Annotated in this window: 99 protein-coding genes and 4 pseudogenes (1 of these 103 running past the window's edge); 53 read left to right on the top strand and 50 right to left on the bottom strand. The window is 55.9% G+C overall.

Translation table 11 applies throughout. From position 1 onward, the window contains the following. The 4 genes from ACM6IT_RS25135 to ACM6IT_RS25120 all read right to left on the bottom strand — a co-directional run. On the bottom strand, positions 1-284 hold the 5' end (the start) of the coding sequence (locus ACM6IT_RS25135) for a transketolase family protein (protein WP_414918920.1). It extends 739 nt beyond the left edge of the window; 284 of the gene's 1,023 nt are visible here — the first part of the coding sequence; it begins with the start codon at positions 282-284; the stop codon falls past the left edge of the window. After that, positions 281-1,129 (bottom strand): transketolase, encoded by an 849-nt coding sequence (locus ACM6IT_RS25130; protein WP_414918919.1) that lies wholly within the window; start codon positions 1,127-1,129, stop codon positions 281-283. Before ACM6IT_RS25130 ends, ACM6IT_RS25135 begins: the two co-directional genes overlap by 4 nt. 17 nt (positions 1,130-1,146) lie before the next feature. Next, entirely contained in the window at positions 1,147-2,445 is a 1,299-nt protein-coding gene (locus tag ACM6IT_RS25125) for an MFS transporter (RefSeq protein ID WP_090454375.1), read from the bottom strand. A gap of 100 nt (positions 2,446-2,545) precedes the next feature. After that, on the bottom strand, positions 2,546-3,295 hold the full coding sequence (locus ACM6IT_RS25120) for an SDR family NAD(P)-dependent oxidoreductase (protein WP_090455942.1): 750 nt from the start codon (positions 3,293-3,295) through the stop codon (positions 2,546-2,548). A 213-nt stretch (positions 3,296-3,508) separates the two neighbouring features. Between ACM6IT_RS25120 and ACM6IT_RS25115 the strand changes: the two genes are divergently transcribed. Next, the gene (locus tag ACM6IT_RS25115; RefSeq protein WP_095152415.1) at positions 3,509-4,423 is read left to right on the top strand and encodes a LysR substrate-binding domain-containing protein; all 915 of its coding nucleotides are present in this window, start codon (positions 3,509-3,511) and stop codon (positions 4,421-4,423) included. Positions 4,424-4,658: 235 nt separating this feature from the next. Here ACM6IT_RS25115 and ACM6IT_RS25110 read toward each other — a convergent pair whose 3' ends face one another. The 3 genes from ACM6IT_RS25110 to ACM6IT_RS25100 are packed head-to-tail and all read right to left on the bottom strand — an operon-like array spanning position 4,659 to position 8,200. After that, positions 4,659-6,110 carry an NAD-dependent succinate-semialdehyde dehydrogenase gene (locus ACM6IT_RS25110; RefSeq protein ID WP_414918964.1) on the bottom strand — a complete coding sequence of 484 codons (1,452 nt, stop codon included), beginning with the start codon at positions 6,108-6,110 and terminating at the stop codon, positions 4,659-4,661. A gap of 28 nt (positions 6,111-6,138) precedes the next feature. Continuing rightward, positions 6,139-7,149 carry a dihydrodipicolinate synthase family protein gene (locus ACM6IT_RS25105; protein WP_090454380.1) on the bottom strand — a complete coding sequence of 337 codons (1,011 nt, stop codon included), beginning with the start codon at positions 7,147-7,149 and terminating at the stop codon, positions 6,139-6,141. A 46-nt stretch (positions 7,150-7,195) separates the two neighbouring features. Continuing rightward, positions 7,196-8,200 carry an ornithine cyclodeaminase family protein gene (locus tag ACM6IT_RS25100; RefSeq protein WP_414918918.1) on the bottom strand — a complete coding sequence of 335 codons (1,005 nt, stop codon included), beginning with the start codon at positions 8,198-8,200 and terminating at the stop codon, positions 7,196-7,198. A gap of 500 nt (positions 8,201-8,700) precedes the next feature. On the opposite strand from ACM6IT_RS25100, the gene ACM6IT_RS25095 reads away from it, so the two are divergent. Further along, the gene (locus tag ACM6IT_RS25095) at positions 8,701-9,813 is read left to right on the top strand and encodes an FAD-dependent oxidoreductase (protein ID WP_414918917.1); all 1,113 of its coding nucleotides are present in this window, start codon (positions 8,701-8,703) and stop codon (positions 9,811-9,813) included. Between the two features lie 108 nt (positions 9,814-9,921). Here the strand turns inward: ACM6IT_RS25095 and ACM6IT_RS25090 are convergent, their stop codons facing one another. Then, a complete protein-coding gene (locus tag ACM6IT_RS25090; protein WP_056723297.1) occupies positions 9,922-10,515 on the bottom strand; it encodes a TetR/AcrR family transcriptional regulator in 594 nt (197 codons plus the stop codon). A 332-nt stretch (positions 10,516-10,847) separates the two neighbouring features. Between ACM6IT_RS25090 and ACM6IT_RS25085 the strand changes: the two genes are divergently transcribed. From ACM6IT_RS25085 to ACM6IT_RS25055, 7 genes are all read left to right on the top strand, one after another. Next, positions 10,848-11,090 carry a hypothetical protein gene (locus tag ACM6IT_RS25085; RefSeq protein ID WP_414918916.1) on the top strand — a complete coding sequence of 81 codons (243 nt, stop codon included), beginning with the start codon at positions 10,848-10,850 and terminating at the stop codon, positions 11,088-11,090. A gap of 2 nt (positions 11,091-11,092) precedes the next feature. Next, positions 11,093-11,548, top strand: coding sequence for a hypothetical protein (locus tag ACM6IT_RS25080; RefSeq protein ID WP_139212656.1), 456 nt, complete (start codon positions 11,093-11,095; stop codon positions 11,546-11,548). A gap of 3 nt (positions 11,549-11,551) precedes the next feature. Then, positions 11,552-13,228 (top strand): FAD-binding oxidoreductase, encoded by a 1,677-nt coding sequence (locus tag ACM6IT_RS25075; RefSeq protein ID WP_090454390.1) that lies wholly within the window; start codon positions 11,552-11,554, stop codon positions 13,226-13,228. Further along, entirely contained in the window at positions 13,225-13,569 is a 345-nt protein-coding gene (locus ACM6IT_RS25070; protein WP_090454392.1) for a c-type cytochrome, read from the top strand. Before ACM6IT_RS25075 ends, ACM6IT_RS25070 begins: the two co-directional genes overlap by 4 nt. Next, positions 13,566-14,738 (top strand): MFS transporter, encoded by a 1,173-nt coding sequence (locus ACM6IT_RS25065; protein ID WP_414918915.1) that lies wholly within the window; start codon positions 13,566-13,568, stop codon positions 14,736-14,738. The genes ACM6IT_RS25070 and ACM6IT_RS25065 overlap by 4 nt, the downstream gene beginning before the upstream one ends. A gap of 43 nt (positions 14,739-14,781) precedes the next feature. Next, complete coding sequence (locus ACM6IT_RS25060; protein WP_090454395.1) at positions 14,782-15,555, top strand: SDR family NAD(P)-dependent oxidoreductase; 774 nt, start codon at positions 14,782-14,784, stop codon at positions 15,553-15,555. Between the two features lie 67 nt (positions 15,556-15,622). Next, positions 15,623-16,921: a hypothetical protein gene (locus ACM6IT_RS25055; RefSeq protein WP_414918963.1), complete on the top strand. Its 1,299-nt coding sequence runs from the start codon at positions 15,623-15,625 to the stop codon at positions 16,919-16,921. Positions 16,922-17,043: 122 nt separating this feature from the next. Here the strand turns inward: ACM6IT_RS25055 and ACM6IT_RS25050 are convergent, their stop codons facing one another. Further along, complete coding sequence (locus ACM6IT_RS25050; RefSeq protein WP_056723284.1) at positions 17,044-17,667, bottom strand: TetR/AcrR family transcriptional regulator; 624 nt, start codon at positions 17,665-17,667, stop codon at positions 17,044-17,046. 605 nt (positions 17,668-18,272) lie between these two features. Between ACM6IT_RS25050 and ACM6IT_RS25045 the strand changes: the two genes are divergently transcribed. The 3 genes from ACM6IT_RS25045 to hpaR (ACM6IT_RS25035) all read left to right on the top strand — a co-directional run bounded on the left by ACM6IT_RS25045 (position 18,273) and on the right by hpaR (ACM6IT_RS25035) (position 21,020). Further along, positions 18,273-19,442, top strand: coding sequence for a p-hydroxyphenylacetate 3-hydroxylase oxygenase component (locus tag ACM6IT_RS25045; RefSeq protein WP_414918914.1), 1,170 nt, complete (start codon positions 18,273-18,275; stop codon positions 19,440-19,442). Between the two features lie 76 nt (positions 19,443-19,518). Beyond that, the gene (locus ACM6IT_RS25040) at positions 19,519-20,469 is read left to right on the top strand and encodes a p-hydroxyphenylacetate 3-hydroxylase reductase component (protein WP_090454399.1); all 951 of its coding nucleotides are present in this window, start codon (positions 19,519-19,521) and stop codon (positions 20,467-20,469) included. A gap of 128 nt (positions 20,470-20,597) precedes the next feature. After that, positions 20,598-21,020 carry a homoprotocatechuate degradation operon regulator HpaR gene (gene hpaR / locus ACM6IT_RS25035; protein ID WP_056723279.1) on the top strand — a complete coding sequence of 141 codons (423 nt, stop codon included), beginning with the start codon at positions 20,598-20,600 and terminating at the stop codon, positions 21,018-21,020. Positions 21,021-21,083: 63 nt separating this feature from the next. Here the strand turns inward: hpaR (ACM6IT_RS25035) and hpaI are convergent, their stop codons facing one another. The 8 genes from hpaI to ACM6IT_RS24995 all read right to left on the bottom strand — a co-directional run bounded on the left by hpaI (position 21,084) and on the right by ACM6IT_RS24995 (position 28,394). Continuing rightward, positions 21,084-21,884 (bottom strand): 4-hydroxy-2-oxoheptanedioate aldolase, encoded by an 801-nt coding sequence (hpaI, locus tag ACM6IT_RS25030; RefSeq protein ID WP_090454403.1) that lies wholly within the window; start codon positions 21,882-21,884, stop codon positions 21,084-21,086. An 18-nt stretch (positions 21,885-21,902) separates the two neighbouring features. Continuing rightward, positions 21,903-22,706, bottom strand: coding sequence for a 2-oxo-hept-4-ene-1,7-dioate hydratase (hpaH, locus tag ACM6IT_RS25025; RefSeq protein WP_090454405.1), 804 nt, complete (start codon positions 22,704-22,706; stop codon positions 21,903-21,905). A gap of 12 nt (positions 22,707-22,718) precedes the next feature. Then, positions 22,719-24,023 carry an MFS transporter gene (locus tag ACM6IT_RS25020; protein ID WP_090454407.1) on the bottom strand — a complete coding sequence of 435 codons (1,305 nt, stop codon included), beginning with the start codon at positions 24,021-24,023 and terminating at the stop codon, positions 22,719-22,721. Between the two features lie 43 nt (positions 24,024-24,066). Beyond that, the gene (locus tag ACM6IT_RS25015; protein WP_090454409.1) at positions 24,067-24,459 is read right to left on the bottom strand and encodes a 5-carboxymethyl-2-hydroxymuconate Delta-isomerase; all 393 of its coding nucleotides are present in this window, start codon (positions 24,457-24,459) and stop codon (positions 24,067-24,069) included. Positions 24,460-24,521: 62 nt separating this feature from the next. Continuing rightward, the gene (gene hpaD / locus ACM6IT_RS25010) at positions 24,522-25,379 is read right to left on the bottom strand and encodes a 3,4-dihydroxyphenylacetate 2,3-dioxygenase (protein ID WP_090454411.1); all 858 of its coding nucleotides are present in this window, start codon (positions 25,377-25,379) and stop codon (positions 24,522-24,524) included. Positions 25,380-25,486: 107 nt separating this feature from the next. Further along, entirely contained in the window at positions 25,487-26,947 is a 1,461-nt protein-coding gene (gene hpaE, locus ACM6IT_RS25005) for a 5-carboxymethyl-2-hydroxymuconate semialdehyde dehydrogenase (protein WP_095152394.1), read from the bottom strand. A gap of 5 nt (positions 26,948-26,952) precedes the next feature. Further along, positions 26,953-27,723, bottom strand: a complete 771-nt coding sequence (locus tag ACM6IT_RS25000) for a fumarylacetoacetate hydrolase family protein (protein WP_090454414.1) — start codon at positions 27,721-27,723, stop codon at positions 26,953-26,955. After that, positions 27,720-28,394 carry a fumarylacetoacetate hydrolase family protein gene (locus ACM6IT_RS24995; RefSeq protein WP_305384653.1) on the bottom strand — a complete coding sequence of 225 codons (675 nt, stop codon included), beginning with the start codon at positions 28,392-28,394 and terminating at the stop codon, positions 27,720-27,722. Before ACM6IT_RS24995 ends, ACM6IT_RS25000 begins: the two co-directional genes overlap by 4 nt. A 177-nt stretch (positions 28,395-28,571) precedes the next feature. On the opposite strand from ACM6IT_RS24995, the gene hpaA reads away from it, so the two are divergent. After that, positions 28,572-29,474, top strand: a complete 903-nt coding sequence (gene hpaA, locus ACM6IT_RS24990; RefSeq protein WP_077431812.1) for a 4-hydroxyphenylacetate catabolism regulatory protein HpaA — start codon at positions 28,572-28,574, stop codon at positions 29,472-29,474. A gap of 125 nt (positions 29,475-29,599) precedes the next feature. Continuing rightward, entirely contained in the window at positions 29,600-30,022 is a 423-nt protein-coding gene (hpaR, locus tag ACM6IT_RS24985) for a homoprotocatechuate degradation operon regulator HpaR (RefSeq protein WP_056723258.1), read from the top strand. Positions 30,023-30,081: 59 nt separating this feature from the next. Here the strand turns inward: hpaR (ACM6IT_RS24985) and ACM6IT_RS24980 are convergent, their stop codons facing one another. Further along, positions 30,082-30,645, bottom strand: coding sequence for a MarR family winged helix-turn-helix transcriptional regulator (locus tag ACM6IT_RS24980; RefSeq protein WP_159953406.1), 564 nt, complete (start codon positions 30,643-30,645; stop codon positions 30,082-30,084). 281 nt (positions 30,646-30,926) lie between these two features. Between ACM6IT_RS24980 and ACM6IT_RS24975 the strand changes: the two genes are divergently transcribed. The 7 genes from ACM6IT_RS24975 to ACM6IT_RS24945 all read left to right on the top strand — a co-directional run bounded on the left by ACM6IT_RS24975 (position 30,927) and on the right by ACM6IT_RS24945 (position 37,156). After that, positions 30,927-32,174, top strand: a complete 1,248-nt coding sequence (locus tag ACM6IT_RS24975; protein ID WP_090454420.1) for a Rieske 2Fe-2S domain-containing protein — start codon at positions 30,927-30,929, stop codon at positions 32,172-32,174. Between the two features lie 77 nt (positions 32,175-32,251). Continuing rightward, positions 32,252-33,211 carry a PDR/VanB family oxidoreductase gene (locus tag ACM6IT_RS24970; RefSeq protein ID WP_056723249.1) on the top strand — a complete coding sequence of 320 codons (960 nt, stop codon included), beginning with the start codon at positions 32,252-32,254 and terminating at the stop codon, positions 33,209-33,211. Positions 33,212-33,308: 97 nt separating this feature from the next. Beyond that, positions 33,309-34,154, top strand: a complete 846-nt coding sequence (locus ACM6IT_RS24965; RefSeq protein WP_056723247.1) for an ABC transporter substrate-binding protein — start codon at positions 33,309-33,311, stop codon at positions 34,152-34,154. 13 nt (positions 34,155-34,167) lie between these two features. After that, complete coding sequence (locus ACM6IT_RS24960; RefSeq protein WP_056723245.1) at positions 34,168-35,157, top strand: fumarylacetoacetate hydrolase family protein; 990 nt, start codon at positions 34,168-34,170, stop codon at positions 35,155-35,157. Positions 35,158-35,168: 11 nt separating this feature from the next. Next, positions 35,169-35,639, top strand: coding sequence for a PaaI family thioesterase (locus tag ACM6IT_RS24955; protein WP_056723243.1), 471 nt, complete (start codon positions 35,169-35,171; stop codon positions 35,637-35,639). A 54-nt stretch (positions 35,640-35,693) separates the two neighbouring features. Continuing rightward, the gene (locus ACM6IT_RS24950; RefSeq protein ID WP_056723418.1) at positions 35,694-36,233 is read left to right on the top strand and encodes a cupin domain-containing protein; all 540 of its coding nucleotides are present in this window, start codon (positions 35,694-35,696) and stop codon (positions 36,231-36,233) included. Then, positions 36,230-37,156 (top strand): 3-keto-5-aminohexanoate cleavage protein, encoded by a 927-nt coding sequence (locus tag ACM6IT_RS24945; protein WP_077431820.1) that lies wholly within the window; start codon positions 36,230-36,232, stop codon positions 37,154-37,156. Before ACM6IT_RS24950 ends, ACM6IT_RS24945 begins: the two co-directional genes overlap by 4 nt. 102 nt (positions 37,157-37,258) lie before the next feature. On the opposite strand, the gene ACM6IT_RS24940 is transcribed toward ACM6IT_RS24945, so the two are convergent. Beyond that, positions 37,259-37,855: a TetR/AcrR family transcriptional regulator gene (locus ACM6IT_RS24940; RefSeq protein ID WP_414918913.1), complete on the bottom strand. Its 597-nt coding sequence runs from the start codon at positions 37,853-37,855 to the stop codon at positions 37,259-37,261. 293 nt (positions 37,856-38,148) lie between these two features. Between ACM6IT_RS24940 and ACM6IT_RS24935 the strand changes: the two genes are divergently transcribed. The 10 genes and pseudogenes from ACM6IT_RS24935 (at position 38,149) to ACM6IT_RS24890 (ending at position 51,056) form a co-directional block, all read left to right on the top strand. After that, a complete protein-coding gene (locus ACM6IT_RS24935; RefSeq protein WP_056723240.1) occupies positions 38,149-39,147 on the top strand; it encodes a fumarylacetoacetate hydrolase family protein in 999 nt (332 codons plus the stop codon). Between the two features lie 95 nt (positions 39,148-39,242). Next, complete coding sequence (locus tag ACM6IT_RS24930) at positions 39,243-40,169, top strand: VOC family protein (RefSeq protein ID WP_414918912.1); 927 nt, start codon at positions 39,243-39,245, stop codon at positions 40,167-40,169. 19 nt (positions 40,170-40,188) lie between these two features. After that, positions 40,189-40,548, top strand: coding sequence for a Rieske (2Fe-2S) protein (locus ACM6IT_RS24925; RefSeq protein WP_414918962.1), 360 nt, complete (start codon positions 40,189-40,191; stop codon positions 40,546-40,548). A gap of 89 nt (positions 40,549-40,637) precedes the next feature. Continuing rightward, the gene (locus ACM6IT_RS24920) at positions 40,638-41,540 is read left to right on the top strand and encodes a transporter (RefSeq protein WP_414918911.1); all 903 of its coding nucleotides are present in this window, start codon (positions 40,638-40,640) and stop codon (positions 41,538-41,540) included. Positions 41,541-42,190: 650 nt separating this feature from the next. Continuing rightward, positions 42,191-43,894 carry a DUF1302 domain-containing protein gene (locus ACM6IT_RS24915; protein ID WP_414918910.1) on the top strand — a complete coding sequence of 568 codons (1,704 nt, stop codon included), beginning with the start codon at positions 42,191-42,193 and terminating at the stop codon, positions 43,892-43,894. 54 nt (positions 43,895-43,948) lie between these two features. Next, complete coding sequence (locus ACM6IT_RS24910; RefSeq protein WP_414918961.1) at positions 43,949-45,268, top strand: DUF1329 domain-containing protein; 1,320 nt, start codon at positions 43,949-43,951, stop codon at positions 45,266-45,268. A 77-nt stretch (positions 45,269-45,345) separates the two neighbouring features. Further along, positions 45,346-46,449, top strand: a complete 1,104-nt coding sequence (locus ACM6IT_RS24905; RefSeq protein ID WP_414918909.1) for a WD40/YVTN/BNR-like repeat-containing protein — start codon at positions 45,346-45,348, stop codon at positions 46,447-46,449. A 4-nt stretch (positions 46,450-46,453) separates the two neighbouring features. Beyond that, positions 46,454-48,916: an efflux RND transporter permease subunit gene (locus ACM6IT_RS24900; protein ID WP_090454444.1), complete on the top strand. Its 2,463-nt coding sequence runs from the start codon at positions 46,454-46,456 to the stop codon at positions 48,914-48,916. 199 nt (positions 48,917-49,115) lie between these two features. Continuing rightward, positions 49,116-50,198: pseudogene (locus tag ACM6IT_RS24895) on the top strand (HAMP domain-containing protein); the annotation flags it as partial. Beyond that, complete coding sequence (locus ACM6IT_RS24890; protein WP_408003801.1) at positions 50,193-51,056, top strand: methyl-accepting chemotaxis protein; 864 nt, start codon at positions 50,193-50,195, stop codon at positions 51,054-51,056. The pseudogene ACM6IT_RS24895 and the gene ACM6IT_RS24890, both read left to right, overlap by 6 nt. On the opposite strand, the pseudogene ACM6IT_RS24885 reads toward ACM6IT_RS24890, so the two are convergent. The 6 genes and pseudogenes from ACM6IT_RS24885 to ACM6IT_RS24860 all read right to left on the bottom strand — a co-directional run. Beyond that, positions 51,050-51,519: pseudogene (locus tag ACM6IT_RS24885) on the bottom strand (LysR family transcriptional regulator); the annotation flags it as partial. The gene ACM6IT_RS24890 and the pseudogene ACM6IT_RS24885 sit on opposite strands and share 7 nt — an antisense overlap. A gap of 131 nt (positions 51,520-51,650) precedes the next feature. Next, entirely contained in the window at positions 51,651-52,469 is an 819-nt protein-coding gene (locus ACM6IT_RS24880; RefSeq protein WP_414918908.1) for a helix-turn-helix transcriptional regulator, read from the bottom strand. Next, complete coding sequence (locus ACM6IT_RS24875; RefSeq protein WP_414918907.1) at positions 52,466-53,791, bottom strand: MFS transporter; 1,326 nt, start codon at positions 53,789-53,791, stop codon at positions 52,466-52,468. The genes ACM6IT_RS24880 and ACM6IT_RS24875 overlap by 4 nt, the downstream gene beginning before the upstream one ends. A 42-nt stretch (positions 53,792-53,833) precedes the next feature. Next, complete coding sequence (locus ACM6IT_RS24870; RefSeq protein ID WP_256583222.1) at positions 53,834-54,004, bottom strand: DUF2783 domain-containing protein; 171 nt, start codon at positions 54,002-54,004, stop codon at positions 53,834-53,836. Between the two features lie 8 nt (positions 54,005-54,012). After that, positions 54,013-55,725 carry an FAD-dependent monooxygenase gene (locus ACM6IT_RS24865; RefSeq protein ID WP_414918906.1) on the bottom strand — a complete coding sequence of 571 codons (1,713 nt, stop codon included), beginning with the start codon at positions 55,723-55,725 and terminating at the stop codon, positions 54,013-54,015. A gap of 152 nt (positions 55,726-55,877) precedes the next feature. Then, positions 55,878-56,258, bottom strand: a pseudogene (locus ACM6IT_RS24860) (site-specific integrase); the annotation flags it as partial. Between the two features lie 37 nt (positions 56,259-56,295). Here ACM6IT_RS24860 and ACM6IT_RS24855 point away from each other — a divergent pair. The 10 genes and pseudogenes from ACM6IT_RS24855 to ACM6IT_RS24810 form a co-directional block, all read left to right on the top strand. Then, positions 56,296-57,077: pseudogene (locus ACM6IT_RS24855) on the top strand (MFS transporter); the annotation flags it as partial. Between the two features lie 253 nt (positions 57,078-57,330). Beyond that, on the top strand, positions 57,331-58,158 hold the full coding sequence (locus tag ACM6IT_RS24850; protein WP_056723403.1) for a helix-turn-helix domain-containing protein: 828 nt from the start codon (positions 57,331-57,333) through the stop codon (positions 58,156-58,158). A 221-nt stretch (positions 58,159-58,379) separates the two neighbouring features. Then, complete coding sequence (locus ACM6IT_RS24845) at positions 58,380-59,924, top strand: ABC transporter substrate-binding protein (protein ID WP_414918905.1); 1,545 nt, start codon at positions 58,380-58,382, stop codon at positions 59,922-59,924. A 178-nt stretch (positions 59,925-60,102) separates the two neighbouring features. Continuing rightward, entirely contained in the window at positions 60,103-61,119 is a 1,017-nt protein-coding gene (locus ACM6IT_RS24840) for an ABC transporter permease (protein ID WP_414918904.1), read from the top strand. Beyond that, the gene (locus tag ACM6IT_RS24835) at positions 61,116-62,000 is read left to right on the top strand and encodes an ABC transporter permease (protein ID WP_095152372.1); all 885 of its coding nucleotides are present in this window, start codon (positions 61,116-61,118) and stop codon (positions 61,998-62,000) included. Before ACM6IT_RS24840 ends, ACM6IT_RS24835 begins: the two co-directional genes overlap by 4 nt. Then, the gene (locus tag ACM6IT_RS24830; RefSeq protein WP_414918903.1) at positions 62,000-63,031 is read left to right on the top strand and encodes an ABC transporter ATP-binding protein; all 1,032 of its coding nucleotides are present in this window, start codon (positions 62,000-62,002) and stop codon (positions 63,029-63,031) included. The genes ACM6IT_RS24835 and ACM6IT_RS24830 overlap by 1 nt, the downstream gene beginning before the upstream one ends. A 24-nt stretch (positions 63,032-63,055) precedes the next feature. Continuing rightward, positions 63,056-64,009: an ABC transporter ATP-binding protein gene (locus ACM6IT_RS24825; protein WP_414918902.1), complete on the top strand. Its 954-nt coding sequence runs from the start codon at positions 63,056-63,058 to the stop codon at positions 64,007-64,009. A gap of 6 nt (positions 64,010-64,015) precedes the next feature. Beyond that, positions 64,016-65,254 carry a serine hydrolase domain-containing protein gene (locus ACM6IT_RS24820; RefSeq protein WP_414918901.1) on the top strand — a complete coding sequence of 413 codons (1,239 nt, stop codon included), beginning with the start codon at positions 64,016-64,018 and terminating at the stop codon, positions 65,252-65,254. Positions 65,255-65,501: 247 nt separating this feature from the next. After that, the gene (locus tag ACM6IT_RS24815) at positions 65,502-66,683 is read left to right on the top strand and encodes a hypothetical protein (RefSeq protein WP_414918900.1); all 1,182 of its coding nucleotides are present in this window, start codon (positions 65,502-65,504) and stop codon (positions 66,681-66,683) included. Between the two features lie 262 nt (positions 66,684-66,945). Then, positions 66,946-68,319, top strand: coding sequence for an aspartate aminotransferase family protein (locus ACM6IT_RS24810; protein WP_414918899.1), 1,374 nt, complete (start codon positions 66,946-66,948; stop codon positions 68,317-68,319). Positions 68,320-68,944: 625 nt separating this feature from the next. Here the strand turns inward: ACM6IT_RS24810 and ACM6IT_RS24805 are convergent. Then, positions 68,945-70,336 (bottom strand): tyrosine-type recombinase/integrase, encoded by a 1,392-nt coding sequence (locus tag ACM6IT_RS24805; RefSeq protein WP_414918898.1) that lies wholly within the window; start codon positions 70,334-70,336, stop codon positions 68,945-68,947. A gap of 856 nt (positions 70,337-71,192) precedes the next feature. On the opposite strand from ACM6IT_RS24805, the gene ACM6IT_RS24800 reads away from it, so the two are divergent. Further along, positions 71,193-72,326: an aminotransferase class V-fold PLP-dependent enzyme gene (locus ACM6IT_RS24800; protein WP_056723211.1), complete on the top strand. Its 1,134-nt coding sequence runs from the start codon at positions 71,193-71,195 to the stop codon at positions 72,324-72,326. Between the two features lie 133 nt (positions 72,327-72,459). Here ACM6IT_RS24800 and ACM6IT_RS24795 read toward each other — a convergent pair whose 3' ends face one another. From ACM6IT_RS24795 to ACM6IT_RS24785, 3 genes are all read right to left on the bottom strand, one after another. Then, positions 72,460-73,002, bottom strand: a complete 543-nt coding sequence (locus ACM6IT_RS24795) for a histidine phosphatase family protein (RefSeq protein ID WP_223541026.1) — start codon at positions 73,000-73,002, stop codon at positions 72,460-72,462. A 79-nt stretch (positions 73,003-73,081) separates the two neighbouring features. After that, positions 73,082-74,125, bottom strand: a complete 1,044-nt coding sequence (locus ACM6IT_RS24790; protein ID WP_414918897.1) for an SDR family oxidoreductase — start codon at positions 74,123-74,125, stop codon at positions 73,082-73,084. Between the two features lie 3 nt (positions 74,126-74,128). After that, positions 74,129-74,548, bottom strand: a complete 420-nt coding sequence (locus ACM6IT_RS24785) for an ester cyclase (RefSeq protein WP_414918896.1) — start codon at positions 74,546-74,548, stop codon at positions 74,129-74,131. 116 nt (positions 74,549-74,664) lie between these two features. On the opposite strand from ACM6IT_RS24785, the gene ACM6IT_RS24780 reads away from it, so the two are divergent. The 3 genes from ACM6IT_RS24780 (at position 74,665) to ACM6IT_RS24770 (ending at position 77,862) form a co-directional block, all read left to right on the top strand. Next, positions 74,665-75,606, top strand: coding sequence for a LysR family transcriptional regulator (locus ACM6IT_RS24780; protein ID WP_056723206.1), 942 nt, complete (start codon positions 74,665-74,667; stop codon positions 75,604-75,606). Between the two features lie 2 nt (positions 75,607-75,608). Continuing rightward, a complete protein-coding gene (locus ACM6IT_RS24775; protein ID WP_056723204.1) occupies positions 75,609-75,833 on the top strand; it encodes a hypothetical protein in 225 nt (74 codons plus the stop codon). Between the two features lie 127 nt (positions 75,834-75,960). Beyond that, positions 75,961-77,862, top strand: coding sequence for a potassium transporter Kup (locus ACM6IT_RS24770; protein ID WP_414914770.1), 1,902 nt, complete (start codon positions 75,961-75,963; stop codon positions 77,860-77,862). Positions 77,863-77,948: 86 nt separating this feature from the next. Here the strand turns inward: ACM6IT_RS24770 and ACM6IT_RS24765 are convergent, their stop codons facing one another. The 10 genes from ACM6IT_RS24765 to ACM6IT_RS24720 all read right to left on the bottom strand — a co-directional run bounded on the left by ACM6IT_RS24765 (position 77,949) and on the right by ACM6IT_RS24720 (position 88,302). Beyond that, a complete protein-coding gene (locus ACM6IT_RS24765) occupies positions 77,949-78,713 on the bottom strand; it encodes an ABC transporter ATP-binding protein (protein ID WP_056723200.1) in 765 nt (254 codons plus the stop codon). A gap of 16 nt (positions 78,714-78,729) precedes the next feature. Further along, on the bottom strand, positions 78,730-79,440 hold the full coding sequence (locus ACM6IT_RS24760) for an ABC transporter permease (RefSeq protein ID WP_056723198.1): 711 nt from the start codon (positions 79,438-79,440) through the stop codon (positions 78,730-78,732). Next, complete coding sequence (locus ACM6IT_RS24755; protein WP_056723196.1) at positions 79,437-80,165, bottom strand: ABC transporter permease; 729 nt, start codon at positions 80,163-80,165, stop codon at positions 79,437-79,439. The genes ACM6IT_RS24760 and ACM6IT_RS24755 overlap by 4 nt, the downstream gene beginning before the upstream one ends. A gap of 55 nt (positions 80,166-80,220) precedes the next feature. Next, the gene (locus ACM6IT_RS24750) at positions 80,221-81,003 is read right to left on the bottom strand and encodes a transporter substrate-binding domain-containing protein (RefSeq protein WP_414918895.1); all 783 of its coding nucleotides are present in this window, start codon (positions 81,001-81,003) and stop codon (positions 80,221-80,223) included. Positions 81,004-81,525: 522 nt separating this feature from the next. Next, positions 81,526-81,903, bottom strand: a complete 378-nt coding sequence (locus ACM6IT_RS24745; protein ID WP_046028203.1) for a hypothetical protein — start codon at positions 81,901-81,903, stop codon at positions 81,526-81,528. A 64-nt stretch (positions 81,904-81,967) separates the two neighbouring features. Next, positions 81,968-82,762, bottom strand: a complete 795-nt coding sequence (locus tag ACM6IT_RS24740; protein ID WP_056723190.1) for an SDR family NAD(P)-dependent oxidoreductase — start codon at positions 82,760-82,762, stop codon at positions 81,968-81,970. Positions 82,763-82,818: 56 nt separating this feature from the next. Continuing rightward, positions 82,819-84,057 (bottom strand): thiolase family protein, encoded by a 1,239-nt coding sequence (locus ACM6IT_RS24735; RefSeq protein ID WP_056723188.1) that lies wholly within the window; start codon positions 84,055-84,057, stop codon positions 82,819-82,821. Between the two features lie 209 nt (positions 84,058-84,266). Further along, positions 84,267-85,823, bottom strand: a complete 1,557-nt coding sequence (locus ACM6IT_RS24730; protein ID WP_056723186.1) for an AMP-binding protein — start codon at positions 85,821-85,823, stop codon at positions 84,267-84,269. Positions 85,824-85,844: 21 nt separating this feature from the next. After that, positions 85,845-86,975 (bottom strand): saccharopine dehydrogenase family protein, encoded by a 1,131-nt coding sequence (locus ACM6IT_RS24725; protein ID WP_056723185.1) that lies wholly within the window; start codon positions 86,973-86,975, stop codon positions 85,845-85,847. Positions 86,976-87,018: 43 nt separating this feature from the next. Further along, on the bottom strand, positions 87,019-88,302 hold the full coding sequence (locus ACM6IT_RS24720) for an acyl-CoA dehydrogenase family protein (protein ID WP_414918894.1): 1,284 nt from the start codon (positions 88,300-88,302) through the stop codon (positions 87,019-87,021). Positions 88,303-88,367: 65 nt separating this feature from the next. On the opposite strand from ACM6IT_RS24720, the gene ACM6IT_RS24715 reads away from it, so the two are divergent. From ACM6IT_RS24715 to ACM6IT_RS24680, 8 genes are all read left to right on the top strand, one after another. Then, entirely contained in the window at positions 88,368-89,303 is a 936-nt protein-coding gene (locus ACM6IT_RS24715) for a helix-turn-helix domain-containing protein (protein WP_414914774.1), read from the top strand. A gap of 231 nt (positions 89,304-89,534) precedes the next feature. Beyond that, positions 89,535-92,135, top strand: a complete 2,601-nt coding sequence (locus ACM6IT_RS24710) for a LuxR C-terminal-related transcriptional regulator (RefSeq protein WP_414918893.1) — start codon at positions 89,535-89,537, stop codon at positions 92,133-92,135. A 163-nt stretch (positions 92,136-92,298) separates the two neighbouring features. Next, a complete protein-coding gene (locus tag ACM6IT_RS24705; protein ID WP_414918892.1) occupies positions 92,299-93,462 on the top strand; it encodes a thiolase C-terminal domain-containing protein in 1,164 nt (387 codons plus the stop codon). 68 nt (positions 93,463-93,530) lie between these two features. Further along, positions 93,531-95,360 carry a DUF1302 domain-containing protein gene (locus tag ACM6IT_RS24700; RefSeq protein WP_414918891.1) on the top strand — a complete coding sequence of 610 codons (1,830 nt, stop codon included), beginning with the start codon at positions 93,531-93,533 and terminating at the stop codon, positions 95,358-95,360. Positions 95,361-95,393: 33 nt separating this feature from the next. Then, positions 95,394-96,755 carry a DUF1329 domain-containing protein gene (locus ACM6IT_RS24695; RefSeq protein WP_056723175.1) on the top strand — a complete coding sequence of 454 codons (1,362 nt, stop codon included), beginning with the start codon at positions 95,394-95,396 and terminating at the stop codon, positions 96,753-96,755. A 76-nt stretch (positions 96,756-96,831) separates the two neighbouring features. After that, the gene (locus ACM6IT_RS24690) at positions 96,832-97,896 is read left to right on the top strand and encodes a YCF48-related protein (RefSeq protein ID WP_414918960.1); all 1,065 of its coding nucleotides are present in this window, start codon (positions 96,832-96,834) and stop codon (positions 97,894-97,896) included. A 38-nt stretch (positions 97,897-97,934) separates the two neighbouring features. After that, positions 97,935-100,370, top strand: a complete 2,436-nt coding sequence (locus ACM6IT_RS24685; RefSeq protein ID WP_056723171.1) for an efflux RND transporter permease subunit — start codon at positions 97,935-97,937, stop codon at positions 100,368-100,370. A gap of 96 nt (positions 100,371-100,466) precedes the next feature. Further along, positions 100,467-102,101, top strand: coding sequence for a 3-(methylthio)propionyl-CoA ligase (locus ACM6IT_RS24680; RefSeq protein ID WP_414918890.1), 1,635 nt, complete (start codon positions 100,467-100,469; stop codon positions 102,099-102,101). Positions 102,102-102,105: 4 nt separating this feature from the next. Here the strand turns inward: ACM6IT_RS24680 and ACM6IT_RS24675 are convergent, their stop codons facing one another. The 11 genes from ACM6IT_RS24675 to ACM6IT_RS24625 all read right to left on the bottom strand — a co-directional run. Next, positions 102,106-103,374 carry an anaerobic sulfatase maturase gene (locus tag ACM6IT_RS24675; protein WP_414918889.1) on the bottom strand — a complete coding sequence of 423 codons (1,269 nt, stop codon included), beginning with the start codon at positions 103,372-103,374 and terminating at the stop codon, positions 102,106-102,108. Positions 103,375-103,432: 58 nt separating this feature from the next. Further along, positions 103,433-105,796, bottom strand: coding sequence for an arylsulfatase (locus ACM6IT_RS24670; protein ID WP_414918888.1), 2,364 nt, complete (start codon positions 105,794-105,796; stop codon positions 103,433-103,435). Positions 105,797-105,875: 79 nt separating this feature from the next. Beyond that, positions 105,876-106,352: a 2,4'-dihydroxyacetophenone dioxygenase family protein gene (locus ACM6IT_RS24665; protein WP_056723163.1), complete on the bottom strand. Its 477-nt coding sequence runs from the start codon at positions 106,350-106,352 to the stop codon at positions 105,876-105,878. Positions 106,353-106,641: 289 nt separating this feature from the next. Beyond that, positions 106,642-108,030: a DUF1254 domain-containing protein gene (locus ACM6IT_RS24660; RefSeq protein ID WP_409079120.1), complete on the bottom strand. Its 1,389-nt coding sequence runs from the start codon at positions 108,028-108,030 to the stop codon at positions 106,642-106,644. Between the two features lie 318 nt (positions 108,031-108,348). Next, positions 108,349-109,161: a hypothetical protein gene (locus tag ACM6IT_RS24655; RefSeq protein ID WP_056723160.1), complete on the bottom strand. Its 813-nt coding sequence runs from the start codon at positions 109,159-109,161 to the stop codon at positions 108,349-108,351. Between the two features lie 413 nt (positions 109,162-109,574). After that, entirely contained in the window at positions 109,575-110,033 is a 459-nt protein-coding gene (locus ACM6IT_RS24650; protein WP_056723157.1) for a glycine zipper 2TM domain-containing protein, read from the bottom strand. A 71-nt stretch (positions 110,034-110,104) separates the two neighbouring features. After that, positions 110,105-110,782, bottom strand: coding sequence for a DUF3313 domain-containing protein (locus ACM6IT_RS24645; protein ID WP_414918887.1), 678 nt, complete (start codon positions 110,780-110,782; stop codon positions 110,105-110,107). A gap of 151 nt (positions 110,783-110,933) precedes the next feature. Next, a complete protein-coding gene (locus ACM6IT_RS24640) occupies positions 110,934-112,412 on the bottom strand; it encodes a DUF1254 domain-containing protein (protein WP_414918886.1) in 1,479 nt (492 codons plus the stop codon). Positions 112,413-112,507: 95 nt separating this feature from the next. Beyond that, complete coding sequence (locus tag ACM6IT_RS24635; RefSeq protein ID WP_082562914.1) at positions 112,508-113,785, bottom strand: OmpP1/FadL family transporter; 1,278 nt, start codon at positions 113,783-113,785, stop codon at positions 112,508-112,510. Positions 113,786-114,073: 288 nt separating this feature from the next. Continuing rightward, positions 114,074-115,102: an AraC family transcriptional regulator gene (locus ACM6IT_RS24630; RefSeq protein ID WP_414918885.1), complete on the bottom strand. Its 1,029-nt coding sequence runs from the start codon at positions 115,100-115,102 to the stop codon at positions 114,074-114,076. Between the two features lie 12 nt (positions 115,103-115,114). After that, on the bottom strand, positions 115,115-115,343 hold a 229-nt coding region (locus ACM6IT_RS24625), incomplete at its 5' end, for a hypothetical protein (protein ID WP_414918884.1).

Genomic DNA, 115,343 nt, shown 5'->3' with positions numbered 1-115,343 from the left:
ATGCCGGCGGCCGCGCTCATCAGCAATTGCTCGGCCATGCCCATTTGATAGAAACGGTCGGGATGGGCCTTGGCGAAGATGTGCAGGTCGGTGTACTTGGACAGGTCAGCAGAAAGACCGACGATGTCCGAGCGCTGATCCGCCAATGCAGCCAATGCGTGTCCGAACGGGGCCGATTTAGTCGCTTGGCCTTCTGAGGCAATGGAAGCGATCATCGCCGAGGTAGTCAGGCGTTTTTTGATTGGCTCGCCAGTCGAAGTCGGCGTGTTAGCGGTGTTGCTCATTGGTCTTTTCCTTCTTCAAGGTTGCTCAGTGCCAGATCCCACTCGTGTTCTTCCACGCGGATGAAGTGGGTCTTCTCGCGGGTTTCCAGAAACGGCACGCCTTTGCCCATTTTTGTGTCGCAGATAATCACGCGGGGTTGGGCGGTTGGATGGTTGCGCGCGGCATCGAAGGCGGCGACGAGAGCATCAAGGTCATTGCCATCGACGCGCTGAGTAAACCAACCAAATGCTTGCCAGCGATCGACGATGGGTTCGAACGACAGGATTTCACTGGAGTAACCATCGGCTTGTTGGTTGTTGACGTCGACGATCGCGATCAAGTTGTCGAGTTTCCAATGCGAGGCCGACATCACCGCTTCCCAGGTCGAGCCTTCATTCAACTCGCCGTCCGACAGCAGGTTGTAAACGAAGGAGGGCGAGCCCTTGCGCTTGAGGCCCAGGCAGGCACCGACCGCGATACCCAGGCCCTGGCCCAAGGAGCCACCGGTGATTTCCATGCCCGGGGTGTAGGCGGCCATGCCCGACATCGGCAGACGGCTGTCATCCGAACCGTAAGTTTCCAGCTCGTCGAGCGGGATGATTTCGGCTTCGATCAAGGCCGCGTACAGCGCAATGGCGTAGTGACCGATGGAGAGATAGAAGCGATCACGCTCTTCCCATTCAGGATCTGCAGGCCGATGGTTCATGGCATGGAAGTAGGAGGCTGCCAGCAGGTCGGCAGCACCGAGGGCCTGGCCAACATAGCCCTGTCCCTGTACTTGGCCCATTCGCAGCGCATGGCGGCGAATGTTGTGCGCGCGTTCAACCAGGGTCGTAGATGAAGCGAGTGAAGGATTAGTAGTCATGGTGAAACTCCATTAACTCAACGATTGACCAAGGCGGCGGGGATGCGCAGTACCAGAGCGGCCCCCGCGAACAGCACACCAGTGATCAGGTACATGCCGATGGCGCTTGAGCCGGTGATTGTGGTGATCCAGCCGATCAGATAAGGCGAGCAGAACCCCGCGAGGTTGGCGAAGCTGTTGACCGCTGCGATGCCGGCGGCGGCAGAAACGCCCCCAAGCAGCGTGGTCGGTAACATCCAGAACAATGAGGTCGCAGACAAAATGCCGGATGCGGCCAGGCAAAGACTGAGGATCGACAGGGTTGGATTTCCCCCCATTAGCGCCGCTAGGCTAAGGCCGATAGCGCCAGCAATCATTGGTACGATGAGGTGCCAGCGGCGCTCGCGATGCTTGTCACCACTGCGTCCAACCAGCAGCATGGCGGCAATGGCGCAGAGGTAAGGCAGGCTGGTCAGAAAGCCGATGTGTAGTGGATCGGAAACGCCTGAATTGCGTACCAGAGTGGGCAGCCAGAAGGTAATTGCGTACTGTCCCATCACCACACAGAAGTAGATGGCAGCCAGCAACCACAGACGACGATCGCGAATGAATTCACCGACTGAGGCATGGGTGACTTTCTGCTGATCGTCTTCAGCCAACTCCCGAGTGATCAGGGCTTTTTCTTCGTCATTGAGCCAGGTGGCCTGATGCACTCCGTCTTTGAGGTAGCTCAGTACCAGAAGACCGACAACGACCGTGGGTACAGCCTCCAACACGAACATCCATTGCCAGCCTGCCCAGCCATGCATGCCGGCGAAGTGATTCATGATCCAGCCGGAGAGGGGGCCACCCACCATCCCCGACAGAGGAATGGCGATGAACCACAACACGGTCATGCGTGCGCGACGATAGGATGGAAACCAGTAGGTCAGGTAGAGCAACAGGCCAGGCGCGAGACCGGCTTCGGCAATGCCTAAAAGAAAGCGAAGGGCGTAGAACTGCCAGGCGGTTTCGACGAAGGCGAACAGAGCGGAAACGATGCCCCAGGTGATCATGATGCGCGCGATCCAGACCCGCGCCCCGACCTTGTGCAAGATGATGTTGCTAGGCACTTCACAGAGGAAATAGCCGATGAAGAACATGCCGGCGCCAAGCCCATAGACCGTTTCGCTAAGCGCCAGATCGTTCATCATTTGCAGCTTGGCAAAGCCGACGTTGACGCGATCAAGGTAAGCGCACAGGTAGCACAGCATCAGGAAGGGCATCAAGCGCCAGGCCGTTTTCCGGTAGGCGTTGGAACGCACGGTCGAAACCGCTTCGAGCGACAGGGTAGTCATGATGGTCTGATCTCTTGTTTTTATTGACTGCCAGGCCATGAGACCCGGCTACGTCATCGATCCAGAACCGCACGAGCCGCAAAGGCCCGCCCAGGTGTACTCAATGAATCAGCATGCCGCCGTTCACATCTAGAGTGATGCCTGTGAGGTAAGAGGATAGGTCGCTGGCCAGAAACAGGGCGGCGTTGGCGACATCCTGTGCTGCACCGAGTCGGCCCAGGGGAATGCCGTCGATGATCGCGTGGCGGCGATCGTCCTGCATCAGGCCACCGGTGATGTCGGTGTGAATCAAACCGGGGGCGATGGAGTTGACGCGAATGTTGTCCGGCCCCAGTTCGCGTGCCATGGCTTTGCCCAGACCCAGTACACCGGCTTTGGCCGCACTGTAATGAGGGCCTCCAAAGATGCCGCCGCCCCGCTGAGCAGAAACGGAAGACATGCACACAATGCTACCGGAAGATTGTTGGCGCATGTGTGGAATCACTGCCTGCGACATCAGCAGGGTGCCGCGCAGACTGACGTCCAGCACCTTGTCGTAGTCTGAAGGGCGGATGTCCAGAGTCTTGAGTGGCTGAGTAATACCGGCATTGTTGACGAGAACGTCGATGCGGCCGAAGTGTTCGATGATTTTGGCAACGGCCTGCTGAACCTGCGATTCGTCAGCAACGTTGGCCGCAAGGCCGAGATGACCTTCGCCCAAGGAAGCAGCGGCATCACGGGCAGCGGATTCATCCAGGTCAAGGATCACGACGTGAGCGCCCTGTTGCGCGAAGGTGGTCGCTGTCGCGCGGCCAATGCCACGTGCGGAGGCTGCACCGGTGATGATCGCGACTTTGCCTTGGAGAAGCATGGGAGTACCTCATTGTTCTTATTGGAGAGTGCTAGTGCTATTGGGTCGATCCGCAGCGAATCGATGACTCAGCTTGTGCTCCACTCCGTTCCTGAGCAATAACGCGAACTTCACTGGGTGCTGAAAAAAATTCAGCACTCGTCATTTGTGCAGTTGGATGGTTGAATGGCTCGATGCCCGGCTCAGGCTATTTACAGCGGAAAAACCATCACCATGCGTTCAACCGGCGAAGTACCCCCGACACTGCCACCCCTGAAAGCCATTCAGGCCTTTGAGCAGACAGCGCGCTTTGGCAATGTCGCCCGCGCTGCCGAATTGCTGGATTTAACGCCTTCGGCGGTCAGCCACCAATTGGCCAAGCTTGAAGCGATGATCGGGCGACAGCTGTTTTTCCGAACCGCCAGAGGTGTGACCCTGACGCCGGTGGGCGAGCAGTATCTGACCGAGGTGTCCGGCATCCTGCACAGCCTTGCCGTGGCGACCGAGCGCGCGACCAGTGACTTCAGCCTCGATTGCCTGCGCTTGCACTCATCGCCCAGTTTCGGACTGCTGTGGCTGATGCCGCGCCTGGAGCAATTCCGCCAGAGTCATCCTGACATCCAGCTCAACCTTTCGTGCTCCTATGAGTCACTGCACTTCAGCCGGGACAAGATCGACGTGGACATCCGCCACGGAATGCCCAACTGGCCCAGTTTCGAAGTGCGCACGGTGCGCAATGAAAAAATCGCGGTCATGGCGTCTCCCAAACTCCTGGAAAAACGACCCATTCGTGCCGTTGCGGATTTGCTGGACTGCAACCTGATTCTGTCGGAGGCGACGCTCATCAAGTGGCCACAGTTGTTTGCACAACATGGTCTATCGCGCCCTGAAAAGCCTTACACACTGAGTTTTGACCGTTCCTATATGACGCTGGAGGCAGCCAGCCACGGACTTGGATTTGCCCTGGAAAGCACACTGCTTGCGCAGGACTATCTAGCGCGTGGAACGTTGGTCGAGGTAGTGCCGCAGTTGAGTGCGGCAATCACTGCACACCACCTGGTTTTCCCGAAAGCGCATTCCAACTTCCCAAGGGTCAGAAGATTTCTGGAGTGGATGCAGGCGGAGTTGGGGCATGACTTCAATTATTGAACTGGATGTCATTACACGCCGCATCTCATCAGATTGCCTAGCGAGTGTCTGCTTTTGGCCGTGGTATCAGATGCGTAACTTGTGTCGATCTCGTAGAGCGAGACGAGGGTTTGGAGCCCCACTGATACGTCTTATCAGTGAGACCATTGAGCAAAATTTACAGCGCCGTGATGAATGCGTGTAGGTGAGGGCGCATGTTTTATAGACATACACCTCCTCACCTACTATCGCCGGCTTACAAGCCGCCCAGTGCGACGTACTTGATTTCCAGGTAGTCGTCGATCCCGTATTTTGAGCCTTCCCGGCCAAGTCCGGAGCTCTTCACGCCGCCAAAGGGTGCAACTTCTGTGGAGATCATCCCCTCGTTGACGCCCACCATGCCAAACTCAAGATTGTCGACGACACGGAAGATCAGACCGACGTCACGTGCGTACACATAGGCTGCCAAGCCAAAAGGTGTGTCGTTGGCCATCGCAATTGCCTCGTCCTCAGTCTCAAAACGGAAGAGGGGAGCGACAGGGCCGAAGGTCTCATCATTGAATATCAGTGCATCGCGTGACACATCGGTGAGCACTGTTGGCTCGAAGTAACTACCGCCCAAGGGGTGACGTTTGCCTCCGGTAGCAATGCGTGCACCTTTTTCCACCGCATCGGCAATGTGCTCTTCGACCTTTTGCACTGCATCCCCATTGATGAGCGGACCCAGTACCACACCGTCATCCATGCCATTACCGACCCTGAGCGCAGCGGCTGCATCCGCGAGCTTCTTCGCAAACTGATCGTAAACACCCGATTGAACGATCATGCGGTTGGCGGCAACGCAGGCTTGACCTGTGTTGCGGTACTTGGCGGCAATTGCACCTTTCACTGCGGCATCGATATCAGCATCGTCAAAGACGATGAACGGCGCGTTGCCGCCCAGTTCCATACTCGCCTTTTTGATGGTCGGAGCGCACTGGGCCAGCAGCAGCGATCCAACTTCGGTCGAACCTGTGAAGGACAACTTGCGAACGACCGGGTTTGCGGTGAGCTCCCCGCCGATTGCGCGGGCCGAGCCCGTGACGACGTTACACACACCAGGCGGCAGACCGGCGCGCTCGGCGAGTACGGCCAAAGCTAGTGCCGAAAGGGGGGTCTGACTGGCCGGCTTGATAACTCCAGCGCAACCAACCGCCCAGCCCGGACCGGCTTTGCGTGTAATCATCGCGGAGGGGAAGTTCCACGGTGTGATGGCTGCAAAAACACCGATAGGGGCTTTCTGCACGAGAATGCGCCGACCGTCCACATTCTGCGGAATGATGTCGCCATTCACGCGCTTCGCCTCTTCCCCGAACCATTCGATGAAGCTTGCGGCGTAAAGGATTTCGCCACGGGATTCCACCAAGGGCTTACCCTGTTCGGCCGTCAGGATGACCGCCAGGTCCTCGATGTTTTCAAGCATTAGCTCATAGAGCTTGCGCAGGACCTTTGCACGCTCCTTTGGCAGCGTCTTGCGCCATCCCTGCATGGCGCGTTCGGCCGCTGCGATTGCGCGGCGAGTCTCGGTCTCTCCACCGTTTGGTACGCGCGCTACCAATTCACCAGTGGCTGGATTGCGTATCTCGATTGTCTGACCACTGTCTGCCTGGACCCATTCGCCGTCGATCAACATTGCCTGACGCAGCAGGTCGGGGTCTTTCAGATTCAAGGTTGCGGTGCTATTCATCGGGCAGACCTCAAATGGAGTTACGACCGATGAAGAAGGCTTCATCGAGGTCGGTGGTCGGGTTCAATCCAGCAGCTTCCAGCCCTTTACGTAGCACAGCCATGTCGCGCTGGTACACGCGTTGGGTCGGGTGCGGCATAGGACCACCGTTGTAACCCTGCAACCAGCCTTGGTATTTCCACATCATGCGATTGAGAAGCCCGTTTGCCGCCATTGGCAGGCTTGCAAACGCTTTACGTGCCGGATCCATTTTGTACCAGAGCTGAGTTGCCTCATCGTAGTTGCCCGCACGGATCAACTTGTGGATCTGTGGTAGCAATGGGCCGTAGTAAGAGGAGTAGTTGGTTCCGCAGAATGGGATGTCCATCACTTGTGCCAAAGGCACGTACTCATATTCAAGCGGAGATGAGATAACGACTTCTTCATGGAATTCGCGGTGAACTTCGATCGCCGACATGATGTAAGGCAGTCCGCCTTCGGCTTTGATTGCAACGACGTTGGGGATCTCGTCGACCATGCGACGTAGCACCGCCAGCGGAATATCGGCAGGGTGCAAGCGGCTGAAACCCCAGGCGGGCAGCGGGAAGATGATTACGCCCAGGTTCGTCGCGTCGCAGATCGCCTTGGTGTACTCGAATACTTCGTCATAGGACTTCGGATAGAAGAACGGAGGATAGCCAAGCAGTACAAGGTCGGCGCCGGCAGCTTCGGCTCGCTTCACGGCCTCAATGTTATCTTCCAGCGTGTTGAACACCGCGTGGTGAACGATCACGAGACGGCCGGCTGCTTGATCGGCCATGATTTGACAGAACTCACCGTACTGCTCTTGGGTGATGGCTACCTCCGAGCAGGACAGCGAACCGACGAAGCCGTGCTTGATTGCTAGTTCTACGTCGTGGCGAATGGCTTTCTCATTGATGCGTTTGAAGTCGGAGGTCATTGTTGGAATCGTAACGTTGGCGACCCCAACGAGTTTTTCGCGTGCCCAGTCTCGAGCGTCCTTCTTATTGTAATTGGCCATGTAAGGCTCCTGTTAGTCAGGGTTGGTGATAGTCGTTGCTGTTCGCTCAGCGCTTTGTTTCAAAATCGATTGGCAGTGGTGTTGCGAGCCCTGCTTCAAGTGCCTTGGTCAAGATGAGTTCCGCTACCACAATGTCTTGAAGACCACCGCCGACTGACTTGAACATCGGGGCCTTGGCTTGCTTCAACTGCTCACTGCAGGCACCACTCATCAGGTCAGACAGGCTGAAGGCTTTGTGTCGAAATTCGATCCCGGCGGTATGGGCAGCAAGCATGTCTCCTGTTTCTTCCAGCACTTCTTCCAGGGTGTCGCAGATGATCAAGTCACTGCGCTCTACGACGGAAATGTCTATTTCACGCTGCTCCGGGATGGTCGAGCCGATCGAAACGACTGTGGCCCCCGACTTCAACCAATCGCCAAACAGAATCGGCTTTTCATCACGCGAGCGTGCGGCGGTGAGCACAATGTCGGCGCCTTCCACGGCCTCTTGTGCTGAGCCAACACCCCGGGCGGGCACACCGAGATCTCGTGTCGCAGCTGCGGCAAATGCTTCGCGACGTTCGGGAGTCGGACTGAAGACGACAATTTCAGTTAGTTCGCGGACGCTGGCGAAAGCACGGATGTGCATCGAAGCTTCCAACCCACTTCCTATGACGGCAAGACGAGCAGGTTTCTGTGGAGCGAGGCGGTCAAGGGCTGCTGCCGACGTAGCTGCAGTCCGGAATCCAGTCACCAGATTTGCGTCAATGAAAGCAGCAATGCGATTGGTCGTCCGGTCGAAGAGGACAATGACGTACTCGATTCCCGGTGGCGCATCCCCCATGTTCGAGCCCATCAGCTTGGCACCGAAGTAACGTCCTCCTGCTGGAATAGCCGGCAAGGTGCGTAGCCAGGTTTTCTCAAGACTTGCAACGGTTCGAGGTGGAGTAGCCCTAGCTGGCAAGTGTTGCCCGTAAGCGGCCTGAAGCGCGGCGATCGCATCTTTCCAACGGAAAACGGCCTGCGCGGCAGCGCTTGAAACGAACACGGGAGACTGGGAATTAGCGGTCATGCGTCGAGCTCCGAAACGGCAGAGAGAGTTGAAGTAAACGCGAGGCGGCCTACATAAGCCGCGCTCCGGCTATGAATAGCTATCTAACTGAAGGTAGCACTAACAAAACGATGCGTATACAAAGTATTGTTGTCTGAGATTGCCGTTGTCAATGGCTCTATTGCGTAAATCTAGGTTTTACTCGGCATGGTTGCGGAAACAAAACGGAACGTATAGATTTGGTTTGTTCTTAGCAACGCCGATGTCTGATGAGCGGCATGAAGCGCGGGATGCGAGGGTAGTTGAAGGCTTGGACAGTCCTGCCCAGTGGATTTGCTCGTCGCTGCAATTGAAGCAGTACTGCGCGACGCCTGAAGGCTTGCCGCAGATGACTATAAGAGGGCTAGACCCGGTCGCGGATGTCTCTTGCCGAGGCGTACTTCGATGTACCGGAATTGGCAAACAAGCTGTGTAATTGAGTAGCAGCTACCACCCGCCATAGAAGCGGAGAGGAGACAAGAATGAGTCAAGTTAAACGCGTTTTGATTGTAGGCAGCGGAATCGGCGGTGCCACCGCAGCTTATGCACTGCGCAGGGCGGGAGTGGACGTCCACTGTATTGATATCAAGCCGGGGATTCCCTCGGCAGGGTCTGGCATTTGCTTGTTACACAACACGGTCCGAGCATTGGACATGATCGGATTGGCGGAGCCTTGTCTCGACAGTGGTATGCGATTCGACGCGTTTCGGCAGTTTGATTCCTCTGGTCAGCTCCTGCGTTCGGATCCTGCACCTCCCAGCTGTGGCATCCGTCGGCCAGAACTTGCTCGAATCCTGGAGTCGGCAGCGCTAGGGGCAGGGGCGGTTCTGGATAAAGGGTTGACGATTGAACATCTCGACGACCGTGGGGACTGCGTCGAAGTTAAATTCTCGGATGGTCGCGAGGCTACCTATGACTTGGTTGTGGCTGCAGATGGCGCCTACTCCAAGCTCCGCGATCAGGTTTTCGGTGCCGAGTGCAGGCCGCATTTTGCAGGTCAGAGTGTATGGCGTTTCAATGCGCCGCGTCCGGCTCAGATTGATGGGTTCTGTTTGTACCGCAGCCCGTCAGGGAAAACAGTGGGTTCATTCCCGACATCGGAGGACACCTGCTACCTGTTTTATCTCGAGAACAGTGTGGAGCCTCTGCGGGTACCAGAGGATCAAGCGAGCGCGATGATTCGCGAGCGCCTTGCCGAATATACCGCGCCCGCTGTATTGGAAGCTCTTGACCAGGTGACCGATGCCAAGCAGGTTATCTTCCGTCCGCTGGATATCACTCTGGTGCCGGCACCTTGGTACCGTGGCCGCGTAGTGCTCATCGGCGATGCTGCACATTCTCCAACGCCGCATATGACGTCGGGAGGTGGGATGGCCATCGAAGATGCCGTGGTGCTTGCAGACTGCGTATCCAAGACCCAATCGGTTAACGAGGCATTGGCGATGTATAGCGAGCGCCGATTTGAACGATGCAAAATCATTTGTGACGCGTCATTGCAACTTTGTCGCTTTGAGCAGGAAGATCCACTGAAAAATAGAGAGAAGTCGGCGGCTCTATTGCTGAAAACCTATCAATATTTGGGGCAGCCTATCTAAACCATCAGTTTGACGTTATCTATCAAAGAGTCCCGATTCACCTCTCAGGGTGAATGGGGACTAAGTCAACTCATACTTTTATAACGATCAGCAGCCAAACAGTGCTGTTCAGTTTTCTGAGTTCGTTACTCCCAGCAAGTGGTATATGTAGTCGATATGCGACTTAGCAAATTCCTCGTTTAATGGGGCGTGGCCAACCAACAAGCGCATGTAGACTGCTGAGTAGATTATGTCCATAAGCGACTCGACATCGGTATCGCTTGGGATCTCACCGCTGCGTTTCCATTCTTCAAGTGTTTCTTTAACTATCGCGCGTCGCCCATAGTGGAATCTCTCTCGAAAGGCTCGTAATACAGAAGGGTCAGATTGTCCCTCGGCTATGATTTGAGCAAGGATTCGGCCTGGCCAACCAGAAAACTGCTCTACCAGTGTGCGGAAATGAGCAGCGATGGCCTTTTTTGGGCCGAGTTCAATTGGCAGTGGAGTCTTGAGAAGATGGTTTTCAATGAATGCGTCAATCACGAGCAGCGCTTTAGAGTCCCACCATCTGTAGATCGTTGCTTTGCTGACCCCGGCTTCCTTTGCAATTGCCTCAATCGAGATGGCCTGAATAGAGTTCTCGTGTAGCAACTTTATGGTCGAATTCAGTATTTGCAGCCGAGTAGCTTCGCTGCGTGGTCGTCCTAAAGACTTCTCCTGCATAAAGTATTCCTTAATAAATGACTAATTTTAACAGGAGCGTAATGCTGCATGTGCTCACTCTGCTGCGTGGGCGGCTGCCTGCTGAAATCAAGCTGAGGCGTTTCTGATCGTAGCCAACAGACCACTCAAGAAGCAATGTAAAAAACGCTTTGAGTCTGGCCGGGCGAATGCGGGAGGCCCGTGGGGGCTGACTCCGTAGGCAGATGAAGGCTGCCAGCTGACGAAATAGTAAACAGTTAGCTTGCACAAAACGGTACGGATCGTATATGTTTGTTTCGCGCATATGAAGCCTGTCACGGGCACAACAACAAGAACGCGCGGAGGAGACAAACATGCATCAGGGTTCGAGCCTGAAAGGCGATGTTGCGACCGATACCATTGTGGGCCGTATCTGGCACTCGACCAGTGAGCAGGTGGCTGAACGCGACAAGCACTTCGCGCCCGCTGATTTCCAAAACTTCCCCATCAACGCTGCTTCGACGCGCTATACCACCGGCTCGATCCTCGACGCCGATCCCAGTCTCTTAATCGGAGTTCAGAGCTCCGCTACATTCCTCAACACTTTCGGGGAGTGAGCATGTCGATCCCCAATATTTCCAATCTTAGATTTGGGCGGCGCCAGTTTCTCGTGTCCACCGCAAGTGCTGCGACGCTCGCCATGCTGGGGGCGCTACCGGTGCTCGCGAAGCCATCCCGAGAGATCATTCTAGAACCATTCGACCCCAATCAGTTTGATGTTCGCTTTGTCGTGACGGACCGCCGATTGCCGCAAAGCCTTGCTTTCGCCATTGAGCATGCCAAAAAAGATAGTGCGCGGCTTGAAGTCACAAATGGACTCACGAGGCTTTGGCAGGAATCGCTCGTACCGTTTTGGCGTGAGCAAGGTGGCGCTGTCGCCGGACTCACTACGCGCGAGGTTTGGCATTGCCTTGCAGAACAAGCACGCAGCCAGTCGCGCCGTACGGTTGTGCTGCATCAGTACGACGTACCGGCGAGCCAACCCAATCCTTTGGTTTCATGGATCATCGCGTGAATTATGAGAACACCCCCGAATGTTTCCCCCGAAGTTTTTTCCGTCGCACTACAGGCGTTTGCTGGTGTAGTCGGAAAAGAATGGGTCTTCGTTGAGGACGAGGATCTGTTTCCCTACCGCGATTCTTATTCCCCGCTGCGCGACACGCCCGAGGATCGAAGCGCATCAGCTGCCGTGGCGCCCGGTTCGGTTGAAGAGGTGCAGGCGGTCGTGCGCATTGCCGATAAGCACCGCATACCGCTTTATACGATTTCCACCGGCAAAAACCTCGGCTACGGCGGTTCAGCGCCCAATCATGGCGGCAGTGTTGTGCTGGATCTGAAGCGGATGAACCGCATCATTGAGGTCAACGAAAGCAACGGCTACGCAATCGTGGAGCCCGGCGTCAGCTATTTCGATCTGTATAACTACATCCAGGAACGTGGCCTGAAAGTGTGGTTGGATGTCGCCGACCCGGGCTGGGGCAGTGTGGTTGGTAATGCGCTTGACCATGGTGTAGGTCACACGCTGTCGCGCTTTCGCAACCATTTCGATTCGCACTGCGGCATGGAGGTGGTGCTGGCCAATGGGGAAATGGTTCGCACAGGAATGGGAGCGCTACCCGGTTCCCAGACGTGGGGACAATTCAAGATGGGGATGGGGCCGATCCTGGACGGCATTTTTTCCCAGTCCAATTTCGGCGTTGTCACCAAGATGGGCATCTGGTTGATGCCGGCACCCGAGGCCTTCATGCACGGCATGGTGATGGCCGCGCGTTATGACGATCTGCACGCCGTAGTGGAATTGCTCAAGTACGTCGAGAACACCGGCTTAGCCTCTGGTGCGCCGGAAATGGGCAGTCCACTGCTCGGCATCAGCAATTACACGAAACATCTTGTAGACGCCTTTTACGAAGGTCCGCCGCAGTTGCAGAAGCAGCATGCTGATCTGATTGCGAAAGCCAGTGTTGGTTACTCGGCTGAACTGCAGAAGTATGGGCTGGACAACAACATTCCTTACTGGGTGCTTAACCTGAAGTTCTACGGACCACCGAAGGTGATCCAGGCCCAGTGGGAGGCGGTACAGGAGCTGGCGGAAAAATCGATCAAGGGTGTTCGCTTTCAGGCTGGCCAGATTCAGAGCGATCCGCGCAAAGCTTCCGCTGAGTGGACGGTTTACCCTCAGGATGTGGGTGTACCGAATATGGATTTCTTCGGCATGGGAACACGTGCAGGAGGCAACCCGCATCCGATGCGCGGCCATATGTGGTTCTCTCCGGTTATTCCACAGACTGCGCAAGGCATTCTTGAAGCCAATCGCGTCTTCGAAGAGGCATACCGGACGCTGCCTGCGCTGCAGAATGTACCGATCTGGAACCTCAGGCCTTTTGCATTGCCTGCGCCGTTTTTCGAGCGTGCTTTCCTTTTCATCGTGGGGTTCCCGATCACCGATGATGCGTCGATGAACAAGGCCTCCATCAAGGCGTATCGGACACTGCTCGATATCGGCGCACAGCATGGCTGGGGCGAATACCGTTGCCACCCGGAATTCCAGGACCAGGCCATGGGCCTGTATTCGTATAACAACAACAGTCTCTTGCGCTTGAACGAGGTCATCAAGGACGCCATTGATCCCAACGGGATTCTTTCGCCGGGCCGCTACGGCATCTGGCCCAGGCACTTGAGGAAGGGCGCCCAATGAAGACGAATCGCCTCATCGTGCTGATGATGTTGGCAGGTCTCGCAGTCGCCTCCGAACCGGCCAAGCAAGCAGTACCAGCCCATCGCGGCAAGCAGATTTTCGATCAGTGGTGCGGGATTTGTCACGCCGCATCACCACGCATGCCCGGCACTGCTTCACTGGCGGCCAAGTACGGCGGCAGCTTACCGGCTGCATTGGAAGAGCGCACTGATATGCCTCCGGCCTTCATCGAACATTTCGTTCGCAAGGGCGTACTGATCATGCCGGCATTTCGTAAAACCGAAATAACCGACGCCGACCTTGAATTGCTTGTCGACTACCTAAAGGCCAAAGACCAATGAGCTCACATTCTGTTTCTGACACTCTGACGAAGGCTGCTGGTAACCGGAAGGAAGCCCGCAACGGTACCGCGGCGCTCGTCATCGGGCATTGCGCTGGCCTGATGGATATCACCACTTTGCCGATCTGGGTTGGAATCGTCCTGATCGGGCAACTGGCACTTGATCCGCAGCGTGCCGGGTTCTTGCTGACTCTGTTCCTCGGGTCGGTCGTGCTTAGCAGCCTGTGTATTGCACCAAAACTATCCCGACTCAACCGCAAGCGCATTGCGTCGGCGGCTTATGCCGTGGCGGGTATGGCCTTCGCCAGCATGCCAAGTGTAAGTGGTAGCTATACCCTTTTGGCTTCGGCGCATGTCGTGGCAGGTCTGGCGGTCGGCTGCGGCCTGTCGATCGTTCACGGGACGATGGGTAGCACTGCTAATCCGCACCGCACAGCGGCAATGGCATTTAGCTCGCTGAGCCTGCTGTCCATCCTGGTGATGGCGACGCTGCCTCCGCTAGTGGGCAAGAACGGCCCGAACATATTCTTCTACACAATGTCGGGCATCATGTTTACTGCCGCACTCGCCGCACTGCTGGCTTTTCCGAAGGTAGCCCGTGCGATCCAGCACGATCAATCCAAGCTCGCCAAGTTGCCTACGCGAGTATGGTTCGGCATCGCTGGCGTGAGTCTATTGATGGTGAGCCATTCGATGGTCTTCGGATTCATCGAGCGTGTAGGAAGCTGGCACGGATTCAGCGCGGCGCAGATCACCACAGTGCTTGTCATCAGTGGCTTCGTGAATCTCGTTCCTGTCGCCCTTTCCAGTCTCCTTGAACGCCGCTTGCCGGCCTCGGGCGTAGTTATTGCGGGTCCTCTGATACAAGCCACTGCTGCAGTTGCTGTGACCCAGTTCAGTGGTTACGGGGTTTACATCGTAGCGACCTCAGTTCTCATCGCCGTCGTCACATTCACCCATGTGTTCGCATTCGGGGTACTTGCGCGTCTGGATCCGTCCGGTCGCGTGGTCGCAGCCACTCCGGTGATGGTCATGGCGGGTTCGGCTACTGGCCCACTCCTGGGGGGCGTGCTCGCCCTGCATGTTGGCTATGGCAGCTTGGGCTGGGCGGCGTTGGTATTGGGGCTTTTGTCCGCCCTCTGCTTTCGCCTTGGTACCCGTAAGGCGTGATGAAAAACAACAACAGTATGAAGTCCCTTACTAGAGGATTGGTATGAGCAAGCGATTGCAGGACAAGGTCGTTTTACTGACCGGCATTGGCAGTGGAATGGGGCGCGAGACAGCTCGGCTGTTCGCTAGCGAAGGTGCGATCGTCGTCGGCTGCGACATCAATCCGCAGACGGCCGCAGAAACCGCGAAACTGGTAGAAAGCGATGGTCATTCCATCGACGTGGTTGCTCCTGTTGACCTCAGCGACCGCGACGATGTAGCGCGTTGGATCGATGGTGCTGCCGCTCGGCATGGCCGCATTGACGCACTTTACAATAATGCCAGTCTGCCGCGTTTTGCGCCTTTTGCGGTGCAGAGCGACGCCGACTATGTCTTCACCATCCAGAATGAACTCGATCTTGTCTGGCGTGCTTGCCAGCTTGCCTGGCCGTATCTGGTGAAGTCCAAAGGTGCCATTGTCAACATCGGCTCCGGTGCTGGCATGCAGGGAGCGAGAGCGCTTCCGCAGGCTGCACATGCCGCGGCGAAAGGTGCGGTCCTTGCCCTCACGCGCCAACTGGCCGCAGAAGGCATCGCTGTTGGTGTACGGGTTAACTCGGTCAGCCCTGGTGTAATGAACACCCCGCCGGTTCAGGCGATGTATCGGGAGTTTGGCGACAAGGCACCCGTGGCCCCGATCGTGGAGCGCACCCTGACGGGTAAGCCGGGCGAGCCGATCGCTGTCGCTTGGGCAGGCCTTTACCTGACCTCTGATGAGTCTAAATGGGTCACCGGGATCAATATTCCCGTGGACGGTGGCGCCAGCTCAATCATGTAAGTCGATTCGGATTCAGTTGATTGAACCCGGCAAGCCGACCCTATACAGGCAAGAGTAGTTTTTGACCATGACCAACATTTCGATGAATACAAGCAATGCAGCCAAGGTGCTGGCAAGCCCGCTGCAGATCAATGGATTGCAGATTAAAAACCGCATTATCCTTGGGCCGATGGCGGTACTTCGCCCGACCGAGGACGGCCGCCCAAGTGAGCAGACCATTGCTTTCCTCAAGCGTCGTGCGCAGGGCGGGGTGGGCCTGGTCATCGTTGGTGGATCGGTATGCAGCGAACGAGCCTGGAATGAGTCGCCGTTTTCGCCAAACCTTCGCTTTGACAAAGACGCATTCGTCGATGACCTCAAGCGTGTGTCCGATGCTGTACATGAATGTGGTGCGGCAGTGTTCGCGCAGCTGTTTCCGAGCTTCGGCCGCATGGGCGTGCCGCGCAACGGTCAGTGGATTTTGGCGGCCAGCCCGAAGCCGGTGAACCTGGGGGCTGGCGGCTTGCCCAACCATCTCTATATCCCCGGTGGCCGAATAACACCAGTGCCACACGAGGCCAGCATCCAGGAGATCAAGGACATTGAGGCGAGCGTCGTCGCCGGTGCACGCCGGGCCAAGGCTAGTGGTTTCGATGGTGTCGAGATTGGCGCACACATGTGCTACTTCTACTCGTCCTTTTTGTCCCCGCTGGCCAATCAACGCACCGATGAATACGGTGGTTCGGTTGCGAATCGAGCTAGAGCCTTGCGCGATGTGGTTGCAGCAGTGCGCGCCGAAGTCGGCCCGGATTATCCGGTGGGGGTGCGCATGAGTGTGAATGACCATATGCCCGACGGCCAGGGGCCGGAGGGTTACGCTGAGGTCGCAGCGCACATCGCCGAGGTCGGCCTGGACTTCATCTCGCTAAGCGAGGGCAACTACGAGTCGATGCGTGACAATGTGCCGAGTACTTCCGGCAACATGCTGAACCACGGGGGGCCGCAGGCCTTCCGCAAGGCACTGGGTAGCGGGGTGCTCCTGTTCCTTTCCAGTACTCCAGATCCCCGGCAAGCGGCGGCGGCTATTTGGGACGGCGATGTCGATGCAAGCATGCTGGCACGGCAGATGCTGGCCGACCCTGATTATGCGGTGAAGGTAATCGAAGGTCGTGAGGCTGAGATCGTGTGGTGCGACCATGCCAATTCCTGTTTACGCAGGCTGATACTCAACGCGCCGGTTGCCTGTCATAAAAACCCGGAGATGGGACGCGAGGATCCGAAAGCCAAACGTTCCAGTCCGGTTCAGAACCTGGGCGTCTGGGTAGCCGGTAACAATGTGCTGATGGGCGTTGCCGATAAGCTCGTCCGCGCTACGCAAAAGAAATGACCCAATTGGGGCGAGCACTTCGATCAGTCTTATAGCGAGATGAGCGGGTTGTTCGTTTCCAATGGCTCGACATCGGTATCCGATCAACTCAACGCCTGCGCACTGAACTTGATCAATAACGACTAGGCCTCGGGGTCAGTGCTCTTGACACCCAGTAAGTGGTACACAAAGTTTATGTGCGACTCGGCAAACGCTTGGTTAAGTGGGGCGTGTCCAATCATGAGTCGCATGTAAACGGCCCCGTAAATCAAATCCATCAGTATCTCGATATCCGTATCGGGAGATATCTCGCCGCTCACCCTCCATTCCTCTAGCGTTTCTCGAATTATCGCGCGCCTTCCATAATGAAACCGCTCTCGAAAATCTCTCAAAGTAGAGGGATCTGACTGACCTTCCGCGAGTATTTGTGCGACCAGTCGACCGGCCCAACCAGAGTATTGGTCTACGAGGGAGCGGAAGTGCTGAGCAATTGCCTCTCTCGGACCCAGTTCTCGTGGCAAGGCTGTCTTCAACATTTGGTTCTCAATGAACGCGTCGATAACGACTAACGCTTTGGAGTCCCACCACCGGTATATGGTTGATTTACTAACGCCAGCTTCTCGTGCTATCGCCTCGATTGAGATGGCTTGAATGGATTTTTCCTGCAACAGCCTGATGGTGGCATCCAGGATCTGACGGCGTGTAGCTTCGCTTCGTGGGCGACCCACTATCGATTTGGTGGTCGATACAGGTTTGTTAGTCGACATTTTCAAGATCCCTTACCCAGGTGCATTTGTTTCTAAAAAACAAAAGCCCAGGATGGCTCTCGTCAAGGAAATAATTAGTATACGAAGTGTTTAGTATATTGCCTGTGCGTGAAAAATTCTACCTTGGCTGTGCTCAATCCAGCAGGAAAATGTTCGCTCGTAATAAGCTTGTTTTGTTGTTTTTTAGCGCGGTCTAGGGTGCTCAAGCAGAAGGCTTTGTTGCAGTGAAAATTGCTTCGCTTGGTCGACGCTCTACAAGTCATTGCGTTTCGTTTGTATGAGGTTTTTCGCTCGGATCTGTAGTCGGTAAGTCGGCGGCGCGGGGGGGCAAGTCAGGAGGGAAGGGCAGCGGCCATCTTTAAACAGTCAGCGATGAACATCACTTTCAGGTCCATTCTTCTTCGCGTTTTCTTCGTTGCTTAAAGACTCTATGAAAAGTGCAATCTTCTATTTGTAACGTGCATTTTTCGTAGTGCCCCAGCACCTCATACTGACCGGGTGCTGACGCGCTTACCCGCTTGCCATCTAGCGTACGGTGCCTTCTGGCGCTGTTCGCAAGCGTCTGCCAAGCGGAGCGCCACTATCCAATAATAAAGAGACCGCCCATGAAAACTCCAAACCCGCTGCTGGAAGACCTGAAAGGTGTTCTGCCTACTATCGCGGCTAATGCCTTCGAGGCCGAACGCGCGCGTTGTGTTCCCGCCGAAAATATCGCTTTGCTCAAAGGTATTGGTATGCACCATGCGTTGCAGCCGAAAAAGTACGGCGGCATGGAGATCTCTCTGCCTCAGTTTGCCGAATGCATCGCATTGTTGGCCGGTTCCTGTGCCAGCACGGCCTGGGCCATGAGCCTTCTATGTACTCACAGTCATCAAATCGCAATGTTTTCCAGCAAGCTGCAGGATGAGATGTGGGGAAATGACCCCGATGCTACTGCCAGTAGCAGCATCGCGCCTTTTGGGCGCACCGAGGAGGTGGAGGGAGGCGTCACTTTCAGTGGTGAGATGGGATGGAGTTCAGGCTGTGATCATGCCGAATGGGCCATCATGGGGTTCTTTCGTGAGAATGCCGAAGGCACTCGGGATTATTGTTTTGCGGTGCTGCCAAGCAGTGACTACGAAATTCGTGATGACTGGTTTGCCGTTGGTATGCGTGGCAGCGGTAGCAAAACCCTGATCGTCAAGAATGCTTTCGTGCCCGAGCACCGAATCCAGAAAGCCAAGGACATGATCGAAGGCAAGTCGGCGGGCTTTGGTTTGTATCCGGACAGCAAGATTTTCTTCGCCCCTTATCGGCCTTATTTCGCCAGCGGTTTTTCGACTGTCAGCCTGGGTATTGCCGAGCGCATGCTGGATGTCTTTCGCGAGAAAACCCGCAACCGCGTCCGTGCCTACACCGGTGCCGCTGTCGGCGCAGCCACCCCGGCATTGATGCGCCTGGCCGAATCCACGCATCAAGTTGCGGCTGCCCGAGCGTTGCTGGAAAAAAGCTGGGAAGAGATTGCCGAATACAGCGAGCGCCACGAGTACCCTAGCCGCACCACGCTCACGTTCTGGCGTACCAATCAAGGCTATGCCACGAAAATGTGTATCCAGGCTGTGGACCGTCTGATGGAAGCGGCCGGCGGCGGCGCCTGGTTTGAAACCAACGAGTTGCAACGCCTTTTCCGCGACGCACATCTTACGGGGGCGCACGCCTATACCGACTATGACGTTTGTGCACAGATACTTGGTCGCGAACTGATGGGTCTTGAGCCCGATCCCTCAATGGCCTAAGGCCGTTCGCCCTCGAGCCACAAGCCCCTCATAAAAATAATCAGAGCGCGCCCAGGGGCGTGCTCGGGAGTCTTGCATGTCCGATATTAATGAAATTGCAGCTTCTTCTGCCTTCGATTCGCGTGCATTTCGCCGCGCCTTAGGTAACTTCGCCACCGGTGTGACAGTGGTGACAGCCGCCGATCACGATGGTCGAAAAGTGGGGGTGACGGCCAATAGCTTCAACTCGGTGTCGCTCGATCCGCCGTTGATTCTCTGGAGTATCGATAAGCGATCAACCAGTCATGATGTATTTGCTGCCGCTACCCACTTTGCCGTGAATGTGCTTGCTGCAGATCAAATTGATTTGTCGAACAATTTCGCTCGTCCGAAAGACGATCGTTTTGCTGGCATCGAATACGAGTCAGGTCACGGAGGGGCGCCCATTCTTGCTGATTGCTCCGCGCGTTTTCAGTGCGAAAAATATCAGCAGGTGGACGGTGGTGATCATTGGATCATGATCGGTAAGGTAGTGGCTTTCGATGATTTTGGTCGTTCGCCGTTGCTGTACCACCAGGGCGCATACTCCATGGTGTTGCCCCACACGCGCATGACAAAAAGTGCTGAAGGTCAGCCGCCTAGCAGCCACTTCCAAGGAAGGCTGAGCCACAATTTGTACTACCTCATGACCCAAGCATTGCGCGCGTATCAGGCAAGCTATCAGCCGCGGCAATTGTCGACAGGTTTGCGGACAAGTGAGGCGCGTATGTTGATGGTGCTGGAAAACGATGCAGGGTTGAGCCTCACGGATCTGCAACGGGAGGTGGCGATGCCCGAGCGGGAAATCGAAGAGGCCGTCGCCAATCTCACTCGTAAGGGGCTGGTCTGTGAAGAAGATAAGCGCTTGCGTCTGACCGTTAAAGGTATCGATGAAACAGAAGGATTATGGACAATAGCCCGAGAACAGCAGGAAAAAGTCTTCAGTCAATTCAGCGACGACCAATTGGAAACCTTCAAGACTGTGTTGAAAGCGGTTATCAGGCTCTGACGTGCTCTGGTTAGCGATTAAATGGACGGCGCATAAATGCGCCGTTTTTTATGGACGCTAGAAACGTCATCGCTATTTCGGCGTGATAAGATAATTAACATGCTAACTGATTTTTGAGCCGTTTCTAAATGCCCAAGCACCGACAGTCTCTGACACTCAACCTGCTCCAGGCCCGGGAAGTGGCCATGAGCTTTTTCCGGCCTTCTCTGAAAGATATAGGCCTCACTGAGCAACAATGGCGGGTAGTGCGGATTCTCAGTCAGCAGGGCGAACTGGAGATCAATCGCTTGGCGGACTTGGCATGTATTCTCAAGCCCAGCATGACTGGCGTACTGGCGCGGATGGAGACCGCAGAGTTGGTCGAACGACGGCGCTCAGAACACGACCAGCGCCGAGTTCTGGTGAAACTGACCGCTGCCGGAGAGCGTTGCTTTGAAAGTATGAGCGGGCGCATGGAAGAGAACTATGAGCGCTTGCAGGAGCGCTACGGCGCGGAGAAGTTGCAGACGTTGTTGGTGTTGCTCAATGAGTTGAAGACACTGAAGCGTTGAGGCGGAGTGGTCACCGCTGGCATTGATGTCTGCTAGCGGCGAGCATTTGCAATTAACCTGAAATCAGTAAACACCGCCGGTACTGATCGTGGCCGGGGTATTTCTGAACTTGCTTGTCAGTGCTTGCAGGCCTTGCATCAGTACGGAAGTGTCGACGCCGACCGCTACGAATGCCGCGCCGAGCTCGATGTAGCGTCTGGCTAATCTTTCGTCGGCGCTGAGAATGCCGGGCGCTTTGCCGGCATCGCGGATTCGTATGATGGTGTCTTCAATTACTGCTTGAACTTCGGGATGGCCCGGGTTACCGCGATGGCCCATCGCAGCGCTGAGGTCGGCAGGGCCGATAAACACCCCGTCAACGCCTTCGACGTTGACGATGGCATCCAGATTCTCCAAGCCTTTCAGGCTTTCAATCTGCACCAGCAGGCATATTTGCTCGTCAGCCTTGTCCAGGTAGCCGGGCACGCTGTTCCAGCGCGACGCCCGCGCCAACGCGCTGCCTACACCGCGCACGCCACTGGGTGGATAGTGCACGGCACGCACCAGCTCTCGCGCTTGTTCGGCGCTTTCGACCATTGGTATCAGCAAAGTCTGGGTGCCGATGTCCAAAATCTGTTTGATCAACGTCGTGTCGCCAGCGACAGGGCGGATCACCGGATGACTTGCGTAGGGCGCTATCGCCTGCAGTTGGCCGAGCATGCTGCGTACGTCATTGGGCGCGTGCTCGCCGTCGATCAATAGCCAATCGAAATCGGCATTGGCAGCCAGCTCTGCGCAGTAAGGGGTGGCCAGGCCGAGCCAAAGGCCGATCTGCGCTTTGCCGCTTTTCAGGCGTTGCTTGAATGTGTTGATGGGCATATCCATGAATCAGTCCTCCAGGAGTCAGACGAAGCGGCAGGAAATGGAGCCCAGCATGTCGTAGTCGACATGGAAGGTATCGCCTGGGCTGGCAGACACTGGACGGGTAAACGACCCGCCCAGAATAATTTGCCCCGGTTGTAACGTGACGTCGTATGGGGCTAGCTTGTTGGCCAGCCAGGCGACACCTTTCGCGGGATGATTGAGCACGGCGGCAGAAACCCCTGATTCCTCGATCACGCCATTGCGGTACAAAACCGCTGGCACCTTACGAAGGTCGACCTCATGAGGGCGCACAGCACGCCCACCCATGACCACTCCTGCGTTCGCCGCATTGTCGGAAATGGTGTCGAAGACCTTGCGCGTGGCTTTGGTTTCGGGGTCGATCTGCTGAATTCGCGCGTCAATGATTTCCAGGGCAGGGATCACCCATTCAGTAGCATCCAGCACATCGAAAATAGTGACGTTGGGGCCTTTGAGCGGCTTGCCGAGGATGAATGCCAGCTCCACTTCAACCCGCGGTACGATAAAACGATTGAAGGGGATATCGGTGCCTTCGTCGAACAGCATGTCGTCCAGCAACGCCCCGTAATCCGGTTCTGAAATATTTGATGAAACCTGCATCGCCCGAGAGGTCAGACCAATCTTGTGCCCCACCAGCTTGCGTCCGTTTTTTATTTTCTGCGCCACCCAGGCTCGCTGAATGGCATAGGCATCTTCGATGGTGATCTGTGGATGTGCGAGGGAGAACTGCCCGACTTGCTCACGAGTGCGTTCGGCGTTGTCCAGTTGAGCAGCGGCTTGCTGGATGAGTTCTTGATCAAGCATGACGTGGATCTCTTAATGAGGATTGACGATGGCGGCGGGCGTGCGCAGCACTAGAAAGGCGCCTGCGACGATCAAGGTCGCGAGGACGTAGAGGGCAAGACTGGCGTTGTGGGTGGTGTCACGCATCCAGCCAATCAGATTGGGTGTCAGAAACGAGGCAATGCTTCCCAAAGAACTGATCAAGGCGATGCCCGCCGCCTGGGTACTGTTTGACAGGAATGCGGGTGGTAACTGCCAAAACATCGGCAGTGCGGCGCTCGCGCCCATACCCGCAATCACCAATCCGCCGATTACCATGAAGGGATCGCCAGGCAAAAGTCCGGCTACGGCGATACCGAGAGCTGACATGAGCAATGGCACACTCAAGTGCCACCGGCGTTCGCGACGCCGGTCCGATGAGCGTCCGCAGGCGATCATGAAACCGCAGCCTGCCAGATAGGGCAGGGCACTGAGCAGGCCTACCTTGCCGTCGCTGCCAATCCCGGAGCTATGAATCAGGGTAGGCATCCAGAAAGCTAGCGTGTTGACCGCCAACATGACCGCGCAATAAATGCCCACTAGTAGCCAGACCTGCGGATTTCGCAGGATTGCGCCAAACGAGAGAATGGATTTGCGTTGCTCTTCGCTAGCCAATTGGTTGCGCAGTTGGTTTTTCTGCTCGTTGCTCAGCCAGCTGACCGACTCGAAGTTGTCAGGCAACACCTTAAGTACCAGCAAGCCGAGAAGCACGACTGGCGCGCCTTCAATCAGGAACATCCACTGCCACCCACGTAGGCCCCCGACATCATGAAAGCCTTGCAGGATACCACCCGATAGAGGGCCACCGATGACCCCGGCCAGCGGCACGGCAATGGCAAACAACGCGGTTACTTGTGCGCGCCTGCTGGCCGGATACCAGCGATTCAGGTACACCAGAATGCCTGGGAAAAATCCGGCCTCGGCGACGCCGAGCAAGAAGCGCAACGCGTAGAAACCCTCAGCGCTGTTGATCAACAGCATGCTGGTCGACAGGGTCCCCCAGACGACCATCAACAAAGCGATCCACCGTCGTGGCCCGATGCGGTCCAGAGCGATGTTGCTGGGTACACCGAACATCGCGTAGGCGATAAAAAACAGGCCCGCACCAAAGCCGTAGACGGTATCGCTGAACTGCAGGTCGGCGCCCATCTGCATCTTGGCGAAACCAATGTTGATCCGATCAAGATGAGCAAACAGATAACACACCAGCAGCAGCGGCATCAGCCGCCAGGTCACCGTGCGGTGAGTCGACGTTGCGGCATCGCTCAAAGGCTGTGTAGCGGAAGTGGCTAAGCTCATGATTTTGTACTTTTTGTGAGAGAGGCCGATGGGAGAGGGCTTGCTAATTCGCCTGCTGCTTGAGGAAGGCATGCACGTTGTTGAGCTTAAAGTTCAGCTCGGGGTGCAGTTCGATCATTTCAAACGACAGCGCCAGCAGGCGTTCTGTCTGCAACGGTGCAAAGTGGGCGGTAATGACTTCGAACAGCTTTTCAGCGACCTGTTGGCGTGTCGCTAGGTCGCGACCATGGCCTACCTTCAGCGTCATGTGAACGAAGGCGTAATCGTGTTTGCCGTCGGCCATACGCCACGTATCCAGCCGAACGCCTCGGCTACGGATTCCCCCCAGCGGAAATACACCACTGCTCCCAAGTGTCGCGTGGACTTTTTCAAAAAGGCCCGGCAAGTCGGCCTGTTGCTCGATGTTGTCGGTGTATTCAGCAATAAAGTGCGGCATCGTGCCCTCCTGGGAGGTAGTTGCGCTGAGCGGCGGGCGCGTCCCTGCCGCTTGAGCGAAATTCAGAGCGGGAAAATGGCGTTGATCTGGCCGGTTCCGGAGCTGCCAAAGGGCTCCGTGAGGACTTCGACCGGCTTGTTGTAGTCCGGACCACCTAGCAGACCTAGGAGCATGGCGGTGTCGTGCATCTTGCCTTCGCCGAAGCAGTGTTCGGCATAATCAGGAAGCATAGAGCAGAATTCTTTGAATCGACCTTCACGCCACAGCTTGACCACGTGCATGTCGACCTGCTTGTCGAATTCACGCGTCCAGTTGTGGATATTGGCTTCCGCCTCGCGATCGTCAGAGAAACGATGCGACAGAGAACCGGAGGCCAGCACCAGGACTTTGCGGTCGCTCTTCTCGATTGCGCGGCGTACGGCGGCGCCGAAAGTGAAGCTGTCTTCTAGGCGATGCCAGGCACACCAGGCCGCGATGGAAATTACTTTGAGTTTTTCGGCTGCAGGTACATCCATGTGCATGTAGCGCATGGGCACCAGGGTGCCGTATTCCAACTCCAGACTCGGGATGTTATGCGACAGCGTACGCACACCGGCTGCGTTGGCTTCCTCGGCGATCAGTTGTCCGAGTTCCGGGCAGCCAGGGTAGTGGTAAACCATATCCTTGATGAAATGCGGTAGTTCATTGCTTGTGTAAACACCACTGAAGTGCTCACCGTTGTTCACGTGGTAGCCGCTGTTCACCAGCCAGTGGACGTCGAACACTACGGCAGTGTCGGCACCCAGTTCGCGCGCGCGACGGCCTATTTCCTTATGTCCGGCGATAGCGGCAGCACGGCAACCGTGGTGTTTGCCCGGCAGCTCGGACAGGTACATCGACGGGACATGACAGACTTTTGCAGCCAGGACGACTTCGCCCATGATGATTCTCCTGAAATTATTCTTGTCAGTTCAATTCAGCGGCCAGTGAAAACTGCGATGAGCCGATGCGCGCCTCATCGCAGCCTTCAGCAGCGGCTATCGGCTGCTCATAGTCCCCAGCGAGGGATGTGATGATTGCCCATGGAAATGCAAACGTTCTTGATTTCGGCGAAAACCTCGAAGCTGTACTGGCCGCCTTCGCGTCCGGTGCCGGAACCTTTCACGCCACCAAACGGCTGACGCAAGTCCCGCACGTTCTGGCTGTTGATGAATACCATACCGGCTTCGATGCCGTAGGCCAGGCGATGCGCCTTACCGATGTCCTGAGTCCAGATGTACGACGCCAGGCCGTATTCGGTGTCGTTCGCCAGTTGCAAGGCCTCGGCTTCATCCTTAAACGGAATCAGGCACACCACCGGACCAAAGATTTCTTCCTGGGCAATGCGCATTTTATTGTTCACATCGGCGAACACCGTCGGCTGGATAAACTGACCTCTGCTCAAGTGGGCTGGCAGGTTGGCTGGACGCTCCAGACCGCCGGCGAGGAGGGTGGCGCCTTCTTCGATGCCGATCTTGATGTAGCCGGTGACCTTGTCGTAGTGGGCCTGGGTGATCATCGAGCCGACCTGGGTTTTCGGGTCTTGCGGATCCCCGACGATCAAGCGTTTGGCACGTGCCGCGAACTCAGCCACGAACTGCGGGTAAACACTTTCCTGAATGAAGATACGGCTACCGGCGGTGCAGCGCTCGCCATTGAGCGAGAAGATGGTGAACAGCGCCGCGTCGAGGGCACGCTCCAGGTCGGCATCTTCGAAGATCAGCACCGGGGACTTGCCGCCCAGCTCCATGGAATACTTTTTCAGGCCGGCGGTTTGCATGATTTTCTTGCCGGTGGCGGTGCCGCCGGTGAAGGAGATCGCTCGTACGTCCGGGTGCCTAACCAGCGCGTCACCGGCAGTCGCACCATAGCCCTGGATGACGTTGAGCACACCGTTGGGAATACCGGCTTCGACGGCCAGACGACCCAGCTCGTTGGCCGTCAGCGGCGACAGCTCGGACATTTTAAGCACGGCAGTGTTGCCCAGTGCCAGGCACGGTGCTGTCTTCCAGGTTGCCGTCATGAACGGCACGTTCCAGGGTGACACCAGGCCGCAAACGCCCACCGGTTGATACAAGGTGTAGTTGAGCATCTGGTCGTCGACCGGATAACTGTGACCGTCCATGCGAGTGCAGACTTCGGCGAAAAAATCGAAGTTGTGCGATGCGCGCGGAATTAACACGTTTTTGGTTTGATGGATCGGCAGGCCCGTGTCCAAGGTCTCCAGCTCGGCCAGATGAGGAACGTTTTGCTCAATCAGCTCGCCAAGTTTGCGCATGAGTCGTGCACGCTCTTTGGCTGGAGTATTGGCCCATTTAGGAAAGGCTTCCTTGGCCGCTGCCACCGCTTGTGCGACTTCTTCGGCACCGCCACTGGCCACTTCACCAATCGCTTCGCCGGTGGCCGGATTGTAGTTGGTGAAGGTGTCTTTGCTTTCGACCTCACGGCCATTGATCCAATGTTTGATCATAATGTTCACGCCTCTTTACGCGCGGAGAAAAAATCCGCTTCGCTGACAATTCGATTGACGAGGCGTCCAACGCCTTCGACTTCCACGATCACCTCATCACCCGGAACTACATCTGCAAGACCTTCGGGCGTACCGGTGGCGATCATGTCGCCTGGCTGCAGGGTCATGAAACTGGACAGGTATTCGATCAGGTAAGGGATATCGAAGATCATGTCTTTGGTCGAGCCTTCCTGGCGAAGCTCACCATTGATCCAAGTGCGCAGTTTCAAATTGCCTGGTTCGGGGACATCTGCAACATCGACAATCCATGGACCGACCGGGGTCGTGGCGTCACGGTTTTTTACCCGCAAATTAGGGCGGTAGTAGTTTTCCAGGAAATCGCGGATCGCGTAGTCGTTGCATACGGTGTAACCCGCCAGATAGCTCAGCGCATCTTCACGCTTGACGTTGCGCGCAGGCTTGCCGATAACCGCAACCAGTTCGCACTCGTAGTGCATGTAGGCAACGTTGTCAGGTCTCCAGGTGATCTGATTGTGGCCGGTATAGGTGCCCGTTGATTTAACGAACACCAACGGTTCGGTTGGCGGCGCGAAGGCGAGTTCGGCAGCGTGATCGGCATAGTTCAGGCCGAGGGCAAACATAGTGCCATTGGCCGGTGGCAGCCACTCGACCTGGTCTTCGCCGAGGGAGCGGCCGTCCCTCAGATGCACGATGTTGTCTGCATCAACCGTGACGGAATGTATTTGACTTTCGAATCGGATACGAGCGTGTTTCATACGGTGCCCTCCTGCTCGGCAACGATGACATTGGTCAGGCATCCCAGACCTTGGATTTCTACGTCTACGCGGTCACCAGGCAGGACATCGACACGACCCAAAGGTGTGCCGGTGATCAACACATCTCCGGCATACAAAGTCATGAACTCGCTGATTTCGGCGATCAACTGAGGAATCTTGCGTACGAAGTTTGCGGTGGAGTCTTCTTGTCGAAGCTCGCCATTGACTCGTAGTTGCAGGGTCAAGTCGTGAGGATTGGCAAGCTGTTCACGCGGTACGAACTCCGGGCCGATGGCACAGAAACCATCGCGACATTTTGCTTTCACGGCAGGGCGGTAGTAACTCTCTTCCGGAAGGCTGAATTCGTTGACGATGGTATAGCCAGCAACATGATCCAGAGCCTCGTCAGCACTGACTCGACTCGCATCTTTGCCAATCACCACCCCCAGAGCCGGCCCAGGCTGCAATGAAATTCCTGCACCAGGATGCACCACGGCGCCGCCATGTACGTTGCGCGTATTGGGCGTCTTGATGAACAGAACCGGTTTGACGGGCGGCTTTTGATACGGCGATTGCTCGAATTCAGAAAGGCGCTTCAGCAGCAATCCCTGGTAGTTCAGCGCTACACCGAGCAAGGTGCCGGTCGCGATGTCATGCAAGGCATGGCTCATGCTTCTCTCCTGGCAGTGGCGGGACGGGAGGTGTCCGGCCTAATTATTGTTAACATGTTATCGTTATAATTAATATGTTAATGATCGTCAAGCGCCTTATCGTTCATGGCGATTTACTCGCAACGAGTGCACCATGGGAGCGGGGGATGTCTGGACAAGAAAAATGAGAAATGTGTGATGAACGATCGGTATCCAATTCCTAACATCAACATCGGCCAGGTCTACGATCAGCGTTACAGCGATAGCGAAGTGCATTACGACAAGCTCGGCAACCTGGCGGGTTTCTTTGGTCGCAACATGCCAGTGCACCGCCACGATCGATTTTTTCAGGTGCATTACGTCAAGAGCGGAACGGTGAGGGTTTATCTAGATGATCAGCAGTACGTCGAGTCTGGCCCCATGTTTTTTCTCACCCCACCGACGATTCCCCATTCCTTCGTGACGGAGGCGGACAGCGATGGCCACGTGCTCACCGTTCGCCAGCAGTTGATCTGGCAATTGATCGAAAGCGATCCTGGGCTGGCATTGGGGCCGCAACTTCCCGCAGCCTGTGTGGCGCTTGATCACCTCAAGCCTGAGCAGCAAAGCGAATCGCGGCGTCTGGCATTTTTATTCGAAGAGCTGCGAGGGGAGATGAACGGTGGGGCCGCCGGTCACAGCGCAGCGGTGCTAAGCCTGACTCGACTGATCATGGTCAGCGTATTAAGGCTGTGCGCAAACCCTCTCGAAGCGACGCCTACGCGACGTGAAGACTTGCAGATCTTTCATCGATTCAATGCACTGATTGAAGAGCATTATCTGGAGCACTGGGCGCTTGGCCGTTATGCGCAGGCCATTGGCGTTACCGAAGCTCGGCTTAACGATGTCTGTAGGCGTATTGCCGATTTGCCGTCCAAACGCCTAGTGTTCGAAAGGGTCATGCAGGAAGCCAAGCGTTTGCTGTTGTTCACGGGCAGCTCGGCAAATGAAATCTGCTACCTGCTGGGTTTCAGGGATCCGGCGTATTTCAATCGTTTTTTCCAACGCAACGCACAAATGACGCCAGGAGAGTATCGCCTGCGACATTCGGGGTTTCGCTAATGACCTGTATTTAGGGTGACTGCAGCGGGGTTGTTTCTGGGGACAGGTGCGCGGCGACCTCCAGCCGGTTGCGCTACTGAAGCACCAACCGTAAGCTGTTGGCTGGTTCACATAGTCCACTCAATATGCCCAATCCCAGACCTTCCCTGACACTCACTTTGCTCCAGGCTCGCGAAGCGGTTATGACGTTTTTCCGTCCTGGTCTGAACGATCATGACTTGACCGAGCAGCAGTGGCGAGTCATTCGAATTCTTCGCCAACAGGGCGAACTGGAAAGTCATCAGTTGGCACATCAGGCTTGTATTCTAAAGCCCAGCATGAGTGGTGTGCTCAAGCGCCTGGAGCGCGACGGACTGGTCATTCGCAGGAAATCGGCTGAAGATCAGCGCCGCATTTTCCTCAATCTGACCGAGCAAGGGTATGAATGCTTTTTGTCGATGAGCGAAGGGATGGAGCGCAATTACCTCGAGATCCAGCGGCAGTTTGGTGAGAAAAAATTGCAGAAACTGCTCGAATTACTCGAAGATCTTAAAAAGATCAAGCCCTGAAAGGGGTGACTGCTTTTCCAATCGGCGACATCCACTCATCCACCGTTTTGGACTGCTCATCACAGACCAGAATCGTCAGAGCGTGCGAGCGGGTTTTCACTAAGGGGAGTAATCTCCATCCACCCGGCCTCCAACGAATGCAACAGATGGCCAATCTGATCAAGCTCACCTTCTTTGCTATCGAGCGAATCGAGGCATTTTGAACTCGATTCCGCCAGACGGGTGATAGCGACATCTACCAAACGCATTCCTTCCTCACTCAATTGAATCAATTGGCCTCGGCGATCACGTGGATCGGGAATACGGTTGGCGACGCCGCGTTCTACCAATTTGTCCGCTCGATAGGTGGCGGCGCCCGACGTCACCTTCAGCAGACGAAAGACATCGGTAGGGCGCATGCAGTAAGGCGGGCCGCTTCGCCGTAAAGCGAACAGCAGCATGAGATCCTTCATCCCCAGTTCAAGGTCGTCCGCGATTACCTCTATGTGGTGATCGATCAACATGGCGAGGCTTCGGATTCGGAGTGTAATCGCCAATCCAAGGTGATCCAGATCCGGACGTTCGTTACGCCATGCTTGCGCAACGGCCTCAGGGCTGGCGGCAGGAAACAATAAATCGCTCATGCAAAATCCATCAGGTGGCTTTGAGGTGATCATACCTCAGTGTGAACCGGGTGTGCCCTGCAGCTATGGCGCTGCCAGGGCTGTCATTGAGGCGATGAACCTCAGTGCACGGGAGTCGACGGAGCGCTCACGGCAAAGCGTTAACATGCTAACGAATTTTCTTGACGAGCTCTAAAAGCGAGAATAGCCTAAAACTATCTTAAAGACTGAGATACTTTGTTTTTAAGATAGTTTTGGCCGCCTAGCTGCGGCTCTTCTAAAAAACAAGAACGGGGCTCGCTATGCTGACCGCTGAACAGAACCGCCTGCTGACGGACGTTTCCCCTGGCACACCTCTGCACAGGTATTGGAAAAGACAATGGATTCCTGCGCTGCGCAGTGAGGCGCTTGAGCCGGGAGGAACGCCACAACGTGTCGAATTGCTATGCGAAAAATATGTCGCCTTTCGCGCGGATGATGGTCATGTCGGATTCCTCCATGAGGCATGTCCCCATCGCGGCGTTTCGCTCGCGCTCGGTAGAAATGAAGGTAACCGCCTGACTTGCATCTTCCACGGCTGGAGTTTTGACACGCAGGGCAACTGCACCAAAATGCCAACCGAGAAGGACCAGGCTTTTTGCAAAAAGGTAAAGGGGCAAGGGTTCGAGGTGCGAGAGGGTGGCGGTATTGTGTGGGTGTACTTGGGTGAGGGCGAAGCGCCGGCCTTCACTGATTATGCATTCACCTATTTTGATCGTAAGCACGCCAGACCGCGGGCTTCCTATAACGAAGCGAACTGGTTGCAAAACGTCGAAACGTTAATGGACTCGGCCCATATCGGACTGCTGCACCATGACACCACGGCGAACCCGGAGCTTCCCCAGGCCGGGCTCCAGCTCGTCACTGGCAACGACACCCCCAAGTACACGCTCGAGAGCAAGCCGTATGGCTTACGGTCGTATTCGTTGCGCACCACGGGTCAGGAGCAGGACTACCTTCGGGTGACCGAGTTTGTAGCACCGGCGAGCGCGTTCATTGGTACCACCGAACAAGAAGCGGGATTTCTGATCATCGTAGTGCCGGTTAACAATACGCGCAGTCTTCAGTGGTATGTCTATTGGGATTCGCGCCAACCTATCGATGAAAACCTCCCGGATTTCGCGCTGGATGGTACTGATGAATCCGACGACAACTTCGCAGCGTCCCGCCAAGGTCTTCTCAACTATGGGCAAGATCGCGAAGCAATGCGTGCCGGTCGGAGCTGGACAGGCGTTCCGGGCGTTATTTTTGAGGATTACGCCGTTGCCGAGAGCATTCCCATTGTCGATCGGACGCGAGAGTTCCTGGGTAGCGGGGATCTCGCAATTGTCCGTTTACGGCGTGAATTGATGGAGCGGATTCGTCAATCGGAAGCCAATGAAGACAGCGTCCAGGCGCAGGCGAGCGACTACCGTTCATTGAGAGCGTTGGCTGACATGATTCCTGTTGGGACCGTCATTCAGGACTACACGGAGCAGAAGCGTCAAGAACGCAGAATGACTTATCTCTGAGCCCGTCAGGCCGTCAGCTCGATGAGCTGGCGGCCGAACGCGCCACTAACAATCCATGGTTCGGGCTAGGTTGCGAAATGCCAAACACATTCCAGGTGTACATCAAATCAGTCACCCATGAGGCAGATGGGGTACTGGCGTATGAGCTAAAAGGGCTGGAGGGTGTGACGCTTCCTGCATTTACTCCAGGGGCGCACATTGACGTCATTGCAGAGGGTATTCCTCTGCGTAGTTACTCCTTGCTGAACGATCCTTCCGAGAGAAATCGTTACGTCATAGCGGTAGCCAAAGACCCTAAAAGTCGTGGTGGATCGATCATGATTCACGAACGCTTGCGTCCTGGGGACAGGTTGCAGGTCAGTGAGCCAAGAAACCTGTTCCCCCTTGCTGAAGGCGAGCACCGTTCTGTGCTGATCGCGGGTGGGATAGGGGTTACGCCGCTTTGGTGTATGGCGCAGTACTTGAATAGCAAAAAAATGGACTGGGAGCTGCATTACTTCGCTCGTAGTGTTAACCACGCCGCGTTGATCGACGCGATGCAAGGCCACATCACCCAGGACAAGGTCCAGTTGCTGTTGGGGTACGACGTGGAGGCTACCGTCGCTCACATTCAGGAGGTTTTCCGTGGTGATGATGGAACCCGACATTACTATTGTTGTGGGCCGGCTGGGATGATTCAGGTCTATTCCGAGCAAGCAAAGGCGCTGTCCATCTCTGATGGCAGGGTTCACTTCGAGAGCTTTATACCGCTGCAGGAAGCCGCGACGTCGGGTGGGTATGAGATCGTACTGGCGAGGACCGGGAAGACTCTCAGGATGGAGCAGGGCAAAAGCATACTCGATGCGCTGATTGAAAACGGTGTTGAGATGATGCATTCCTGTCGCGAAGGCATCTGTGGTGCTTGTGAAGTGCGGGTGCTGGAGGGCACGCCAGACCATCGCGATTCAATTCTGAGCGAGGCGGAAAAGCAGGCAGGCAAGACGCTCTTTGTCTGCTGCTCGGGAAGCAAGACACCTCGTATGGTGTTAGACCTGTAATACCCCCCTTCTGACGGCTTAATCAAGCGATGGTCGCCTCGTTGACAATACGGTACGTATAGTTTTATATATGGGGTAATTTCAACGAGAATAAAAAATGTCCAACGACTCTCTTCGAGTGATGTGGTTTGTCCCTCCTGCTATTGCGGTATCAGCCTCGTGGCAAACGCCGGCGGATTTGCGTATCGAGTCTTCGATGACTCAATCGTCTGATGAGCAGTACTCGTCACTCTGTGCAGGAGAGGTCGACGCGGTCGTAACGTCAATCGACAACGTTTTGCACTGGAACCGCCGGCAAGGTCCACAAGACTTCGTGGTGATTGCTCAGATTGAAACCACCACGCCGTTACAACTGGTCGGTTCCTCGGCCCTATCCGCTCCTGCAGATTTGCGCGGTGCCAACATTCTGGTGGACGCCCCCGAGAACGGTTTTGTCATTGCCCTTCGAGCGCTACTCAAGGAAGCAGGGCTCCGCGCCGACGATTATCGCCTGACACCCGTTGGCGGGGTGCGTGAGCGGTTTGCGGCTCTTGTTGCGGGGGAGGGTGATGCGACCTTGCTCGGGCCTCCGTTCGACACCATGGCGGTTCAGCGGGGACTCAAGACTATTGCAACGATTCAGGGTGTATTTACCAATTTTCCTGGCCAAGGACTGGTCGTGAGGAAGTCGGCGAGTCAGGCGAATGACGCCCTGAAAGCGTGGGTACGCATCCTCAGCGCAACACTTACGACCATGCCTGGCGACACGGTAAAGCTGACAGAGGCTTTGGAGCTGCTTGGCATGCCTGTCGAAGCAGTAAAAGCAATGGTGAATACATTTCCTGAAACGCTGATGCCTTCTCGCGAGGGTCTTGAGCTTCTTATTGGGCAGAGGGCTTTGCTAGGGTTGCCCGGCGCGGATTTTACCTATGAGCAAATTGTCGACGGCTCATTCTTACAATAATTCGGAGGTACACTTGAAGAAGTTCTCGCTCGGTACATTTTCTTTAAAAGCCAATCCACAGCAACGCTTTGCTGGCCTGGTTATTGACGCAAAGGTTATCCCAGTCAGTCGCGTGGCTGAGGAGTTCGGAGTTGATATTCTCCGAGAAAAAAGTGTGCTGTCGCTACTTGAAAACTGGGATGCCAGTTACGCCGCGCTCGAATCGATTGTCAATAAAGTCATTACGTCGTCCTGGTATGATGAAAATCAACTCACGTTTCGCCCTGCAGTTGATCTGCCGCGTCAAGTGTTCTGCACAGGCGCAAACTATCGAAAGCATGTAGTGGATTTGACCGTCGATTCAAATGTCGGTCCAGAAGGGCTAAGCAAGGAAGAATTGAGGACTTGGGCTGAAGACATGATGGATGACAGGGTCGCTAATGGAGAACCCTATGTATTCACCAAGCCCGTCTCTGCCATTTCGGGAGCCTATGACGACTTGGTTCTTCCTCCCACTACCAGCAAGCCTGACTGGGAGCTTGAGTTGGCCGTAGTGATAGGCAAGGAGGGGTACAATATCCGTGTGGAAGATGCCATGGATTATGTAGCCGGTTACACAATCGTTAATGACATTTCGGCTCGCGACCTCATTCCACGCACTGATTACAAGATGCTCGGTACTGACTGGCTCAGATCGAAAGGGCAGCCAGGCTTTCTTCCGCTTGGTCCGTATCTGGTTCCCAAGCAGTTCGTTGAAGATCCCCACAACCTCTCGATGCAACTGACAGTGTCCGGCAAAACAATGCAGGATGAGACGACGGCAGATATGCTTTTTGGGATTGAACAACAAATCGCATACATCTCGAAGTACGCAAAGCTATTGCCCGGCGATGTGATTTGTACAGGCTCCCCTGCAGGTAATGGAACTCATTACAATCGTTTCTTGCGCGACGGCGACATTATGGTTGGCACAATTGCCGGACTGGGTGCGCAACGGCAGAACTGCATCAGTCATTCAGGTTGAGGTAACGTCTTGTGCAAAAAATCATTGACAACCCAGACCGAGCTTTTTTGGAGCGTGCTATTTCAGAGGCCCAATTTGACATCCCGTTTGAATTGACTGCTGGATTAAGTGCACTTGGCGCGAGGTTGATTAATGGCGGCCTTGGCATTGTCGAACTTAGTTTCGAAGCGCCATTAACATCCCTTCAGGGAAATGGCGTTGTATCCGGTGGCACATTGATGACCATGCTCGACTATGCCATGGCTTTTGCAGTACTCAGCACGCTGCCCTGTGGGCAAACCTGTGCCACTACCAGCATTACGGTGAATATGCAGGCGGCTGCGAAGCCATCGTTGTTGAAAGCAAAGGCAACAGTTGAACGTGTGGGTCGTCAAATTGCGTTCGCCAGGGCCGAACTTCATGACCCTCAGCGAGAAGTGCTGATCGCCAGTTCGTCAGCAACATTTGTGGTTATGCCAGTGAGTCGCCTAAAGGCGGTATGACTCAAAAAATTTGATTAATAACGAAACTAAACGAACCGTTTTTGAGGTTGCATGATGAATAACATTACCGAAGTGGCTTATAAGCCAGTACGGAGGATTGTCACTGGTCACAACGAAGCTGGTGAGTCGATTATCACCAGTGACGCCAATACACCAAATGTTCTGGCACAAGCTGGTAAGCCGGTTGCACAGGTCGTCTGGGCAACGGGTGTTGGGCGTGCGGGCGGTTTGGATCCAGCGCCAGCCGGACACAAATTTGGTTTTCATTCTGATGAGGGTTCGCTTCTTCGAATAGTCGACTTCCCGCCAGATGAAGTTTATGACCAGGAAAAGTTGGTCGAATTTCTTGATAGTGAAGGTGTGCGCGACAAGAAAAAGCCTCGACATTTCTGGTTCCACAAAACGCAATCCCTTGATTACGCCGTGGTACTCGAGGGCGAGATTGTCGCGATGATGGATCACGGTGAGACCGTTATGCGGCCAGGAGACGTACTGGTACAGCGCGCAACCAACCACAGTTGGTCGAATCGTTCCGGGCGTAACTGTCGAATGCTGTTCGTCCTGTTAGCGCTGAAAGAAGGAGAAGAACTGTGAGAAAAATTATAATAACCGCCGCTATCACGGGCGGGGCACATACGCCGTCGATGTCTCCTCATCTCCCGGTTACTCCTCAGGAGATTGGCGATCAGGCGATCGAAGCGGTAAAAGCGGGAGCGGCGATCGTTCATCTTCACGCCCGAAACCCTGAGGATGGTCGTCCCACTGGCGACCCTGAAATCTTTCGTCAATTCGTCTCGAGAATTAAGGCCGAAACGGATGCCATCGTGAACATTTCTACGGGCGGTGGTGGCCCGGGAATGGCAATTAGCGAGCGTGCGGCGGCGGGTGTAGCGCTACAGCCGGAAATGTGCTCCCTGAACATGGGGTCTATAAACCTCAACCTTTCCGAAATGGCCAGCAAGGATCGAGAGTGGCGTTACAGCTGGGAAGTGGAGCATCTTAATGCCACAAAGGATCTGGTCTTCCGCAATACTTTTTCCGATATCGAATGGATCCTGCGAACCATTGGTGATACCGGTACCCGCTTTGAGTTCGAGTGTTACGACGTCAGCCACTTGTACACGCTGAAGTATTTCCTGGATAAAGGACTGGTTAAGCCGCCATTGTTCATCCAGACAATTTTTGGATTGCGTGGTGCCATGGGGGCTCATATCGAAGATGTGATGCATCAGAAGCGAACCGCAGATCGTCTATTTGGTGATCAGTATCACTGGTCAGTATTGGGCGCAGGTAAAGACCAGATGTCGCTAGCGACTCTCGCGGCCATTATGGGCGGCAACGTCAGAGTGGGTCTTGAAGATAGCTTGTACATCGGGCGCGGTGAGTTGGCGGTTTCTAATGCCGCACAAGTGCGGAAAATCCGAAGTATCGTGGAACAGTTGGGGTTTGAAATTGCTACACCTCAAGAGGCAAGGGAAATACTCGCGTTGAAAGGAAAGACAAATACTGCTTTCTAATTCGGTATTCATAAGGGTCATCCAGAGACGGCCCACCCTGTATTGTGAAATACACAAGCCGGCCATAAGGCCGGCTTTTTAGTATGGTAATCATCGCGATTTTCAGGATCTAGAGCCCAGCAATTTGCATATGTAATTGATATGTGATTCAGCAAAGGACTCGTCCAGAGGGGCATGACCTATCATCAGGCGCATATAAACCGGCCCATAGATCAAATCCATGAGTACTTCGACATCTGCACCTTTTGAAATGTCGCCGCTGTTTTTCCACTCTTCAAGCATCTCTCTGACGACTGCTCTTCGACCGTAATGAAATCGCTCACGGAAGACGCGATGGATGGTTGGATCAGATTGACCTTCAGCAACAATTTGAGCGACGAGCCGGCCGGGCCATCCTGAATACTGCGTTACGAAAGAACGGAAATGGTGCGTTATGGCCTCGCGTGGGCGCATGCCTCGAGGAAGCGTTGTTTTAACCAAGTGTTGCTCGATAAACGCATCGATCACGACGGAAGCCTTGGATTCCCACCATCGATAAATGGTCGCCTTACTCACTCCTGCCTCTCGTGCTATCGCTTCGATAGAGATTGCTTGAATCGATTTGTCCTGGAGGAGGCTGATAGCAGCATCCAGGATCAGTCGGCGTGTCGCTTCACTACGGGGGCGTCCAGTAGGCATTGAGGTTTTCTTAACCTGCATTGATGTGTTCCTTGGCGCTGCGGTCTTGAGATGGTCTGACAATGATTCATTGCACGAACTTATAAACGAAACAAAACGATACGATTAGTATATTTGTTGTCTGCCAAAATTATCAATCCGACTGCTTCAGTTCCCGGCTCCTGCTGATCTGTCTACGCCACGGCTTGGCGTATCAGCGAAATCTTCTAAATTGTACCGATTTTTGCCCTTTACAAAACGGTGCGTGTCGTTTAGCTTTGGGTCTTGCAAAGCTGATTCAGGCTCGTTCAAGTCAATAAAAAGAGGGAAATCACATGAAGCTAGGCCGAATTTCTGTTAACGGGCCCGACGGTGCGGAAGCCCGCTTGGTGCTGGTAGTTCCAGAGGAGCATCGGGTCATCGACCTGAAGCGCGCGCTCCATGAGCAGTTGGTCAAGGGCGGTTCTTCCCGGGAAAGCGCTCTGCAATACGCAAATGCTGTTTTCCCTGGCAGCATGTCGGCGGCAATTGCATTGGGCACGCCGTTTATCGAGGCAGCAGAAAAGATCAATGCTAAGCGGCCAGATGCACATTCAATCTCATTCGATAGCGTGCAGTGGTTGCCAGCCTCGGATCCTTCTGTGGTGCGAGATGGACTGACATTCGTGGGCCACATCAAAGGCTTCCATGAAAAAATTGGCCAGCCGCCCACTCCAAATCTTCTGAAGGTGCCCGGCTATTTCAAAGGTACGCCGCATACGGTGATTGGGCATGAAGCGGAAGTTCCGTGGCCAGGATACATCCAGCACATGGACTACGAACTGGAGCTTGGTTACGTCATCGGAAAGCGTGGAGAAAGTCTGCGCCCTGAAAACGCGCTTGATCACCTGTTCGGTATCACCATCTTCAATGACTTTAGTGCCCGCGATTGTCAGGCGGTCGAAATGCCAATTGGGATGGGTCCCACCAAGTGTAAAGACTTCGCCTACGGTATCGGGCCTTGGATTACCACCGTCGATGAATTCAAAGATTTGGACCGGATCGGCATGGAAGTCCGCGTCAATGGCGAGACTTGGGGTAAGGGTGACAGCTCCAACAAACTTTGGACAATTGGCGAGCTGATTGCCTGGGCTAGCCTTGGTGAAGCCATCGTGCCGGGCGATGTAATCGGCTCGGGTACGATGGGCGGTGGTTCAGCTTTGGAGCTCGATCGTAGGCTCCAGCCCGGTGATGTCGTCGAAATAATCGTTGATGGCGTCGGAACTCTGCGCAACAAGATGGGACAACCTATTTCCGGTCTATGGTGGCCTGAAGAGCGCAAGCCATTCATGTGACGTGTATTTGAAACTCACGCGCGCATCAGAGATCTCAGGCCCGGCAATGGTTCTGGCCTGACATAAGAAAAACGCATTCTTTGATAGGTGTTGAAATGAACATCCTTGGACCGGACACTTTGTATTTTGGTGTTGACGATGTCGCGCTCAGTGAGCGCTTCTTGGAAGATTACGGCCTTGAGCCGGTAGGGGCCGGACGCTTTGAAGCATTGGATGGAACTGGTGTAGTTATCAAGCATCGTGACGATCCGTCGCTCCCTGCCTGGAATTTGCCGACCGCAAACATGTTGCGCAAGACAATGTATGGCGTAAAAGACATCGCGACTCTCGCGAGCATCCGGAAGGAGTTCGAGGGCGAGCGTGAAGTCAAGGTTCTGGCCGATGGTTCGCTGGAGTTAGTGGACGATCTCGGATTCGCTCTGGGCTTTCAAGTTTCGATCAGAAAGCCGCACAAACTGCCCGCCGAGCGCGTAAACGCGCCGGGAGATATTCACCGTCCTGCGAACAAAACCGGTGTGGATGAAAGTTCCGAGCTCGCCCCCAAGCCACGAACGCTCTCCCACGTTGTTTATTTCGTTCCAGATATCGAAAAGGCCGAGCGCTTCTATGCGGATCGTCTGGGCTTCAAACTCACCGACAAATTTGTCGGGATGGGGCCATTTCTGCGTCCTGCGGGTACTTTCGACCACCACACGCTTTTCTTCATTCAAACCCCGCCGCATTTGCAGGGATGCGAGCACTTTACCTTCCATATGGGGGGGCCTCAGGAAGTACTGCAAGCCGGCTATGCGTTTGCAGCTAAAGGTTATGAGTCATATTGGGGGCCGGGGCGACATAAGTTTGGGTCTAACTGGTTCTGGTACTTCAATACCCCATTGGGCTGCCACATCGAGTACGACGCCGATATGGATCAGCACGACGATGACTGGTCGCCGCGCGTAGCTCCTGCAATCATGGATAACTCCCAGGTGTTCCTGTTCCAATGGCGTGAAAAATGGGCTCCTGGCGGCAAGCCTGATTAATAAGGGGGGTAAGTTGAAGATGGCAAAATCTGATCGCCGCAGGCTTTGCCATCTCGAGCAAATTGCGCCAGGCCAATCTTTGGGGTTTAGAAAGGAAAGCATAGGTCCCGACGACATATTTTTAGTCAATGACGGCGGAAATATCTATGGCTATAAAAATTCTTGTCCCCATTGGCCCGGTTCAACTATGCCAGTTCGCAAGAATCGATATCTCGACAGCGAGTCCAGTCATATCGTTTGTAGTGGTCATGGTGCGTTGTTTGAAATTAGTTCGGGTTTGTGCATAAAAGGCCCCTGTACCGGCTTGCGTTTGACACCTGTGAGTTTGGAAATTACTGAGATGAAAGAAATATTTTTACTGGAAGAGCAGCATCCATAGGATTTTTGGCAAATCCTTATGTTATTTGACTGCGTCAATTTCAATTTCAATTTCCATTGCCAAAAACAAAAACAAGAAAGGAACGTGTGATGAAGACTCCAGCTGATTTTCGCCTGGTGATTTTTTTGGGTGTATTGCTACTTGCCGCCAACTCGATGGCGCTTGAAGGAGGTGCTTCCAGTTATCCATTGGGTATTGTAACTGTCATGAGTGGGGCAGTAGGTGCTCCAGGTGAAACCCATGCCTATACATACAATAAAACCGTTGCCATAGATTCGATTCGAGATGGGCAAGGAAATAAGGTATTTCAAAAGGCTAAAGGAAGAGTTCACTCGCATGCTTTGAGATTAGTACACACGCTTGATGGGCCAACACTACTTGGCGGGAACGTCTCATTGCAGCTCGCAGTTCCTTACGTTGCTGGTCACCTGGATATTCCTGCATTGGGAGCATTTGGTAGAGACTCCTCGAATGGAATGGGCGACCCATTATTCGGTGCCTTGGTCAGCTGGCAGTCTCCAACCTATCTTCATAATCTGGAGTTGGATTTTGTAGCGCCTTGGGGGAAATATGATGAACACGCCTTGATTAATCCAGGAAACAATAGTAAGGCAATTTATGCTGCTTACGCCTTTACGTGGTTTCCAATGTCGCAAGTTGAGGTCAGCTCGAAGATCAGTGTCAACTATAGCTACGAAAATCCAAAGACGGACTATAAATCTGGAGTGCAGGTCGTTGCAGACTATGGATTTAACTATCGGCTGACCCAGAATTGGCTGGCAGGTATTGGTGGATATTTGTCGACTCAGTTGAATGATGACCAGTCCCACGGGGATGATGTAGGTAATCGAACAAGATCCATAAAGGTCGGCCCGCAAGTGGGTTACGCAAGTCGGGATTTTGGAGTAGTACTCGGCTATCAAAAAGATGTTTATGCTCGAAATACTTCGGAAGGCGACACAGTGATGCTCAATGGGATGTTTAAATTTTAATTAGGTGCTGCAATTTTACGCTTGGCTTCTAGTGCAAGCGTTTTTTTTTAATAAAATCATTGTGCCGATTTAGCTTTACTGCCCTTGACGCCATCTGCCATTCAGCACGTATCGATTCTTAGGCATAGAGAAACGATACCTGACGCTATTTTATGCCTTTCAGCTTGAACTCTAAACTTCAACTTTCTCGAAAGTTAGCTTGCAGAACATAACAAACGAATATGTATTAAACGATACGTTTCGTTTGTCTTGTAATTGTTGCCACTTAGCAGATGAACGGTGAAGATTACGCTTGCGCGTGTCTGTTTACCCGGCAGGAAAGGGGCTGAAACTTTCAAACCTCAAAAAATCATAACTATCTGTCTTACAAGGCTTTCTGTTGGTGGATCCTCGGATTTAGACGCTGCCAGGGTCACGGTATGCCAGCCCCCCAACAGGGATCCGTAGGCAAAACACATCACCCTGGGCTTGACAGACCGGGTTGATAGCTGTAAGTATACGAAACGTCCCGTATTGTTAAATCTAATGGGGATGGTCATATCGCTGGTGCTCGGTGAGACCCGGATAGGTATATGCGTTTCGGAAGGAGCGGTTAAGTAGCGTAATTTAAGTTTAGCGAAGCCTAATACAAAAACAAAAGAGGTTCGTATATGCGTGTAATAAAGTCTACTGCGTACTCATGTCCGTCGCCTTCAGGGCGGCCAAAGTTCCTATCATGCGTTCTAGCAGGCGGTGCGCTGAGTGTGATATCGATGAGTGCCAGTGCATTTCAAATTGATACGGGCGACAATGATCTTAGTGCACGCTGGGATAACACCCTCAAGTATAGTTCTGCATGGCGTCTGAAGGACCCAAGCAGCAAGCTTTCAAAAAGCGAAGTTAGCCTGAACCAGGATGATGGTGACCGTGCTTTTGATAAGGGCCTCATCTCTAACCGTTTTGACCTGCTCTCGGAAATGGATATCGGTTACCGTAATTTTGGTGGTCGTCTAAGCGGAGCAGCCTGGTTCGACACCGAATACCAGAAGGACAACGATAACAACAACCCCGCGCGCGCGAATCAGGTTTCGGTTGCCTATGACGAATTCACTGATGACACTCGACATCTGCACGGCGGTGATGGTGAGTTATTAGATGCATTCGTCTATTGGAATGGTGAAGTTGCGGATCGAGCTTTGTCCTTTCGTTTGGGTCGGCATGGCCTGATTTGGGGGGAAAGTCTGTTTTTCGGGGCCAACGGGATTGCTGGCGGAATGGCTCCGGTGGACGTGGTAAAGGCTATTTCAGTACCCAACACCCAGTTCAAGGAAATCACCAGACCAGTTAGTCAGTTGTCTACTTCCTACCAACTTACTGATGCGCTTTCGTTGGGTGCGTTCTATCAGTTTGAGTGGGAAGAAACACGATTACCTGCGGCGGGTAGCTATTTTTCCACCCTCGACATGATGGGAGAGGGGGCTGAGCGCCTGATTGTCGGGGAGCCATTCCCTGATTTTCTCGGTGGTAATCCAAGCAGCCCTGCGGCCTTTTTTCATGGTAAGGACAAAAAAGCCCGGAGTTCTGGACAGGGTGGCCTGCAGTTACGCTATGCAGCTGAAACTGTTGATTACGGGCTTTATGCTATCCAATACCATGATAAAACCCCGCAGTTGTACCTCCGTCCTGGCGTAGGCGCCCCTAATTTTGCAACCGGACAAGTAGGTGAGTTCTTCTGGGTGTATCCGGAGGATATACGCGCACTGGGCGCAAGTTTTACCACGTCAGTGGGTGAGTATAACTTTGCCGGGGAAGCGTCTATGCGCTGGAATATGCCCCTGGTATCGAATGGTCAGGTCGTACTGCCAGATGTAGACGCTGACAATGACAATCATCCACTTTACGCGGTCGGGCGGACTGCCCACGTGAATTTGAACGTGCTCGCATCTCTCGAGCCAACTTTCATATCCAATGAGGCCAGCTTGATCGGTGAAATTGCCTGGAACCGTTTGTTGAAGGTTACTGAAAACCGATCAGCACTGGATCCGAATGCTACAGATGACGGGGTAGGGCTAAAGTTGGTGTATACACCAACTTATCGTCAGGTTTTCCCGGGCATCGATCTTGGTGTTCCGCTAGGTGTCAGCTACTTCCCAATGGGTAAGTCGGCTGTAGTTGGCGCTTTCGGTCCTGATAAAGGTGGTGATTTCAATATCGGTGTAACCGCCACCTACCTTGATCGTGTCACTTGTGGTTTGACGTACACACATTATTACGGTCCATCTGACACTACGCTCAATGAGGCCAGCCAGTTTAATTACAAGCAATCATTTAAAGATCGGGATTACCTGGCCTTCTCTATCAAGAGCACTTTCTAAGAGGACTTGAACATGATTTCTCGAATTAAATTCAGTGCTGCTTATTTTTTCATAATGAGTGCTATTGCTTTTAGTGCGTCCGCGATGGCTACCGGAGTGGATGATTTAGGCAAAAGCCTGACCCCCTTTGGCGCTGAACGGGCTGGTAACGCGGATAAAACTATCCCGGCATGGGAGGGTGGATATACCACCGTTGATCCGTCTTATCAGAAGGGTGGTAAGCGTGGCGATCCTTTCGCCGCGGATAAACCACTGTTCAGCATTACTTCGAAGAACATGGCTCAATACGCAGATAAGCTGAGCGATGGTGTTAAAGAAATGTTCAAACGGTATCCAGACACCTATCGAATGGATATCTACCCAACACGTCGAACAGCAGCGGCTCCGCAGTGGGTATATGACAATACAGCCAAGAATGCGGTTAATGCCAAGCTGGTAGAGGGTAGCGCGGGTCCAATGCCCGAAGGGGCTTATGGCGGTATCCCATTTCCGATTCCGAAAAATGGTGACGAGGCGATGTGGAACCATCTGCTGAGTTGGAGCGGTACCTCCATTACGCGGGACGCTCGCTTTTATTTGATGACTGCCGATGGTCAACAGGTAATGACTACCGATGGTAAGGCTATCCAAGAAATGCCGTATTACTTTCAGGATGGCTCGGCGCAGAATTTCGATGGCGATTACTGGATGATTCGCCTGCTTAATATTGGCCCACCGATTCGTGCTGGTGAGCAGGCGATGGATCGGGCCAATCTCAATGCCGATAAATCACAGACGCATATCTACCTTGCCGGCCAACGGCGAGTGCGCAAGGTACCTAACTCCTGCTGCGACACGCCAGCGCCTTCAACAGCAGGCGTGATGGCCTATGATGAACTGTCCGTTTATAAAGGGCGGCTCAACCGGTTCAATTGGAAGTTAGTAGGTAAAAAGGAACTTTATATTCCCTATAACACCAATAAATTCTTTACCGCAGGCAAACCGGAAGACGTACTTGGTAAGCGGCATCTTAATCCAGACGTCTTGCGCTGGGAACTGCATCGTGTGTGGGTTGTCGAGGCAAATCTGAAGCCTGGCGAGCGCCATCAAATGGTTAAGAGCCGTTACTACCTGGATGAAGATACCTGGCAAGCGCTGTTGGGCGATCGTTGGGATGCAAGTGGTCAATTGGCCAAAACGCTGTGGGCGCTACCGGCAGTCATGCCAGATATTCCTGCCCAGGCTTCTGTCTCGTCGGGGTTCTATGACTTTATGTCCGGTACTTGGTTTGTACTTGACCTGCTCACTGGACAGTCCTCGCAATGGGGGATTGTCGAGCGTTTCAAGAAGTCTGACTTCTCGCCAACAGTAATGGCGGGTCAGGGTGTGCGTTAACGCTAAGACTCTCTGAAAAGCACCGACAATCTCAGTTGTCGGTGCTTTTGCGACACGCGGTTCAAGAGATAATAAAAATGATAATAAACAGTCGTTTAAGTGCCTTGGCGTTAGCTTTGGCTTTGTCTGCTTTAGCTTCGCTTGCTTGTGCTGAGGGTGGAGCCGTAGGCTCTGTCCTGAGCTCATCGGCGATGCAAATCGCCACACCCGCTCATGCTGTTTTGATTGATTTGGCACGTGCTGGTGATCGACTGATTGCGGTTGGTGAAAGAGGCGTCATTGTACTTTCCGATGACAATGGCCAGTCCTGGAGACAGGTGCAGGTACCGGTCTCAGTCAGTCTGGTTGCGGTTCAGTTCATCGATGACGAACATGGCTGGGCGGTCGGACACGGTGGCACAGTGTTGGCCACTGCTGACGGTGGTGAGCGCTGGAGCCTCCAGCTTACGGGTATACAGGCTGCAGAGATTGAGTTAAAGGCAGCTCAAGATATAAAGGCTAATGGAGTCGCTGCCGACGCGGCTGATATGCGCATTTCCAATGCCGAACGCCTGGTAGCAGATGGGCCGGATAAACCATTCCTGGCGCTGCATTTTCTTGATGCCAGCCACGGCCTCGTAGCCGGCTCTTACGGAATGGTTTTTTCTACTCAGGATGGTGGGGCAACATGGCAATCGCTGATAGGCAGCATCGAAAATCCGTCGCTTGTGCACATCTACGCGATCGCTCGGAAAGACCACCTTTGGTTCCTTGCCGGTGAACAAGGTTATGTAGCTCGCTCAACAGATGACGGAAAGTCTTTCACGCAATTGCCAAGCCCATATAACGGTAGCTTTTTCACTGCGAATGTACGGGGTGACGGAGCTCTGCTGATCGCGGGACTTAAAGGCCATGCCTATTTGTCATCTGATGATGGTGCCAGCTTTAATCAATTGAAGGTGTCTAGGCCGAGTTCAATCAGTAGTTCCGCTCGATTGCCAGATGGAAGTGTATTGCTAGCCAATCAAACAGGTGATGTGTTCAGTAGCTCCACCTCAAATGGTTTAGCACTTAACCCGGTGGGCAATCCGCTGGGAATTCCCGTGAGCAGCATTGTTGAGGCGGTCGACGGTAGTCTGATTACCTCCGGTTTTGCTGGTTTGTCACGTTTTTCACATCCCGCCACTGAAGTTTCGGAGTGAGCATATGAATTCCGCTCGTCATCCTTCCCTGCCTGAGTCAGGCATATTTGATCCAAGGTCAGGGACCTTGGTTGAGCGTGCTCTATTCAACCATCGCCACTGGGTGCTTCTGCTATGTCTGCTGACGACGGTCCTGCTCGGCTGGCAATCCACTCGACTGGGATTGAACGCTAGTTTCGAGAAGATGATCCCGACTGGTCATCCCTATATTGCCAATTATCTAGCCAATCAAAAGGAGCTCTCCGGACTCGGTAATACGGTGCGTATCGCGGTTGCAAACAAGAAGGGGGATATCTACGACACTGATTACCTGCGTACTTTGCAGTCCATGAACGATCGTATCTTTTTGCTGCCAGGCGTGGACCGCGTGTACATGAAGTCGCTATGGACGCCTTCCACACGCTGGGTTTCGGTGACGGAGGATGGGCTTGATGGTGGACCGGTCATTCCTGACAAGTACGACGGCAGCCCCGCATCCCTCGCTGAGTTACGAAGCAATGTGCAGTTGTCCAACGAGATAGGCCAACTGGTAGCCTTCGACCAGCGGTCCAGCATCATTTCCATTCCTTTGCTCTCACGCACGCCGGAGGGGCAGCCCCTCGACTACGCCAAACTTTCTGCTCAGTTGGAAGCGCTTCGCGCCGAGTTTCAAAGCGACAACATTGACATTCACATCACGGGGTTCGCAAAGAAGGTAGGGGACCTGATAGATGGGCTGGGGCAAATCATGCTGTTCTTTGCCGCCGCCATTGCTATCACGACAGTAGTGCTCTATGGCTACACCCGATGCCTGCGGAGCACATTTCTGGTCGTGCTTTGCTCGGTAGTGGCAGTTGTCTGGCAGCTTGGTTTGCTGCCGTTGCTGGGGTATGAGCTTGACCCATATTCGGTCCTGGTGCCCTTTCTGGTGTTTGCCATTGGCATGAGTCATGGCGCCCAAAAAATGAACGGCATCATGCAGGATATTGGTCGCGGCATGCACCGAGTGGTTGCCGCGCGCTTCACGTTTCGTCGCCTGTTTCTCGCCGGTCTGACTGCACTGCTTTGTGATGCGGTGGGATTCGCCGTGTTAATGATCATTCAGATTAAAGTCATTCAAGATTTGGCCATTATCGCTAGCATCGGCGTTGCGGTGCTGATTTTCACCAACCTTATTTTGCTACCCGTCCTGCTCTCCTATGTCGGCGTCAATCGCTGCGCAGCCGAACTAAGCCTCAAGAGCGAACGGGCCGAGCAGAGTGGTCAAGCGCGACACGTTTTTTGGCGATTCCTTGATCTATTTACTCGAAAACCATGGGCCTTGATCAGCGTAGTTGTCAGCCTGGTGGCTGCTGTGCTGGGCTTTATGGTCAGCTTGCATCTGGCAATTGGCGATCTTGATGCGGGAGCGCCAGAGCTACGTCCAGACTCGCGTTATAATCTGGACGATGCCTTCATGACGCGCAGCTACGGGGCCAGCAGTGACCTGTTTGCCATAATGGTGAAGACGCCGAAGAGTGCCTGCTCTCGCTACGACATCTTGCGCAAGGTCGATGATCTAGATTGGCAGTTGCGTAGTTTGCCCGGTGTAGATTCAACCAACTCCATGGCGCTGCTAAATCGTCGTATGTTGGTAGGCCTGTCTGAGGGCAACTCGAAGTGGTACGAGCTGCAAAACAACCAGGCAATGCTCAACATGATTACCGCCAGCGCGCCACGTGGACTTTACAACGAGTCCTGCAGCCTGCTGACGCTTTACGTTTTTCTCAAAGACCATAAGGCTGAAACCCTTTCGCGCCTGGTTAATCACGTCGAAGCTTTTGCAGCGGCTAATGACACCGATGAAGTCAAATTCCAGCTTGCTGCCGGCTCTGCAGGAATAGAGGCGGCAACTAACATTGTGGTCAAAGAGGCCAACCGCGAAATGCTGTTTTGGGTGTACGGCGCGGTTATTTTGCTCTGCCTCATCACCTTCAGGTCCTGGCGAGCGACTTTGTGTGCCGTAATTCCGCTTATGCTCACGTCGATACTGTGTGAGGCATTGATGGTCGGGTTAGGTATTGGCGTAAAAGTGGCGACGTTGCCGGTAATCGCACTAGGTGTCGGTATCGGGGTTGATTACGCGCTCTATGTAATGACCATCATGCTGGGTTTCTTGCGCGAAGGAAAAAGCCTCTCGGAAGCTTACTACCGTGCGTTGGTCTCCACTGGGAAGGTAGTAATGCTCACAGGGATAACTTTGGCGATAGGTGTTGGTACCTGGATATTTTCCCCCATCAAGTTCCAGGCTGACATGGGTGTTCTCCTGGCGTTCATGTTCGTCTGGAACATGGTGGGGGCTCTTCTCCTGCTGCCGGCACTGGCTTACTTTCTTTTGCCTTCCACCCCCCGGAGCGAGGCTTCCAGCAGCAAGGTGGCCAACCCCATGGCGTTGAGTGAACAACCCACTTCAGGTCATCCACCGCGTCTGCACCGCGCCATCTCCTGATCATTGCGCCACGGCGTATTACGGTTGATCAAGGGCTTTCATAACAACTGCGGCGGGGGAATATAGCGCGCGGATAATCCTGGACCTGGTTCAGGTTTTTCTGGCCATTGACGCTGCCTACGTTGGGAAGCCCGTAGCGACTCCTTCAGTGGACATGTTTCCCTGTCCCCTGGCGCACCACCACTAGCATGAAGAGGGGATGGGTATGTCTTTGGTGAACCGGTTACTGGGTAATCTCTCGGTGGGAGCCAAGCTGTCGATCGGTTTTGGCTTGGTGCTGCTATTCACTCTCGGGGTGGGAATTGCCGCGTTTCATTCTTTGAGTTTGTTGGGGGCGCGCGGTGAACAACTCCGTACTGAGGACTGGATTCAAACGTTGATCCTGCAGGCTCGTATCGCGGAAAAAGAATATGCGCTAAATCTTTCTCCTCTGGCGCAGGATCAAGTGCGAGGTGCAATTGACCAACTCATTCGCCATTTTGATGATCTCCCCCAGAAAAACAGCGCTGAGTTAGCGATGCGGGATGCGTCCAGCGACTATTTAAAGCAATTCCTGAGATATGCCGAGTCGCTTCAGCGAGCACGCGAGGCTCGCTTGCGCATGCAAACACTCGCCCAGGCAGCGGGTGAGAGCTTCACCTTGGTATTTCTCGATCAACTGGATGCATTGAGCGAGCAACAAGAACAAGGAGCCTCTCCAGGCAGTGGGAAACTGTTGTTGCTGGAACAGACCACCGCTCTGCGTGACAAGCTGGCGAAGCTCCGTGACAGCGAACTCTATTATTCGTTGGATGGTGAGGAGCGCTTCCGTAGCGATTGGGAGATGAGCATGAGCGACCTGCTGTCTTCAATGCAGGTGCTCAATCTTGATGATCAGGAAAAGGTTTCGTTGCAGGCTGCAAGCAATGCTTTGGGAGATTATCGAAAAGCCTTCGAACAGTTCGTTGCTAGCCGCAAGCAAATAGCACTTAGTAGCGAAGCGATGAACACGCAAACCCAGCAAGTCAGCGGGTTGCTGGATAAGGCCAACCAATTTCAGAGCCAGGCGATTCAACGCGATAGTCGCAGCGCATTCCTTCAGCTTGGCCTTATCAGCCTGCTGGCATTAGCGTTGGGTGTTGGCGCCAGTCTATTAATACGCCACTTGATACTGCAGCCTTTACGTCGGGTTGTTCATTTGGCGCAACAGGTTGCTGCAGGCGACCTGAATTGTGCGCTTGACGGTAGTAGCGGTCGCCATGATGAGCTTGGGCAGCTATTGGATACGGTCAATGGCATGCTAGGTAGTTTGAGAGGCTTGGTGGGTCGAATTGGTTCCGGGGTAGGCCTGCTCAATGGAACGGCAGGGAGTCTGGCAGAAGTCATTCAGCGCAGCAGCCGGGGTGTTGAAAGACAACGACTGGAGACTGAAATCGCCGCAACCGCAATGCAGCAAATGACCGCGATGGCCAGCGAAGTTGCGCATAATGTCAAGGAGGCTAGTGCTGCTGTCACTCTTGCCGATGGCCAGGCGCGCGAAGGTGACGATTTGGCACGCCAAGCGGGTTCCAAGATCGATCAATTAGCTTTGGAAATGACCGGCTGCACTGATGCCATGCAATCTTTGCTGCTGGAAAGTACCGCCATAGGCGGTGTACTTGACGTTATTAAGGCTGTAGCAGAGCAGACAAATTTACTGGCATTAAATGCGGCCATAGAAGCTGCGCGAGCGGGTGAGCATGGTCGTGGATTCGCGGTAGTTGCTGACGAAGTGCGTGGATTGGCGCGCCGCACACAGCGTTCTACTGCGGAAATCGAAGGCTTGATCAGTCGACTGCGTGGGGTTGCCCATCAGGCAACTGAGCGGCTTCAAGGGAGTCATGTACTAACAGGAGAAACAGTGATCCTTGCTGGTCAGGCATCTCAGGCATTGACGCGTATTACCCGCGCGGTATCAAGCATTGAGCAGATGAACAAACAAATCTCGGCTGCAGCGGAGCAACAACAAGTTTTGGCACAACAGGCGAGCCAGAACATAGTGCGGGTGCGCGAGGTGGCAGAGGAAAGCGCCCAAGAAAGTGTGAAATTGCAGCAGTTGACGCTCGAACTCCAGCAAGTGGATCAGGAGTTGAATGCAGCGGTCGGTCACTTCCGCACGTAAGTATTTTCATCCAGTAGCGAGTTACGCTCCAGCGTATACCTCCTTCGAGCTGGAACAGGCTGGCCAGATCAATTAGCCGTGCGTTGAGCTGCGCCGTCGAGTGGCCAGAAAGCATTTCCACCAAGTGCAGTTGTATGTCCGGATAACGCCCACGCATTGCGTTAATCAACGGCAACGCAAGCACCGTTGCGGTAGTCAGCGGTAAGCCGACGCTGACACAATCGCTCATTCGCCCGTCAACTGGGCATGGGTGTAAAAACGCGAATCCGGCGCTAGTGGGCGTCACACCGGAGGAGGTTCGATTCAGGAGGCGGGTGCACAGTTCGCTTTCCAGCTTGTAGATTTTTTGACTGAGGGCTGACACACCAATGTCCAGTTCAAGTACCGCACGCCCCAGGCTGCGAAGCTCGATGATTTTTACGAAATAGCGCAGTTGTCTCAATTCCGATGTGGCTGATCCCAGCGAATTTTGTTGTTCAAATACCTGAACGTTTGCCACGCAAGTTACGAAGTCGCAATAGCCACCTTGGCTAGCGGTGAATGAAAGATGCTCTGCTCGCGGTTGTTCGCCAATGCTCAGTAATCAACGCCTGTTCAGGACCAACGACCTCTCACTACCAACCCCAGCAATTCTCGATGTCCGCTGACTCCCACCTTTCGATAAAGTCGCTTGATGTAGGTAGCGGCGCTTGAGCGCTGGATGCCCATCAGGGGCGCAATGTCTTCCGCCCCCAGGCCACTGAGCAAATGCCTGAGCAGTTCACGGTCCCGACGAGTCAGTTCAGGAAAGAGTAACTCGACGCGTTGACTTAACAAGGACGGCATCTGATTGGCTTCGATAAAAGCGCGATAGTGCAATCGCGTGACTTGAATCAGTAACGGCGCAACCGATTCGATAAATTCAATCTCGCGCTGATTAAAATTGCCGTGCTCACGACCTCGATAGAAGTTGATCGACAGCCAGGCCCCGCCTTCTTCCTGATGATTGAGCAAGGCCATGCGCTGAGATATTTGTGGTTGCTCGTAGCAGACCCGCCGATAGTCACGATGGGTGATGTCTTCAACTGATTGAAGCTGAGCCAGGATTCGCGCGCCGCCGTATTTTGCCCGATGGTCGAGCATCGCTTGGCGGTTGCCGTCCAGGCTGTGAAAACGCTCGACGTAGTCCCGGGAAATGCGCGATATCTGCACAAGTCTTGCCTGATCGGAGCACGACAACACCTGCGGCTCCTGGCCTTGCGGATAAGCGAAAATTGTACATTGAGCCAGCGGCATTTCACCCCGTACCAGGGTCAGTAACTCTGCCGCCAACCAGGTTCGGCAGTCCTCGCCTACCCGAGCCAATAGATGAGCAATTTCCCCCGTCGTCAATGGGCTCTGATGGTAAACGTTGGTAAGCAGCCAGTGGTTCATTCGGGGATGAGTTCAGGTGATGAAGGTTGGCGTTCGTGGGGTAGTGTGCGTACCAGCATTGCAGCCACCAGTAACAGCAGCGCCGCGTACAGACAACCGGCGGTATAGGTATGGGTAAGGTCTTTCAGCCAGCCGACCACTAAGGGGTTAAGGGCAGACCCCAGATTACCCACTGCATTGATCACCGCGATGCCCACCGCCCTGGCTTGAAAACTCAATGAGCGATCCGGCAGGGTCCAGAAAATCGACATGGCCGTATAGGAACCCGTCGCCGCCATGCAGACCCCGGCCAGCTGCACGATCGGCTCACTCGACAAGGCCGTGCAACACCAGCCTATTGCAGCCAGCAGCATTGGAAGCGCCAGGTGCCAACGCCGCTCTTGGGTCAGGTCCGAGTGTCGGCCCCAGAGGATCATGCCAATGATGGTGCATATTTGCGGAATTGCCGACAACAATCCGATCAGCGTATTGCTCTGGCCGGTGCTGAAGCTCTTGACGATCAACGGCGTCCAGACTGCGATCATCGCCAAGGTGTTGACCAGGCAAAAGTACACCAGACAGAACAGAATCACCGATGGCGACAGCAACTCACGTCCCCAGTGAGCGTGAGGGGACGGTGCCTGACGGTCACGCTCGATCAACTTGGCCAACTGCAGCTTCTCATCGTCGCTCAACCACTGTGCCTTGCGCGGCTGATCATCCAGATAACCGTACACCGCCAGACCGAGTACGACGCTGGGTAGTCCTTCAAGAAAAAACAGCCATTGCCAGCCTGCCAGGCCCCAGTGGCCATCCAGCCCCAAAATGGCGCCGGACAAGATTGAGCCAAAGCCCGCGGTAAACGGCATGGCGATCATGAACAGCGCATTGGCACGAGCCCGGTACGCTGCCGGAAACCAGAACGTCATGTACAACAGCACACCGGGCAGAAATCCTGCCTCGGTGATACCAACCAACGCACGCAACCAATACAGGCTGGCCGCGTCATGCGCAAACAGGGTGGCTGTCGACGCGAGTCCCCAGGCAATCATCAGGCTGCCAATCCAGCGACGGGCGCCGAGTTTCGCCAGGGCCATGTTGCTGGGGATGCCGCAGGCGATGTAGGCCAGGTAAAAAATCGTCGTTGCCATACCGAACTGGGTACTACTCAAACCCAAATCGTCCATCATCGTCAGCCCGGCGAAGCCGATGTTGATACGGTCCAGAAATGAAAAAACGAAGCAGATGAACAGAAACCACAGCAGGCGTTTCGAAACCTTGGCAATGACCGACGGCTGAGCGCCGGCCTCCACGCCAGGGGGCACAGCAGGACGGGATGGCATAGGGGTGATCCTGTTCTTGTAATTATTGGCTGGCGCGAAGCTTTACAGGTCTTGTCCGGCGCATCTGATCAGTGCGTCGAAGCGCTCGGCATCGTTCAGTGCCTCGGCCGCCAGTAGTGCCAGCTTGACCAGAAACAACTCGCTGTCGTTACCCGTACGATCAATTGCCTCGGCAAGTCGGTCATAGGCGCGTTCGAGGTCTGTTACGTTCATTGACTGGCTCATGGGCGGTCACTCCCGTTGTGGCCAAGGGCCTGGTTCAATCCATGGCGCAAACGCTCGCCATCCAGATGCAACCAGCGCGCGCAGACATGCTGGTCCGGGCGCGCCAGATAGGCGGCGCCTGCGTGCTGCACGCCGTAACGCGTGCTGAACAGATTGTCGCAATCGGTCAGGGTCAGGTCGGCGTGTTGCACCTGCAGGACTCCATTCATGGCGATCGCGATCACTTGTATCGGCAGTCCCTGGCGGCGCCGAGCCTGGACTTGTGCAACGACTTCGACATCGAGTGCCGCCGCGTCAGTGAAGCAAATCAAATGATAAGCGGGCGCCAACTCATCGAAGAGATAGTGCTGCTCTGCCAGACGTACATTCAGCAACGGTGCACCGTTGCGCGGCCCGCCGGTAAACAATTGATTATCGTCGTTCACCGCGTTGAGTTGCGAATCGGCATAATCGTGAGCCCTTGAAGTCCGCCAGTGATAGAGCGTGCGCACAAACTCCCGGGTCAACGACAGCGATAACACTGCATCGCGCAACAGTCGATAACCGCGGCTAGGCGGCGCCATGAATCGCGTGCTCTTGCCTGCCTCTTCAATGATTTCACGAGCAGCCTTGACCCGTTCGTCACTGTAAGAAGCCAGAAGTCCGGCACCGGCCAGGCCTTTGATGTGCAGGGCCAGTTTCCAGCCCAGGTCGTGGCAATCCTGGAAGCCGGTATTGGCCCCGCGCACGCCGAAAATCGGTAACAGGTGCGCCGCGTCTCCGGCGAAAATCACGCGGTCGTTGATGTACTCCGCCAGGGTCAGCGCCCGGGCCGAGTACACCGAACTCCAATCCAGCTCCCATACCGGGTTCACGACGCCGAGCATCGCCAACTGCGCATCAATGCGCTCACGCAAGGAGTCGGGGTGCAGCGCCTGCTCGGGCGTTTCGTCCACGGGCAACTGGTAATCGATGCGCCATATATCGCCAGGCTCGCGGTGCATCAACACGGTGTTGCCGGGGTTCCAGGCGGGATCGAAAAACGCCAGGCGTTCAGTCGGCAGGTCGAGCTTGATGCGGATGTCGGCAATCACGAACCGCCCTTCATAGGACGCCCCTTCAAGCTTGAGCCCCAGCAACGAGCGCAGTCCGGATCGGGCGCCATCAGCGGCCACCACCCAATCAGCCTCCAGGCTATAGGTATCGCCCGGGGTATCGACTTGTAACACCGCACCGTCGACGCCTTGCTCGATATCGATGACTTTGTTGCCCCAACGCAATTCGATCAGTGGTTGTGCCTGGGCAGCCTCTACCAGATGTTGCTCGAGGTACTGCTGTTGCAAGTTGGTCATCGGCGCAAAACGATCGTGCTCGTCGACCGGGGCTTCCATGCGAAAAACGCGCTGGCCGCGGTAGTACGAATTGCCGAAACGCCAGGGCAGACCCTGTTCTGACACCACCCCGGAGACCCCCACTTGCTGGAAAATTTCCATGGATCGACGGGTGAAAACAATTGCGCGGCTACCTTCACAGACTTGCTGTTGAGCGCCCAGAACAGTGCTTCTGATCCCGTAGCGCGCCAGTTCGAGCGCCAGCGTCAGGCCAATAGGTCCGGCACCCACAATCGCAACGGGCGAGCGATTGACGATGCTTGGGGACGGTACGAAAGCAGGATAAACCTGATAGGGAAAATACAGAGATTGATGGGGTGCGATTTGAGGCTGATGCATGGTCCGGCGGCTCCCGGCTTATTGTTATCGGGGACAAATTTTGTCTTTGAGCCACTCTAAACCCGAGCGCTCAGAAAGATGTCCCCTTCTGGGGACATCTTTCTGAGCGCTGGTATTGACCAACTGCTAGAAAATCGCCAACCGGTAGTGACTTATGAAGGCGGTAGGGATCCAGTCGCGGTATACGTTGGAAAAGACATCATCGACTCGGCTGGTGGATGCTCGTAGGTTGAGGACAAGACAGCATTGAATCGATCGCCCAACAGGTTCCAGGCACGCTTCTTCTCTTCGGCATAGTCGTGATGTAGGTAATGGCGCCTCACCCGCGAACCGGCCAGCACATGGTTTTGGCAGCGGTCGATGACGTCCAGGCTGACACCCAAGGCTTGCATCATGGTCGCCCCCGTACGGCGCAGGTCATGCGGAGTCCAGTCGCCGTTTTGGCCGTCGGCAAGGACCAGGGTATCGTCATGGCACCGTCTGGAGAGGGCCTTGCGGTTTTTGAACCGGGCCTGGCGATCGCCGACCTGTTTATATGGCGCGCTGTCTCTGAGCATTCTGGTTTCCGCGATGCTGGCGCCATTGACCAGTCGGCTGATCGCCCGCTACGGCGGTCGCCCCATCCTGGCCAGTAGCGGCCTGGGTGTCGCCATCGGATTATTTCTGATGGCCAGCTCGACCTCGTTACCGATGTTTCTTTTGTCTTGGGCAGTGATTGGCGTCGGCATGGCGCTGGGGTTGTATGAAGCCCTGTTCGCAGCTTTAGGTTCTCTATACGGGGAGCAGGCCGGCACTGCGATTACCGGGGTCACGCTTATTTCAGGGTTCGCCACAACGCCGTCATGGCCCGCGGTGGCGCTGGTCATCGATTACGTTGGCTGGTGCGTGGCGTATGGGGTGTTATTGGTCATTGCCGTGGCACCGCTTTATCTCTGGGTGCTGGCGCGTGGCGTAGGGCCACTCGCCCAAAGCCATTCAACGGGTGATGAAAACCTCTCAATCGACCTGCGGATCTACCTGTTGCTCAAGCTGATTTTTGCGTTAGGCGCAGTGATCATGACGGCGATGTCGGTCCAGCTGATTTCATTGTTGCAGGGGCAGGGTTACTTGCTTGCAGCCGCCATCGGACTGAGCGCGTTGCTGGGGCCGAGCCAGGTAGGATCACGTGTTCTACAAGTTTTTTCGCGTAAGCGACAGGCTTCGCTGCCGCATCCTGGCATGGGCTCGATGGCGTTGCATGCGTAGCCAATGATGCGCGGCTGCTGCCGCACCAATGCAGGTGTCTGGCGCAACGTGCCAACCCAGGCCTCGCTCGCACCGGTGGTGCTAATGAAGACTACAGCGGTGACATCTTGGGTAGTAATAGGGGCGAATTACAAATATGCAGCCAATGGTAATTCTACCGAGGCGTCAGGAATCGCTGGATAAGTTTGTGTATTTGTTGAGACGCTATGGTCGGGCTCAATGCTCGCGTCGATCACGGGTTGGCAATACCGAGCTTCTGCGCCACTTTCAGGCACGGTCTTGCACGGAGCTTTTGAAGCCGTGACCCCAAGCGACGATTAGTTCAGCATGTTGTCAATTCTGGCGTTAGGAATACTCTTTATGGTCAGTTCCAGTTCATCCCAGTCGATGCAAGACTTCAGTCAAAACTTGCGCCTTCTCTGCGGATATTATAAGTCGGTGGCTAAGGTGTGCCGCTCCCTTGATATCAACCGCCAGCAGTTCAACAAATATTTGGGGGCGCAAGCGACTCCCTCGTCCTTTACCCTGCGCAAGATCTGCACTTTTTTTGGGGTGGATGAGGAGGAAATATTCTCCGAGCATGAATCCTTCCGCGCTCTGCTCAACAGGCAACGCACGGCGCGAGAGCCGGACAGTGCGGTACCAGCCGATTTTTTCCCGAGCTCCGCGCAGGAGTTGTCGAAGTACCAGGGTTACTACTTTGTCTATTTGATGTCGCCTGCCGCGCCGGGGGAGGTGATCAAGTCGATTACCCGCTTGACCCGCTCCGGCGAAAAGATCCTGAGTAAAACGTACGAGCGGATGAGGCTGGGCGATGACCAGCTGAACAGTTTCGGCATCAATAAATATCGTGGGTTCTGCTTTGCCTCATCGGATCTGATTTACATCGTCGAGCGCGAGTACCTCTCGTCCCGGGGCTATATCTGGTCAGCGCTTTATCCCTCCTACCGCAGTCGTTTCCGTTTTCTCAACGGCTTGGTACTCGGCGTTTCGGGTGACAATTTCCGCCGACCTTTTGGTGCCCATATCGTATTTGAGCACCTAGGCGAATCGATCGACCTGCGTAACGCTCTCACCAGTTGCAGCTGTTTTCCGATTGATGCCCCTGAGATTCCCGACGAGGTGAGGTCGCGGCTGCTGGTACATCCATCAGAAGGTGAGTTCAACCTCGTCCCTCCGCTGTTTTAATCTTTTTTAAAATTGACGCTAGGTGACGCTTTGGGGCGTCACTTGGCGTTTTTTTATTCGTGCTCGCGAAATTGAGATGGCCGTGCGGCAGATCGATAATGCCATACACCACTCAAATGTCAGTTTCGTTAACGGCCAATCACATCAACTATTCCAGTTGAATGAGTTCCTGCTTCTAGAAGTGATCCGCTGCGCCCACCATAAAAATAAGAGGAACATCTATGAGATTCAAAAGAACATTGATGGCGGGGTTGATGGCGCTGTCCATTACTGCGCCATTGACCAGTGGTTTGGTGTATGCGGCAAACAATACCTTGGTTGTCGCTGATCGAGCCTCTTTCAAGGATTGGGATCCTGCCTCGGCTTTTTCGGAGGAAGTGCGGGTACTGGGCAATATCTACGAGACTCTAGTTGTATATAACGCGCCAGGCAGTGCTGAGGAGTTTTCCCCCGGGCTCGCCACGTCCTGGGAAAGCAGCGACAACGGCAAGACCTGGACCTTCAAGCTGCGGCACGGCGTTAAATTTCATGATGGTTCGGCCTTTAATGCCGCAGCCGTCAAAAAGTCCATTGAGTACGTCAAGCAGCTGAAACAGGGCGCTGCATTTGTATGGAACGGTCTGGATGCCGTCGAGGCCCTCGCTGACGATACGGTAGTGCTCAAGTTTAAGAGTCCCACTCCGGCCAATCTGATCGCGGCAGGTCAGTATGCGGCTTACATCATTGCCCCGGCGGCGGTGGAGAAAGGTCATGACTGGATGATGGCTCCCAACGCCATCGGTACCGGTCCCTACAAACTTGGGCAGGTCGAACAGGGCCAGCAAGTGGTGCTTGAGCGATTCGATGGCTACTGGGGAGGTTGGAAAGAAGGGCAATTTGATCGGGTCATCGTGAAGGTCGTGTCCGAAGCCGCCACTCGTACCCAGATGATCAAAAATGGCGAGGCCGGTGTCGCTTGGGATGTCCCTCTTGATCAGCTCAGGGTGTTGGGAGAGAACCCCTCCATCAAGGTGAGCACTGCGCCTTCGTGGAAGAACTTTCAATTTTTGATCAATACCCAGAAGTACCCTACGAACAACCTGGCATTTCGTCAGGCGCTGCAGTACCTCTGGGACTATGAAAGTGTCACCAAAGATATTTTGCATGGCTACGGCAGTGTTCCCAAGGGGCCTATACCCACCAGTATCTGGGGGCATGCCAGCGTGCCTATGGCTACTTACGATCTGGATAAAGCCCGGCAATTGTTGGAAGCCTCCGGTGTACCTAAGCAGGACTGGAAGGTCTCGATGCAGTACATCAGTGGCATCTATGCAAACGCTGCTGAACTATTCCAGGCGACGGCGTCTCAGGTTGGCGTTGAGGTGGAGTTACTCCCCGGCGAGTGGGGTGTGATCTGGGATAAGGCAAAGAAGCTGGACACCGCTCCCAACCTGCAATCTATGGCTTGGTGGCCGACGTATCCGACACCCAGCGATTGGCTTTTCAGTGAGTTCCATACAGAGAAAACCACGCTATTCAATTTGTCTCACTACAGCAACCCAAACTTTGATCAGTTGATCGAAGAGGCGGCGGCGTTAGAAGGCAGTGATCGGGCCCAATCCACTGAAAAGTACGTGCAGGCCCAGCAGCTACTGGCCAAGGACGCTCCTGCGATCTGGTACGCCGACGTGCAGCAGATACGTGTCTCCCGCAAAGACATCAAGGGTATGGAAAAGAGCCTGAATCCTGCTTATGAGGCGATTCTCTACTACAACTTGAATCGCTGAATGCTTAGTCGCCCTTGATGAAGTTGTACGTGTAACACCTGATTTGCCATGTAAATCGATAACCGGGCAGTTAGATAATTTACCTGGTTATTCCCTCAAGGGTTAATCCGCTTTTGGGGGTTTTATGTTCGGCGTAAGAAGTCAGGGTCAAGTTTATTAGCCACAAGGGGTATTCCAAATGGCGAAGTACATAACTCAGCGATTGATAGTGATGTTCTTCATTCTTTTGGGAGTGTTGACCATCACCTTCGTTCTGAGCCGAGCTCTTCCCGGTTCTCCGGTAGAGATGATGCTGGGGAACCACCCCACGGTGGAGCAGATTGCCGTCGCGCGGGAAAAACTGGGCTTGGATAAGCCTCTGCCGATCCAATACTTCAATTACATCGGCGATCTTCTGCGAGGTGATTTTGGCACTAGTCTGCGCACCGGGCGGCCGGTGGTGGAGGAAGTGGTCAGGCGAGTTGGCGCGACTTTTGAACTGACATTCCTGGCGATGTTCTGGGTGGTGCTGCTGGGGGTGCCGATCGGTGTCATCTCAGCGGCGCGGCAGAACTCAGTGGTCGACAATGTGGCACGAGCGGGGTCCATCGCCGGGACGGCGTTTCCAGTTTTCATCCTGGCCATGGGCTTGCAGTTACTGTTCTACGGCAAGCTCAACTGGCTACCCCTGCAAGGACGTATCGATGCTTCCATTCTTCTCGATAGCCCTTTTGAGCGTGTGACAGGCTTTTACCTGATCGACACTCTGCTGGCCGGTAATTTCGTAGCACTGTGGAGCGCCATCAAACACCTGACGCTACCCGTGCTCACCTTGGTCATCGTGACCTTGGCCACTGTCACCCGGATCACCCGAAACATGATGGTGGAGGTGCTATCCGAGGAGTACATCCGTACGGCCGTTTCTTACGGTGTACCCAAGTGGCGTATCCATTACGCCTATGCCCTGAAGGCGACAATGATTCCGCTCCTGACAGTGGTGGGCCTGACCTTCGGTTACCTGCTCGGTGGTGCGGTAGTTGTTGAGTTCATTTTCGATTGGCCTGGCCTGGGCGGCTTCGTGGTGTTTTCAATTGCCCAGAATGATTTCCCCGCTGTGATGGGCGCCACCTTGGTGCTGGCCACGACGTATCTGTCGATCAACCTGATCGTTGATCTCTTGTATCACCTTGTTGATCCGAGGTTGCGAGTCCAATGAGTATCCAAGACGTATCCCTGTCCATGCCCTCGCGAGCCCCATCATGGCGTATCAAGGCCCTGGCGTTTGCCAGCGATAACAAGTTGTTTGTATTCGGCGCGCTGTTGTTGCTGCTGATCATCCTGGCGGCAGTCTTCGCCCCCTGGCTTGCACCTTATGAGCCGAACAAGATTGTCTTTTCCCAGAAATTGCTGGCACCCAACTGGGCACACTGGATGGGCACCGACGAGTTTGGTCGCGACATTCTTTCACGGGTGCTTTATGGCGCACGCACCTCGCTGATCATCGGAGTGAGCGTGACTCTGATTGCGATGCTGATCGGGATTCCGATTGGGCTTGTTTCCGGTTACTTCGGTGGTCGAGTTGATACGCTGCTGATGCGTTTATCAGATGTGTTTCTGGCCTTTCCGCCGCTGTTGTTGCCGATCGCTATCACCGCTGCGCTGGGATCGGGATTGGCCAACGCCATGTTAGCGCTCGCTGTCTCCTGGTTTCCCTGGTACGCGAGGATCATGCGCGGTGCGGTAGTACGGGTTCGGTCAGAAACCTATATCCATGCCGCCCGTTCCATGGGGGTCAGTCACTGCCGTATTTTGCTTCGCCATGTACTGCCCAATGCCACCACGCCTGTGATCGTGCAGGGCTCCATGGACTTTGGTTACACCATTCTCGCCGCTGCCTCGCTGAGCTTTATCGGGCTGGGGGCCAAGCCGCCCATGATCGAATGGGGGCTGATGGCCGCGGCGTCGCGCTCGCAGTTGCTCGAGAATCCCTGGACGGTGCTGTTTCCCGGAGTGGCGATTTTTGTTCTGGTGCTGGCCGTCAACCTGGTGGGTGACGGGCTGCGCGATGTGCTCGATCCAAAGAAGGGGACGCGCTGATGATCGACGAATCCTTGCAATATTCTGCTATCGAGCGTCTCGCCGCTTCGAACAACGACGCAGCTCAAGACCTGGTGCTGGAAGTGGAAGGGCTGACGGTGTCTTTCCCTGGTTTGTTCAAGACCGTAAAGGCCGTACGCGGCATCGACCTTAAGGTAAGGCGCGGTGAGATCCTCGGGTTGGTGGGGGAGTCGGGCTCGGGCAAGTCTATGACGGCCATGTCTTGCCTTGGATTGATGCCTGAAGCCGCTCGGCTGGAAGGCAGTGTCAGGGTCGCCGGACAACAGGTCAACGGCGCCTCGGCATCGCAACTAGCGGCTTTGCGTGGCGGTGGCGCGGCGATGATCTTCCAGAATCCGATGAAGGCGCTCAACCCGTTCTTCACCATCGGGCGGCAGATGTTCGACGTCATCGGCTGCCATCGGCAACTGAGTAAGGCACAAATCCGCGCCGAGGCGCTGAGCTCGCTGGAAGCGGTAAGCATGCCAGATCCCCCTCTGGCGTTAGCCAAGTACCCGCACCAGATGTCTGGCGGTCAGTTGCAGCGAGTGGTGATTGCCATGGCGCTGGCCTGTCGGCCGAAACTGCTGATCGCCGATGAGCCGACTACGGCGCTGGACGTCACCGTGCAGGCGCAGATCATCGCTCTGCTGCGCAAGCTGGCACGGGAGCAGGACTTGGCGATTCTGTTTATCACCCACAACCTGGGGGTAGTGGCTTCGCTCTGTGACCGGGTGGCGGTGATGTATGCCGGCGAGGTGGTGGAGAGCGGTCCGGTGGGCGAGGTGTTCAAACGACCTGCACACCCCTACACCCTGAAGTTGATGGGCACCGTGCCAAAGTTGGGGCAGGGACCCCAGCCCCTGGGCTTCATCCCGGGGCAGGTGCCGAACATGGCGGCTCCCCCGGCTGGCTGTGCCTTCAACCCACGTTGTGAACGCGCCACCGGACGCTGCAATCACGCTGCGCCTAGGGTTGTCATCGGCAAGGAGCATTGGGCAGCTTGCCACGACATATTGGTCAAGGTGTGAGGCTTCTTTGAAAGGTAAACGGCTATGAACAACAAACAGCCCGCACTGCTGAGTGTCAATCAGCTGCACAAGACTTACGCCAGCCGCGACGGCCTGGTGACCGCCATCGACCACATCAGCCTGGAGGTGCAGGTCGGTGAGACGGTCGCGCTGGTGGGGGAATCCGGTTGTGGCAAAAGTACGGTTGCCGCGACCTTGCTCGGTCTGCTGCCAGCCGATAGTGGGCAAATTCTGGTCGAAGGTCGGCCGCTGCCCACTGATGCCAGGGAGCGGGGCAGGAGCTTGAGTATGGTGTTCCAGAATCCCTACGCCTCGCTGAACCCGAAAATGACGATCAAGGCGATTGTTGCCGAGCCGCTGAAGGTTGCCTTTGGTCTGCGCGGTAGCGCCTTGCACGCGCGCATTCTCACGCTGCTGGGAAATGTGGGGATGGGCGAGGAGCACATGGAGCGCTATCCCCATGAATTCTCCGGTGGCCAGTTGCAGCGTATCGCTATCGCCCGGGCCCTGGCGCTGGAGTCAAAACTGCTGATCCTCGATGAACCTACGGCGGCGCTCGACGTGTCGGTCCAGGCCCAAGTGCTGCAATTGCTCAAGACGCTGCAGACCAGTAATGGCCTGAGCTACCTGTTTATCAGCCACGACCTTGCGACGGTCGAGTATCTGGCGCAGCAGGTGCTGGTGATGTACTTGGGGCGCATCGTCGAGGCCGGGCCTGTGGAGCAGGTGTTTGGCCGACCGCGTCATCCCTACACTCGTGCGCTGCTCAATTCAGTGCCCTCCATCGACCCGGAACGCCGTGACCAGTTGCAAATCCTGAGTGGCGAGATCCCCAGCCCCTTGAACCGGCCTGCCGGGTGCCACTTCGCGCCCCGTTGTCCGCGGGCCAGTGAGCGTTGTCGCCGAGAGGTGCCAGCCGAGACCCAGGATCACGGCCACCGCTTTTCTTGCCACCACCCTCTAAACGATGAGAACTGAACCCCTATGTACAATAAAAAAGACATGACCGCTCCCGGCATTGGTTATCAGGACCTAAGTTTGATGCAGGGCTATCCGCCGTCCCGGGAAAAGCAAGTCGGCCTGCATAATTGGGACAGTCCGCCCTATAACCGCTGGTCGTTCCAGCACATGAGCCAGTTGTTTCCGGTGGCCGCTATTCATCGCAGTCCCGGGCCGGTCACCGAACTCGAGCGCAACGAACGCTCACTGGACGACGTACGTTTCCAGCGGATCGACGGCGGACAAACCGATCTGGCGACTTTCTTGACCGATAGCTACACCGATGGTTTTTTGGTGCTTCATCAAGGCAAGGTGGTTTCGGAGCAGTATTTCAACGGTATGCAGCCGCACACGTTGCATCTGTTGCAATCGGTGTCCAAGACCGTCGTCGGTAGCCTGGTCGGCAGATTGATCGGCCAGGGCAGAATCGATCCCCAAGCGCGTGTCAGCGACTATGTGCCCGAGCTTTCGGCAAGCGGTTATGGCGACGCCCGGGTAAAGGATCTTCTGGATATGCGCACGGGAGTGAGATTCAGGGAGGACTACACCGATCCGGATGCTGAATTCATCCAGTTGGATATCGCCTCGGGTTGGCGTGAACGGGGAGAGCGGGAGTCACCTGACAGCATTTATGGTTTGTTGAAGTCGCTGAGTAAAGATCGTGAACATGGCCAGTTCTTTGAGTATCGCTCAGTGGATACCGACGTGTTGGCCTGGGTCTGTGAGCGGGCCTGCGGCGAGCGGCTCCCCGTCTTACTGAGCCGGGAGATCTGGTCAAGACTGGGGGCAGAACAAGACGCGAATATCACCCTCGATTGCGTTGGAACGGCATTAGCCGATGGCGGGATGAGCGCCACGCTGCGTGATCTGGCGCGCTTTGCCCAGATGTATCTGCAGGGTGGACGTTTCAACGGCCAACAGATTGTTCCAGAGGAATTTGTGCGCGCATGCGGCCGTGGTTCCACACCGGCTTTTGAAGTTCTCTATGGCTTCTATGTCAAACACTTTCCTGGCGCCGCCTATAGCAATCAGTGCTGGGTGCTGGACAGTGAACAGGGTACCTATTCGGCGCGTGGAGTATTTGGGCAGAGTATCTATTGGGATCCGGCTTCTGAAGTGGCAATCGTAAAACTTTCCAGTTGGCCGGACTTTATCAACTCAGAGTGGACGTTGAATACCTTCCGTGCTTGTGCAGCTGTGGTTGAAGAACTGCAACGCAGCTGACGCGGGAGTGTGAATGACCGCGGCTTGTCACGCACCTCCCAGCCTTGGTGAAGAGGTGCCAAGTGCAGGCTCGGCATAGCTACACCCAGACCCGGCTGGCCACCGGCGGCTGACCCTCCCGGCCCTAACTTGGACGCTGTTTGCAGCCTTCGTTCTGGTGGGCCTTACCCCTTTCATCCAGACCGCGCTTTTGCCGTGGCCGGGATGAGTGTTGCCAACAATAAAATAAACAAGAGACGGAGCGACCATGAACTTGAACACCACCCGGGCCTTGCGCTCATTGACCGCGCTGGCGCTGTTGGGGGCCCTTTCCACCCCAGCGATGGCGATCCAGGTCACCGACAACCTCAATCTCGGCGGTGCCGTCCGGGCGCGTTGGGACTATGACCCGGATCGTGACATCCAGAAGTTCAACTTCGACACCGCGATCCTCAACGCCAATTACAACTCCGACACCTGGATCGGCGAGGCCCAGTACCGTTTCTACGGTCGAGCCTACCCTTACAACTACACAAAGCATGTCGGTGACGTCCAGTTCGCCGAATTGGCGTGGATCGGCTACAAGTTCAACCCCGACCAGCAGGTCCAAGTCGGCCTGAACCAGCTGCCGTTCGGTTTGCAGCCGTACTTCGGCAGCACGTTCTACCAAACCCTGGGCAGCGTCATGGGGTTGGAAGACGTGGAAGAAGTCGGCGCCAAGTACATCCAGCAAAGCGGCGACTGGAATATTCAGGCCGGTTACTACCTGCGCCCCGCTTGGCAGGGTAAAGGCACTAGCAATGGTGAAACCTACTCCACCGTAGTCTCCGAAGCGGACAGCTATGTCATCGACGGCAGCAACAACCAGGAACGCAACACAGTGGTCCTTCGGGTGGCCAAGGCGCTGGACTTGGGACCGTGGAAGTCCGAAGTCGGGATCTCCGGCCTGACCTCGTCCCTGGAGAACCGCGACACCAACAACGATGGCCGGCGCAATGCCATGGCGGTGCACTACATCGGCAAGAACGGCCCATGGGGCGTGCAACTGCAAGCCGCGCGACAGCAGATGTCCCCGCGCAACCCCGGCACCGATGAACTGGTGACTTTCGGCAGTTACGACGCCACCTTCAACGTCGCCAGTCGCGGCAACTTGTACGTGGCGGATGTAAGCTATGACGTCAGCGGCAAGTATCTGTTCGATCAGATCAGCGGTGTGAAGCTGTACGCCAACTACAGCGCCTTCGATAAATCTGCGGACGATTTCAAGACCTCGCAACGGATGATTTTCGGCACGTCGTTCTCCCTCAGCAAACTATGGATCGCCACGGAATGGTTGTACGGCAAGAATGATCCGGTCATCGGTGGCGGCAGCCTCACCCAGAGTCTGGGGGCTGGTGGTAGTAACCAGTGGGAAAACCAGTTGTACATGAACATCGGGTATTACTTCTGATCCGGGTTTTTTGGCAACAGCCCTAAAGTCCTCTTCGCGAGCGGGCTCGCCCACAGGTTTAGCGCATAACCTGTAGGCGAGCCTGAATTGGTCAAGTAAGTCCGGACACCGATTGCGGTGTTTATGCCGCTTTTTGCTCCATGGCTATTGGCGACAGCTAGTTGTTGTAGCTGTGGAGCCTGGTGCGGTTGCCTGGGTATTTAATTTGGGTTTCTACACGGCCCTTGGTTTAACGAATCCTCTCTCACTTCGAGGCAAAATCATGACGGATTTGCTTGCACAAAAAGATGTTAAAAATCACCTCCATCCTTATACGGATGCTCGACTTCATGAGGCGGATGGCCCCCTCATTATCGAACGTGGAGAAGGAGTTCATGTTTATGATAATCAGAATAAGCGATACATCGAGGCGATGTCAGGGCTATGGAGTGTAGCGCTTGGTTTCAGCAACCAGCGGCTGATCGAGGCTGCCGAAAAGCAGCTACGTACATTGCCGTTCTATCATGTGTTTTCCAGCAAGGCACACCGCCCCAGCATCGAGCTCGCCGAAAAATTGGTGGAGATGGCTCCGGTGCCGATGAGCAAGGTGTTTTTCACCAACTCCGGCTCTGAGGCAAACGACACAGTAGTTAAGCTTTTATGGTACCGGAACAATGCTCTGGGGAAGCCGGCCAAGAAAAAGTTCATCAGTCGGCAGAACGCCTATCACGGTGTCACTACTGTAAGTGCGAGCCTCACTGGGCTGCCGGCAAATCAGCGCGGTTTTGACGTTCCCCTGGCGGGCTTCCTGCATGTCAGCTGCCCGCACTTCTATCGATATGGTCGACCGGGTGAAACAGAAGAACAGTTCGCAGATCGCCTCGCCCGAGAATTGGATGATCTGATCATCAAGGAAGGCCCTGAGACGGTCGCAGCGTTTTATGGCGAACCTCTGATGGGAGCGGGGGGGGTGATCATTCCGCCGAAGACCTACTGGGAAAAGATCCAGAAGGTGTGCCGCAAGCATGACGTCTTGATTGTCGCGGACGAGGTCATCTGTGGTTTCGGTCGAACCGGAAATATGTTCGGTTGCGAGACCTTTGATATCAAACCAGACGTCATGGTGGTATCCAAACAGCTGTCGTCCTCCTATCAGCCCATTGCAGCCATACTGATCAATGATGCCGTTTACCAAGGTATTGCCGATCAGAGCCATTCGATTGGCACTTTAGGGCATGGCTTCACTGGTAGCGGGCACCCGGTAGCTACTGCAGTCGCCCTGGAGAATCTTAAAATTATCGAAGAGGAGGGCCTGGTTCAGCGTGCTGCTGAAATGGGGATTATCCTTCGCAAAGGGCTTCAGCAGTTTGCTGATCATCCAATGGTTGGCGAGGTTCGTGGTGTGGGGTTGATTGCTGCCGTTGAGTTGGTAGCCGACCGGCACACAAAAGAGCCTTTTGAGGCTGTTGGCAGACTCGGGCGGTATCTGTCCTCTCAGACCCAGGAGCGTGGAATGATCAACCGAGTCATGGGAGATGCATTGGCATTCTGTCCTCCGTTAATCTCAACGGAGAAGGATATCAATGAAATCCTTGGAGTTTTTGCGGCTTCTTTGGATGCGACACAGCACTGGTACCTCAAACACACTGCACAGTAGTTAACGCCACTCACTACAGGCAGAGCCTGAATGCGGAGTCTTCCGGCCTGCCGCTTCGTACTCGCTTTAGGACTCGTCTCGAATTGGTCCTACGCAATTGATACCGTCGGCCGGACGACTGCTCTTCCGAGTGGCTGTAGGTAGAGCTCGCTAGCATGGCTTGGAGTCATCTTTTTTTGCTCTTGATACACCCTGAAAACAAGTCCAGAATTGAGTCCATTCCTGCTTCAGGAATAAAAGAAACCCCTTATATTTCAATGAGTCGGATACCGGATGCGAATCTCGTTTCCCTCTCCAATTTCACAGAAACGCCGCTCACTGACCGGCGTTTCTGTTTGTGCGTAATTTGTTGGATCGCGTCGAAGCTAGCTCAAGATCTCTACTTTCGTTCCCCGCGTTTCCTCCGGAAGCTGCCTCTAAATCGGTTCTTCAGAACCATAAGTGCAGGCAAGAGACCATACGAAGAATTAGCCGCTGGTCGAAAAGCTAGACTCCATCCAGGGTGTGGGCTGAAGTGTGGGCTGGCGCTATTTGTCAAACTACAGAAACGACAAAGCCCTGAATAATCAGGGCTTTGTCGTATAAAGATGGCGGAGGCGATGACCTTCTATTGTGTCTCAAATACCTACAAACCATCCTGGTCAATCATGATCTCAGTGAGCTTCTCGCTCAGCAGGCTCCAGGCTGCTTTTTTCTCTTCCGCATAGTCATGATGTAAGTAGTGCCGGCGGACCCGAGAACCTGCGAGCACATGGTTCTGGCACCGATCTATCACGTCAAGGCTTATGCCCCAGGCTTGCATCATGGTTGCTCCTGTTCGTCTCAAGTCATGGGGTGTCCATTCCCCATTCGCACCACCGGACAGCACCAGGGTGTCATCATGTCGGCGACGGGAAAGCGGTTTGCGATTTTTGAAGCGTGATTGGCGGTCTCCCACCTGTTTGCTGACGACCTTGAGATCGACATGACCATCATGATGCTTTGCGGGGAAGCACCATTGAGAGTGTCCCGTAAGCAACCGAAGCTTGCTGAAATAGTGGGTCACAAACGCAGATAGGAACACGTGGTGGTCCTGCTTCTTTCCACGGCTGCCTTTGACGTTTGCCACGGGAATAAACCAGACGCCATTTTCCAGGTCTACGTTTTTCCATTCGGCTTGAAGAAGTTCACCGATCCGGCATAGCGTTCCCAAACAGATCCAAAGCGCAAGTTGGGACTCTGGTTTGAGTGGGCGAATCCCATCGTACTTTTCGCCGGCAGGTAGTGCTGCGTAGTCCGCAGTCATTTTTTCAAAGCGGTGGTGTAGTTCTTGAAGTTCGCTAGAGGAGAGGATCCGAGTTCGCTCCTCCTGGTAGTCACTGGGTACCAGTTTGTTGATTTCGACCAAGTCTGCTGGGTTTCCGTCAATCAGCAGCGTTCGCCATGGCTGGCGTTTTTGGGCCCATCCAAACATCTGAACGATATCCGAAAAAAGACTGATGGCTTGACGAGTAGCGCCGCGAGCCATTACGGACCGCACCAGGTTCCGCAGGTCATGCTCACTGATTGAACTGATGACTTTTGAGCCAAGGGCGGGGTAAAGATCTTTCGCGAACTTTCTCCGTAGCTCGGCATTACCATCCTTGCGTGCCACACCATCGCGAAGCCATTCTTCCGCCAGGTCCAGCAGCGTTAGCTCCTTAGACTTTTGCCGATCAGCCTCCGCGAGTTGAGCAGCCAGTTCCGCTTTTTGTCTGACCTTCCCGGCGCGCTTGTTTTCATTAGGATTGATCCCTTTGGCTACAAGGTCTCGCGCTTCGTTGCGCTCCTTGCGGATTTCGGTCAACGACTTGTTTGGCCAGGTACCGCAGGAAAAGCGGGTGTAAATACCTTCCCAACGAAATTGGAAGTAAAAGGGGATGGCGACACCTTTTTTGCGGAGTGAGACCCTGCCTGAGAGGCTGCCTTCGTCGCGTATAACGGTGCCGACATCTCGCTCAATGAGTGCTTCTAGTTCTTTGGCGGTGAGCTTGGCCATAATCAACCTTCTGAGAAATTTACTCCCACATTTACTCCCACGGATCCGTCAGCTAAGGGTAGGTCAGGATAGCGGTTGATGGAAGAGTTAATCGCTGAAAGGTCCTATTTTACTGGGGCTTAGAATTCTATAGAGGTGTTGTGCGAACTAGGGATGTCTAGTGCTTAACTGAATGGGGTGCTAGGGGTCGAGTGTTCGAATCACTCCGTCCCGACCATATTTTTCAATGACTTAGCCCGATCTGAAAAGGTTGGGCTTTTTCATGCCTGCAAAATTACCCCCCACATTTACTCCCACGGTTATCCTGGATCTAGCCTTGAATCGACGCCCGCCGTTCCGACGGACGCCCAATCGGGCTATAGAAATTGGCGAGGTAATGGCCAGCGTTGATGCTGGCGCCGAATTGACCCACGAGCTGAAGCAAGACTGACCTCCTCTAAACCGGCACAAATTCCGCATAGGCAATGGTTCGAGAGAGCACATGCGCCTGGCAATCGAATTCTTCGAACGTACCTGTGGCAAACGTCCCGTGGGCTGGTATTGCCGATATGGCGCTAGCGACCCCGCATGATGTCGATCGGGCTGCATCCACGCATGGTGGGCCGTCCCGGGAAAGTAAGGGCGATCAAGCAATTCATCGAGTATGCCAGGCAGTACAGCGATGCCTGGTTTGCTACGCGCGAAGAAATCGCCCGTGCCTGGCTTGAACGAACTTGATTGCGTGGTGATCACGCCGGATCAAAAAAATGATGCGCTGCTCGACAGAAGTCGCCATTCAATCCCGAGCAATCTTGTCATTTGCCAAGGCTTAGGGCAGGGTCGATACCACTGAGATCTCTGCCAAAGGAGTCACCCTATGTCAAAGCTATATCCCAGTATCGATCCCGAGGGGCTGGTCGAGTACTCAGTGGTCTACACCGACCGCTCGCTCAACCACATGTCGCAGTCATTTCAAGGCGTGATGAAGAACATTTCCAGGACTCTGAAACAGGTCTACAACGCCCAGGCTGTCGCGGTGGTCCCGGGCAGCGGCACATTCGGCATGGAAGCGGTGGCGCGACAGTTTGCCACCGACCAGCAGTGTCTGGTGATACGCAACGGCTGGTTCAGTTATCGCTGGAGCCAGATCCTTGAGATGGGCAACATCCCGGCGGCCACCACGGTGCTGAAAGCCCGACCGGTCGACACCGGTCGCCAGGCTGCCTACGCCCCACCCCCTCTGGACGAAGTGCTGGCAGCCATTGCGGCTTCGAGGCCGCAGATTGTCTTCGCCCCCCACGTTGAAACCTCATCAGGGATTATCCTGCCCGACGACTACCTGCGGGCCGTCGGCGACGCCGTGCATGCGGTGGGTGGCCTGTTCGTGCTGGACTGCATCGCCTCAGGCACGCTTTGGGTTGATATGCGCAAATGCGCAGTCGACCTGCTGATCAGCGCGCCGCAGAAAGGCTGGAGCGCCTCCCCTTGCTGCGCCCTGGTGATGCTCGGTTCTTTGGCCCTTGAGCGCATCGAGCAGACGCAAAGCAGCAGCTTCGCCTGCGACCTGAAAAAGTGGCTTCAGATCATGCAGGCCTACGAACAGGGCGGGCATGCCTACCATGCGACCATGCCCAGCGATTCCCTCGCGCGGTTTAACGAGGTGATGAAAGAGACGCAAGCCTACGGTTTCGAAAAGGTCCGCGGCGAACAACAGGTCCTGGGTGATCGGGTGCGCGCAATGTTGAGCGGCAGAGGCATCAAAAGCGTGGCCGCAGCCGGCTTTCAGGCCCCTGGCGTAGTGGTGAGCTACACCGATGATGCCGACATCAAGAGCGGCAAGAAATTTGCCGAGCACGGCCTCCAGATCGCCGCCGGAGTGCCGTTGCAATGCGACGAGCCGGCCGACTTCCAGACCTTCCGCATCGGTCTGTTCGGACTCGAAAAGCTGCACAATATCGAGCGCACGGTCAGCACCCTCGCGCAGGCACTGGACGAGGTGATGATTAACTGAACCGGTATTCGACACCGTTACCACAGTGGTCTGGGACATGTTGAAAACCACGGGCGCCAACAACGATCTGGCCATGGCCTGTGCGGCAGTCGATGTGTGGATGCCGGGCATCGAACTGTACAGGTGGCGCCTCTTACACACCGTCGTACTGATACACGGTCGCACTCCAATACTGGCTGTCGTTACGTTTTTGCCGAGCCCAACCGTCAGCGACCAGTTGATTGGCGATCATTCGGTTCATAAAACCATGACCGAGCAGCAGAACCGGTCCATCACTGGCAAGGGACTGTAATCGTTTGGCTGCCGTGCTGGCGCGGATCCTCGCAGTGCTGGCGGATTCGACGTTGCGTGAGTAACCGCACAGCCATAAGACTCGAAGGATAAATGCCCAGGTAAACGGTGATAACCGTGGCAGCTTCCAATGACCACAAGGTAGTTGTGCTTCGCAGAAAAGTGCGTCGACCAGTGCAGGCTTCAGGCCGAGCGCCTGGAGGGAGGTCAGCGCACGAGGCGCGCTGCTTGAAACAATCACCGTGGCGGTTGCGGCGAGTTGCATACTGGCAGGCGGGATCGGGTGGTGGGTAATTTCGGATCGGTTGTATTGCTCGATCCATTCTTTCATCTCGATCGCTGAGATTTTGTCGGTAGCGGCCAGTTTTGGCTGGCCGTGACGCATCAGGATTATTTCCCTGTTCACAAATTTACGTCCTTGTTCTGGTGCGTGGTAAATGACCAGTAAGTGCGGTCTCGGGAACTCAAGGTACGCCTCGTGTGCCAGCACCGTGGTTTTCAAACCAGTCGTGATCACGGTACCACGCCACGGTGTCAGTGATTGTCAGCTCTAGCGCCCGGAAACTCAGGCCAAGCTCCTGTTCACTCTTGCGATGGTTGAAGCAGGTGCGGTCCTTCTCTCGTACCAACAGGCGCAACGTGGCCATGCTCAGCAGAATGGGCTTGCCGGTAAGGCGTGCATAGATCTCCTGCACAGCCGCCAGGGTGTATAGAAACGGCAGCGGTAGTTGTCGAACGGGCGTCTTGACGCCCGCTATACGTCCTAGAACCGGGACCAGCTGACCCATCGTCATATGTCGGCCCGCCGCGAGATAGCGCTCACCTCGTCGGCCATGTTCGGCTGCGGCAATCAGCGCCGATGCCACATCACGGGCATCGACAACGGAGAAGCTGCCAGGGATCAGCCCGGGCAACTTGCCGTTCACGACATCGTTGACCAACTGTCCCGAAGAGGTCGGGCCAATGTCGGCAGGGCCCCACATCCAACCGGGCAGGACCATGCAGGCATGCATCTCGGGATGTGCTTCCAGGAATGACAAGACGACACGGTCGGCGAGGATCTTGCTGCGGTAGTAGTCATCCGCGTCGGCGTCGGCCCGCAGACATGTCTCATCGATGGACGCGCCAGGTGCGCCGTCGAGCACGGCAATGGAAGACGTATGGACGAACCGTCGTATACCGGCGCGGTAGGCCTGGTGAATCAGGTCCCGCGTACCGGCGACATTGATTTTTTCGAGCTCCTTCCAGTGCCTGCCACCCTTGTAGTTATCGCGAAAGAACGCTGCGGTGTGAAACACCGTATCGCAGCCTTGCAGCGATGCGGCGAATGCGTCGACATCGGCCATGTCACCCACGACCAGCTCCACACCCGGCAGATTGTTGAACTGCTGTTCACCTTTGGCTCTTGAGCGGACCAGGCCTTTGACCCTGTAGCCACGAGCGACCAATTCACGCACCAGGTTGTTGCCCAGCAAGCCGGTTGCTCCAGTAACAAATGCGCTGCGCATGGCTCAACCCTCACCCTGTCCGGCTAACGGCATCAACACCGCACTGTCGAAGAAGACCTCTTCACGGATGGCCAGTCCGTCTTTGAAGGTGAAGTGTGCGGCGTAGTGCACGGTAATATGGCGTCCATGGGGTGCAATCACCCGGCCTGGCAGCACCAGGGGGGCGGCGAAGGTGCCGGTCAGCAGGGCAGTCAGCGCCAAACGATCGTCAGCGACCATGAATGGGGTGAAGGTCACTTGGGCATCGGGGAGTGCGTAGAACAGCGCAGTCTCTCTTTTGCGCATGGATTCACGACCGGCTTGAACCCCCATGCCATCGACGTAGATGAAGTCTTCGCAAACCAACGCAAGCATCGCCTCCACATCACGGCAATTGAAGGCTCTTGCGGCGCGTTCCGCATAGTCGTTGGGGCCAGTAGTCATACAATCCATTCCATTCGTTTCGAGGGCCTGTAGATATACCTTTGAGGCCTCCCTCGAAAAACAGCGACTACTGCATAATGGATTTGCACATATGCAGACCAGGGAGGACAGGACGCATGGCGTTGCAAGCAAATTGGGACGATCTTCGTCTGCTGTTGGCAGTTTCGCGGCGTGGCAGCTTTCTTCAAGCTGGCCAGTTGCTGGGTATCGCGGCGTCTACCGTGTCCCGCCGCCTGACCCAACTTGAGGTCGCACTGGGCGAGCCACTCGTCGAACGGGGCGTTGAAGGATGCTGGTTGACCTCACGGGGCCAATCCCTCGTGGAAGTTGCCCTGGCCGCGGAAACTGGCTTGAGGCGTCAAACCGCTGCTGGCCTATCCGGGGTACACACAGAGTTATCTGGCAGTGTCCTGGTCAGCGCAGGAGAGGGGTTCTCGTCTTGTGTGCTGGAGGCCGCGAGTCGCTTCACTTCTCTGCACCCGCGTTGCTCGGTGGAGCTGATGGTAACAGCCGACTTTCACAAGATCGTCCGCGGCGTGGCAGACATTGCTGTACGTACAACTCATCTGGGTGAGCCGTCGCTGATTTATCGACCAATAGGCCGGCTCGCCTACGGTGTCTTCGCTGATGCAGGTTATCTGAAGCGGTTTCCAGGGGTGACCCCGGCCACTGCGGTCAATATTGCCTTGCTTCCCCCGCTGGACATGTTGCCGCAAATGCGTGCGGCAAAGGCCGGTGGTCTGGACCGCGCGCAGATCAGTGTGAACGCGTTCGCGGTTCAGCTCGAATCGGTGAGGCGAGGAATGGGTGTGGCCGTACTGCCCCGTATTCTGGCAAAGGACTTGATCGAGTTGTTCCCGGATCTCCAACTTCCAGATATGGAAGTCTATCTGGTGACCCGGCCTCAGGCATTGAAACAGGCTCACATCAAATGTTTTTTTGCCATCCTGGAGCAGGTGCTGCTCGAAGCCCTCTCCATGGAAAATGTCGAAGGTTGCCTCTCTGGGGGGGACCATGAGTATCGGAAGAATAACGATGCTATGAGGACGCAGGACTAAAGATGCCGACTGATGACGGAGGCTATGGCGGCGGAAAAATTACGCTTTTTTTACGATGGCTTTTGTTACTCGCAACGATACTGGCCGGGAAAATTGACATTGCCTTTATGCCTCGCAACTCTCGGCTTCTTCGTCTTTACCCTCAAGATTTCCTTAGGCTGTTCAATGTTGCTTGCGGGGGAGTAGAAGGTGGTGCGGGTCTGTCGCAGGCCCTTCAGAACGAGTGATCACTTGGCTGTGCAAGGACGACGGTCTTTACGACTCATCTGAATTTGATGGCAGTTTCACTGAAGTCCACCGGCCTTGAATTCTCACGGAATGCGTTTTCGGCCCTCAATACTCGAGACGTAGAAAGTGAGCGAAACATCGCCCCATGCCATTGAAAAACCTCATCGCAAATCTTCAGCGGCGGGACTGCTTATCGCTGCTGTCGGAGTGGTGTATGGAGATATCGGCACCAGCCCCCTGTACACGCTAAAGGAAGTGTTTGCCGGTCACTACGGTGTCCAGGCCAACCACGATGGCGTGCTGGGCATTCTATCGTTGATCTTCTGGTCGTTGATCTGGGTGGTCTCGATCAAATACGTGTTGTTTATCCTGCGGGCCAACAATCAGGGCGAAGGCGGCATCATGGCGTTGACGGCGTTAGCCCGCCGCGCGGCCTTACCTTATCCGCGCATGAGCAAGGCACTGGTGCTGCTCGGTCTGTTTGGTGCGGCACTTTTTTACGGGGACAGCATGATTACCCCGGCTATTTCGGTGCTCTCTGCGGTTGAAGGACTACAGCTGGCGTTTGATGGAATAGAGCACTGGGTGGTGCCTTTGTCATTGATCGTGCTGGTGGCGCTGTTCTTGATACAAAAACACGGCACGGCTCGCATCGGTATCCTGTTCGGCCCGGTGATGGTGCTGTGGTTTGTGGTGTTGGGTGCACTGGGGATCTATGGCATTTTCCAGCGACCGGAAGTACTGCAAGCGCTCAATCCGTACTGGGGAGCGCATTTTTTTATCGCTCATCCGGGAATCGGTGTGGCCATCCTTGGGGCAGTGGTACTCGCGCTCACGGGCGCCGAAGCACTGTATGCCGACATGGGGCACTTCGGTCGCAAGCCCATTGCCCGCGCTTGGTTCATTTTGGTACTGCCAGGACTTCTACTCAATTATTTTGGTCAAGGTGCCTTGATCCTGGAAAACCCTGAGGCGGTGCGCAATCCATTTTATTTGCTTGCGCCGGGCTGGGCATTGCTGCCAATGGTCGCACTCTCCACACTGGCGACCATCATCGCTTCTCAAGCCGTGATCTCAGGCGCATTTTCCCTGACCCACCAGGCCATCCAGCTTGGGTATGTCCCTCGCATGTTTATCCAGCACACCTCCAGCCAGGAGCAGGGGCAAATCTACATCGGCACGGTCAACTGGGCGTTGATGGTCGGTGTTGTGCTGCTGGTGCTTGGTTTCGAGTCTTCCAGTGCTTTGGCCGCCGCTTATGGGGTCGCTGTGACGGGCACCATGCTGATCACCACCATCCTGTCCTCGGCCGTCGTCCTGCTGCTATGGAAAACCCCGCGCTGGTTGGCCATTCCGATGCTGCTCGGTTTTCTGCTGGTAGACAGTCTGTACTTCGCGGCCAATGCACCGAAGATCTTCCAGGGCGGTGCGTTCCCGGTGATTGCCGGCATTGGCCTGTTCATTTTGATGACGACCTGGAAACGGGGCCGCAAGATCATTGTTGAACGGCTGGACGAAACCGCGCTGCCTCTACCACTGTTCATCAGTAGCATCCGCACGCAGCCTCCTCATCGGGTACAAGGTACGGCGGTGTTTCTGACGGCCAGGTCCGATGCCGTTCCGCATGCGCTGCTGCACAACCTGCTGCATAACCAGGTTTTGCATGAGCAAGTGGTGTTGCTCACCGTGGTGTCTGAAGACAGCCCTCGTGTGAGCGCTGATCGACGGTTTGAGGTTGAAGCCTATGGCGAAGGATTCTTCCGGGTCAGCCTGCACTTCGGCTTTATCGAGGAGCCCGACGTCCCCTTGGCGTTGAGTCTCTGCCACTTGGCCGAGCTGGACTTCAGCCCGATGCGCACCACCTATTTCCTGAGCCGTGAAACGGTGATCCCGACCAAGCGCATCGGCATGGCCCGTTGGCGAGAAAGCCTGTTCGCGTTTTTGCTGAAGAATGCCAACAGCAATCTGAAGTACTTCAAATTGCCGTTGAATCGGGTGATCGAGTTGGGCACGCAGGTTGAGATGTAAAGAGTCATTGAGGACCATCAGCCCTCCGTGTTGAGGGTTGAACCAGCGCCTTCGAGCGACCCTGCGGTTGCTCGAAGGCGCTCTGGTCACTTCAGGTTGCCGCTGAGGAACTGCCGCAGACGCTCACTCTTGGGGTTACCCAATACGTCCTCGGGTGCACCCTGTTCTTCGACCTGCCCCTGATGCAGGAACAGCACCTGGTTCGACACTTTGCGCGCAAAGCTCATTTCGTGAGTCACCATGATCATGGTGCGGCCTTCTTCGGCCAGCCCCTGGATCACTTTGAGTACTTCTCCCACCAGTTCAGGGTCCAGGGCTGAAGTCGGCTCGTCGAACAGCATGATCTCCGGTTCCATGCTCAGGGCACGGGCAATGGCGACGCGTTGCTGCTGACCACCCGAGAGAAACGCCGGGTATTGATCGGCCACCCGTGCCGGTAAACCGACCTTGTCCAGGTAGCGCCGGGCGCGATCCTCTGCGTCCTTCTTGCTGACGCCCAGCACCCGGCGTGGGGCCATGGTGATGTTCTCAAGCACGGTCATGTGGCTCCACAGGTTGAAGTGCTGGAACACCATCGCCAGGCGAGTGCGGATGCGTTGCAGTTCATTGGCGTCGGCCACGCGCATGCCGTGGCGGTCATGGACCATTTGAATCGGCTGGTTGTCCAGGCTCATGGCGCCGTCGTTGGGCGTTTCCAGGAAGTTGATGCAACGCAGAAAGGTGCTCTTGCCCGAACCACTGGCGCCAATCAGGCTGATCACATCGCCGGTCCTGGCGTTTAGCGAAACGCCCTTGAGGACTTCATGGTTGCCATAACTTTTGTGCAGGTTTTCAACGGTCAGTTTGTACATGAACAAGCATCCTGAATTAGTGAGCCGGGCCGAGGAAAGACAACCAACGGCGTTCAGCCAGGCGGAACAGGCCGACCAGCGCAAAAGTGACTGCCAGGTAGATCAACGCGGCGATGCCGAACGACTGGAAGGTCAGGAAGGTCGCCGAGTTGGCGTCTCGCGCGACTTTCAGAATGTCCGGAATGGTCGCGGTGAAGGCCACGGTGGTCGAGTGCAGCATCAGAATCACTTCGTTGCTGTAGTAAGGCAGCGAACGACGCAGGGCGGATGGCATGATCACGTAGGTGTAAAGCTTCCAGCCGGTCAGGCCGTAGGCTTTGGCCGCTTCGACTTCGCCGTGGTTCATGCTGCGAATGGCCCCGGCGAAGATCTCCGTGGTGTAGGCGCAGGTGTTCAGGGCGAAGGCCAGGATGGTGCAGTTCATCGCATCGCGAAAGAACGCATCCAGCACGGGCTGAGCACGCACCGCGGCCAGGCTGTAAATGCCGGTGTAACAGATCAGCAGCTGAATATAGAGTGGAGTACCCCGAAACAGATAAGTGTAGAACTGCACCGGCCAGCGCACCCAGACATTGTCCGAGACCCGGGCAATCGACAGCGGGATCGACATCACGAAGCCGAAGAAGATCGAGGCGCTCAGCAGCCAGAGGGTCATGGCCAGCCCGGTGATGTGATTGCCGTCCTGGAACAGGAAAGGTTTCCAGTACTCCTGTAGAAGTTCGATCATCGCACGGCCTCCCGGGTACCTGCGGCGTAGAAGATTTCCATCCGGCGCAAGACGTAGTTCGAAACGGTGGTTATCACCAGATAGATCAAGGCGGCCAGAATCAGGAAGAAGAACAGCTGATAGGAGCTCTTGCCCGCATCCTGGGCCACCTTGACCAGGTCGGCCAGGCCAATGATTGACACCAGCGCCGTGGCCTTGAGGATCACCATCCAGTTGTTACTGATCCCCGGCAGGGCAAAACGCATCATTTGCGGGAACACCACCAGGCGAAAGCGCTGAGCGCGGGTCAGGCCGTAGGCGGTAGCCGCTTCCATCTGCCCTCGCGGTACGGCAAGGATGGCGCCACGGAAGGTTTCGGTGAAATAAGCCCCGTAGATGAATCCCAGGGTAATGACCCCGGCGCTAAAGGGATTGATTTCGATGTATTCCCATTCCATGAAATCGGTAAACGAGGTCAGCCAGGTTTGCAGGCTATAGAAGATCAGCAGCATCAGCACCAGGTCCGGCACCCCGCGGATCAGCGTGGTGTAGGCCTGCGCAGGGACGCGCAGCAGCGCTGATTTCGAAAGCTTGGCGCTGGCGCCGATCAGGCCCAGGCCAACGCTTACCAACAAGCACAGAAAGGATAATTTGACAGTCATCCAGGAGCCTTGTAGCAACAGCGGGCCGAAGCCCTTGAGGCTGAAGCCTGACAGCCCAAGAATCTGCAATAGGTTTTCTAGCATTGAGCAGCCCTACGTCAATCAGAAAAGTGCCCATCCGAAAATGGGCGCAGGGTCATTATTTGCCGCTGTAGAGATTCAGATCGCCAAAGTGCTTCTGCTGGACGGCCGCATAGGTGCCATTGTCGTGCAGTGCCTGGATACCTTTGTTCAGCAATGCCTGGAGTTCGGCGTTGCCTTTGCTGAGACCCACGGCGGTTTTGGCTGGCAGCAGGGGGCTTTCGATCGGCGCGCTGACTTGGAAGTCGGCGCCTGGCGGCGACTTCAGGAAGCCCAGTTCGGCTTGCAGCATGTCCTGGATTGAGGCATCGAGGCGTCCGGAGACCAGGTCAGCGTACACCTGGTCCTGGTTGGCGTAGGCTTGGGTCTCTACCCCGGCCTTGTCCAGCACGGCCTTGGCGTAGGCTTCCTGGATGGTGCCTTGCTCGTAGCCGACTTTCTTGCCCTTGAGGGAGGCCTGATCGGTGCCGATGGCCACGCCTTTCTTGAATACCAGCGCGGTCGGGCCAGAGAACAACTCGTTTGAGAAATCGATAACTTTCTCGCGCGCTGGCGTGGCGGTCATGGAAGAGATCACGCCGTCGAACTTGTTGGCCTTGAGGCCGGGAATCATGCCGTCGAAGTCGCTTTCGACCCACTTGCACTTGACCTTCAGCTCTGCGCAGATCGCGTTACCCAGGTCGATATCGAAGCCCACCAGGCTGCCATCGGCGGCCTTGGATTCGAATGGCGCATAAGAGGGGTCGACGCCAAAGCGCAACTCTTTGTACTCCTTGGCCAGCGCAGAACCGGCAGCCACACACAAAGCTAATGCAGAAAGGGTGAGAAATGCTTTTTTCATTATTTTATTCCCAGGGACCATCGGAAGCGCTTGTGACGCAAAAGCATATTGACTGTTTGGCAAGATGTCTTATGCACACGCAGATACTTGTACAGACAAGCATATGCAATCACCCGGCCAATTCGCGCAGTGGGCGTTTGAGAAAGCGCGTACAGCGCTCTGGGCTGGGCTTTTCAGGCAAGTGAGTGCAGGGCGGGAGGCCGCCTGCGAGGCTGTTACCAAAGCAGTTTTTTACACCCGGCTGGGGTATGGGGTAACAAAGTGTGAGATCAAGGACGTTGATTTTCAGGCAGTGTGGATTTTTGAAGGTGTACATATCCGTTGCTGCGGTAACCGCCGCTCAGGGTTGCGCCCTTACGGCGGGTCACTTGTAAAAACGGAACGCCGCCCGGCCTCACGAGGGGCGTGTCCCGCAACAGCAACCGAGGCGGCCTACCGGCCGGCCTGGTTGCTGGGTGCGTTCGAATTTTCCTGGCTCAATCCTTGATGCTCCAGCAGCACCGACGGTCAGCACGACGTAGTTCAACGCTCAGCGCGCTGGAAATAACGCCAGAACAGTAATGCATAGACGATGTCACCCGATGCCGCTACTGGCAATGGCCAGGGGATGCTGCCCGCCAGCCAGTGACCATAGACCACCACAACAAACAGTACTTTCAGGATAATCCCGAGCAGGATATAGGGACGATACTGCAGCGGATCGCGAGCGATCATCCAATAGGCCCAGCCGAATATGATAACCAGGCACGTGGTGAGTTGAATGAAGAGGGTTGAGGTGGGGGTAATTTGCAGCCCCAACAGTGCAGCTACGGGTCGCAGGGCCACAAGTAATGGAAGACCCGCGAGTACGTTGAAACAAGCGGCAGAAATAAAAAGCTTGCGGGTATAACTGTCGGTCATGGAATTGTTCCTGAGAGGTGGTGACGCTTCGCGTCGCGCTGAGACATCTTGTAACTTCCGGGCCTCAGCCAAGCAGCTTGAGTAATGCCGGATAGCTATTGGGGAACAGCCTGCTTATCCAGAACAAGGTGCTCGACTTGTTCCCTGTGATAATGCGCTTGGTTCCTTTGCGCAGCCCCTTGATGATGTCGCTGGCACAATCCGCCGCTGGCGTCAGCAGCATCTTGTCTGCCAGTGCCGTGAACCTTTCTTCTGTTTTGCCGGCGGCCTTACAACGTCGTCCGGACTTCTCGATATTGGTTCGAATTCCTCCGGGGTGCACACACACGGCGCGCACGCCGCTGTCCTCAAGTTCCGACCAAAGCGCTTCGGTGAGACCCCGTACGGCGAACTTCGACATGTTGTAAGCGCTTTGCATCGGGAAACCCACCAGGCCAAATACGCTGGAAATGTTGACGATGCAGCCTTCTCGCTGAGCCTGCATCATCGGCAGGAACGCTTTGGTACCGTACAGCACGCCCCACAGGTTGATACCGAGTTGCCACTCGTACTCATCGATGGAGGTGTTGGCAACTGTCCCGATGACTGCGGCACCTGCGTTATTGATGACGAAGTGCGCCGTGCCAAAATCTCGCTTTACCTCGTCGGCATGGGCCTGGAAGGCGTCCCAGGACGATACGTCCAGGAGGTAACCTTTCGCTTTGCTGGCGTCAGGCAATAGCTTCATGGTTTTGTCGAGACCCACCTGGTTGATGTCCGACAGGGCGACATGCGCGCCAGCTTCCACCATCTGGATAGCCAACTCCCGACCAATGCCGGATCCTGCGCCGGTGATGACGACTACTTTGTTTTGGAACATGTTTTTATCCTTCTTGTTTTGATTGGTTTGGCCACTACAAATTTTTCTGACAAGAACTATTTGCTGAGAATGTGGATCGCGACGGCTGCCTCCTCAATACCCTGCAAACCGCCGCCGTTCTCCTGGATTGCATGGCGTGCGCCATATACCTGGCGTGCGCCAGCCTCTCCGCGCAGTTGCGTCACAAGTTCGTAGAGTTGTCCGATCCCGGTAGCGCCGAGTGGATGGCCTTTCGATTCCAGGCCACCTGAGGTATTGACCGGGATGCGCCCGCCCAGCGTGAATTCGCCACGTTCAGCCGCAGGTCCGCCCTGACCGAACGGGACCAGGCCCAGGTTTTCGACCTGAATGATTTCGCCCATCGCCGAGGCGTCATGGACTTCGGCGACATGCATGTCTTGCGGCCCCAGGCCCGCCTGTTCATAGGCCTGGTTAGCTGCCAGGTGACCGACGTTCAGTTCCGGCTGATCGAGCCGGCGATGGCTGAAGCTACGGATGACGCTGGCCGCTATCTTGATGCAGCGGCTTCTGTCGGCACCGATGCGTGCGAGTCCTTCCTCGGTGCACAGGATGGCTGCTGCTGCACCGTCCGACAGCGGCGCGCACATTGGCAGGGTGAGCGGATAAGTGATCGGAGGGGCGGCAAGGATTTCGTCGATACCGAAGGCTTTGCGAAATTGCGAGTAGGGATTATGGACCGAGTGAGTGTGGTTTTTTGCCGACACCGCTGCGATCTGCCGCTGCGTGGTGCCGTAGGTTTTCATATGCTGGCGGCACAATGCGGCATAGATGGCCATGAACTTACTGTAAGGCTTGTCCGATTCCGACCCGGCGGGCGGCACTACACCTTCGCCCATTTTTACCAGCGTCTGATAATTCTCTTCGGCGCGAGATACGTCCCAACCAGCCTCGAACAGCGAGAGGGCTTTCAGTTTATCCGGGATGTTCATCTTTTCCGCACCCAACGCCAGCGCGATACTGGCTGTACCGGCCTTGAGACTTTGCACGGCCAAATTGAAGGCTGAGCTACCCGAAGCGCAGGCATTCTCGATGTTATAGATAGGAATGCCTTCAATACCGATCTTGCTGAACACGACCTGACCCGGGATCGAGAGCTGGCCTTGCAATGGGCCATTGGTCATGCCGGCATAAAACGCGATATCGAGATCGGCGGCAGTGCAGTGGGCGTCCTTCAATGCGCCCTGGAAAGCCTCGCGTGCCAAGTCGTCGAGGCTGCGTTCGATGTGGCGACCGAAGACGGTCATGGCGATGCCGGCGATATAGATATTGCTCATGGAAAATTCCTTATATTCAGTGGGTCAGTGTCCAGTTCGCACCCCACGACGTGGTTGACGTTGGGTGCGCCTGGGCAGCGGCTTACTGAAGTTGCTGGTCGTTACCAGGTTCAGGCAGGCGTATCTCGGCCATGTGCACGCCGAGGTTGAAATCGACTCGATTTTTTTCCCGATCGGGTCGTTCGACGGGCCTGAGATCCGCGGTTGTGTCAGATCTTGCGGGCCGAGTTTTTCCAATACGGCTGACGCAGTTCTTTTTTCAGCACCTTGCCCACCGGACTACGTGGCAGGCTGGTCGTGAAGTCGACCGACTTCGGTGCCATCACGCTGCCCAGCCTGGCTTTGCACAGCTCGATAAGCTCCTGCTCGGTGGTTTCCTGGCCTGGGTTGAGCTCGACCACGGCCTTGACGGCCTCGCCCCATTTTTCATCGGGCACGCCAATCACGGCACAGTCCTGAACCGCCGGATGTCCCCACAGCACTTGCTCGACCTGGCTGGGATAGACGTTGAAACCGCCGGAAATGATCATGTCTTTTTTGCGATCGGTGAGGTGCAGATAGCCTTCGGCATCGATATGGCCGATGTCGCCGGTATGCAGCCAACCGTCGACGATGGTCTCGGCGGTCTTCTCCGGCTGCTTGTAGTAACCCTTCATGATCAGGTCGCCGCGCACGCATATTTCACCGGTTTCACCGCGCGGCAGGATCTGGTGGGTGTCGCTCATCACTTCGACGCGGACCAGCGGGTTAGGGCGGCCGACCGAGGACAGGCGTTCGTCGTCGGCGAATTGGCCGTCCACCAGATGCTCGTCAGGACGAAAGTTGGCGATGCTGGCCGGTGCTTCGGTCTGACCATAGCCGCCGGTCATGACCGGGCCGAAAATCTCGATAGCTTTCTTCAGCTTGTCTACCGACATCGGAGCCGCGCCGTACATCAGGTACTTCACCGAGGAGAAGTCCAGCTTCTCGATGCCGGGAATTTCCAACAGCCTGTAGATCACCGTTGGCGGCAGAAAGAGCTCGCTGACCCTGTGCTGCGCAATGGCGTTCAACATCAATGCCGGATCGGGTTTGGTAATGACCACTACAGTGCCACCTTGCGCCGTGCAGGGTACGGACAACAGGCCGGCAGTGTGGGTCATCGGTGCGGCGGCCATATTCACCGGCTTTTCACCATTGCGATAAGCACAGGTCAGCATGAAGTGGGCGATGAACGTCTGCACGCTGCGGTGGGTGTTCATCACGCCCTTTGGCGTGCCCGTAGTGCCACCAGTGGGTGAGACCGCCACCACGTCGTCCATGTCATAAGCGACTTCGGGACGGCTCGCCGGCTGGCCGGCACTCCATAGCTCCAACGAAGGTGCATCGACAGCGTCGGCATCGATACAGATCCAGTGTTTGATCTTAGGCAGCCTGGACCGTAGCTCGGCGATGATTTGCGCGAAATCATTCTGGTAGAACATCACCTCGCAGTCGAATGCGTCGAGGAGGTAGTGATTCTCTTCGCTGGAATTGCGCGCATTGACTGGAATCCAGGTCATGTTGGCGCGCCATAGACCCAGTGTGCAGGCCCAGGCGGTGACGTCGTTACCTGACCAGACGGCACCCTTGGTTTCCTTCGGCAAGCCCAGTGCGAGCAACTTGTTGGCGATGCGACACGAGAGCTCGCCGATTTCGTTGAAGGTGTAGGAGCGCTCGCCCTGGATGTAGGCGACCCCGGCAGGGTTGATGCCCCAGCCGCGATCGTAAAAATCGATGATGGCCATAAATGGTTCCTGTGCCGGTAATCAGAGTTTGGTAACGGTGGCACGGGCCAGGCCGCGCTCTTCCAGGAAACCGAGCAGATAGCGGTGTCCAAAAGCCTTGGAACCGGAAGCGAAGCCGACCTTGTTGGTGTCGTCGTCGAGCAGCCTGATCGCCGCCGCGGCCTGTAGGGCACCGGTGGAAATATAGGGTGTGACGCCATGTACGGTAGCGCGCACGGCGGACAGGTGACCGCGGCCGATAGCGATGTCGACGCTGCGTTGCAAGGTGGTGCGTTCGCGGGGCGGCATACTCGGCGTGGTGGCCTCTACCAGGCTCTTCACCACCGCGTCCTGCTGCTCCTTGGACAAGTGCTTGTATTCCGCTTCCCACTTCTGGCTCAGGCCATGCACCATTGGCATCACATTGTTGTCGTAGAAACCGACCGCGGAGGTGCAGGCGCGCACGCGCGGATCATGCTCGAAGTAAATTGGCAGCGAGGTTCCCCCCCAAGGCAGGCAGAAAACCGGCTGCATGAAGTTGGGGTCGACAATGTTGAACGAAGCGGTGGCGGGGTGCTGCACCAGCTTGTTTTCCCACAGGTAGAACTGCTCCCGGTGGAATAATTCGAAAATCGAGGCCGCCGAGCCCAGGCTGACCCCGGCGACATCACGCGGGCCGCGGCACAGGGCGGCGGTTTCCAGCACGTCGATGCCGGGGGTTTCCAGCGCCAGTTCGGCGGCGATCTCGGAGAAGCTGAACATGTAGGACAGCGATGGCGAAACCAGCAGGCCAGCCTGACGATAGAGCTCGCCAAATTGCTCGCGAACCTGACGGACGTAGCTTTGCTCGCCGGTGGTATCTATGTGGTGGCAGCCGGCCTTGAGCGCGGCCTCGACGGTGGTCAGACCGAAGTTGACGAAGGGGCCAACGGTGTTGCAGACCACTTTGGCCCCCTTGAAGGCGGCGCTCAGCGATTCGACGTTGTGCTCGGCCTCGATGATTTCATAGGTCGCGGACTCCAGGCGTACCACACGTTGCGCCATCATTTCCTGCGCGCGCTTGGCATCGCGCGCCACAGCGGTGAAGGGGATGTTCTGGTCGATCAGCCAGTCCATGGTCAGCATGCCGGTGTAACCACTGGCGCCATAGACAACTACGGGGAATTTAGCCATTTTTTGCGTCTCTTGTTTTTCGGGTTTTGGGTAGCTGCAAGCATCAATTCTGTGACCAGCCTTCGGCATAGAGCTGTTGGCACAGGAGGCCAACACGCATCGTGATGATGGTGTTCTCACCATCCTCGATCAGTGCAGAGCGGGCATCGCGGAAGATTTTTTCGATCGGGTATTCGCGTGAGGTGCCCGCGCCACCGAATAGCTGCAGTGCCTCGCTGGCAACCTTCATGCACTCTTCGGTGACCGTTACCTTTGCTGAAGCTGTCGCGTAGGGGTGAGCGCACGGTGACAAACGCGCATAGGCCAGTGACCGCCGAGCGACGCCGCGCGCCAGTTCAACGCGGCGCATCATGTCGCCCAGGCGGTAGCGTGTGAGCTGATGGTCGATCAGCAATTGGCCGCCCTGTTTGCGTTCATGGCAATACTGCAAAGCCATTTCGAAGGCCGAGCGGGCGACGCCGGTGAACACCTGCGACATGTGCGTACCGGCGTAGGACCAGGCCGAGGATTGGTTGCCGTAATATTGATCTTTCAGGGCGACGGCAAAGCGGCGTGGTATTTTCACGTTGCTGAAATAGATTTCGCCCTGTGGCAGGGCGCGCTGACCGATTTTGTCCAGCGGCTTGCCGCGTGAAATACCGGGCAGGTCGAGCGGGATGATCACAGCTACGCCGTGGGGTCTGCCATCGGCATCGAAGTAGCCGTCACCATAGTCAGCGGTCATGTGAGCCAGCGCGACTTGCGCCACGGCACCGTTTGAAACCCAGGCCGAACATTGGCCATTGATAACGATCTCGTCCTTGCCGACTTTGGCGCAGAGGCTGCCCTTATTGCCTTCCTGCCCGGGCGGCCATTCGCGCTTCATGTCGTAGATCATGAGATCGCTGCCTTTGTCCGGGTGAGTCACCATCCAACAGCCGATCTTGCCCGTGCAGAGCTCTACGAGCTCTTGATTGCCGGCGGCCATGGCCATTTGCAAGGGAGCACCGCAGACAACCAGGGAAATCCCCAGGCCGGCATCGCCCCACCCCATTTCCTCGCCGATCAGTGACTCAAGACGAACGGCGGTCTGGGGTTCGAACTGAGAGAAGAAAGCTGGCTCGATACCGAGCTTGGCCGCCTCTTGAAACACCGACCAGAATGGCGAGTCTGGTGCGCACACGTCGGCGGCACTCATTTTGTCGAGCTCCCGGCCGATGGGGCGTAGTACGTGTTTGGCAAACTGATGCACCGTCTGCTGTATGGCGCGCTCTTCTTCGGTCAGCGGCGTTTCAAAGCCAGTCAGACCGACGGCAGGCAATCGCAGGGTTTCGTGCAATGTGATCATTGTGAAGGCCTCGCCTGGAGTTGTGATCGATCTGCCCCGCACTTATGCGAACGGCGGAAATTCGGGTGATTATTGTTCTTCCCGACATCGACAACTCACCTGAAAAGCGGTCATATTTGTCAAAATATGCTCATCCCGAGATGCCCATGAATCCGCAGCAACAGGTCCATGAAACACTGGGATTGCCCTTGCTGGGCGGCCTGGTGTGCAGTGAAATCCCCTTGTATGCGGAGCGCTATTTCCTGCATACGACTGATCTATCCGTCCCGCCCGTTGACTTCATGGCCCTGCTGACCCAGTTCGGTGGCTCGCGGGCGGATGAGGGGGCAGGGGGCGAGTTGCGCTCAACATCGATGCCCCGCTTGTCAATGCTGCTGCCTGCAGGTTGTGCCACTCAATGGCACTATTCCGGCAGCATTGATTTCGCGGTTTTTTATCTGCCCGAGCGCACTGATGGCGTGTTTCGACAATTGCGTGAGCTATGCGCTGGCGCGCAGGCGCCATTGCCCGTCAGTGATGGTTTGGTGAGCGCGGCGGCCCGGCAATTGATGGATGAGCTAAGTCTTGGGAAAGGGGCTGATCAGGGGTTCATGGCAAGATTGGCCATGGTCATGCTTGAGCAGGTGTATCGTGCGCTACGAGTTGACGCGAGCAGAGGTATTTATCCGCCGCATATTCATCTGGCGCGCCTGCATACGGTACTGGTCTTCATTCGCGAGCATCTGGGGCAGGAACTGTCGATCAGCACGCTGGCTGGCCAGGCGGGTGTCAGCCCGGCTCATTTTCGACGGCTGTTTCAGCGCGCCATGGGTATGCCGCCCCATCGCTATGTAATGAATGTACGATTGGAACATGCGCGTGATCTGCTCATGCAGACCGATCTTCCTATTTTGCATGTGGCACTGGAGTGTGGTTTCAGTTCTCAGAGCCACCTGACGGCAGCGTTCAAGGTTGCGCACGCCAGTACACCGGCCGAATACAGAGCCCTGGCTGGAAGGTAGCGGATTCTCACTGCACCGAAAGTACGCAAGCGGCTTGCGTTGGATTGCACCGGGGTTCAAACCCCCGGACCATTCCATGGTAGTGTTCGACCGTTTGGAACTGTATCCAGCGACCTTCAGACGCTCCTTGGGTAGGCGTCTATCAACCACCAGGGTCTGAAAGAAATGGATTGCATAGAGCCCCAACTGATCCTCAAAACCACACCGCCGCGTAGTCAGAAATCAGCACGGATGCGAAACCGCCTGGGTATCCAGACCCAGGAACTGACAGACAAAGTGGTGATCGCCGTTCAAGCGCCGGCAGGCTTCGGCAAAACCTTTCTGCTGACCCAATGGCGTCGTGAATGTTTGTCTCACGGCGCCGTGGTGGCCTGGATGACGCTGGATGCACAGGATGATGGTGCGCGTTTTGTCCAGGGGCTGGGAGTTGCCATGGCAATTGGCAGCGGTCGGCCATCGTTTGCCCGCGCATTCGAACCTATTGCGGGACTGGGGCGTGACGAACAGGAAGGGCTGACGCAGTGGTTGGCGGAAGTGGCCGATCTGGGTAGCGAAACCGTATTGATTCTGGATGAAGTGGATACCCTTCCCGAGTTGACGATCCGTTACTCCCTGACGTACCTGTTGCACAACGCACCGGCCAATTTGCGCATCATCATGGCCTCTCGCACACGGTTGAATCTGCAGGTGGCGGACCTCGCGGCAAGCGGGCTTTTCACGACGATCATGACAGCGGCTTTACGGCTGAATGTGGAAGAGGCGGTCGCCATCCTCAATGACCGTTTCGGCGCAAGGGTTGATGCCGACGTCTGCGTGCGGCTGCACGAGATAACCGAAGGCTGGCCGCTTGGTCTGCAATTAGCGATTTCGGCGTTGGAGAAGAGCCCGAATCGAAGTGCGGCAGTCGAAGAGTTGTCGACTTGCCTGGGTGATATCCAGCGTTATTTCGTCGACAGTTTGCTGGCACATCTTCGGGAGGAGCAGGTTCGCTTTCTGACCGGCATTGCAGTGTTGGAAATGGTCCAGCCCTTGTTATGCGAGGCGCTGACGGGCAACGCTCGCTCGGGTGAATTGCTGAAGGAATTGTGTGCCTCGACACCGATTTTTGTTGAAAGTATCGACAGTGACTGGGTGCGCATCCATCCATTGGCGCGGGAATTTCTGCTCGGCCGTTTTGCCGACTTGCCGTTGGAGGAACGTCAGGGTTATCACCGGCGCGGCGCTGTGTGGCTGGAGCACCACGGTTTCCTGGAGCAGGCCGCCCGGCAATATCTGTTGGCCGGCATGCCCCAACCGGCCTATACGTTGATCGGCAAATGCCTGTACGAAGTCGCGTTGCAGGGGCAATTCAGCCGGGTGCTGGAGTGGGTCGAGGAGCTTGGCCCCGCTGACGTGTTGTCGCATCCGCGCATCTGCCTGGCGGCGGCCTGGACATTGGCAATGGGAGCGCGTCAGGCAGAAGCGGCGCAATTGATTGCGGCTATTGAACAGCATCCATCCGCCGACGAGGCGACACGTTGTGAAGCGGCCGCCATCGCCGCCGCCGCCGCCTTCTTTGCGGACCGTCCGGATCAATCGCATCAACTCATCATGCCTTGGGTCGATCGATTGCCCTCATTCTCAATCACGGTGCAAGCCTTGGTCGCGAATCTGATCGCCCGGCTGACGCTGTTGCAGGGACAACCGGAGAAAGCCCGACGAATCCTTCAGCGAGCACCGCGTTACGCGGGTAGTACTGGCCTTGATGCCATACGCGGGTATGGCGAGTGGGTGGTCGGTCTTGCTTATTTATACGAGGGTCGAATGGTGTCGGCGCGTACTGCGTTGCACGACAGCCTGTTGCATGCCGAACGGGACATCGGTCGGCGCAGTCCGGTGGCGGTCATATTAGCGAGCGCTCTGGCGACGGTGTTGCTGGAACAGGGGGAAGTCCAGGAGACCGCTACGGTGCTGGCGAACAGGCTGGATATCGTTGAGCGTTTGGCCTCTCCCGATGCGATTGTGCAGGGTTTCCTCGCCGCCTCTCGACTGGCCTCACTCCAGGGGCAGGGGCATCGCGGGCAGGATCTGCTCGAGGCGTTATTCGCCCTTGGAGAAGAGCGAAATATTCCACGATTCTGCATTGCCTCCCTGGGAGAGCAAATACGCCTGCATGCCTTGCAGGGACGCAGCGATACCTGTCAGGCATTATGGCGCCGGCTGGACAGTTTCACGCCGGTTATTGCCCGTGAGCGAGCAGGGTTGCTGGGTCCGGAGCTGGACTTGCTGGCCGGGGTAGCCAACGCTTATGCCTTACTGGCCCAACGTGACTGGGAGGCGATGCTGGTGGTGCTGGACAGGGTTGGCGAAACAGCCGAATACCTGCGTCGTGGGCGAGACATCGTGCAGATCAAGCTGCTCAGGGCGCTGGCACTTCGGGCGACCGGACAGGGCGGCACCGACTATTTGCTGGAGGCTGTCAGCCTCGCGCAAGAAAACGGTATGTTACGCGTGGTGCAGGACACCCATCCGGACCTGATCAAATGGAAGCAGGCGCTCCAGCGTGATACCGTCAATTTGCTTGCGGCGACCTCTACGCCCGCACCTGTTCCGCGACCGGAATCCACCCCCTTGAGCGTGTCCCCGAGTCGTCTCTTGACGCCCAAGGAGCGCGAGGTGTTGCAGCTATTGGCTCGCAACCTGTCCAACAAGCAAATCGCCCTGGCGCTGAATGTCGGCGAGGAAACCGTGAAGTGGCACCTGAAAAACCTGTTTGGAAAATTCCAGGCCGGCACAAGACAGCATGTAGTCGCGCGCGCATACATGCTGGGAATTCTCGAGACAGCGAGCTGATGCGAACTCACCACCCGAGGTGATCCGTTCGGATCATCCTTTAACTCCCCCCCCTAATCCGATTTCCAGCCACCCCCCCAGTCAATGGGGGGGTACGCTTTTCGACTTCGCAATAGTCTGAATCCACAAAAGCACCAACGTATCGGTGAGTGGGAGCAGGTTTATGTCTGTAAAAGTGCTGATCGCCGGTGCAGCAATGGTGCCGTTTCTACCGCTGGGTGGCTCTGACAGTCATGCGGCATTGGCGGGGCAAGCCATTCGTGCAGCGCTGGCCGATGCGCGGATCGACTATGACCTGGTCGACCAGGTGTTTACTTCCTGCGTACACGCAGAAGCCGGTATCGCCGAGCAAATGTTGTCGCAGATTGGCTACTCGGGGGTGCCGACTTTCAGCCTCGGCGATGGCTGTGCGTCGGCCAGTAGTGCTTTCCATCTGGCCCGCAATAGCCTGCTGTGCGGCCAGGCTGAATGTGTCCTGTTGGTGGGTGTCGAGTGCATGCCGGCACACATCTCCAATCGTGAGTTTTTCGGTTTGAAAGATCTCGCTCGCGATGAGTCGGCAACGCTCAGGCAGGATGAGAACCCCATCGGCTTTATCGAGCGTCGACAACAACCGGCGCTGCTGTTCGCGGCCCAAACCAGTTGGTTATTGACACGCATGGGCATTGCTCAAAGCAGCTTCGATCAAGTGCTTGAGCGGGCACGGGCCCAGGCCGGACGCAATCCCTACGCCGTGTTGAACCGAGTGCCGGATCGCGACGGCTGGCTCCCGCCTTATCTGTGCCCGCCCGCCTGCGGTGCGGCGGCCATCCTGCTCTGTACCCCGGCCTTCGCCCTGCGCTTCGGCGCTCGGGCGGACGTCACCGTGCTGGCCAGTGTCAGGGGCAGTGACAGCGCTTCAGAGCAGGAAGCGGGTTGCGTGCTGGATGTGCTCGGACAGGCGACCACCCGGCGAGTCGCGCAGTTGGCCTATCAGCAGGCGGGCCTCGGTGCGGAAGACATCGACGTGGTTGAACTGCACGACCAAAGCGTCGGCGACTTCATGGTCAATAGCGCCGCGCTGGGCTTTTGCCGGGAGGACGAGATCGATCGATTCGTGCAGCAAGGACACCGCCTGAAAGGACAGATGAATGCGGTGTGTCCATCGGGTGGCTTGCTGGGACGTGGTCACGCCCCGGGTGCCACCGGGTTGGCGCAACTGGTCGAGTTGGTCTGGCAACTGCGCGGCGTGGCCGACGGCAGGCAAATTGCTGGTGCCCGCACGGCTTTACAACATAGCACCGCCCTGGGCCGGGCGGTGTCGGTCACCCTTTTGCAGCGCACCTGAGAGGAGGCTCACTACGCCGTGATTCAACCCATGACTTTTCGTAAACCATAGAGCAGGTGGCAAGCTAGATGAACAAAAATAATAAGATCTGCCATGCAAACCTTCGCAAAGGGTTGTTGGCCTCCGCCATTCTCACCGGCCTGGGCATCGCGCCCGTAGGGGCTGTGGAGATCAACACGGGGAATGAAGACTTTGCGGTTCGCTTCGACAACACGCTGAAGTTCAACTACGCCCAGCGCGTGGAAGCCCCCAACAGCAAGTTGGCCAATTCGTGGAACAACAATGACGGGGATCGCAACTTCTCCTCCGGCAGTCCCGTTTCTCAACGACTGGATGTGCTGACCGAACTGGACGTGGTTTACAAAGAAAAAGTCGGTTTCCGTGTCAGCGCCAACACCTGGTACGACCACGCCTACGACGATATTGGCAGCGATAACGCCTCGACCAATCAGCTCAACAACGGTAAGCCGGACTCTCGTCATCAAAGCGGTTACGCCGATCGGTATTACAACGGTCCTTCTTCGGAAATCCTTGATGCCTTCGTGTTTGGCAGCACGGAAGTCGGCGATGAGTCACTGCTCAGCGGCAAGCTCGGCAAGCACACCGTTTACTGGGGTGAAAGCATCCTCGCCTTTGCCCATAGCAATAGTTATGGCCAGTCCGGTCTGGATATTTCCAAGTCGCTGGCGGTCCCGGGAACAGAAGCCAAAGAACTGTTCATTCCGCGTAATCAGTTGTCCACCAGCCTCACGGTCAACCCGGAACTGACCCTCGCCGCGCAGTACTTCCTGGACTGGGACGCCGCGCGGTTGCCGGAGTCGGGCACTTATCTGGGGTTCAACGACGGCATTCAAAATGGCGGGCACAACCTGTCGTTGATCGGCGGCCGAAACCCGCTGTTCGGCACACCTGGCCCACTGGGTGCCAACCAGTTTTTACGGCTGTCCAACGGGCATACTTTTACCCCGGACAACCAGGGTGACTTTGGCCTGATGGCCAAGTGGAGCCCGGAATGGCTGCAGGGTACGCTGGGTTTCTACTACCGCAAAACCTCCGACATTCTGCCCAACCTGGTGTTGCAGCCAACGGCGGTCGGCCCTGCGCAACTGATCTCCGGCAATGCCGGCAGCTACAACCAGTTCTATGTCGACGACATCGATATCTACGGTATCAGCCTGTCGAAAAGCATCGAAGGTGTCAGCGTCGGTTTCGACCTGAACTATCGCCACAACATGCCGCTGGCCAGCGTGCCGGCAACGGTCAATCCGGTAGCCGGTGCTGCCGGTTTGCCTGGCTTCATCAGCAGCTTTGATGGTGATAACGGCGTGGCCCGGGGCAACACCGTGCACGCGGTGCTCAACGGCTTGACCACTTTCGGTGCGACACCGGTCTGGGACAGTTCGACCTTGCTGGTTGAAGTCGCCTACAGCCGCTGGCTGGACGTCACCGAGAACAAGCAGCTGTTCAAAGGCGAAGACTGGTATCGCGGTGTCGACAAGGTCACCAAGGACAACTACGTCCTGGGCGTCAACTTCAACCCGACCTGGTATCAGGTGTTCCCCGGTATCGATATGTACTTGCCGGCCAACTACAACGTCGGCCTTGCGGGCAACTCGTCGGTTCAGCTCGGGGGTAACAAGGACTCCGGCAGTTACTCGGTGGGCGTTGGCATGGACGTGCACAACCAGTACCGGTTTGACCTGAAGTACGTGGACAACTTTGGTCCGTTCGACACCTGCGGCTCAGCCGGTGGTGCAGGTGCACAGGGCGAGGGTGCCGCACCAGGGGCCAACGGCCAATACAACTGCGTACCGGGGCAGACCACTGCTTTTGGCGGTACTCAGCCTCAGCTCAAGGATCGGGGCATGGTCACTTTGACCTTCAAAACGACCATTTGATCGAAGTCTTTGCTTGATAGCAGGAGTCACTCCATGAAGTTCGTCAATACGCTTTTGTTCACTGCCTTGACCGTTGCCATCGCGGGTGCGGCACACGCAGCCGTGTCCCCCGATGAAGCAGCCAGACTCGGCAACAGCCTGACAGGCGTCGGCGCTGAAAAGACCGGCAATGCCGACAACACCATTCCGCCCTACACCGGCGGTCTCACTACGGCGCCGGCCAGTTTTCAACCGGGTAGTTCGTTCCGTCCGGACCCTTATGAGGCCGACAAGCCACGCGTTGTCGTCGATGGCAAAAACGTCAGTCAATACACCGACAAACTGACCGCAACCACGCAAGAACTGCTCAAGCGTTACCCGACGTTCCGGGTCGATGTGTTTCCGACTCATCGCAGCGTTGCGCTGCCTCAACGGTTGCTGGATAACACCGCAAAAAACGCCGTCGGCACTAAAACACTCGAAGGCGGGGTAGCACTGGAGAACGCGTTGCCGGGCGTTCCGTTCCCGATCCCGAAAGATGGCTATGAGGCCATGTGGAACCACTTGCTGCGGTATCAGGGGTATGCCACCAATTTGAAATATGACTCCTGGAACGTCGACAGTTCCGGGAGGGCAATTCTGGCCACGTCCGGTAATGCCTATCTGGAATACCCGCTGTACGATCCCAAGCGTATGGACCCGGCGAAAGAAACGGATCTGTTCTTCAAGACCAAACTTTACTACCAGGCCCCGGCCCGTCGCGCTGGCGAAGCCATCCTGGTGCAGGATGCCGTCAACCCTCTGAAAATGGAGCGTCGTGGCTGGCAATACCTGCCAGGTCAGCGCCGCGTGAAACTCGCACCGGATATCGCCTACGACACGCCAAACCCTGGCTCGGCCGGTGCTTCGACCTATGACGATGCCTGGGTATTCAACGGCGCAATGGACCGTTACGACTTCAAACTCGTCGGCAAGAAGGAAATGATCATTCCTTACAACACGTACAAGTTGAACTATCACAAAGTCGCTGCGGATATCACCACGCCGCATCACGTCAATCCGGACCTGATGCGCTGGGAGTTGCACCGCGTGTGGGTAGTCGAAGCCACGCTGAAACCGGGCAAACGCCACATCTACAGCAAGCGCACCTTCTACCTCGACGAAGACAGCTGGATCGCCCTGGCTTCGGATGAATATGACGCCAGCGGCAAGCTGTACCGCGGGTCCTTTGCACACATGGCATACAGCTATGACGTGCAGGCGCCGAACTCCGATAACCACATGATTTATGACCTGGTCTCTGGCAGCTACAACATCACCGGCATCTACGGGCCGTACGGCGGCGTCAAGTACATCGACCCGCTTTCGAAAGCGCAATGGGCACCTGAGTCATTGGCCGGCACGGGTATTCGCTGAGCCATAACGCAGGTGTTTTCTTGTCGCCGACAGTGTGTATCGCACTGTTCGGCGGCTTTTTTGCCGAGTAGACCTCATGAATACATTTAGATGGATTGCGCTCACTGCGCTAATTTTGGCGTTGGCTGCCCCATTCACCAGATCCGTCGTCGCCGCTGACTTTGTCGACGTGCTGTCGAGCCCCGCGATTCAGAGTGACAAGGCGATTGGCGGGGTGTTCACCGGGTTGACCCGTGCAGGTCAGCGCCTGGTCGCCGTGGGCCAACGCGGCCATATTTTTTATTCCGATGACAACGGCGTCCGCTGGCACCAGGCAGAAGTGCCGGTGAGTTCCGATCTGGTGGCCGTGCATTTTCCGAGCCCGACGCAGGGGTGGGCGGTCGGGCACGACGGCATTGTGTTGCACAGCGACAACAGGGGTGAAACCTGGAAGCGTCAGCTCGATGGCCGTCAGGTGGGGCAGATCATGCTCGAACATTTTCAGAGGCAAGAAGGGCAACAGCCCAATGATGCGTTATTGGCCGAGGCTCAACGAATGGTCGATGAAGGGGCTGACAAACCTTTTCTGGACGTTTGGTTCGCCAATGATAAAACCGGATATATCGTCGGCGCGTTCAATCTGATTTTCCGCACTGAAGACGGCGGCCGGAGCTGGGTTCCGTTGATGGATCGCACCGACAATCCGGGAGCACTGAATTTCTACGGGATACGAGCAATTGGCGATGACCTGTTCATTGTCGGCGAGCAAGGCCTGGTATTGAAACTGGACCCGGCAACGCAACGCTTCATCAACCTCCCGACACCCTACGGCGGCAGCTATTTCGGCATCACCGGCAAGCCGGGCTCGGTGCTCGTTTATGGCCTGCGGGGCAATGTTTATCGCAGCGTCGATCACGGCGTGAACTGGGACAAGGTTGAAGTGGGGCTGTCCTCAAGCATCACCGCGAGCACGATCACCGCCGACGGCCGAATCATCCTGGTCAGCCAGGCCGGGCATGTGCTTGTCAGCACCGACGACGGCGCCAGTTTCACGCTAAAGCCACAAGACCGCCTGGGGCCCGCCGCTGCGGCGCAGGCCATCGCATCAGACGTCGTGGTGGTCGCGGGCGCACGGGGCTTGCGCCAGTTGCCCTTCGAATGAGCCCACATCCCACATAATAAAAAGAGACGAGCCACTTCATGGGTAACTACAACCTCGATACGATGCCGGTGATCCGAGAGCTGAAGGGCTTCGATGCACGCTCCGGCAATGTCCTTGAACGCCTGATTTTCAACAACCGCCTGCTGGTGGTGCTGACCTGCCTGATCGTGACGGTATTGCTGAGCTATTTCGCGGCCACTGGGCTGACGCTCAATGCCAGCTTCGAAAAGATGATTCCGCAGAGTCAGCCGTACATCAAAAACTACCTTGAGAATCGTCAGGCGTTACGCGGGCTGGGCAATACGGTTCGGGTGGTGGTGGAAAACACCGACGGCGACATCTACGACCCGAAATACCTGGAGGTACTCAAGCAGGTTAATGACACCTTGTTCCTGACCCCGGGCGTGGACCGGGCCTGGATAAAGTCATTGTGGACGCCTGCCGTGCGCTGGACCGAGGTCACGGAGGAGGGCTTCCGTGGTGGCCCGGTCATGCCGGACTCCTACGACGGCTCGGCCAGTGGGGTCGAGCAACTGCGCTTGAACATCGCCCGTTCCGGCATCATCGGCAGTCTTGTCGGCAATAATTTCAAATCGAGCATGATTGTGGTGCCGCTGCTGGAGAAGGATCCGGTCACGGGCGCCGCAATCGACTATCACCATTTTTCGCGGATGCTTGAAGAGCAGCTACGCAACAAGTTTGAGTTTGCCGGCAGTAGCGCGGTACACCTCGCCGGTGAAGAGGGCAAAGGCCCGATCAAGATCCGCGTGATCGGTTTCGCCAAACTGGTGGGCGATCTGATCGATGGCCTGATGCTGATCATGATGTACTTCGGCGCTGCAGCGCTGATCGCTACTGCCATCATCTTTGGCTTTACCCGTTGCGTGCGCAGCACCGCGCTGGTGATTCTGTGCTCGGTGGTTGCGGTGGTCTGGCAACTGGGCCTGATCACCTTGTTCGGTTATGCACTCGACCCGTTTTCGATTCTGGTGCCGTTTCTGGTATTCGCCATCGGGGTATCCCACGGTGCGCAGAAAATGAACGGGATCATGCAGGACGTCGGACGCGGTACCCATCAGTTGGTTGCCGCGCGTTACACCTTCCGCCGTCTGTTCCTGGCCGGACTGACCGCATTGCTGGCCGATGCCGTGGGTTTTGCGGTACTGATGCTGATCGACATTCCGGTGATCCAGGACCTGGCCGTCACCGCCAGCATTGGCGTGGCGGTGCTGATCTTCACCAACCTGGTGCTGCTGCCAGTGCTGCTGTCTTATTGGGGTGTCAGTCCCAAGGCGGCGGCGCGCAGCCTGCGTCAGGAACGGCAGGAGGTGAATGGAAAAGGGCTGGGTAATGTGTGGAGCCTGCTTGACCGCTTTACCGAGCGTCGCTGGGCGACGGTGGCGGTGGTGGTGGCCGGGTTGCTGGCGGCAGGTGGCTTCATGGTCAGCACGCAGTTGAAGATTGGTGATCTCGATCCGGGCGCACCCGAACTGCGCGCCGACTCACGTTACAACCGCGACAACGCCTACATCACTGCCAACTATTCGCTGTCCAGCGACCAGTTTGCGGTCATGGTCAAAACAGCCAGCGAAGGTTGCCTGAAGTACGAAACCCTGGTGGAAGCCGATCGTCTCGGCTGGCTGCTGCAACAGCAACCGGGCGTGCAGACTACCGTGTCGCTGGTCAACGCTGTGCGCCAGATCACGGCGGGTTCCTATGAAGGCAACCCGAAAATGCTGACCGTAGCGCGCAACCAGAACGTGCTCAACTACGGCGCGCAGCAGGCCTCGGTGAACAACCCGGAACTGTTCGACAGTGACTGTTCGATGATGCCGGTGATCGCTTATCTCTCCGACCACAAGGCCGAAACCCTCGATCACGTGGTCAAAGTGGCCGATCAGTTCGCCCGTGAACACAGCAACGACGATCGGCAGTTCATGCTCGCCGCCGGTAGCGCCGGGATCGAAGCGGCGACCAATATCGTCGTGCGCGACGCCAATCGCACCATGTTGTTCTACGTGTATGGCGCGGTGATCGTGCTGTGCTTCATCACCTTCCGCAGCTGGCGAGCGGTGGTGGTGGCGGTCGTGCCGTTGATGCTGACGTCGATTCTCTGCGAGGCGTTGATGGTCTGGCTGGGCATGGGCGTGAAGGTCGCGACCTTGCCGGTGATTGCCTTGGGTGTCGGCATCGGTGTCGATTACGCGCTGTACCTGCTCAGTGTTCAGTTGGCTCAGCAGCGTGCCGGTCTGTCGTTGACCGAAGCCTACAAAAATTCCGTTGCGTTCACCGGCAAAGTGGTGGCGCTGGTCGGCATCACCCTGGCGGCGGGCGTGATCACCTGGGCCTGGTCGCCGATCAAGTTCCAGGCCGACATGGGCATCCTGCTGACCTTCATGTTCATCTGGAACATGGTCGGCGCCTTGGTGCTGATCCCGGCGCTGTCGTATTTCCTGCTCCGTCGTGCTCCTTGAAGCGGCTGCTTGCATGCTTTATCCGCTCGGCTACCTGCGAGTCTCTGCCGCTTCTGAAACATCGACATCAAACAAGAATAAAAGGAACACAAAACCATGCTGGGCTTGATGCAAGATCAACCGCTGTTGATTTCTTCCGTTCTGGAACATGCGCTGAAGGCGCATCCGCACACCGAAATTGCCTCGCGCATGGCAGATGGAGCGGTGCATCACTGCACTTACGCCGACATCGGCGAACGCGCTAAACAAGTGGCCAATGCGCTGGTTGCGTTGGGTGTACAACCTGGCGACAGAATCGGCACCCTGGCCTGGAACGGTTACCGGCATATGGAATTGTATTTCGGTGTGTCGGGCATGGGCGCGGTACTGCATACGATCAACCCGCGGCTGTTCGCCGAGCAGATCGAATTCATCGCCAACCACGCCGAGGATCAGTACCTGCTTTTCGACCTGTCGTTCGCTGAGTTGGTCGAGCAGATCGCGCCGCGCCTGAAGACAGTCAAAGCGTTCATCGCTCTGTGTGAGCGGGAGCAAATGCCGGCAATCGATGTGCCTGGCTTGATGTGCTACGAAGACCTGATCGCCGGGCACAGCAATGACTTCATCTGGCCTGAGTTCGATGAGCGCACGGCGTCGTCCATGTGCTACACCTCGGGCACCACTGGCAATCCCAAGGGTGTGCTGTATTCGCACCGTTCTTCGATCCTGCATTCGCTGGCGCTGTGTACCTCGGATGGTTTCGGTCTATCGGCGGCGGATTCAGCGTTGTTGGTCGTGCCGATGTTCCACGTCAATGCCTGGGGTATGCCGTATGCCGCCGCAATGTGTGGCGCAAAATTGGTGTTACCGGGCGCCGCACTTGACGGCGAGAGCCTCTACACGCTGATGCGGGATGAACAGGTGACCCTGGCGCTGGGTGTGCCGACGGTGTGGATGATGCTGCAACAGCATGTTGAGGCGCAGGCTTTGCAACCGGCGAAAGAGCTGTGCCTGAACCGGGTGGTGATCGGCGGAGCCGCCGCGCCGCGCAGCCAGGTCGATACGTTTGAAACCCGTTTCAATGCGCGTGTTTTGCATGCCTGGGGGATGACCGAGATGTCCCCGCTGGGCACCATCTGCAATCCGCTGCCCAAACACCGTGATGCTCCGCTGGAAGCAGTGCTCGACCTGCAGGCCAAACAAGGGCGGGCGTTGTTTGGGGTGTCGATGAAGATTGTCGACGAGCAAGGCGCTGAACTTCCGCGAGACGGCAAGGCAAGCGGTCTTCTACTGGTCAAGGGACCATGGATCGCCAGCCAGTATTACGGCGGCGAAGGAGGGCAGATTCTTGATGGCGAGGGCTGGCTCGATACCGGTGACATCGCAACGATCGACACTGACGGCTACATGCAGATCACCGACCGCGCCAAGGACGTTATCAAGTCGGGTGGCGAGTGGATTTCCTCGATTGATCTGGAAAATGCCGCTGTCAGTCATCCGGCCGTCGCCGAAGCGGCGGTGATTGGCATCCCTCATCCCAAATGGCAGGAGCGGCCGTTGCTGGTGGTGGTGCTCAAACCTGGTAGAACCGCGAGCAAAGACGATCTGCTGACGGTGTTGCAAAGCCGCGTGGCGAAATGGTGGCTGCCGGACGATGTGGCCTTCGTCGAAGCGCTGCCGCATACCGCCACCGGCAAATTGCAAAAGATGAAGCTTCGCGAACAGTTTCGCGACTTCAGATTTCAGAGCTGAAAGGCTATTTATCCAGGGGCACGATCAGCGGGCCGGCGAAGGCCTGCATGATCAACGCCACGGGTTGGTTGTGGCTGACCAGTTGGGCCATGGCGTTCATGTAGGGCGTCAGGTGACGAAAGTATTTCTTGTAGCTCGGACACAGGTAGTTCAGACCCGGCTCGCCATTGGGCGCATTCATGAAGCGGTTTTTCGGGCATTCGCCATGGCAGGCGAAGCGGTAATCGCACTGCTGGCAATACGTCGGCAGTGTCTCTTCCTTGGCGGCGCCAAAGGCTTGTTGCGCAGCAGAGGCGAGTAGCACGGCAGGATCATCGGTCTTCAGGTTGCCCAGCAGATACTCGGGATACATGTAGTGATCGCAGGAGTAGACATTGCCATCGTGTTCCACGATCGCCGCTTTGCCGCAGCGCGGGCTGAACAGGCACACCGAGGCCGGCAGCTGGCACCATGAGGCCAGTGCCCATTCGAAGTTCATGACATGAACCTCCCCGACATCCTGGCGCACCCACTCGTCAAAAATCGTGATGAGAAAATCGCCATAGGCCTCGGGGGCGACCGTTTGCTCCGTCACCATCGCGGGCTCCGGCACCACGTGCAAGCGCAATTCCGGCGGGATAGCGAAATGCAGACCCAGACTGACCTGTGAGGCGCTGGGCTTGCGTTCCACCACGGGGTTGAACTGAATATGACGAACGCCCTCAGACTTGAGGAATCGATAGATTTCCAAGGGAAATCTGGCGACATCGCGCGCCACGGTAACCAACACATTGAAGTCGACGTCATGCTGCTTGAGCAGTTCGAGACCGTGCATCACGTCATCGAAACTGGAGCGTCCGCGCTTGTCGGGGCGATAGAGGTCGTGAACGAATCGCGGGCCATCGAGGCTGATCCCCACCATGAAGCGTTCACGGGCGAGGAACGCGCACCAGTCGTCATTGAGTAACGTGCCATTGGTCTGCAGCGTGTTGCGAATGACTTTGTTCCCTGCGAACTGGCGTTGATACAGGACCGCTCGTTGAAAAAAATCCAACCCCAGTAACGTCGGTTCGCCGCCTTGCCAGGTAAATTCGACCTCAGGCGTGGGCTGGGCCTCGATGTAGCGCTGCACATACAGACGCAGCACCTCGTCGGTCATGCTGAAGCGTTCCCGAGGGGGGTAAAGCTGTTCTTTTTCGAGGTAGAAACAGTAGCTGCAATCGAGGTTGCAGATCGGCCCGACGGGTTTGGCCATGAGATGCAAGCCCTGGGGCGGGGTTTCGTGGGTAGGCATGGGGGCAGGGTCCGGGAGTCATCAGTCTGCCGCCCGGTTATCCGGGCGGCATTGAGGGTCAAGGCAAATACGTCACGTGTACATCCTTGACCTTGCCATTGAATGCGAAGGGCGCACGCTCGAAATAGTCCAGGGTGACGGGGGAACCGAGGTCTTGGGCCACGTCGAAGGTTTCGCTGGCGGTGAACGTCAGTGCCGGAGTGAACGGTGTCACCCCTTTGGCGGCTTCCTGTCCGTCAAGTCGCAGGCTCAGACTGGCCGGCGCTCCGGGCTTGGCTGACGACAGGGTCGTCAGCACTTCGATACTGACTTTGCCGGCGGGTACCCGTTCGGCCGAACGCAGTTTGACTCGAGAGATAGCCAGCGCGTTGTACTCGTAGTTCAGGAAGCCGTCATCCATGTACAAGCTGACCCCGCCACCGATACCGCCCAAGGCATACAACACGCCGGTGGCGTTAGCTGGAACCTCGGCGTCGACGACAACTTTGCTGTTCTGATTGCGCAGGTTGGGGGCCGCAAACTCCGGAAAGCGCTGGACGTGATCACTGAAGTGCCATTCGCGTTGGCTGCTGGAGATTCGTGCAGTCGGATCGAGGAAGGGGTAAAGACCGGCACCAATCGGATAGACATGGTTAGCCTTGGCCTGCACGTCAAACTCCGCCTTCAGCTCCGCAAGCTTTTGCGGATTGCTCGCGGCGACATCCTTGGCCTGGGAGTAGTCGTCTTGCAGGTTGTAGAGCGACCATTGATCGTTCGCCGGATTCCAGCCCATGAACTGCGCGAAGCCTTGCACCCAGGGTTTGCGCGGGCCAAAAACCGAGGCCATCCAGCCATCCTTGTAGACGCCGCGACTGCCGAAGACTTCGAAGTATTGCGCCGGTTTTTTCGACTTCACCTGAGCGTCGTTGAAGGTGTAGCGCAGGCTGACGCCATCCATTGGGTCCTGAGCGATACCGTTGACCTCTTTGGGGGGCGTGATCGACAGCACGTCGTAGACCGTCGGGGCAATGTCGTTGACATGGTGGAATTGTCCGCGAACCCGGGCGTCGGCCTTGATCTGTTTCGGCCAGGAAACGGCCAGCGGCGTGCGCGTACCGCCGAAGTAGCCGGCGACCAGTTTAGTGCCTACGAATGGCCCTGAACCTGCCCAGGCCCACGCGGCGTTGTACATGCTTTCAAGTTTAGGACCGCCGAGCGCGGACAAGCCGCCATACATCTCGTCGAGGACTTTCAGCTGCTGCTCTTTGGGAACCGGAATCCCGTTTTGGGCCAGCAACTCATTAATCGTGCCCTCCATCCCCTCGGAAGAAGCGCCGTTGTCGCTGAAGACATAAAAGATCAGCGTGTTGTCGCGCTTACCTTCACGCTCCAGTTCGTCGAGGATCTTGCCGGCCTGCGTGTCGGCATGTTCCAGGAAGCCGGCATACACCTCCATCAACCGTGCCTGATACTGCTTCTGTTCGGAAGACAAGCTGTCCCAGGCTGGGAGCTCCGCCGGGCGTGGGGTGAGGACGGCGTCCTGCGGGATAAAGCCCAGGGCTTTCTGGCGAGCGAACGTCTGCTCCCGATAGGCGTCCCAGCCACCGTCGAACTTGCCTTTGTATTTATCGGCCCATTGCGCATTCACCTGGTGCGGACCATGTACGGCACCCGGTGTCCAATACATGAAAAACGGTTTTGCCGGTGCGTAGGTCTGATGGTCTTGCAGCCAGTTTACGGCCTGATTGGCGAGGTCTTCGCTGAGGTGATATTTCGGATCTCGCGCCGGTTCGATTGGCGTTGTGTCGCGGTACAGACGCGGTTCGTACTGAGAGGTTTCGCCGGCCAGGAAACCGTAGAAATATTCAAAACCGTAGGCCGTCGGCCACGTATCGAAAGGACCGGCCGCCGTGGTATCCAGGGGTGGTGTGTTATGCCATTTGCCGAACGCGGCGGTGCTGTAGCCATATTGCTTGAGCACCTCGGCTATGGTCGCCGAGCTTTTGGGGATCTTGCCGGTGTAGCCTTCCCAGTCAGTGGCCAGCTCTGCAATGACGCCGTTGCCAACCCGGTGATGGTTGCGTCCGGTAAGCAATGCGGCGCGAGTAGCGGAGCTGATGGCAGCGGTATGAAAAGCGTTGTAGCGCACACCACTGTCGGCGACTCGACTCAGGGTCGGCGTATGGACTGCGCCGCCGACGGTGTCGGACTGCGCGAAGCCGGCGTCATCGAGCATGATCACCAGGATATTGGGGGCCTCGGCAGGAAGCCGGGATTGCTGCTGACGTTTCTGGTGCTTGGATTCTTGCAGCGTCGGTTTGGCGTCACTGGCCGAAGGCGTCGGCGGGAAGGGCAGCGAGTCTTGTGCGGATGCGACCGAGCTGGCCAACAGTGCGCAGAGTTTCAGGGTGAAACGTCCGGCGGGTTGCAGCTTCTGGGACATGAGTGTCTCCGTTTTTTATTCATTGCAACGACGCAGCCGCCCGGTCGAACACCGGACGGCCGAGATATTGGAGAGCTGCTCAGACCGCAAAACTGGTGATGTCTTTGGGCTCGATATCATTGGCTTTACAGAACGCCAGGTAACGATCCACGCTGGATTTCCAGTTCTCGATGGCCACGACGTTGTTGTTATCGTCGTAATACAGCAGGTCGCCCTGGGTGATGTTCAAGGTGATCAGTTCATCGCCATATTCAGTCAGCACGATCGGCGTATGGCTGGAACCTGCGGTTTCGAACACCACGCCGCCCGGTTTTGAGATCCAGTCGTGCTCCAGGTATTTCCAGCCACCCTTGATGGTGTAAACGATGACCGTGCCGGAGTGATGGTGCTTGGGCAGAGAAGACCCGGCCGGGGCCTTGAGCAGGGTGATGGTTTCCCCGCGAACCGGGTCGCACTTGATGTATTTGATGAAGATTTCATCGCTGTAAGGTGCGAACGGAACCCACGGCAGGTCCTCGTCGTTGATGGAGGAGGTGTCGATGTTTTCATAAAACATGCTTGTTGTTCTCTGTTGGACGGTGGAAGGATTTACACGGTGCGTTAAGAGCATCGTGAACAGGCCGTGCTCACACCGCCCCCCTCTTGAGGAGGGGGATCCATCCAATGGCGTTGAATTGCGGCATACGGAGTGCCGTGCAAATAACGCCAAAACAACAATATCTACGGTTTGCGGCCACCGTTGGCCTTTGGGTGATCAAAGCGGACGTCAGGGCCTCTGTGAAACCCTGACGCCCCGGTTCAGCGGCGGCACGCCAGTGCCGTCCGCTGTACCGGTCGTTAGGTGCTCAATTGATTTTAACGATCGCCGGCGGACTCCACGTGCCTTTGCCAGGCGGCAGGACGGAAGGGTTTTCCGTCTTCGGCCAATACAGGCGCATCACCATGTAGATCAGATCATTCGGTGCGGGCAGCCAGTTGCTTTCCTTGTCCGCGCCGGGCGAGTCCTTCTGGATGTAGAGCGTCAACGAGCCGTCTGCATTCTTCTTCATGTCAGGCAGCATCGGCGAGTTGATGAGGTAGCGATTGACCGGATTCTTGATCAGCAGTTGCGACTTGCCGTCGTACATGGTCACCGACCAGAAGGCGTTGACCGGCGGGAGCTGTCCAGCGGGAAAAGTGATCGTGTAGTTGTGCTTGCTGCCGTCAAGCGGCGTCCCGTCGGACAGGATCTTGGCCATCGGATACGTGGCCTCTTCGGCGTCGTTGGCATAGATGCCTGCTTGTGCGATGGCGGCGCGCTTTAGCCAATCACCCTTGTAAAACGCGGCATTACCGCCGGAACTCACGATGTTCCAGCCATTGACCTGTGTGCCGAGATGATTGACTGCATCCTGGACCTTCGCATGCCCAGCCTGCATGCCCTCGACCACAGCGGCCTTTTGCTCGGCGGAGAGGTCCTGGAAGTTGAAGTCCTTGCCGGCGCCAATGCCCAGGCGGGCCAGCTTCGCGCGGATCGCCACTTCATCCGGGGTGGCCGGGGCAAACTGCAAGGCAAAGCCCAGATACTTGAAGAAGTCGGTCTTGGCCAGGGCCTTGTCGAACTTCGGAAAGTTGATCGCCGGCGCGGCAGGCGGCGCGGGCTGCTTGAGATAAGCCGATAACGGCTGGGCCGCATAACCGGACTGGATCTTTTCGACGTTTGGCATGTCCGCCGGATTGAAGAGCTGGGTGCGAAAGATCGCGAAGAGGAGTTGTGTTTGGGAGTGAAACACCTTCTTGATGCCAGGCGGGGTCACGCCTTTCCAGTCTGGGCCGACCAGCATGTAATCGCCGGCTTCGCTGCCGGTGGTACGGCTGCCGATGTAACCGAAGTTGTTGGTGTTGTTATCGATGAGCTGCACCGAGTAGTACCGCGGTTTCTCCACCGTCGGTACCGAGAGCACGATCGGCTCGCTACGCAGGTCCATGAACATCAAGGAATACGGCGTATCGCTGTTCGGCGAGACGATGGCCGTGTCCTTGTAGGTGAAGACATTGTGCATGCTGTGAATGTGGTTGAACGGTGCCTTGTACTGGCCGGAGTTCTTGTCCACGGCATAGTCGTACATGGTGGCGTAGTTCATCACGATGGGCAGACCGTAGATGTAACCTTCCTCGGCGATGGCTTTTGTTTCGGCGGGAGTGATGTCCGCTGCTTGGGCGTGTGTAAATCCAAAGGACGCGAGCAATACCATTGCACAGCCAAATGTTCTCGGTAGTGTGGTTATCATGAACTTGAAACTCCATTTTTCGCATTAGATGGGATTAACTGCTGATCAGGGGATATTCAGTGTCGCGTTTGCTCACGACTTGATATCTCATAACGCTCCTTTTCTTGCTGTAAGTCTTTGTTTTTTCTGAAGCTGGTCGGCGCAAGCGCGACGTTGATCGAGGAGAACCACGACGGATGACAAGCTCAGACTGCTCGGTCAGTATAAGCAGCAAATCAAACTACGCTGCTGACATGAGAACAACTTGTCCTCTGATGCTAAAAGTAAATCTTACGGATAGTTTCACTTAGGAAAAAGTAGCGTGTACGCCACCCGGAACCCCCAACCGTGTGCACCATCCTCAGGACTGTCCGCCCAGTATCGCGGCCCTACCTGAAGGCTCATGGGCTGCTTGCCGACTTTGAACAATTGCGTCACGAACAGGTTGATCGGCACATTCCACTCCCTGGCTTCCCAGTCGTAAGTGGATTCTGTATTAATGCCAAAACTGGTGTACGACGCTGTGGTATAGACCAGAAAGGGTTGCAGATATGTCTGATTGACCTTCTCCTTGTCATTGGCCGGGTTGTTGTCCAGCGACCAGATGTGGTTCGCCAGAATACCGTTCGTCCAGCCGTTGGCCTGCTTCAACGCCACCGCTGTCGGTCCAATCCCCCATTGTTCGCTACTCAGTAGCTCATCACTACCGGTCGGTAACAACAACGCGGGGCCTGCACCCCAGATCCAGCCGTCCTCGGTGGGCCTTTTGGGAGAGAAAAAGAAGCTTTGCGTGGTGTCGCCCACTCCGCTTTTATCGGCAATGCCCCTCGGTGCCAGTCCATGCTGATCAATGACCGGGAGGATCGTGCGAGAGATCAGATTCCAATCGTCATTAAGTGTGAAGGGTAAAACCGGCTGGATATTGGTGACGCTCTGGATTCCATTGCCAGAGGGCCCCATTTTCTGATTCCAGTTGTATTGGATGGGCAAGCTATACAGTGCCGCGACTGGATTTAATGACTGTTTGGCCAGCTCCGCCTGATCGTCGGCCTGACTGGAAACGGAAATACCGAAAACCAAAGACGATAGCAAAAGTCGTTCAATGTACTTGTTCATGCGAATTCCTTGGATACCAATCGCCCCGGGCCCCTCGATTATCAACGGGAGCCTTCTAACGACAAGCAGAAGTTACTTGAATACCTCAATCTCAGTGGGCCGTACTTAACTGAAGCACAGCGAACAGCCACCCATTCTGTTGTTGATACGTCTTGTATTATGCCGAGGTTACTTACTTTACAAGTTTAACTTCTCCAATCAGTCATGTATTTGTCGGGTCTAGGCAGGAGGGCGTAAAGTTTACCGTTGCCGGTGGGAGGTTTTGCAGGAGCGAGCTTGCTCGCGATGGTCGTTAACGAATCGCGTGTTTACAGAATAAACGCAGCGCTCTTGAGTCCATCACGAGCAAGCTCGCTCCTACAAAATTTGTTAAGAAGGCAGGTACGGTGTTTTACGAATCCGAACAGTCAGCCTTAACTGCCTTGCGGCACAACGCGGGCATCATTGCCTGAGCCCTGGATATACACCTTCGAGCCCTTGGTCAGGGACGGATTGATCGGTTGGGTCACCGATACCAGCACGCCACTGTTGACCCGCACGATGATCTGTTGCGCCTCGATCGGTTGGTCATATTTTTTCTTCTCGGCGTAGTTACCGCCAGCAGCACCGGCGAGCGCGCCGGCAACCATGGCGACGTCACGCCCGGTGCCGCCCCCGATCAAGCTGCCAACCGCCAGGCCGCCAAGACCACCGAGTACGGCGCCGACACCACTGTCGTGATTGGTCTGCATCTGCGTCAGCGATATCTGCTCGATCTTCCCTGAGCGAATCTCGATTTCACCGGCGCCGCCATCGGTTGACCCGACGGCGGAACAGGCACTTATCAGCACCGTCATCAACGTGACTGACAGCCAGGACAGGATTACTTTCATTGCGATGCACCTCGTTATTGGTATTTGATTGCAATGCTTGAGCCAACGTCTGTTGGCAGTTCAATCAAGGCTTAACTGCGAATGAACGCCCAGAGATCGACGTTCAACTTGTCGATCGCCGCTTTGAAGTCCTGGGCGGTGATCTTCTGGCTTTCGTTTTCCAGCGTTGTACCAAACACCTTGCGGACTACCCTGGCGACCGTCTGGTTGGTTCTCGCATCGATAATCTCGGCCTCGATGAACAAAGTGCTGTCCTGATCACGGTGGCCGGTGGCGGCCTGTGTTGCTCCGACCACGGCGGCGATCGGCACCACTTCGTACCATTTCATCCCTTCGTTTTCGGCATTCACCCCGGTGATCGCCGCACGCATCAGCAGGGTTTTGGAACTCGCCGGCGCGGCGCCGGTATTGGAAACCACACGGTATTTCTGACCCAGGGTGCCTTTGACCTTACTGGTCATGTAGTTCTGGATGTCGGCCAGCGTTTGTTGGTTGACCCGCTCATCGGGCTTGGGCGCGGGATAGAGTTCCAGCTTGTTGAACACCACTGTGTCATAGGCATTCGGGTTCCACGACGGACTGACCCAACGCATTGTTGTGCCGCCGCTTGCCGTTTTGACTTCCTGCAAGTTGTTGTAGTTGGACAGGTAGCCCGAGTATTGCTCGACTTCAGTGACTTTCGATACGCAGCCGGTCAATAACAAGCTGCTCAGTGCGGCACTCGTTATCCATTTGTGCGAGAAGCTCATATAACGGTACTCCTTGAGGGATGTGTTCCTGAATGTCTTTTATTCAAGGTCAGACTCTGTGGACTTAGCCCTTTCGGAATAGGCCCCACTGGATCTCAGCCTGAGCAATCGAGCGACTGCTTGCCAACTGCAAGCAGTCGCAAGCGTCGCGTTACTTCGATGCCACCACTGCCGGCGGCTGCCAGCTGCCGCTGCCTGCGGGAAGAATTGAAGGCGGCGTGGCCTTCGGCCAATAGAGGCGCATCACCAGATAGGCCGTGTCGTCAGGCGCGGGCAACCAGTTGGACTCCTTGGTCTTGCCCGGCGAATCCTTCTGGATATACAGCGTCAGTGAACCGTCCGCGTTCTTTTTCATGGCCGACAGCATCGGCGAATTGATCAGGTAGCGGTTGATCGGATTCTTGATCAGCAGTTGGCTCTTGCCGTCGTACATGGTCACCGACCAGAAGGCATTGACGGGCGGCAGTTTGCCGGCAGGGAAGGTCAGCGTGTAGTTGTGCTTGCCGGTATTCAACGTCTGGCCATTGCCATCGGTACGCGTAATGGGGTACATCGCCTCGGCGGCGTCATTGCCGTACAGACCAGCCTTCGCGGCGCCAGCCCGCATCAGCCAGTCGCCTTTGTAGAACGCCTGGTCGCCGAAGAACGCGCCGACGCTCCAGCCGTTGATGTTTTTCATGCCGCTCGAGAGGAACTTGTCGACCTGCTCGTCGCCGGCCTTCATCCCGAGCAGGACCACGGCCTTGTGCTCGAGCGAGAGGTCCTTGAATTCGAAGCTGCGACCGGGGCCTACGCCGATGCTGGCCAGCTTCGCACGGATCGCCTTGTCCTCAGCCGATGGCGGCACATAGTCCAGCGCCGCCGACAGGTACTCGAAGAAGTTGGCCTTGATGCCTTCCGTGGTGGCCGGCACGAAAGCGATCTTCGGCGCAGCGGGCGGCGCGGGTTGATGGAGGAAAGCGGACAGCGGCTGGACCTTGTAACCCGCCTGCACCTTCTCGACATTCGGCATGTCGGCCGGATTGAACAGCTGGGTGCGGATCAGCGTCAGTGCGAAAGGGGTCGTGGAGCTGAACACCTTGTCGATGCCTGGAGGTGTCGTACCCTTCCAGTCGGGGCCTGCAATCAAATAGCTCCCGGGTGCGCTGGCCGTGGCCCGACTGCCGATGTAGCCGTAGTTATAGGTGTTGCCGTCGATCAGTTGCACCGAGTAGTAGCGTTTTTTGGAGACGGCCGGCACGGTGATCACCAACGGCTCGGCGCGCAGGTCGGTCCAGAGAAAGGAGTACGGCGTGTCGCTGTTGGGGGTAATGATGGCCGTGTCAGCGGGGGTCGCGACCTTATGATCGTGGTGCAGTTGATTGAAGGGGGCCTTGAACTGGCTGGACTTGGAGTCCACCGCGAATTCGTTCATCACGGCGTAGTTCATGACCAGCGGCAAGCCGTAGATAAAGCCTTCCTCGGCGATCGCCTTGGTTTGCTCCAGACTCGGCGCGGGAACGCCCTTGGCCACATCGGCCTTGTCGGCCTGTGTGATCGGATCGAGCTTGCTCGTGCACCCGGTGAAAAGCGTTGAACCTACGACGACCGCCGCAGCCAATGTCCAGCCACTGTGAGACTTCCTGTTCATTTTCACCTCGTTAGTTTTGTACAAGCCGGTGTCGTGAGCGTTCATGCCCACGGCTAGATACTAGGCATGACACCTGAAACGCTCTTGGATTTTTCTCAGTAGCGCCAAGTCATGTTGCCAGTCAGGGCTTGAATCCAGGCGTTGTCGAACTCGCCTGAGACACGATTGCCTGACAACGTTTTTTGCTGATCGACGGACATGTCCCCCATCCACACCGTGACCCAACTGAAATTCACGTCTGTCTCTTTATTCAGTGAATAAGTAAAGCCTGTGGCGAAGCGCCAGGCGGCGCCCATGGGCACGGTGAGCGTACGATTACCGTCGGACACGGCGGACGTGTCATAGGCGACACCGAAATCCCAGACCCAGTCCTGGTTCATCTGGTATTGAGCGCCAAGCGCCAATTGATACGTGTCTTTGTAATGCGCATCGATTGAAGCGGCCCGGGAACCGGTTCTGGACGTGTCTACGTCAATGCCGATGTCACCGAATTTCGACCAGTCCTGCCAATTGACCGAGGCCAGAACGGCCCATTGCGTATCCAGTTGCTGGTACAGGCTGAGGGTCGCCGTTTGCGGTACTTTCAGGTCGATTTTGGTGTTGAGGCTGTTGAGGCGACTCACCAACGGAGCACTGCTCTTCACATCCAGGCGATCCTCGAAGTCGAGGTCAACCTGACTGGTGTAAGCCAGGCCAATCCGGGTACCGGGCTTTGGGGCATAAATCACGCCTGCGTTGGCGCCGTAACCCCAGGTGCTGTCCCGGTATTTGTATTGGCCGTCACCCCGTTGTGTCAGTCCGAGCGGCGCCTGATCGATGGCGGCTTCGCTCTTCAGCATCCCGTACATGGCTTTGAGTCCGACGCCGACGGACCATTGATCGTTGAAACGATAGGCGACACTGGGTACCAGTGACAGTCCCGCAATGCTCGCGTTCTGCACGAAATAACGGCCGGACCAGTCATTGTCGTAGTTTACAGCCAGACCGAAATCGCCATAGGAGCCGAAACCGACGGACCACCGATCATCCAGTTGATGGCTGATGAAGAAACTGCCACCCGGTATGGGATCGAGCGCGTTACCGCTGCCAGTGCCCGGCGTATTGGTTTCACTGTCCCGATCGAACGATAAGTCACCAAAAAGAACCTGAGCGCCAGCGGAGATCTGTGTTCCGCTGAGGTAGCTCAAGCCGGCGGGGTTGCTGGCAATGGTCGAAGGGCCTTGTGCCCGGGCCGCTGCACCGGCATTGGCCAGTCCGACGTTGTCGGTGGCGATTTCGTACAACATCAGGCCACCGGCAACACTTCGGCCACTGGTCAAGAGTGTCAGCGCACCAAGAACAGTAATCGACAACACACTTTTATTTAATTGCATGAAATCCCTCTCTATCAGATCACTCAGTCTATGTCGCTTGCATCGCCCCAAGGCCTGGGCATCGTCTTTTATTCGTGTGGCCTTCTTGAGTGTCTGCGCGGAACTCCACCCGCAGGTGCAACTAATCGCCAACCTCATGAACAACACAAAAAACCGAAGATCAGCTTTGCAATCAGCCTGTTGTTGCGTTCACTTTACGGCAATCATCAGAAAGGCACCTTGCATTTTCGGACAGTGCGCGCGGTATCACGGGGGTATGGAAGTGGTTGAATCAACCCCCCATGGAGGCTACCCCAGCCCATTTCTCCAATGCTGTGGTGACGTATTTGTCCACGTTTTGAATGCACGGGAGAAGGCGTTTGGATCCTGGTATTGCAGGGTCTGGGAGATTGTGGATATCGGCAAATCCGTATCTTTCAAGAGTTGCCGCGCGAAGTTGCTTCTGGAGTCGGTGATCAGTTCTTTGAGGTGAGAACCTTCCGCATCCAGCCGGCGTCGCAGCGTTCTTTCATTCAATGAGAATTGACTGGCGATGTGCTTGGAGTTTGCCTGGCCTTGCAATAATAGAGCGTATGCCTGGCTCTTTATTTTTTCTGAAATCGTCAAATGTGACGTGGCGCTCGAAATAGTCAGTTTAAGTAGATGGTGTAAGCGTGGATTCGCCGTACATTGAATTTGTCGGAGTTGCTGATTGTTTATTACAAGTCCGGAAATGCTTGCATTGAACTGAATATTGCAGCGAAATTTTCTGATGTACGGGGTGATGTCTGATGGCTTGCGATATGAAAACTGCACACGAACGGGCGTCCAGCTAGCGCCTAATAAGGCCCGCAGCATTTGGAGGCCAACCATGACGGCAGTGTCGACAAGTAATGATTGATTGGGCAGGTCGTGGCGATAAATGACATATCCCAACAAACTGTGTTGGCCCGCCAAGGGAAGAAGCAGTGGGGTCGCGCCACGATCATAGAGATTGGCATGCCCGACCAGGTCGTTCAATGCATCGCCTGGTGTAGTCGCAAGACGCATAAGCTGACCCACCGGACCCAAATTTTCCAGCGAAAAGCGCTCACCGATCAGCAGGCCAATATGGGGGCACTGAGTGTGTTCGAATGCCGTGTTGAACAGACGAGCAACGTCCATGTAGGCGAGATGGTTGTCTTCATATGCAAATTGCTCAAGGCTGATACCAGCGTCTTTGAAAACGCCTCGCGAGGAACCCCCTATCGCGTCAACTACTTCCGGGAACCTACGGAATGGGCTTGTACTAATTTCTCCAGGCCCGCTCATTCTTAATGATGATTTTTTGGAGGGCATATTAGCTCGCTATCATTCCTGAAACTGGCGCATTGGCCACGTTGGCGAACATCTGATACATGACGAGCAAAAGAGCGTAGCGCCCATGAGCCAGCGCCTGGCACCTCGCGACCGTTCTGCGCCGCCCCTCAGTCCTTGGGCCGACTCATCGAATACACGAGTCGTGCGCATTAATTGAATCCAGAAATACATAATATTCAATACATTGGTTTTAGCACGGATGCGCTTTTTTTCAAGTGGT

Origin of the sequence: Pseudomonas sp. IT-P4 (genome assembly GCF_949767755.1) — a bacterium.
GTDB lineage: Bacteria > Pseudomonadota > Gammaproteobacteria > Pseudomonadales > Pseudomonadaceae > Aquipseudomonas > Aquipseudomonas monachiensis.
Note: the sequence above shows the minus strand (reverse complement) of the source record. Positions and strands in the feature narration are given on the sequence as shown.

What these genes read in the sequence shown, in the direction of transcription:
- ACM6IT_RS24975 (WP_090454420.1), top strand. Translation starts at nt 30,927, where the DNA reads ATGCTGACCGCTGAACAGAACCGCCTGCTGACGGACGTTTCCCCTGGC.
- ACM6IT_RS25050 (WP_056723284.1), bottom strand. Translation starts at nt 17,667, where the DNA reads ATGTCGACTAACAAACCTGTATCGACCACCAAATCGATAGTGGGTCGC.
- ACM6IT_RS24920 (WP_414918911.1), top strand. Translation starts at nt 40,638, where the DNA reads ATGAAGACTCCAGCTGATTTTCGCCTGGTGATTTTTTTGGGTGTATTG.
- ACM6IT_RS24925 (WP_414918962.1), top strand. Translation starts at nt 40,189, where the DNA reads ATGGCAAAATCTGATCGCCGCAGGCTTTGCCATCTCGAGCAAATTGCG.
- ACM6IT_RS24805 (WP_414918898.1), bottom strand. Translation starts at nt 70,336, where the DNA reads ATGGCCAAGCTCACCGCCAAAGAACTAGAAGCACTCATTGAGCGAGAT.
- ACM6IT_RS24655 (WP_056723160.1), bottom strand. Translation starts at nt 109,161, where the DNA reads ATGAACAAGTACATTGAACGACTTTTGCTATCGTCTTTGGTTTTCGGT.
- hpaR (WP_056723279.1), top strand. Translation starts at nt 20,598, where the DNA reads ATGCCCAAGCACCGACAGTCTCTGACACTCAACCTGCTCCAGGCCCGG.
- ACM6IT_RS24690 (WP_414918960.1), top strand. Translation starts at nt 96,832, where the DNA reads ATGAATACATTTAGATGGATTGCGCTCACTGCGCTAATTTTGGCGTTG.
- ACM6IT_RS25120 (WP_090455942.1), bottom strand. Translation starts at nt 3,295, where the DNA reads ATGCTTCTCCAAGGCAAAGTCGCGATCATCACCGGTGCAGCCTCCGCA.
- ACM6IT_RS25055 (WP_414918963.1), top strand. Translation starts at nt 15,623, where the DNA reads ATGACCAACATTTCGATGAATACAAGCAATGCAGCCAAGGTGCTGGCA.
- ACM6IT_RS24755 (WP_056723196.1), bottom strand. Translation starts at nt 80,165, where the DNA reads ATGCTAGAAAACCTATTGCAGATTCTTGGGCTGTCAGGCTTCAGCCTC.
- ACM6IT_RS24765 (WP_056723200.1), bottom strand. Translation starts at nt 78,713, where the DNA reads ATGTACAAACTGACCGTTGAAAACCTGCACAAAAGTTATGGCAACCAT.
- ACM6IT_RS24695 (WP_056723175.1), top strand. Translation starts at nt 95,394, where the DNA reads ATGAAGTTCGTCAATACGCTTTTGTTCACTGCCTTGACCGTTGCCATC.
- ACM6IT_RS24815 (WP_414918900.1), top strand. Translation starts at nt 65,502, where the DNA reads ATGAACTTGAACACCACCCGGGCCTTGCGCTCATTGACCGCGCTGGCG.
- ACM6IT_RS24810 (WP_414918899.1), top strand. Translation starts at nt 66,946, where the DNA reads ATGACGGATTTGCTTGCACAAAAAGATGTTAAAAATCACCTCCATCCT.
- ACM6IT_RS24950 (WP_056723418.1), top strand. Translation starts at nt 35,694, where the DNA reads ATGAATAACATTACCGAAGTGGCTTATAAGCCAGTACGGAGGATTGTC.
- ACM6IT_RS24790 (WP_414918897.1), bottom strand. Translation starts at nt 74,125, where the DNA reads ATGCGCAGCGCATTTGTTACTGGAGCAACCGGCTTGCTGGGCAACAAC.
- ACM6IT_RS24970 (WP_056723249.1), top strand. Translation starts at nt 32,252, where the DNA reads ATGCCAAACACATTCCAGGTGTACATCAAATCAGTCACCCATGAGGCA.
- ACM6IT_RS24915 (WP_414918910.1), top strand. Translation starts at nt 42,191, where the DNA reads ATGCGTGTAATAAAGTCTACTGCGTACTCATGTCCGTCGCCTTCAGGG.
- ACM6IT_RS24730 (WP_056723186.1), bottom strand. Translation starts at nt 85,823, where the DNA reads ATGGCCATCATCGATTTTTACGATCGCGGCTGGGGCATCAACCCTGCC.
- hpaH (WP_090454405.1), bottom strand. Translation starts at nt 22,706, where the DNA reads ATGCTTGATCAAGAACTCATCCAGCAAGCCGCTGCTCAACTGGACAAC.
- ACM6IT_RS24675 (WP_414918889.1), bottom strand. Translation starts at nt 103,374, where the DNA reads ATGCCTACCCACGAAACCCCGCCCCAGGGCTTGCATCTCATGGCCAAA.
- ACM6IT_RS24850 (WP_056723403.1), top strand. Translation starts at nt 57,331, where the DNA reads ATGGTCAGTTCCAGTTCATCCCAGTCGATGCAAGACTTCAGTCAAAAC.
- ACM6IT_RS25085 (WP_414918916.1), top strand. Translation starts at nt 10,848, where the DNA reads ATGCATCAGGGTTCGAGCCTGAAAGGCGATGTTGCGACCGATACCATT.
- ACM6IT_RS24670 (WP_414918888.1), bottom strand. Translation starts at nt 105,796, where the DNA reads ATGTCCCAGAAGCTGCAACCCGCCGGACGTTTCACCCTGAAACTCTGC.
- ACM6IT_RS24630 (WP_414918885.1), bottom strand. Translation starts at nt 115,102, where the DNA reads ATGCCCTCCAAAAAATCATCATTAAGAATGAGCGGGCCTGGAGAAATT.
- ACM6IT_RS24835 (WP_095152372.1), top strand. Translation starts at nt 61,116, where the DNA reads ATGAGTATCCAAGACGTATCCCTGTCCATGCCCTCGCGAGCCCCATCA.
- ACM6IT_RS25045 (WP_414918914.1), top strand. Translation starts at nt 18,273, where the DNA reads ATGAAAACTCCAAACCCGCTGCTGGAAGACCTGAAAGGTGTTCTGCCT.
- ACM6IT_RS24930 (WP_414918912.1), top strand. Translation starts at nt 39,243, where the DNA reads ATGAACATCCTTGGACCGGACACTTTGTATTTTGGTGTTGACGATGTC.
- ACM6IT_RS25125 (WP_090454375.1), bottom strand. Translation starts at nt 2,445, where the DNA reads ATGACTACCCTGTCGCTCGAAGCGGTTTCGACCGTGCGTTCCAACGCC.
- ACM6IT_RS24795 (WP_223541026.1), bottom strand. Translation starts at nt 73,002, where the DNA reads ATGCGTCACGGCCAGCCAAAACTGGCCGCTACCGACAAAATCTCAGCG.
- ACM6IT_RS25075 (WP_090454390.1), top strand. Translation starts at nt 11,552, where the DNA reads ATGAGAACACCCCCGAATGTTTCCCCCGAAGTTTTTTCCGTCGCACTA.
- ACM6IT_RS24825 (WP_414918902.1), top strand. Translation starts at nt 63,056, where the DNA reads ATGAACAACAAACAGCCCGCACTGCTGAGTGTCAATCAGCTGCACAAG.
- ACM6IT_RS24750 (WP_414918895.1), bottom strand. Translation starts at nt 81,003, where the DNA reads ATGAAAAAAGCATTTCTCACCCTTTCTGCATTAGCTTTGTGTGTGGCT.
- ACM6IT_RS24680 (WP_414918890.1), top strand. Translation starts at nt 100,467, where the DNA reads ATGCTGGGCTTGATGCAAGATCAACCGCTGTTGATTTCTTCCGTTCTG.
- ACM6IT_RS24840 (WP_414918904.1), top strand. Translation starts at nt 60,103, where the DNA reads ATGGCGAAGTACATAACTCAGCGATTGATAGTGATGTTCTTCATTCTT.
- ACM6IT_RS24705 (WP_414918892.1), top strand. Translation starts at nt 92,299, where the DNA reads ATGTCTGTAAAAGTGCTGATCGCCGGTGCAGCAATGGTGCCGTTTCTA.
- ACM6IT_RS24745 (WP_046028203.1), bottom strand. Translation starts at nt 81,903, where the DNA reads ATGACCGACAGTTATACCCGCAAGCTTTTTATTTCTGCCGCTTGTTTC.
- ACM6IT_RS25130 (WP_414918919.1), bottom strand. Translation starts at nt 1,129, where the DNA reads ATGACTACTAATCCTTCACTCGCTTCATCTACGACCCTGGTTGAACGC.
- ACM6IT_RS24720 (WP_414918894.1), bottom strand. Translation starts at nt 88,302, where the DNA reads ATGATCACATTGCACGAAACCCTGCGATTGCCTGCCGTCGGTCTGACT.
- ACM6IT_RS25000 (WP_090454414.1), bottom strand. Translation starts at nt 27,723, where the DNA reads ATGAAACACGCTCGTATCCGATTCGAAAGTCAAATACATTCCGTCACG.
- ACM6IT_RS24725 (WP_056723185.1), bottom strand. Translation starts at nt 86,975, where the DNA reads ATGGCTAAATTCCCCGTAGTTGTCTATGGCGCCAGTGGTTACACCGGC.
- ACM6IT_RS24700 (WP_414918891.1), top strand. Translation starts at nt 93,531, where the DNA reads ATGAACAAAAATAATAAGATCTGCCATGCAAACCTTCGCAAAGGGTTG.
- ACM6IT_RS24660 (WP_409079120.1), bottom strand. Translation starts at nt 108,030, where the DNA reads ATGGTATTGCTCGCGTCCTTTGGATTTACACACGCCCAAGCAGCGGAC.
- ACM6IT_RS24785 (WP_414918896.1), bottom strand. Translation starts at nt 74,548, where the DNA reads ATGACTACTGGCCCCAACGACTATGCGGAACGCGCCGCAAGAGCCTTC.
- ACM6IT_RS25060 (WP_090454395.1), top strand. Translation starts at nt 14,782, where the DNA reads ATGAGCAAGCGATTGCAGGACAAGGTCGTTTTACTGACCGGCATTGGC.
- ACM6IT_RS25090 (WP_056723297.1), bottom strand. Translation starts at nt 10,515, where the DNA reads ATGCAGGAGAAGTCTTTAGGACGACCACGCAGCGAAGCTACTCGGCTG.
- ACM6IT_RS24900 (WP_090454444.1), top strand. Translation starts at nt 46,454, where the DNA reads ATGAATTCCGCTCGTCATCCTTCCCTGCCTGAGTCAGGCATATTTGAT.
- ACM6IT_RS24865 (WP_414918906.1), bottom strand. Translation starts at nt 55,725, where the DNA reads ATGCATCAGCCTCAAATCGCACCCCATCAATCTCTGTATTTTCCCTAT.
- ACM6IT_RS24880 (WP_414918908.1), bottom strand. Translation starts at nt 52,469, where the DNA reads ATGAACCACTGGCTGCTTACCAACGTTTACCATCAGAGCCCATTGACG.
- ACM6IT_RS24890 (WP_408003801.1), top strand. Translation starts at nt 50,193, where the DNA reads ATGCTAGGTAGTTTGAGAGGCTTGGTGGGTCGAATTGGTTCCGGGGTA.
- hpaR (WP_056723258.1), top strand. Translation starts at nt 29,600, where the DNA reads ATGCCCAATCCCAGACCTTCCCTGACACTCACTTTGCTCCAGGCTCGC.
- ACM6IT_RS24910 (WP_414918961.1), top strand. Translation starts at nt 43,949, where the DNA reads ATGAGTGCTATTGCTTTTAGTGCGTCCGCGATGGCTACCGGAGTGGAT.
- ACM6IT_RS24650 (WP_056723157.1), bottom strand. Translation starts at nt 110,033, where the DNA reads ATGAAAGTAATCCTGTCCTGGCTGTCAGTCACGTTGATGACGGTGCTG.
- ACM6IT_RS24645 (WP_414918887.1), bottom strand. Translation starts at nt 110,782, where the DNA reads ATGAGCTTCTCGCACAAATGGATAACGAGTGCCGCACTGAGCAGCTTG.
- ACM6IT_RS24760 (WP_056723198.1), bottom strand. Translation starts at nt 79,440, where the DNA reads ATGATCGAACTTCTACAGGAGTACTGGAAACCTTTCCTGTTCCAGGAC.
- hpaI (WP_090454403.1), bottom strand. Translation starts at nt 21,884, where the DNA reads ATGGATATGCCCATCAACACATTCAAGCAACGCCTGAAAAGCGGCAAA.
- hpaA (WP_077431812.1), top strand. Translation starts at nt 28,572, where the DNA reads ATGAACGATCGGTATCCAATTCCTAACATCAACATCGGCCAGGTCTAC.
- ACM6IT_RS25100 (WP_414918918.1), bottom strand. Translation starts at nt 8,200, where the DNA reads ATGACCGCTAATTCCCAGTCTCCCGTGTTCGTTTCAAGCGCTGCCGCG.
- ACM6IT_RS24995 (WP_305384653.1), bottom strand. Translation starts at nt 28,394, where the DNA reads ATGAGCCATGCCTTGCATGACATCGCGACCGGCACCTTGCTCGGTGTA.
- ACM6IT_RS24710 (WP_414918893.1), top strand. Translation starts at nt 89,535, where the DNA reads ATGCGAAACCGCCTGGGTATCCAGACCCAGGAACTGACAGACAAAGTG.
- ACM6IT_RS24735 (WP_056723188.1), bottom strand. Translation starts at nt 84,057, where the DNA reads ATGAGCAATATCTATATCGCCGGCATCGCCATGACCGTCTTCGGTCGC.
- ACM6IT_RS24780 (WP_056723206.1), top strand. Translation starts at nt 74,665, where the DNA reads ATGGCGTTGCAAGCAAATTGGGACGATCTTCGTCTGCTGTTGGCAGTT.
- ACM6IT_RS24905 (WP_414918909.1), top strand. Translation starts at nt 45,346, where the DNA reads ATGATAATAAACAGTCGTTTAAGTGCCTTGGCGTTAGCTTTGGCTTTG.
- ACM6IT_RS24870 (WP_256583222.1), bottom strand. Translation starts at nt 54,004, where the DNA reads ATGAACGTAACAGACCTCGAACGCGCCTATGACCGACTTGCCGAGGCA.
- ACM6IT_RS24640 (WP_414918886.1), bottom strand. Translation starts at nt 112,412, where the DNA reads ATGAACAGGAAGTCTCACAGTGGCTGGACATTGGCTGCGGCGGTCGTC.
- ACM6IT_RS24820 (WP_414918901.1), top strand. Translation starts at nt 64,016, where the DNA reads ATGTACAATAAAAAAGACATGACCGCTCCCGGCATTGGTTATCAGGAC.
- ACM6IT_RS25040 (WP_090454399.1), top strand. Translation starts at nt 19,519, where the DNA reads ATGTCCGATATTAATGAAATTGCAGCTTCTTCTGCCTTCGATTCGCGT.
- ACM6IT_RS25115 (WP_095152415.1), top strand. Translation starts at nt 3,509, where the DNA reads ATGCGTTCAACCGGCGAAGTACCCCCGACACTGCCACCCCTGAAAGCC.
- ACM6IT_RS24875 (WP_414918907.1), bottom strand. Translation starts at nt 53,791, where the DNA reads ATGCCATCCCGTCCTGCTGTGCCCCCTGGCGTGGAGGCCGGCGCTCAG.
- hpaE (WP_095152394.1), bottom strand. Translation starts at nt 26,947, where the DNA reads ATGATCAAACATTGGATCAATGGCCGTGAGGTCGAAAGCAAAGACACC.
- ACM6IT_RS24980 (WP_159953406.1), bottom strand. Translation starts at nt 30,645, where the DNA reads ATGAGCGATTTATTGTTTCCTGCCGCCAGCCCTGAGGCCGTTGCGCAA.
- ACM6IT_RS24940 (WP_414918913.1), bottom strand. Translation starts at nt 37,855, where the DNA reads ATGCAGGTTAAGAAAACCTCAATGCCTACTGGACGCCCCCGTAGTGAA.
- ACM6IT_RS25105 (WP_090454380.1), bottom strand. Translation starts at nt 7,149, where the DNA reads ATGGCCAATTACAATAAGAAGGACGCTCGAGACTGGGCACGCGAAAAA.
- ACM6IT_RS25080 (WP_139212656.1), top strand. Translation starts at nt 11,093, where the DNA reads ATGTCGATCCCCAATATTTCCAATCTTAGATTTGGGCGGCGCCAGTTT.
- ACM6IT_RS25065 (WP_414918915.1), top strand. Translation starts at nt 13,566, where the DNA reads ATGAGCTCACATTCTGTTTCTGACACTCTGACGAAGGCTGCTGGTAAC.
- ACM6IT_RS24800 (WP_056723211.1), top strand. Translation starts at nt 71,193, where the DNA reads ATGTCAAAGCTATATCCCAGTATCGATCCCGAGGGGCTGGTCGAGTAC.
- ACM6IT_RS25015 (WP_090454409.1), bottom strand. Translation starts at nt 24,459, where the DNA reads ATGCCGCACTTTATTGCTGAATACACCGACAACATCGAGCAACAGGCC.
- hpaD (WP_090454411.1), bottom strand. Translation starts at nt 25,379, where the DNA reads ATGGGCGAAGTCGTCCTGGCTGCAAAAGTCTGTCATGTCCCGTCGATG.
- ACM6IT_RS24665 (WP_056723163.1), bottom strand. Translation starts at nt 106,352, where the DNA reads ATGTTTTATGAAAACATCGACACCTCCTCCATCAACGACGAGGACCTG.
- ACM6IT_RS24830 (WP_414918903.1), top strand. Translation starts at nt 62,000, where the DNA reads ATGATCGACGAATCCTTGCAATATTCTGCTATCGAGCGTCTCGCCGCT.
- ACM6IT_RS24965 (WP_056723247.1), top strand. Translation starts at nt 33,309, where the DNA reads ATGTCCAACGACTCTCTTCGAGTGATGTGGTTTGTCCCTCCTGCTATT.
- ACM6IT_RS24740 (WP_056723190.1), bottom strand. Translation starts at nt 82,762, where the DNA reads ATGTTCCAAAACAAAGTAGTCGTCATCACCGGCGCAGGATCCGGCATT.
- ACM6IT_RS24775 (WP_056723204.1), top strand. Translation starts at nt 75,609, where the DNA reads ATGCCGACTGATGACGGAGGCTATGGCGGCGGAAAAATTACGCTTTTT.
- ACM6IT_RS24935 (WP_056723240.1), top strand. Translation starts at nt 38,149, where the DNA reads ATGAAGCTAGGCCGAATTTCTGTTAACGGGCCCGACGGTGCGGAAGCC.
- ACM6IT_RS24685 (WP_056723171.1), top strand. Translation starts at nt 97,935, where the DNA reads ATGGGTAACTACAACCTCGATACGATGCCGGTGATCCGAGAGCTGAAG.
- ACM6IT_RS25095 (WP_414918917.1), top strand. Translation starts at nt 8,701, where the DNA reads ATGAGTCAAGTTAAACGCGTTTTGATTGTAGGCAGCGGAATCGGCGGT.
- ACM6IT_RS25070 (WP_090454392.1), top strand. Translation starts at nt 13,225, where the DNA reads ATGAAGACGAATCGCCTCATCGTGCTGATGATGTTGGCAGGTCTCGCA.
- ACM6IT_RS24635 (WP_082562914.1), bottom strand. Translation starts at nt 113,785, where the DNA reads ATGCAATTAAATAAAAGTGTGTTGTCGATTACTGTTCTTGGTGCGCTG.
- ACM6IT_RS25020 (WP_090454407.1), bottom strand. Translation starts at nt 24,023, where the DNA reads ATGAGCTTAGCCACTTCCGCTACACAGCCTTTGAGCGATGCCGCAACG.
- ACM6IT_RS24845 (WP_414918905.1), top strand. Translation starts at nt 58,380, where the DNA reads ATGAGATTCAAAAGAACATTGATGGCGGGGTTGATGGCGCTGTCCATT.